This is a genomic window from Gaetbulibacter aquiaggeris, from assembly GCF_044003965.1.
Lineage (GTDB): Bacteria > Bacteroidota > Bacteroidia > Flavobacteriales > Flavobacteriaceae > Yeosuana > Yeosuana aquiaggeris.
The window spans coordinates 461,374-576,716 of the sequence record NZ_JBAWKC010000002.1 but is presented as its reverse complement, the minus strand read 5'-3'; the positions used below and the strand labels follow the sequence as shown (position 1 = coordinate 576,716).

General features: G+C 33.9%; 86 protein-coding genes and 1 tRNA gene (2 of these 87 only partly in view). 36 read left to right on the top strand and 51 right to left on the bottom strand.

The window, feature by feature from the left end; translation table 11 throughout:
* The 6 genes in view from V8G56_RS08805 to V8G56_RS08780 are tightly spaced (at most 28 nt apart) and all read right to left on the bottom strand, a layout consistent with a single transcriptional unit that may run on beyond the window.
* Window positions 1–1,389 carry the 5' portion of an SLC13 family permease gene (locus tag V8G56_RS08805; protein WP_395438078.1) on the bottom strand. The gene continues 72 nt to the left of window position 1, outside the view, so the window shows 1,389 of its 1,461 coding nt (coding positions 1–1,389); its start codon is at window positions 1,387–1,389; its stop codon lies beyond the left edge, outside the window.
* A 28-nt stretch (window positions 1,390–1,417) separates the two neighbouring features.
* Complete coding sequence (locus V8G56_RS08800) at window positions 1,418–2,776, bottom strand: Ig-like domain-containing protein (protein WP_395438077.1); 1,359 nt, start codon at window positions 2,774–2,776, stop codon at window positions 1,418–1,420.
* A 15-nt stretch (window positions 2,777–2,791) separates the two neighbouring features.
* Complete coding sequence (locus V8G56_RS08795) at window positions 2,792–4,570, bottom strand: nuclease (protein ID WP_395438076.1); 1,779 nt, start codon at window positions 4,568–4,570, stop codon at window positions 2,792–2,794.
* A gap of 7 nt (window positions 4,571–4,577) precedes the next feature.
* Window positions 4,578–5,366 carry a hypothetical protein gene (locus tag V8G56_RS08790; RefSeq protein WP_395438075.1) on the bottom strand — a complete coding sequence of 263 codons (789 nt, stop codon included), beginning with the start codon at window positions 5,364–5,366 and terminating at the stop codon, window positions 4,578–4,580.
* 8 nt (window positions 5,367–5,374) lie between these two features.
* Window positions 5,375–6,808, bottom strand: coding sequence for a SusD/RagB family nutrient-binding outer membrane lipoprotein (locus V8G56_RS08785; protein ID WP_395438074.1), 1,434 nt, complete (start codon window positions 6,806–6,808; stop codon window positions 5,375–5,377).
* A gap of 20 nt (window positions 6,809–6,828) precedes the next feature.
* The gene (locus tag V8G56_RS08780) at window positions 6,829–10,068 is read right to left on the bottom strand and encodes a SusC/RagA family TonB-linked outer membrane protein (RefSeq protein ID WP_395438073.1); all 3,240 of its coding nucleotides are present in this window, start codon (window positions 10,066–10,068) and stop codon (window positions 6,829–6,831) included.
* 171 nt (window positions 10,069–10,239) lie between these two features.
* On the opposite strand from V8G56_RS08780, the gene V8G56_RS08775 reads away from it, so the two are divergent.
* On the top strand, window positions 10,240–11,403 hold the full coding sequence (locus tag V8G56_RS08775) for a hypothetical protein (RefSeq protein WP_395438072.1): 1,164 nt from the start codon (window positions 10,240–10,242) through the stop codon (window positions 11,401–11,403).
* A 198-nt stretch (window positions 11,404–11,601) separates the two neighbouring features.
* Here V8G56_RS08775 and V8G56_RS08770 read toward each other — a convergent pair whose 3' ends face one another.
* The 8 genes from V8G56_RS08770 to V8G56_RS08735 form a co-directional block, all read right to left on the bottom strand.
* Complete coding sequence (locus V8G56_RS08770; protein ID WP_395438071.1) at window positions 11,602–13,482, bottom strand: alpha-1,3-galactosidase-related protein; 1,881 nt, start codon at window positions 13,480–13,482, stop codon at window positions 11,602–11,604.
* A 19-nt stretch (window positions 13,483–13,501) separates the two neighbouring features.
* Entirely contained in the window at window positions 13,502–14,971 is a 1,470-nt protein-coding gene (locus V8G56_RS08765) for a glycosyl hydrolase family 28 protein (protein WP_395438070.1), read from the bottom strand.
* A gap of 70 nt (window positions 14,972–15,041) precedes the next feature.
* Entirely contained in the window at window positions 15,042–15,959 is a 918-nt protein-coding gene (locus V8G56_RS08760; protein WP_395438069.1) for a sialate O-acetylesterase, read from the bottom strand.
* A gap of 88 nt (window positions 15,960–16,047) precedes the next feature.
* Window positions 16,048–17,913 carry an alpha-1,3-galactosidase-related protein gene (locus tag V8G56_RS08755; protein ID WP_395438068.1) on the bottom strand — a complete coding sequence of 622 codons (1,866 nt, stop codon included), beginning with the start codon at window positions 17,911–17,913 and terminating at the stop codon, window positions 16,048–16,050.
* Between the two features lie 30 nt (window positions 17,914–17,943).
* Entirely contained in the window at window positions 17,944–19,209 is a 1,266-nt protein-coding gene (locus V8G56_RS08750; protein ID WP_395438067.1) for a T9SS type A sorting domain-containing protein, read from the bottom strand.
* An 81-nt stretch (window positions 19,210–19,290) separates the two neighbouring features.
* The gene (locus V8G56_RS08745; RefSeq protein ID WP_395438066.1) at window positions 19,291–20,787 is read right to left on the bottom strand and encodes a RagB/SusD family nutrient uptake outer membrane protein; all 1,497 of its coding nucleotides are present in this window, start codon (window positions 20,785–20,787) and stop codon (window positions 19,291–19,293) included.
* 18 nt (window positions 20,788–20,805) lie between these two features.
* Entirely contained in the window at window positions 20,806–23,931 is a 3,126-nt protein-coding gene (locus tag V8G56_RS08740; RefSeq protein WP_395438065.1) for a SusC/RagA family TonB-linked outer membrane protein, read from the bottom strand.
* 31 nt (window positions 23,932–23,962) lie between these two features.
* Window positions 23,963–25,099, bottom strand: coding sequence for a PKD domain-containing protein (locus tag V8G56_RS08735; protein ID WP_395438064.1), 1,137 nt, complete (start codon window positions 25,097–25,099; stop codon window positions 23,963–23,965).
* Window positions 25,100–25,509: 410 nt separating this feature from the next.
* Here V8G56_RS08735 and V8G56_RS08730 point away from each other — a divergent pair, with 410 nt between their 5' ends.
* Together V8G56_RS08730 and V8G56_RS08725 are read left to right on the top strand one after the other, a co-directional pair.
* A complete protein-coding gene (locus tag V8G56_RS08730; RefSeq protein ID WP_395438063.1) occupies window positions 25,510–29,535 on the top strand; it encodes a hybrid sensor histidine kinase/response regulator transcription factor in 4,026 nt (1,341 codons plus the stop codon).
* 300 nt (window positions 29,536–29,835) lie between these two features.
* Complete coding sequence (locus V8G56_RS08725) at window positions 29,836–30,201, top strand: hypothetical protein (protein WP_395438062.1); 366 nt, start codon at window positions 29,836–29,838, stop codon at window positions 30,199–30,201.
* A 224-nt stretch (window positions 30,202–30,425) separates the two neighbouring features.
* Here V8G56_RS08725 and V8G56_RS08720 read toward each other — a convergent pair whose 3' ends face one another.
* The 10 genes from V8G56_RS08720 to V8G56_RS08675 form a co-directional block, all read right to left on the bottom strand.
* Window positions 30,426–31,976, bottom strand: a complete 1,551-nt coding sequence (locus V8G56_RS08720; RefSeq protein WP_395438061.1) for a M20/M25/M40 family metallo-hydrolase — start codon at window positions 31,974–31,976, stop codon at window positions 30,426–30,428.
* 130 nt (window positions 31,977–32,106) lie between these two features.
* Window positions 32,107–32,910 (bottom strand): hypothetical protein, encoded by an 804-nt coding sequence (locus tag V8G56_RS08715; protein ID WP_395438060.1) that lies wholly within the window; start codon window positions 32,908–32,910, stop codon window positions 32,107–32,109.
* A 243-nt stretch (window positions 32,911–33,153) separates the two neighbouring features.
* Complete coding sequence (locus V8G56_RS08710) at window positions 33,154–35,598, bottom strand: ABC transporter permease (protein WP_395438059.1); 2,445 nt, start codon at window positions 35,596–35,598, stop codon at window positions 33,154–33,156.
* 18 nt (window positions 35,599–35,616) lie between these two features.
* Window positions 35,617–36,297: an ABC transporter ATP-binding protein gene (locus V8G56_RS08705; protein ID WP_395438058.1), complete on the bottom strand. Its 681-nt coding sequence runs from the start codon at window positions 36,295–36,297 to the stop codon at window positions 35,617–35,619.
* 109 nt (window positions 36,298–36,406) lie between these two features.
* Window positions 36,407–37,525: a hypothetical protein gene (locus V8G56_RS08700; RefSeq protein ID WP_395438057.1), complete on the bottom strand. Its 1,119-nt coding sequence runs from the start codon at window positions 37,523–37,525 to the stop codon at window positions 36,407–36,409.
* 53 nt (window positions 37,526–37,578) lie between these two features.
* Entirely contained in the window at window positions 37,579–38,004 is a 426-nt protein-coding gene (locus tag V8G56_RS08695) for a hypothetical protein (protein WP_395438056.1), read from the bottom strand.
* 99 nt (window positions 38,005–38,103) lie between these two features.
* Entirely contained in the window at window positions 38,104–38,859 is a 756-nt protein-coding gene (locus V8G56_RS08690; RefSeq protein ID WP_395438055.1) for a hypothetical protein, read from the bottom strand.
* 186 nt (window positions 38,860–39,045) lie between these two features.
* Complete coding sequence (locus V8G56_RS08685) at window positions 39,046–40,281, bottom strand: hypothetical protein (protein ID WP_395438054.1); 1,236 nt, start codon at window positions 40,279–40,281, stop codon at window positions 39,046–39,048.
* Window positions 40,282–40,420: 139 nt separating this feature from the next.
* Complete coding sequence (locus V8G56_RS08680; RefSeq protein WP_395438053.1) at window positions 40,421–41,584, bottom strand: alpha/beta hydrolase-fold protein; 1,164 nt, start codon at window positions 41,582–41,584, stop codon at window positions 40,421–40,423.
* Between the two features lie 41 nt (window positions 41,585–41,625).
* Window positions 41,626–43,254 (bottom strand): alpha/beta hydrolase-fold protein, encoded by a 1,629-nt coding sequence (locus V8G56_RS08675; RefSeq protein WP_395438052.1) that lies wholly within the window; start codon window positions 43,252–43,254, stop codon window positions 41,626–41,628.
* A gap of 192 nt (window positions 43,255–43,446) precedes the next feature.
* On the opposite strand from V8G56_RS08675, the gene V8G56_RS08670 reads away from it, so the two are divergent.
* The 24 genes from V8G56_RS08670 (at window position 43,447) to V8G56_RS08555 (ending at window position 70,089) form a co-directional block, all read left to right on the top strand.
* Complete coding sequence (locus V8G56_RS08670) at window positions 43,447–44,790, top strand: sigma-54-dependent transcriptional regulator (RefSeq protein ID WP_395438161.1); 1,344 nt, start codon at window positions 43,447–43,449, stop codon at window positions 44,788–44,790.
* A complete protein-coding gene (locus V8G56_RS08665; protein WP_395438051.1) occupies window positions 44,780–46,126 on the top strand; it encodes a sensor histidine kinase in 1,347 nt (448 codons plus the stop codon). Before V8G56_RS08670 ends, V8G56_RS08665 begins: the two co-directional genes overlap by 11 nt.
* Window positions 46,127–46,399: 273 nt before the next feature.
* Window positions 46,400–46,843, top strand: a complete 444-nt coding sequence (locus V8G56_RS08660; protein ID WP_395438050.1) for a cytochrome c oxidase assembly factor Coa1 family protein — start codon at window positions 46,400–46,402, stop codon at window positions 46,841–46,843.
* Window positions 46,844–47,038: 195 nt separating this feature from the next.
* On the top strand, window positions 47,039–47,491 hold the full coding sequence (locus V8G56_RS08655; protein WP_395438049.1) for a nuclear transport factor 2 family protein: 453 nt from the start codon (window positions 47,039–47,041) through the stop codon (window positions 47,489–47,491).
* Between the two features lie 167 nt (window positions 47,492–47,658).
* Complete coding sequence (locus V8G56_RS08650; RefSeq protein ID WP_395438048.1) at window positions 47,659–48,381, top strand: DUF6090 family protein; 723 nt, start codon at window positions 47,659–47,661, stop codon at window positions 48,379–48,381.
* Between the two features lie 116 nt (window positions 48,382–48,497).
* On the top strand, window positions 48,498–49,547 hold the full coding sequence (locus tag V8G56_RS08645) for a DUF6090 family protein (RefSeq protein ID WP_395438047.1): 1,050 nt from the start codon (window positions 48,498–48,500) through the stop codon (window positions 49,545–49,547).
* 213 nt (window positions 49,548–49,760) lie between these two features.
* The gene (locus tag V8G56_RS08640) at window positions 49,761–50,534 is read left to right on the top strand and encodes an acyl-[acyl-carrier-protein] thioesterase (RefSeq protein ID WP_395438046.1); all 774 of its coding nucleotides are present in this window, start codon (window positions 49,761–49,763) and stop codon (window positions 50,532–50,534) included.
* A gap of 55 nt (window positions 50,535–50,589) precedes the next feature.
* Window positions 50,590–51,846, top strand: a complete 1,257-nt coding sequence (locus tag V8G56_RS08635; RefSeq protein ID WP_395438045.1) for an alpha/beta hydrolase-fold protein — start codon at window positions 50,590–50,592, stop codon at window positions 51,844–51,846.
* Window positions 51,847–52,009: 163 nt separating this feature from the next.
* Window positions 52,010–53,086 carry a ligand-binding sensor domain-containing protein gene (locus V8G56_RS08630; RefSeq protein WP_395438044.1) on the top strand — a complete coding sequence of 359 codons (1,077 nt, stop codon included), beginning with the start codon at window positions 52,010–52,012 and terminating at the stop codon, window positions 53,084–53,086.
* 414 nt (window positions 53,087–53,500) lie between these two features.
* Window positions 53,501–54,973 (top strand): M28 family metallopeptidase, encoded by a 1,473-nt coding sequence (locus V8G56_RS08625; protein WP_395438043.1) that lies wholly within the window; start codon window positions 53,501–53,503, stop codon window positions 54,971–54,973.
* Window positions 54,974–55,622: 649 nt separating this feature from the next.
* The gene (locus V8G56_RS08620; protein WP_395438042.1) at window positions 55,623–56,405 is read left to right on the top strand and encodes a DUF6090 family protein; all 783 of its coding nucleotides are present in this window, start codon (window positions 55,623–55,625) and stop codon (window positions 56,403–56,405) included.
* 211 nt (window positions 56,406–56,616) lie between these two features.
* On the top strand, window positions 56,617–57,348 hold the full coding sequence (locus V8G56_RS08615; protein WP_395438041.1) for a DUF6090 family protein: 732 nt from the start codon (window positions 56,617–56,619) through the stop codon (window positions 57,346–57,348).
* Window positions 57,349–57,414: 66 nt separating this feature from the next.
* Window positions 57,415–58,326: an alpha/beta fold hydrolase gene (locus V8G56_RS08610; RefSeq protein ID WP_395438040.1), complete on the top strand. Its 912-nt coding sequence runs from the start codon at window positions 57,415–57,417 to the stop codon at window positions 58,324–58,326.
* Window positions 58,327–58,564: 238 nt separating this feature from the next.
* Window positions 58,565–58,984 carry a hypothetical protein gene (locus V8G56_RS08605; RefSeq protein WP_395438039.1) on the top strand — a complete coding sequence of 140 codons (420 nt, stop codon included), beginning with the start codon at window positions 58,565–58,567 and terminating at the stop codon, window positions 58,982–58,984.
* A gap of 227 nt (window positions 58,985–59,211) precedes the next feature.
* Window positions 59,212–60,309 carry an acyltransferase family protein gene (locus V8G56_RS08600; protein WP_395438038.1) on the top strand — a complete coding sequence of 366 codons (1,098 nt, stop codon included), beginning with the start codon at window positions 59,212–59,214 and terminating at the stop codon, window positions 60,307–60,309.
* 270 nt (window positions 60,310–60,579) lie between these two features.
* Complete coding sequence (locus V8G56_RS08595) at window positions 60,580–61,752, top strand: DUF1624 domain-containing protein (protein ID WP_395438037.1); 1,173 nt, start codon at window positions 60,580–60,582, stop codon at window positions 61,750–61,752.
* A gap of 165 nt (window positions 61,753–61,917) precedes the next feature.
* A complete protein-coding gene (locus V8G56_RS08590; protein ID WP_395438036.1) occupies window positions 61,918–62,934 on the top strand; it encodes a DUF3500 domain-containing protein in 1,017 nt (338 codons plus the stop codon).
* A gap of 185 nt (window positions 62,935–63,119) precedes the next feature.
* Complete coding sequence (locus V8G56_RS08585; protein WP_395438035.1) at window positions 63,120–63,785, top strand: DUF2490 domain-containing protein; 666 nt, start codon at window positions 63,120–63,122, stop codon at window positions 63,783–63,785.
* Window positions 63,786–63,867: 82 nt separating this feature from the next.
* The gene (locus V8G56_RS08580; RefSeq protein ID WP_395438034.1) at window positions 63,868–64,779 is read left to right on the top strand and encodes a hypothetical protein; all 912 of its coding nucleotides are present in this window, start codon (window positions 63,868–63,870) and stop codon (window positions 64,777–64,779) included.
* 239 nt (window positions 64,780–65,018) lie between these two features.
* Window positions 65,019–66,404, top strand: a complete 1,386-nt coding sequence (locus V8G56_RS08575) for a S41 family peptidase (RefSeq protein WP_395438033.1) — start codon at window positions 65,019–65,021, stop codon at window positions 66,402–66,404.
* A 172-nt stretch (window positions 66,405–66,576) separates the two neighbouring features.
* Window positions 66,577–67,302, top strand: coding sequence for a hypothetical protein (locus tag V8G56_RS08570; protein ID WP_395438032.1), 726 nt, complete (start codon window positions 66,577–66,579; stop codon window positions 67,300–67,302).
* A gap of 230 nt (window positions 67,303–67,532) precedes the next feature.
* Window positions 67,533–68,480 carry a hypothetical protein gene (locus V8G56_RS08565; protein ID WP_395438031.1) on the top strand — a complete coding sequence of 316 codons (948 nt, stop codon included), beginning with the start codon at window positions 67,533–67,535 and terminating at the stop codon, window positions 68,478–68,480.
* Window positions 68,481–68,813: 333 nt separating this feature from the next.
* Entirely contained in the window at window positions 68,814–69,752 is a 939-nt protein-coding gene (locus V8G56_RS08560; RefSeq protein ID WP_395438030.1) for a BspA family leucine-rich repeat surface protein, read from the top strand.
* Between the two features lie 205 nt (window positions 69,753–69,957).
* Window positions 69,958–70,089 (top strand): hypothetical protein, encoded by a 132-nt coding sequence (locus V8G56_RS08555; protein ID WP_395438029.1) that lies wholly within the window; start codon window positions 69,958–69,960, stop codon window positions 70,087–70,089.
* 56 nt (window positions 70,090–70,145) lie between these two features.
* On the opposite strand, the gene V8G56_RS08550 is transcribed toward V8G56_RS08555, so the two are convergent.
* From V8G56_RS08550 to V8G56_RS08520, 7 genes are all read right to left on the bottom strand, one after another.
* A tRNA-Met gene (locus V8G56_RS08550) sits at window positions 70,146–70,218 on the bottom strand.
* A 119-nt stretch (window positions 70,219–70,337) separates the two neighbouring features.
* Window positions 70,338–70,520, bottom strand: a complete 183-nt coding sequence (locus tag V8G56_RS08545) for a CPXCG motif-containing cysteine-rich protein (RefSeq protein WP_395438028.1) — start codon at window positions 70,518–70,520, stop codon at window positions 70,338–70,340.
* A 76-nt stretch (window positions 70,521–70,596) separates the two neighbouring features.
* Entirely contained in the window at window positions 70,597–71,424 is an 828-nt protein-coding gene (locus tag V8G56_RS08540) for a Two component regulator three Y domain protein (RefSeq protein WP_395438027.1), read from the bottom strand.
* A gap of 165 nt (window positions 71,425–71,589) precedes the next feature.
* A complete protein-coding gene (locus tag V8G56_RS08535; protein ID WP_395438026.1) occupies window positions 71,590–72,906 on the bottom strand; it encodes a TolC family protein in 1,317 nt (438 codons plus the stop codon).
* Window positions 72,896–76,093 carry an efflux RND transporter permease subunit gene (locus V8G56_RS08530; RefSeq protein ID WP_395438025.1) on the bottom strand — a complete coding sequence of 1,066 codons (3,198 nt, stop codon included), beginning with the start codon at window positions 76,091–76,093 and terminating at the stop codon, window positions 72,896–72,898. The genes V8G56_RS08535 and V8G56_RS08530 overlap by 11 nt, the downstream gene beginning before the upstream one ends.
* Before the next feature lie 3 nt (window positions 76,094–76,096).
* Window positions 76,097–77,218 carry an efflux RND transporter periplasmic adaptor subunit gene (locus V8G56_RS08525; RefSeq protein WP_395438024.1) on the bottom strand — a complete coding sequence of 374 codons (1,122 nt, stop codon included), beginning with the start codon at window positions 77,216–77,218 and terminating at the stop codon, window positions 76,097–76,099.
* Between the two features lie 76 nt (window positions 77,219–77,294).
* The gene (locus tag V8G56_RS08520) at window positions 77,295–79,205 is read right to left on the bottom strand and encodes an ABC-F family ATP-binding cassette domain-containing protein (RefSeq protein ID WP_395438023.1); all 1,911 of its coding nucleotides are present in this window, start codon (window positions 79,203–79,205) and stop codon (window positions 77,295–77,297) included.
* Window positions 79,206–79,290: 85 nt separating this feature from the next.
* On the opposite strand from V8G56_RS08520, the gene V8G56_RS08515 reads away from it, so the two are divergent.
* A complete protein-coding gene (locus V8G56_RS08515; protein ID WP_395438022.1) occupies window positions 79,291–79,668 on the top strand; it encodes a DUF983 domain-containing protein in 378 nt (125 codons plus the stop codon).
* A 20-nt stretch (window positions 79,669–79,688) separates the two neighbouring features.
* Here V8G56_RS08515 and V8G56_RS08510 read toward each other — a convergent pair whose 3' ends face one another.
* The 8 genes from V8G56_RS08510 to V8G56_RS08475 form a co-directional block, all read right to left on the bottom strand.
* Window positions 79,689–80,729 carry an NAD(P)/FAD-dependent oxidoreductase gene (locus V8G56_RS08510; RefSeq protein ID WP_395438021.1) on the bottom strand — a complete coding sequence of 347 codons (1,041 nt, stop codon included), beginning with the start codon at window positions 80,727–80,729 and terminating at the stop codon, window positions 79,689–79,691.
* 97 nt (window positions 80,730–80,826) lie between these two features.
* The gene (porN, locus tag V8G56_RS08505) at window positions 80,827–81,717 is read right to left on the bottom strand and encodes a type IX secretion system ring subunit PorN/GldN (RefSeq protein WP_395438020.1); all 891 of its coding nucleotides are present in this window, start codon (window positions 81,715–81,717) and stop codon (window positions 80,827–80,829) included.
* A 40-nt stretch (window positions 81,718–81,757) separates the two neighbouring features.
* Window positions 81,758–83,317 carry a type IX secretion system motor protein PorM/GldM gene (gene porM, locus V8G56_RS08500; RefSeq protein ID WP_395438019.1) on the bottom strand — a complete coding sequence of 520 codons (1,560 nt, stop codon included), beginning with the start codon at window positions 83,315–83,317 and terminating at the stop codon, window positions 81,758–81,760.
* A 51-nt stretch (window positions 83,318–83,368) separates the two neighbouring features.
* The gene (porL, locus tag V8G56_RS08495; protein WP_395438018.1) at window positions 83,369–84,010 is read right to left on the bottom strand and encodes a type IX secretion system motor protein PorL/GldL; all 642 of its coding nucleotides are present in this window, start codon (window positions 84,008–84,010) and stop codon (window positions 83,369–83,371) included.
* Between the two features lie 90 nt (window positions 84,011–84,100).
* Window positions 84,101–85,468: a type IX secretion system lipoprotein PorK/GldK gene (gene porK, locus V8G56_RS08490; RefSeq protein ID WP_449528517.1), complete on the bottom strand. Its 1,368-nt coding sequence runs from the start codon at window positions 85,466–85,468 to the stop codon at window positions 84,101–84,103.
* Between the two features lie 161 nt (window positions 85,469–85,629).
* Window positions 85,630–86,796 carry a formimidoylglutamase gene (locus tag V8G56_RS08485; RefSeq protein WP_395438016.1) on the bottom strand — a complete coding sequence of 389 codons (1,167 nt, stop codon included), beginning with the start codon at window positions 86,794–86,796 and terminating at the stop codon, window positions 85,630–85,632.
* Between the two features lie 3 nt (window positions 86,797–86,799).
* Window positions 86,800–89,289, bottom strand: a complete 2,490-nt coding sequence (gene topA, locus V8G56_RS08480) for a type I DNA topoisomerase (RefSeq protein ID WP_395438015.1) — start codon at window positions 89,287–89,289, stop codon at window positions 86,800–86,802.
* 148 nt (window positions 89,290–89,437) lie between these two features.
* Window positions 89,438–90,208, bottom strand: coding sequence for a hypothetical protein (locus tag V8G56_RS08475; RefSeq protein WP_395438014.1), 771 nt, complete (start codon window positions 90,206–90,208; stop codon window positions 89,438–89,440).
* 148 nt (window positions 90,209–90,356) lie between these two features.
* Here V8G56_RS08475 and miaB point away from each other — a divergent pair, with 148 nt between their 5' ends.
* The 7 genes from miaB (at window position 90,357) to groL (ending at window position 97,001) form a co-directional block, all read left to right on the top strand.
* The gene (gene miaB, locus V8G56_RS08470) at window positions 90,357–91,802 is read left to right on the top strand and encodes a tRNA (N6-isopentenyl adenosine(37)-C2)-methylthiotransferase MiaB (protein ID WP_395438013.1); all 1,446 of its coding nucleotides are present in this window, start codon (window positions 90,357–90,359) and stop codon (window positions 91,800–91,802) included.
* A gap of 2 nt (window positions 91,803–91,804) precedes the next feature.
* Entirely contained in the window at window positions 91,805–93,067 is a 1,263-nt protein-coding gene (locus V8G56_RS08465; RefSeq protein WP_395438012.1) for a sigma-54 interaction domain-containing protein, read from the top strand.
* Between the two features lie 21 nt (window positions 93,068–93,088).
* Window positions 93,089–93,595 (top strand): LptE family protein, encoded by a 507-nt coding sequence (locus tag V8G56_RS08460; RefSeq protein WP_395438011.1) that lies wholly within the window; start codon window positions 93,089–93,091, stop codon window positions 93,593–93,595.
* Window positions 93,596–93,633: 38 nt separating this feature from the next.
* The gene (locus tag V8G56_RS08455; protein ID WP_395438010.1) at window positions 93,634–94,584 is read left to right on the top strand and encodes a hypothetical protein; all 951 of its coding nucleotides are present in this window, start codon (window positions 93,634–93,636) and stop codon (window positions 94,582–94,584) included.
* Window positions 94,584–94,934, top strand: a complete 351-nt coding sequence (gene secG / locus V8G56_RS08450; RefSeq protein ID WP_395438009.1) for a preprotein translocase subunit SecG — start codon at window positions 94,584–94,586, stop codon at window positions 94,932–94,934. Before V8G56_RS08455 ends, secG begins: the two co-directional genes overlap by 1 nt.
* 146 nt (window positions 94,935–95,080) lie before the next feature.
* The gene (locus V8G56_RS08445; protein WP_395438008.1) at window positions 95,081–95,356 is read left to right on the top strand and encodes a co-chaperone GroES; all 276 of its coding nucleotides are present in this window, start codon (window positions 95,081–95,083) and stop codon (window positions 95,354–95,356) included.
* A gap of 13 nt (window positions 95,357–95,369) precedes the next feature.
* Complete coding sequence (gene groL / locus V8G56_RS08440; protein WP_395438007.1) at window positions 95,370–97,001, top strand: chaperonin GroEL; 1,632 nt, start codon at window positions 95,370–95,372, stop codon at window positions 96,999–97,001.
* 173 nt (window positions 97,002–97,174) lie between these two features.
* On the opposite strand, the gene V8G56_RS08435 is transcribed toward groL, so the two are convergent.
* From V8G56_RS08435 to xrtF, 11 genes are all read right to left on the bottom strand, one after another.
* Complete coding sequence (locus tag V8G56_RS08435) at window positions 97,175–98,317, bottom strand: acyltransferase family protein (RefSeq protein WP_395438006.1); 1,143 nt, start codon at window positions 98,315–98,317, stop codon at window positions 97,175–97,177.
* 142 nt (window positions 98,318–98,459) lie between these two features.
* Window positions 98,460–100,652 (bottom strand): S9 family peptidase, encoded by a 2,193-nt coding sequence (locus tag V8G56_RS08430; RefSeq protein ID WP_395438005.1) that lies wholly within the window; start codon window positions 100,650–100,652, stop codon window positions 98,460–98,462.
* A gap of 352 nt (window positions 100,653–101,004) precedes the next feature.
* Window positions 101,005–101,889 carry a DUF4382 domain-containing protein gene (locus tag V8G56_RS08425; RefSeq protein ID WP_395438004.1) on the bottom strand — a complete coding sequence of 295 codons (885 nt, stop codon included), beginning with the start codon at window positions 101,887–101,889 and terminating at the stop codon, window positions 101,005–101,007.
* A 31-nt stretch (window positions 101,890–101,920) separates the two neighbouring features.
* Window positions 101,921–104,314 (bottom strand): heavy metal translocating P-type ATPase, encoded by a 2,394-nt coding sequence (locus tag V8G56_RS08420; protein WP_395438003.1) that lies wholly within the window; start codon window positions 104,312–104,314, stop codon window positions 101,921–101,923.
* A 495-nt stretch (window positions 104,315–104,809) separates the two neighbouring features.
* The gene (locus V8G56_RS08415; RefSeq protein ID WP_395438002.1) at window positions 104,810–105,217 is read right to left on the bottom strand and encodes a heavy-metal-associated domain-containing protein; all 408 of its coding nucleotides are present in this window, start codon (window positions 105,215–105,217) and stop codon (window positions 104,810–104,812) included.
* A gap of 32 nt (window positions 105,218–105,249) precedes the next feature.
* Window positions 105,250–107,007, bottom strand: a complete 1,758-nt coding sequence (locus V8G56_RS08410) for an efflux RND transporter periplasmic adaptor subunit (protein WP_395438001.1) — start codon at window positions 107,005–107,007, stop codon at window positions 105,250–105,252.
* A gap of 1 nt (window position 107,008) precedes the next feature.
* Window positions 107,009–108,259, bottom strand: a complete 1,251-nt coding sequence (locus V8G56_RS08405; protein WP_395438000.1) for a TolC family protein — start codon at window positions 108,257–108,259, stop codon at window positions 107,009–107,011.
* Window positions 108,259–112,071 (bottom strand): efflux RND transporter permease subunit, encoded by a 3,813-nt coding sequence (locus V8G56_RS08400; RefSeq protein WP_395437999.1) that lies wholly within the window; start codon window positions 112,069–112,071, stop codon window positions 108,259–108,261. The genes V8G56_RS08405 and V8G56_RS08400 overlap by 1 nt, the downstream gene beginning before the upstream one ends.
* A gap of 108 nt (window positions 112,072–112,179) precedes the next feature.
* Window positions 112,180–112,596: an HYC_CC_PP family protein gene (locus V8G56_RS08395; protein WP_395437998.1), complete on the bottom strand. Its 417-nt coding sequence runs from the start codon at window positions 112,594–112,596 to the stop codon at window positions 112,180–112,182.
* A gap of 59 nt (window positions 112,597–112,655) precedes the next feature.
* A complete protein-coding gene (locus tag V8G56_RS08390; RefSeq protein ID WP_395437997.1) occupies window positions 112,656–113,084 on the bottom strand; it encodes an exosortase F system-associated membrane protein in 429 nt (142 codons plus the stop codon).
* A complete protein-coding gene (gene xrtF / locus V8G56_RS08385; RefSeq protein ID WP_395437996.1) occupies window positions 113,077–113,628 on the bottom strand; it encodes an exosortase family protein XrtF in 552 nt (183 codons plus the stop codon). Before xrtF ends, V8G56_RS08390 begins: the two co-directional genes overlap by 8 nt.
* A 90-nt stretch (window positions 113,629–113,718) precedes the next feature.
* Between xrtF and V8G56_RS08380 the strand changes: the two genes are divergently transcribed.
* Window positions 113,719–114,177 (top strand): GAF domain-containing protein, encoded by a 459-nt coding sequence (locus V8G56_RS08380; RefSeq protein ID WP_395438160.1) that lies wholly within the window; start codon window positions 113,719–113,721, stop codon window positions 114,175–114,177.
* Between the two features lie 19 nt (window positions 114,178–114,196).
* Here V8G56_RS08380 and V8G56_RS08375 read toward each other — a convergent pair whose 3' ends face one another.
* Window positions 114,197–115,343, bottom strand: partial view of an ABC transporter permease gene (locus tag V8G56_RS08375; RefSeq protein WP_395437995.1) — the 3' portion only. The gene runs 104 nt beyond the window's last position; the window shows 1,147 of its 1,251 coding nt (coding positions 105–1,251); its start codon lies off the right edge, out of view; its stop codon occupies window positions 114,197–114,199.

Here is a 115,343-nt window from a genome sequence, read left to right as displayed (position 1 = left end):
TAAGATAGATATGACATTCATCACAATTCCAACTCTTACCATATCAGAAATTTTTAAGTAATTAGATCCAAAAACGACTGCGTTGGGTGGTGTAGCTACCGGTAACATAAAGGCACATGAGGCTGCTAAGGTAGCACCAACCATGAGTAAATAAGGATGTACATCGAGCATCACTGCAGTGGGAGCTAATATGGGCAACAACATGGCTATAGTGGCCAAGTTAGAAGTGATTTCAGTTAGGAAATTAACAACTGTTATAACTACCAAGAGAATGATGAATATTGAAAACCCATTAAGGTGCACCATCTTTTCAGCAATAAAAGTAGCTAATCCGCTAGCTTGAAAACCTGAAGCAATAGCCAAGCCACTTCCAAAAAGCAATAAAATTCCCCAAGGTAACTTGACGGCGTCTTCCCAATGCATTATTTTTTCGTTCTCATCAGGTGAACTAGAATTGAATATAAACAAGCAAACCCCTGCGATAAGGGCAATGATGGAATCATCAAGGTCAGGTAAAAATAAATTCAAGAAAAATGATCTTGTGATCCAGGAAAAACCAGTAAGAATAAAAACAGATAAAACTATTTTTTCTTCATAACTCATCTTTCCTAAGTGACTAAGCTGTCTTTTGATTTCAACCTGCCCCTCCTCAAATTCTGTTTGTTGAAACTTAAATGCCACTCGTGTTAAATATATCCAAGAAATAAATAAAAGGATGAGCGAAATAGGAAGTCCAAACTTAATCCAGTCCAAAAAACTAATCTCTATGCCATATAATTCTTGCACTATACCTGCAAAAACAAGATTTGGTGGTGTTCCAATCAAGGTAGCTAACCCACCAATAGAGGCACTAAATGCTATAGATAGCATCAAAGCTTTGCCAAATATTAGGTTTTCATCTTCAGGTGTGCTTTTTAAGTCTTTCATTTGTTTCACAATAGCAATCCCTATAGGTAGCATCATCACTGCAGTTGCGGTGTTTGATATCCACATGGATAAAAAAGCCGTGGCTATCATAAAACCTAAAATTATTTTCCGCACATCAGTGCCGATCAAATTAATGATGTTTAAAGCAATACGTTTGTGCAAATTCCATTTTTCGATGGAAAGCGCTAATATAAACCCCCCTAAGTAGAGAAAAATATACCGATGCCCAAACGACGCTGTGGTTTCATCCAAAGGCAATGCCCCGGAAAGTGGAAAAAGAATAATAGGCAATAGCGATGTAGCTGCTATGGGCATAGCCTCAGTAATCCACCATATGGATACCCATAACGTGCATGCCAGCACTGCATTTCCTTGATCTGAAAGCCCGTCTAAATGTAATGCATATCGGGTTAATATGAACAATATTGGTCCTAAAAACAGCCCTATCTTTTTTGTATTCAATTTTAAATATTTTTTAAATATTAAAGCACTAATTGTTAAACAGCTGGTTTAGTAAAGCTTTAAACTCAGGTGATGTATAAATTGCTGAACCGTTATGCGAAATTCCTTGGGTAATTGTTTTTTTATGGTTATGGCCAGGCAATTTTAAGCCCATATATAAATACATGTTTTCTCCTCTTTGATAACGTGATGACCCAGACAATACAGCTTCACAATCGGATATATTCAATTCACTGTCGGTCCCACTACCATTACCTAATAAGTAAGTTATGCTTCGGTTCACAAATCGCTCATCAAATGCCGTTTTGTCTAAAACATTTACGTAATCAGGGGCAAGCTCATATCCAAACGGCCAAAACCGCAGCCCGTTACAGTTGGAGGGTACATACAAATTATTGGTTTGTTCATCAATCCGCTGGTTTGTGGGATAATAGAAATACTGACTTTCACTTACTATATATTCAAAATGAATGTCAGTATGCGTTGATTCTGAGCGATTTCCTGCAGCATAAGTGTGCACAAAACGACCACCTGAAGACTGCCCAGTTACCACAATCTCATTTAATACAGGGAAATGGTTTTTATCTGCCAAACGATTGATAAGAATATCTAAAACCTCAAAAGAACTTATTTTAGTAGTTCCATTGGATGCTTTCCCATCTCTGTAACCCAGAGAACTCCAGTATAGATCTCCACTTGAGACCTCACTCGATTTGAAATCTGGTGCAATTAATACTGTTTTTTCAGATATCCCCAAAGCTTCAAAAGTTGTGGTCATGTAACCATAATAGTCATCTGGATTTATAGAAGCTCCATGTACTACAATAACTGCTTTTTCTAGATTTTGCCATTGAGCATTATCTTCATAGATAGGATAATTGGCGTAGAAGTCAAAATTTCCTTCTCCTGTGGCGTTTGAAATAAGAACAGATTGCTTGCAGTCATTTCCATTTAAACATGCAGGTCTTTCATAAATGGTATCATCCACTTGAGTTTTAAAACTAAAATTAATCACTTCTGAAAGAGCCTCTCCGTTGATACCAATAGCCCCTTCTAGCTCAACCTCATAAGTACTGTTATATTCTAGATTAAGTAATACTTCGATAGCCGATGAATTATTCAAGTAATTAATGGAAGCTATAGTTAAATTAGACGATGGATTAATTTTCAAAGCCTGTTCAAATGAATTAAGATCAATACTCTTTGAAAAAACAAACCTTAATTTTGGATTAATACTTATATTATCCATTCCAGAAATAACTTTACCGCCTTCAATAGTTACTGAAAAAACATTTATTTGCCCAAGCTCCTGTTCACCAGAGTCTTTAGAACAACTGGTGATCAAGAGCAAAAACAAGACAGAAACAAATAATTTATGTATGTACATTAAATTGACTTTAATTTAATTACAAAATGGATAAGGGCAGCTTGAACTACTATTGTCTGTCGCTGTTGCAGCACAATCCAAAGCCCCATTGATCCAAGCCCTTGCCGTTTTGTAGGCCCAAGAACCTGTGTATTCCCAAGACTGACCTGTTCCATCAACATTGGCGTCGCCAAAAGTTTCAATAACATTACCCTGGTAGAAAAGTTCTATGGCATCATCACCATTTTGAGAGACAAAATCATCTTGTAAAACAAGATCAAAGTTGTTATAACAGTTACCATAATACGTTGCTATGGCTGCTGGAACACGAGCAATTAGTATTTGATCACCTTCAGAAACAGACACTACCGGGAAGGTAAATTCAACACCATCAGTTCCGCCTCCATTATTAGCAACACCTAATCCGTATTCACTTAAGTCAGAAATATCTCTGTTTGCCCTTACGTGAATAGTTTTGCCATCATTAACTCCGGCACCACTCCAAACCATAGCTGTTACTCCTTGCAGTTGCAATGGACTGCAGAAAGGGTAAGCTGCTGTAGAAGTTGCATTAGTGGCTCCCGCATTGACTACGGCACCTGCTCCGGCATAAATCCATGCACCATCCAATTTATAGGCCCAAGAGTCCGTATATTCCCAAACTTCACCTGTTCCATCAACTCCTGGTTCTCCAAAGTATTCTATGGCGGTTCCGTCTTTATATAGCACAAATACATCGTCACCATTTGCCGTCATTCTTGTAGATTCATACACCGTAAATGAGTCAAAACAAGACTCAAAATAGGCCTGTGCATTTGCTAAATCTAAATCACGGACAATAAAAAGCTGATCTCCTGCAGAGGCTGATGACCCAGTAGGAAATATAAATTCAATATCAAGTGGGTCTGGCACAGCGCCATTGCTGGCAATTTCAACACCATAAATGCTCAAATCAGCAATGTCTGCTATAACCGATAAGTGAACAGCTCTTACTTGACTAGATGTTCCGTCATAAGTTTGTAGCTCCATAACCCCTTTAAACTCAAGTAAAGGAGCCTCATCAATCAAGTTTAAGGTTAAAGCTCCTGAAGTTGAAGGCACACAATTGACTAAATTATCAACATTAACAATTATTGTTTCAGGGCTTTCAGTTTCAATATCTACCAAGCTTGAAATCAATATAGTAGCAGAGGTTTCTCCAGCTGCAATAATCAAACTGGTTTGGTCAATGGTATAATCAGCATCAAGTTGTGCTGTACCGGACAGAACGATATCAAAACTAACGTCTTCAAGAATACTTTCACTCAATGAGGCGGTAAGTATTAATTCATCTCCTTCAAATACATCCGTACTTTCGGCTGATATTGATAAAACCGGAGGCACAAATGCTTTTGTAGTGAACAATAACTGATAATCTGCAATAGAAGATTCACTTCCTGTTCCATAGGTTCCTTTTGGCAAGGTAAGTGTATAGTTGGTTTCATATGCTAATGGGCTGTTAAAACTAACCGTAATAAAAGAATTAGTCTCATCATAGGAAAGTGAATAATCAATAGCGGGTGAAACAGAAAGTGCCGATTCAAACGCAGTTTTGTTTACGCCATGTGAAAAAATCAATTCCATTTGACCCAGCGGATCAAAATTAGCAATCGGTCCGGTTACAGAGTTACCATTATAATTTACTTTAAGAACGCGAAAGTCATTTGTAATGGGAAATGTTTCATTGAGGTCATTGTTTTCACAAGAAAAATATGTTAAAATGGTGGTGCTTGCAACAAGCAACATCAGCAGAATACTTTTAATTTGTTTTTTCATTTTATTATTAATTTAAACGAGTTTTAAAATCATAATCATCAACCAACTGTTGCAAAAAATCAGCATTATCCTGACTTAAAAACAGCAGCCATAATTTTTGTCCGTTTTTGTCAACAGAAGTTATACGTTTCGGAATATCAATTGTTTTTTCGTTGGTAAAATATTTAAAAAAGGCCAAACCATTTAGATAGGTTCCATGTTTGGAAGGATGTTTGTCATCATCGTCAAACATGTTCAAATCTGGACGCCATTTGCGTACTTCTGAAAACAGATTTCCGCAAGGCACCACATCAACCCCTAATCGTTTACCCATGTCATCATATGCGGCTGCTATGTTTTTAATCATTAATGGATTGGAATGATAGGCCCAAGTCATCATCAATACAGGAATTGCATTTTTACTTCTTATAAGTTCAACCATTTGTTTACTTGACTCAAAAAAACCTTCAGGGTCATCAATTGTAACCAAACTGTGATGGTTTATAACCACATAATCAAAAGTTTGATCATTTAAAATATCAATCGTTTGAGTGCCATTTGTTTGATTAAGGTGCTGAGATATTTTTGACCCACCTACCAAAGAAGTTCGGGTCTCAATATGTAACTTTTCACTAAATGCAGACATGGCATTAAGGACTTGCGGAAGATTATAGAAATAAGTAAAACTATTTCCTACGAACAGTACACGCAGCGTGTCTTTCTTCACACCTCCTAGCGTGTCTTTCCCTACTTGAGCGAAGCTACTGCACCCAAAGAGACCTAATAATAGTACAAATAATATGTTTTTAAATTTCATTATTGTATCTATTGGTTTACACTGGTACGTTCAAAAAAGCCAGGAATTGGATTCGGAGTGTTGGTATTAGTATCAATCTCAGAATTTCCAATTAAAAATCGTTGTGGTAAATCCGATCCAACATTTGGCGCCATAGGCACTCTTACTATGCTCTCGTCCTGTGTTCTTCTAGTATCATTAAAAACCTCTATTTGGCCAAATAAGGTAATATACCTTTCCTCCAATATTTCTCTAAGCAATGCATTATCACTTGAAATACCGTCCGGATTTTCAATTCCCAGATTATCAAAATCGGCTGCCACATAGGGGTCATATTGAATATTGGCCATTACAGGATTGGTGATATAACCTCCTGACGCCATGTATGCACGAAACGCATTTAAATGCCCAAGACCGGTATTAAAATTTGCTCTTGCTCCCGCCTCTGCAAGAATTAATAGGTTCTCAGCATACGTTACTATTTGAGCTGGGGCATCAATTTGGGCAAAACCATTTGTATTGAAGTTTGGCTGAATACCAACAACGGTAGTTTGTAAAAGGTAATTATATCTGGCCGTCTCATTGGTTTTGGAGTTTCCTCTGTAATTAGCAGGAATAGGGTTAGTTGCATTATTGGAATCAATAAGACTTACAAAAAAATCAGATGTCACAAGATCATTCTTTCTTGATGCAAGCGCAAAAAATTGATAATGTAAATTTGCATTATCTGTTGCCGTGCCATGTGGCGATTTCATGTTATTGCTGTGCGTGCTTCCATTGGAACCAATTCCATTTAGAGCCGCATTATAAGCCGCAGGATAATTCTTGGTATGCATATAAAAACGGGCTTTCAATGTATGAGCCACTTGAGTCCATGCCACTGGGTTACCATCAAAATAAATTTCTGTGTTTGCAGGAGGTCTTCCGGTTCCACTTGCCAAATTTATTATGGCATCATCAAGTAAGGTCTGGAGTTTTCCATAAATAGCAATTTGAGATTCAAACTCTGGATTTTCAAATTCCAAACCTCCGGCCTGGTCAAAAGGAATATCTCCAAAAAGTGAAGTCGCCGTACCAAGATCTAAGGCTTTCAAAACTTGTAAGATGCCCAATGCTACGCCATCAATTCCACTTTCTATGGCAGAGGTTTCAGCGACACGAATGTTCCTTAAAATATCCCTAAATATAACGCGCCAGGTAGGATCAAATGTGGTTGCCGTTACCAAATAATTATTAAGGGCCAAATGTTGCCTGTCAAAACCCGTAAATTGACCTGCCATAATACCTGATTCTCTTGCGGGTTCTCCTGTTTGCAATACTATAGTTGCCACTTCTGCCCCTGTTAGTGTATATTGATAAGGAGCCGAAGTTGGATTATTAGGATTTTGGTTTAAATCTTCTACCATCTGACTGCAACTAAAGACAAGAAGAGATAAAATGCTTATTATTATTGATTTTTTCATAATTTCTTGAATGTTTTTAATTAAAAAGTTACTGATAAAGAAAAGACGTATGATTTTGTGCTTGGATTGTTGTAATAGTCAATCCCACGTGAAGAACTTACACCGGAAACATTGGTGTCAGGATCATTCCCTTCAAATTTAGTCCATAAAAACAAGTTTCTTCCGGTTAAAGAAAATGTTAGGTTATCAATACCTATCGACTTGGTTGCTTCTTTGCCTAATTTGTAACTTAAGGTTAATTCCCTTAAACGGGTCCATGAGCCATCTTCAATAAACAATTCAGAATTTCCTCCAAAGAATCCTCCAGGGCCATTATACCATTCTTGAGTAAGCGCAACGGGGCCGGCTCCAAAATTACGTATTTCACCACGAAAAGTAGTACCCGCTGTTATGACGTCTCCATTAAATTTAAGCAAATTTTGTGCAGCACTAACTTCATTGCCCGTTGATATCCATCGCCCATAATCTACTAGTGTTGACTTGGTACCAGCAAAAATATCATTGCCTTGACTGGTTTCAAACAAAAACGATAACGAGAAGTTTTTGTATGAGACAGCTCCTATAGCTGACCCTTGCCAATCTGGGTTGGGATCACCAATCATACCTTGTACGGGATCTGTAACAGGAAAGCCATTGGCATCATATTGTATCTGGCCATTTTCATCCCTGAGCGATCTGGTTCCCCAAAGTATCCCATGCTGTTGACCAATCATAGCGCGGTTATGAACACCATTTAAACCCGTATCGAGCCGCACTGATTCTGTACCTTCAACAAGGCTGGTAACTTCGTTTTTATTTTTAGAATATAAAAAACTCATATTCACGTTCCAGTCTGAGCTTTTAAAAATATTATAACCTAATTCTAATTCTAATCCCTTATTTTCCATCGAAGCTGCATTGGAATATAATTCTGAATAACCTCTGGAATAAGCGATAGGGAAATTGAGTAATATATCATTAATTGTATTGGCGTAATACGTAGCATTAAGTTTTAATTTATTCTTAAAAAACCGAAGGTCTGTACCAATTTCAAATTCCTTTTTCCTTTCAGGTTTTAGTGCCGGATTACCTAAGGAAGAACTTGGAACAAAACCTCCGTTACCATAAAGTCCAACACCTAAACCTCCTCCTAATTGATCACTGTATGTGGGAGACACATATTCTGGAAACGTATTGTATCGTGCGGGTTGAACACCAACCTCGGCGTATGAGAATCTGAATTTTCCAAATGAAAGAACTTCTTTGGGCAATATATCCAATTCACTAAACTGCCATGCTAACGAAGCCGAAGGAAAATAAAACGGCTTATCAGAGTTTAATCCAAATGTTGATGCCCACTCAGACCTTAATGTTGCATTAATAAAAACTTGGTCATAAGCTGTAAAATTAGCAGCCGTATAGCCTGCTACAGTTCTTTCACTTCCAAATGATGATGAAACTAATCTGTTTTCTGGCAACGCATTGTCTACATCTAAAATCTGATCGGCTAGATCAGTATAGAGAATAAAGTTATTGATCTCGTTACCCTCCACAACCCTTTCTTTATGGTTATAATTAAAACCCACCAAAATGTCTCCACTAAAATCAGCATTAAATGTTTTACTGGCTTTGGCTATATAATCCATATTGAATATACTATTGGTAGCAAGCTCTTTAATTTGTGTTCCGTTAACAAAAGTAGCAGCCGCTCCTGGCGTATAAAATTCATGGCCTCTTTCTATAAATTTGTCAATACCTGCTCTGGCAATCAACTCCAGCCATTCTACAGGTCTTAAGTTGTAATTAACACTCGCAATAAAACGATCAACGGTTGATACGTTTTCCTGTTCATTAATGGTCCACAGTGGATTGTTTGCCACCGCACTTGAACTCTCTCCTAAATAGCGTCTGTAAGTTCTTTGACGACCAGAAATTGGCGCTGAGGTACTGGAAGCATAGTAATCTCCTTTGTATCCAGAGATATCAAAATCAGCCGGAGTTCTTGTTAAACCAAGATATAAACCATTATTACTTACACCACGGCGAATACGATTGGAATTTGTCTTCATGTACTTAAAAGAAGCATTCAGATCTGATTTTTCATTCAATTTATGTTTCACATTAACTGATGCCGTTGTTCTTCTGTAATCGGCATTTTTAATGATTCCCTCTTGATTAAAATCGCTTAAACTAAAGTAAATCGAGCTAAATTGGTTTCCTGCAGAAAGACTGAGATTATTTTCCAAAAAATACCCGGTTTGGAACACTTTATCAAAATTACTTTCGTCAAAAATTTCCCTCGAGTTTTTGCTAATAATAGGATAATAGAAAGCCCCATCCTGATCAATATAATAAGCGCCTGAAGTATCAAATTCATCCGGACCTCCTGAACGTTCAGAAATCTTATCACCCCATGAATAGGTGTTATTTGGAGTAAAGACGCCGTTTGTTCCTTGTCCAAATTTGCTTTGTAAGGGGTACTTTACGTTAATTACATCAGATGAGTAGGTTGTATTATAAGTTACTTGCATCTTTTGATTGAACTTGCCACTTTTGGTTGTAATCATAATGACCCCTCCCAATGCTTGCGTACCCCATAAGGCGGCCGCAGAAGCCCCTTTCAGTACAGTTAAACTTTCAATGTCGTTTGGATTGATATCATTTAATCGCGATTGTTGGGCAAAATCGTTAGAGTCTCCACGAACATCATTACTCATAGGCACTCCATCAATAACAATGAGTGGCTGTGAGTTGCGTTCTATTGACGAGATCCCCCTAACCTGAATATAAGCTCCAGAACCCGGATCACTAGAGTTTCTAGAAATTCTTACCCCTGAAGTTTGTCCAGACAAAGAATTAACCACAGAAGTTTCTTTAGCTGCCGTTATAGACTCACTAGAAACTACTGACGTTGCATATCCTAATTCATCTGAAGATTCTGCAAAACCAAGTGCAGTAATGACTACTTCCCCTAGTTGTTCTAAACTTTCCTCAAGTGTAACATTGATTGTGTCTTTAATACCAACAGCAATTATTTGTTGAGTGTAACCAATGTAAGTAAAAATTAAAGCTGCATCAGCATTCAAAACAGAAATGGAGTAATTGCCATCAAAATCGGTAATTTGGCCATTTGAGGTGCCCTGCTCGACTATGTTCACTCCCGCCAAGGGGATTCCACCTTGATCAGTAACAGTTCCTTTAACGGTTTGTTGAGCAAACGATTGTTGAACCATTATTGAAAAAAAGACAATTAAAATTTTAATTAATTTTTGTTTTTCCATTATTAGTAAAGTTGATTATTAATTTAGTCTAATTTGTTTTTTAAGGTATATTTGTGTTAAATTGTTACTTGGATTTATTGTAAACATAAAATTAAATTTGAGATAAAAAATGAGTAAAAGGATTAACTCATGATTTTTTACATGATTTTACACCCTTTTACATAGGATTTTATGAAAGAAAATATTGATTTATTTACTGGTTTACTCGAGAAAAAATACGGCACTTGGAATCGTAACAAAGCACTTTTTGGCACGACACCCTATGGTAAGGTTGCCAGTGATTTAAGTATAAGCAGTAGCCAGTTTTCAAAACTTCTTTATGGTACCGCAACCGAGGGTATGTATGAGCGTACATTAAATAATATTAATCGATTGATAGAACGACAATCGATTGAAAAAGCATACGAGCAAACCCAATTAATAATAAATAATTCAAAAAAGACACACAGAAAAAAAATTTACTTTTTTTCACTATTGTTTTTATTGATTGGACTAATCACAAGTTATTTCTTCGATTTCAATCATTCTGTTTATAAAGAGTTAGATTATGAGAAACATCCGCTAGAGAATTATTTCTATCCTGAATCATCCATGTTTTTTGATTCTCCTTATACTAGTAATTCAGCTATTTCAGAAAATTGCCCTTGTAGCGGCTTTGAGGGAAAATGGATATTATCTGAATCTTTCAAACTGCCACTTCCTGGTATGAAAAAACCGGGACTTTATTACCTTGCAAAATCGGCAGATTTGATGATACGATGCAGCAATCTTTTTGATTCTTATATTGATAAAGGACATGCCATGATGGGTTATGAACATTTGAAAAGTGAAATTTGGATTGACACGCAACAAGAACCTTTAGTTCCTCAATATTTCAATCCTTCAACTAAAGAATTTACAGAAAGCTTTAAACAACTTTCTTTTGAATCAGATCCAAGATTTAAAAAAATTGCCGATTTAGCGGCATTTAATGTAAACATGTTTGAAGTTTATGGAGATTCAATTGCCAGGAAAGCAGAGCTTAGTGGCAGATTAGCTGTAGATGTTAATAAAAAATTAGCCGAAAAATACAAAATTGACGTTGGCAATATTATCAAAAATGTATTAGGTGATTTAATTAAAGCAAGTTGTAAAACCGCTTTCAATCCGTACTGCAATCCAAACGATTTGACTGAAGGGAAGAGTATAATTTCTTTTGATTGTGTATATACAATCAGTGAAGAAAATTTAGGTTTGGAAAAAGGTTATCCTTATACAAAATCATATCTGTTAAAAGATCAAGTTTTTTCAGATTACCTTCCCTGTGAATGTGAGGGCAATTTAAATAATGAATAAGATTCGTATTGGCTTTAGTTGGCATTCAATAAATTCAATTTTGCTACAGTATTGCTACAAAATAAAAAAAAGCCCAGTTTTACTGGGCTTTTTAGTAGAGCGAACAGAAAAAATATCGAACCTTTTAATATCGGAATTAGAGAAATTAGAGCCAATAATAATTTAATTCAAATGAAAGCATAAACGAGGCTAAATAAATCAATATTCATTTTTTATTTCTTCTGCTTTGACCTTATTCTTAAAATCTTTACTGATTTTTATATTTTTTATTTTTAATGTTTCAATTTGCTCTAAATCAATAACATAATCGTCAGGTTCTGTAGCAGCGAAAGTTTTGGAATTATTGATTATGATATTTGTAAATTCCAAGTGCTTTACCCCAGTCGCTTTGATTATTGAAGGATTAAAATTGTTGAATGTATTGTTGTTAATTACGATTTTACCCAACTTCCTTCCTCCAATGCCTAATTCACCACCTATACTAATCACCGGCCTTTTCCCACCATCGTAATTGCAATCTCCAAAAACATTACCCTCAATTATCATATCCTGAGCTCCTCCAGATTCATACCACCAGGTGTTGATTCCATTACTAATGATAAGTGCCTGCATCATGTTGCTGAAATAGTTGTTCCTTACAATTGTTTTCTTTGGTGACTTTAATAAAAGTCCTCTGGCACGGTTGTCGGCAAACTGGCTGTTTGTGATAGTTACTTCGGGATACCAGTCTAAATTTTCAACTACATATCCTTTGCTCAGTTTATTGGTAATTTCTTCATTAAACGTAATAATATAGTAGTCCTTATTCAATTTGTAAAAAGATTTAACAGATGTTTTGAATTCAACCTCTGCAGATTCTTTAGGATTTATAAACCCTAAGTTATCACCCTGTTCAGCAAATTGAAATCCTGCTTGCTGAAAGTGTCCAATCCTCACGCCTAATTTATCCGGCCCTAGTACATCTTCAACAATCACATAGGCCCCATGCACATTGATGGCATCATCAAGCTGATGTCTGAAATTACAGTTGTTAACAACAATTTTACCTTTACAGCTTGAAAAGTGTGCAGCATCCGCAGACGTTGATACCATAAGCTTATTTTCCGGGTTCGCAAGTATTTTAATACTATCAAGAACAATATCCTGACTGCGTTCGCCAAGTATTCCCATTCCTCCAGCATAATGAATGGTAAGGTTATGTAAATTTACATTGCTACTTTTGTTGATATAAAAAGCATTAGCAATCCTGTCTTTTCCGAATTGACCTTTGCATACTAAAACCTGCCCTACAGGTGGTAATGCCTTTTCATTTCCAGAAATTCTCACTAATCCGGGTTCTATCTCTACAGCTTTTATAGAATACTCCCGGTTTTGTCCCTCATATTCAGGTATTCTAAAATCTATATAATTGGGAAAGTCGAATTGATCTTTATTCCGGATTTCAATATGATTTACCATATTTAGCGGTGTGTACTTAGCAGTATTGTATGCCACTGCCTTGCGTTTGGGATCGAATAAAATAGCATGGTTTAAATCATGTTCAAATCCTTCTTTAATAAAAATCAATTGTTCATTTCGGATTGTATATGGCATATTATCTGCCAATCTAAGGTCGAACGTATTGTTAATGGTGTCATTTGCTTCAATAAGACCTTCGCCATGCAATGGGAGGTACCAATCAATGGTTAAGCCTGATATGTCTATATTTTTCGAGTTTTCGATATTAAAAGGCATCATAACCCCATGGAAGATAAACTTGGCGCCCTTGGCTTCAATTGTTAAGCCGTCAAAATCATTTATTGGAAAAGCGATTCTTCTTAAAGAATTGTCATGATTTGTAATAAAACAATATTGCTCATAAGCTTTTTCGGGATAAAAATGATAAGTCCCTTTCCCGATAATTACTTTGCTATTTTTATATTTGGAGGCATCCTGAAGCATTGTAATTACTGAAAGGGTGGCATCTTTTTCACCTTCTTTAAGATAGTCACTCAATTTAAACACTTGTGAAGATAAAGTCTGAGGTATTATTGAAAACAATAATACTAATGACAGCAGTCTGATTTTTTTTCTTATCATGATAATTAATCCCTTTTCATTATTTGTCCCCTGAATTAATAAAGTGGATATTCGTGGTATTATTATCAATTTTTACCTGAGGGGATTGCTCATCAAGCTTGTGATTAAACCAGGTAATGTTTTCAAATGTTACATTAGTAACTTTGTGTTCAGGATCGGCACCTGTAACCCATATTGGATACCATCCTTCTTTTTCTTCACCGGTTAAAGAAATATTTTTAAAATGGACGTTGTTAATCTTTCCCGGTACCTGATTTTTCATATATTGATTGACAGCAGGCTTTAAACGAATAAAATCAAATGTCTTCTCTCCGCTTTGAATCGGGTAATCAGCAAAAGCCGTCACATTTTCGACAAGTACATCTTCAATGGACATCTCCTCACCAGGCTCAAAAAGAAAGGGACTCATATTGAAATGGAGGATGTCGATGTTACGAAGGGTAATGTGCCTCATATATTGTGCACGACTTTCGTGCCCTAACAGAAAAACCCGGGCCCTGTCACTCCAAAGCAAACAGTTTTCGACCGTGATGTATTCAATGTTGTCGTTATTCGAACCCAAATTAATACCTTTCATAGCGATACAGTCATCGTCAGTACGGATAAAACAATCCCGAACATATACTCTTTGTGAATTGCAAGGATTTATTCCGTCATCATTGGGGTTTTTACTGCAGACGAGCTTAACATTGGTTATTGCAATGGAATCACAGTTGTAAATTGGAATTGTCCAGCCCCATGAGCCCCTCAAGATAATATCATCAACAGTGACATTTGTTGCCTCACGCATACCAATCATTGATCCTGGTCCTTTTCGCCAGGGCCAGTCATTACCACAAAGTATTCCCCTACCCATTATTTTTACATTATCACCGGAAACAGATACTCCACCTTTTACTACTGCTCCGCCAGAGATATATAGTATTTGACCAGACGAAAGATTGATGTTTTCAGGCTTATGAATTCCAGGGCCAAAGTATATGACACTAGGTTCTCCCTGTTTGGGTGGGTTTATTTCAAGTGGGTTTGCAAAAATTAACAAAGGTTCAAGCCTCCCATCAGGCTCAATGGAGAGTTTGCATGGCTTACTAATTGAGAAAGTTAGTGTATTACCATCTACTTTGGGTTCAATCCCAGCTAGTAACGGACGAATGACAAGATTATCAAGGGATTTATTCAAAGAAGTTATTTTAATATTGACTTCGCCTGAAAAATCAAAATAAGAGAAAGAGTATGGACCTCCAACGTCTTTCGGATCTAAGGTCCATGAAGGAGGGTTTTCTACATCGGCAATTTTCGCCAAATATATATCAACTTTTTGTCCATTAACCTCCAGCGTATAATCTTTTGAAAGAATTTCATTGGATGGAGCTGGATAAATAATTATCGTTGAGTTCTTGGTGTCAGTAGAACATGCTGTATTACCAAGGGCAATGAACAACCCTAAGAACATACTCAACAATAAATGTAAAAGAGAATATCTTTTCATTGTATTTTTTTTTAGAGCTTAATCTTCATTGAATTTGATCTGAGATAAACAACCAGTAGCTGAACCCAGATTATTTTTTATTCATTTGATAAACAGCTTCAGCAAATTTTTTACCCAAGTCTATATATCCCTCACTATCATAATGCCAGGGATCTGAGTAATCGTAATTTTCAGTATCTCTTACAATAGCGGCATTTTTGTCATTTCTCACATACTCTTCTTGCGCATATTGTACCAATTCAGCAAATCTCCAAGTCTTCCCATTGTTGTCCATTCCAGAATCAGAAATCTTACCTATCACCACTCCCAGGTTATCGTCATGAAAAACAGCTCGTATTAATTCCATCAGCCTTTTGAGGTTTGAATAATAACGGCTGGCGATGTCTTTCGTTATCGTTGCATCACTCTCTCCCTGCATCCAGATAATTCCAGATGGAACCAAAACATCTTCTATTCCATTCCCGTCTATGTCTTTGGTGCTTAAAGCCCCTCTCACTGTTGTCAAAAAATGATCGAATTGATTAATCCCATTGATGCCTCTGTAATCAATCTCCCAGGAACCATATTCACGTGCAGCCAAGCTATCTATGGAAGAACCGCCTCTGGCGTATTTGATTATGGCAATTTTTTCACCGGGATATAGCTGCTCTAATTTTTTGCCAAAAGATAACTCAGGCCCAAACTTATGAGAAAGTTTGTTACTGACCGCACCTGATGTGAAGCCTGCCCCGTTCCCGGGTTTTAGATTATCCCATTTACCCAATCCACCTTTTTGATTTCCATCTCCAATTGGAAATCCATGAAAGATCCATACGCTTTCATTAGTACCAGACAATGAGTCAGGTAATTCTGTGTTCAGTCCATGACCCTCCATATTGGATTGGCCCCCAAGAAAGAAAAGCCTGAAGGTTTCCTTTTCTTTATTTTGACTGATCCCACTCAAGAAAACCAGTAAAAGAGCACAAAATAAAAGGAATTTTTGTCTCATAATTTTCTGTTTAATTAGAAGGGGCTGTATCTAACAGCCCCTTCCAAACTGCTCAAACTAACTCAAATTACCTAAGCTATTAATTAAACTAATTTTGATAGAAATACTTATTTGGATTTTGAATTATACTTTTCAAAAATCCTTCCTGTTCTGATTCAATTTCTATTTTCTGACAATTAATGACGCTAATAGAAGCCTCATTATCCCCTTTATAGGTGTTGCCTTCTATTTTTATATTTGTGCAATTTTGAAGATCAAACTGTGATAAATCACTAAAAATTTGCGGACATAATTTTGTTTGGATTATTGTATTATTCCTTATAATCAGTCCATCTACACTAAGTGCATAAATAATAAGTGGGTCAAATGTTTTTATTATATTGTTTTCAAAAACAATGTTTTTATGATAATACCCATCTTCTCTATATTTTTTCCCTATAATCGGGTCTATTTGCAATATTGCTTGTGGTGCATGACCGCCAATACCTAAATTTTCAAAAGTATTTCCTCTCACTATTACATTTGATACCGGACCTGATTCGAACCAGTAATTCGCATCTCCACATATTCTGATACCTGCCATCATTGAAGCAAAATAATTATTTTCAACCAGGACAGACTTTGAGGTTGAAATCAACAAACTTCGAGCTCTATTTTGTTTTACAGTACAATTTTTTACTTCTAATGAAGGCATCCATGTTATATTTTCAATGGCAATATTTTTGTTGGAAAATTCAGGGACCCGTTCTTCAAAAGTAATAGTGTAGTTGTTTTCATTAATCATATCAATACTTTTGACTACACCTGTACCTACTGGCATTAGATTTGTCCTATCTATAAATCTTAAAGTGTCACCTTTTTCTGCAAAATCAAATCCTTGTTGTTGAAAGTGACCAAATCTTACTGCCACTGTAACAGAATCTATAACTTCATTATTAATCATATATGTCCCATGAACATTAGTGGCATCGTCAAGCATATTTTCGAACCTACAATTATCAATAGTTATCGCACCTTTACAGTTTATAAAATGTGTTGCATCTGCCGTTGCAGAAATTATTCTGGAAGATCCTTCTTTTAAAATAACATTAAATTTATTTAATGAAACCGTTTCTGTCTTTTCAGCAATTAGAGCCATAGCTCCGGCATGGTAAACATTAATGTTGTTTAATTCTATATGTTTAGATTTATAAACTCTAAAACCAACTATTTTTCTGTTTTCACCATGAGGACCTTTGTCAGAATATATACTACCTACAGGAGGTACTTTGGCAGCGTTCAGGTTTGAAAATCTAACAATTCTATCATCCAGAGGTTGTGCCTTTAAGAAATTTTCGTGGAAATTATGTTCGTAATGTGACGTAAAATATTCAGGTGATTTTGTTGTAGCATTGTAAACAATGTTCTCACCTAAGCCAATTTCCCAGTCATATCCACTAAAATAAAGGATGTCATCTTTTATTTTGTATTTATTATCTTCATGAATTTTTAAGTCAAATGTTTTTTCTTCTTGGTTATTAGCTACAACTATGCCTTCTAAATCAAATGGAAAATCATATTCAATGTTTAAATTTTCTATTTTAATATTAGTAGAATTTTCTATTAAAAAAGGAATGATACTTCCATGAAATATAAAAGTGGATCCATTACCATTTATAGTAATATTCCTTCTGCCTTCTATAGCGAAAACAAATTTGCGGAGGCCATTATCATTATTAGAAATTTTCACATATTTTTCATAAGCCATCTCTGGATAAAAATGATATGTTCCTGTCTTGAACTCTATTGTGCATTCTAATTTTTTGTCATTTTGAAGTAAATCAAATACTTTGGATGTAAAATCATCGTCATTGTTCGATACCTCAAATACAATCTGTTTTGTTTTATTTGTTTGTGTTGAACAACTACTTGAGAAAAATAATAATAGTCCTATTAGGGGGAAAAATTTATTCATTCTAGCGATTTTTAATTGATAATTGAAAAATTAATATTTAACAAATCGTTTATTCATAGATTGATTTCCTACTTGTGCTTTTACATAATATAAACCGGAAGCAAATCTATTTATATTAATTTCAACATTACTGCCTTCAAAAGCTTCTTTATAAACCAATTGACCACTCGCATTGTAAATAAATATCTCTTTATTCCCTGAGGGTAATCCACTTAATTTTATATTTTCATTACTTGGACACGGGCTTATTAAAAAGTCATTTTTTAACTTATTGTCTTCAACACTTAAATTAGGATCAAAAAATGTTATAGTACGAGATTTAAATTTTCTATAAGAAAAATCTGGAGCAATATCTGCATAATAGATTTTAGCAACCTCTCCAGCCTCAACATCCGTATCACCAATTATTGTTGGATACCAAGCCCTACCACCTATTTCTGAAACAATAATACTTTTTGGAGTATCCCAAACAATTCCATCAGCACTTACTGATATATATATATTGGTTGGATTCCATCCATGCCATACCATGACCCATTTCATAAGGTATGTGTTCCAATGAACAGAGGGGTTACCACCAGGAGCACTTGACAAACCAGGTAAAGGAGACTGTCTGCCTCCAAGTCCATCTTCGGTAAATCCTCCAAAGTAGTATTTTTTCCAGGTACCAGGGGCTCCCTTTGGATCTGTTGAAATCGCCATAGAAATGGTCTGCTCTTGATAGTAGCATAGCCATCTATTATTTATATGATCCCATACTACGCAACAATCTCCTGTTCCACCCCAAGTTGGTGTCGCTGGTTTTGGTGTGGCACTAGTTATTATCTGATTACCTGTTTCCCATGTTATACCTTTATCATTGGAGTATGTTACACCTATCGATTTCCATGCAATATCATTGGTGGTATGTGGATACCAATGGTCTTCTGCATGGAAAAATCCAATAAAATCATTATTCTGTTCTCGAAATACTGACATCAACCATGAACCACCGTTATCATACGTATCAAAGTTTCCTCGTCTACCAAATACAGCATTGTTGGGTTGGAGCGCAATTTGATCTTCAACAAATTGTGTTGAACCAACAGAACGATGTGATTCAAATTCAGCCCAAAACATAATATATTCGTTCCCATCAGGCAATACGGATATATGTCCATCAGGATAATATGCAATGTGCGGGTAATTAACCGGGTTAGCTACATCTTCAGCAGCGGTGAGTTCTACTTGCCATTGACCGTAAATAGTCAAGTAATTAAAAAGCAGGAAAACTATTAAGAAAAAAATGGATTTCATTTAATTATTTTTAAATGTCTTATTATTGAATTAATTGAAAAAAAGGGGATATTTCAATCCCCTTTTTTTTGCCTAATTTGCTTAATACCCTGGATTTTGTTTTAAATCACCACCACTAACTTGAATCTCTCTATCTGGTACGGGAAATAATACGTGATGTTCCTTAATATTAGCTGCCGCAATATTATTACCCTCTGATGATGCTCTCACAGCTTCAATTAATTTACCGTATCGTACTAAATCTGCCCAACGATGTCCTTCATAGCACAGTTCCCTCTTTCTTTCATCAAGAACAGTTTGTAAAAAATCTGGACCTGAAAGTCCGCTTAAATTTCCTAATCCGGCTCTTGTACGTACCCTATTTATTGCTGAATAAGCGTCTGAATTAGGGCTTCCATCCGCACGAGTTTGAGCTTCGGCATATATTAATAATACATCGGCAAAACGAGTGAGTGGAAAATTAAACGGAGATTGCCATTCAGTAGCATATCCACGAGTTGCTGGATTTGGATCATGCCTCCATTTAAAAGCGTAATAAAAACCATCATTTGTTGGCTGAGTATTTCCATCAGCATCAATGACCACATAGTCTACAATGTTATAATCTCTCCTCAAGTCGCCATCTTCATATGAATTATATAGTTCTGGCATTGCGCGACATATTGAATAGGTTATTGTATGCGTCCAGTTTCCAGGAGGTCCATCCCAGGTACCAACTTCTCCGCCTTCATTATTTGTTGCGATGTATTCTGCACTAAAAATATATTCTATTCCATGCTCATGATCCAATTTGAAAACGTCTGTATAGTTTGGTTCAAGATCATATGGACCATTATCAATAACATCCTTTGCATATGCAGCCGCTTTTGAAGCAGCAGTAGCATCTTTTAAGGGCTCACCAGACATTTGTAAATAAACCTTTGCCAAATATGATTTTGCTGCATATTTTGTTACTCTTCCCGGTTCATTAATAACTGGAATGTTCGCTTCTGCAACTTTTAAATCATTTATAATCCTTTCATAGGTCTCTGCCAAGGAACTTCTAATATTTTTAAATTCATTCAAATTAGTATCTTCAGTTATAATGGGTACGCCTCCATAATAACGCGCTAGTTGGAAATAATAGAATGCTCTTAAAAAACTTGCTTCTCCAAGAATTCTTTGTTTTGTTGCCTCAGGCATTGTAACATTAGTGTTTTTAATTTTACTAATTACCACATTACATCTAGATATACCAACATATTGCATTTGCCAAACAGCACTTGGTATGCGAGAAAAGGCAGTAAAAGTGTAATTCCCTATTTCTTTTCCAGTTGCGTCCCAAAACCCTTGATTAACAAGCATTTCATCAGTTCCTGCACGCCCCATCATCAATAGACCTTTGAAATAGGTACCAAAACCTCTATCGCCCTGGTGCACAGCAATTGGATCATAAGCTCCGGTAAGAGCTAAATCAAAATCTTCAGTCGTTGCAAAGAAATTACCTAATTCTATATTGCTCTTGGGAGCAATGTCTAGTTGATCTTCACAAGAAGAAAACAAAATAATTGAAAGTATAAATAATACTAAATTTTTCATAGTTAAATAATTTAATTATTAGAATTGAACGTTTAAACCCATCATATATGTTGTTGCCCTTGGGAAACCACCATAATCAAATCCTTGGACAAATGGATATCTATAATCAACTTGGTTTGATGTAACTTCAGGATCATACCCAGAGTATTTTGTGAATACAGCCAAATTATTTCCTGCAACATATATTTTTGCACTTTTAATTTTAAGTGCCGAAGTTATTTTGGAGGGTAAATTATAACCTAATCTTACTGTTTGCAACCGAATAAATGAGCCATCTTCAACTAAATAATCTGCTGGTCTTAACGAAGGCACTCTTGCATATTGTGTGCTATTTGGATTATCTGGAGTCCATCGATCTAACCAGTTTGATGTTTGATTTGCACCTCCGCCTGGGAATGATGAAATTCGAGTATTTGTTGCATTAAATATGTCATTCCCAGAGGAATATTGAAGTACAACATCTAAATCAATTCCCTTATAAGAAAAACTGTTACTCCAAGAACCAAAAACATCAGGCAATGTATTTCCAATGACAGAACGGTCAAAACCATCAATTGCACCGTCATTGTTTAAATCTAAGTACTTAATGTCACCTGGTTGTTCACCTGCTCCTGCGGTAGGAACTCCATCCTTTGGTGACCCATCAGGATTAAAATCGCCTGGTAAATATATGCCATCGGTTTTATAACCAAAAAGATCATTTATGGAGCCTCCTACTTGCAAAATAACCTCATCAGTTGAAATTGCATCAAAATTTACATCAATAAAAATGGGCTCTCCATCATTACCTAAAGCCTTGATTTCATTGTTTTGAGTGCTTAAATTGAATTTTGTGTTCCAAGCAAAGCCACTATTAGTTTTTAAGGCATAATCAATAGAGAACTCAAAACCACTATTTTGTATCTCACCAATATTAAACCACCCGGAAGAAAAACCAGTAGAAATTGATACAGGTGTTAGCAATAGGAGATCTGTAGTGTTTTTGACATAATAGTCAGCTGTAATATTAAGTGCATTATCAAATAGACCCAAATCAATACCTGCATTAATTTGTGTTGTGGTTTCCCATGTAAGATCTCTATTTTCTAAATTTTGAGGACTGACTCCGTTAGCTACAGTTCCATTAAAAGTATAATTTGAAAATTGTTGATCAAGTAAAGCTCCCTGAACTGGGACACTCGCATTACCAACTTGTCCAAAACTTGTTCTTAATTTTAAATTTGATATAAGTTCTGAATCTTTAAGAAAAGCTTCATTATGAACGTTCCATGCCAAAGCACCTGAGTAAAAGTTACCCCATTTATTATTTATAAATCTTGAAGTACCATCTCTACGAAAGGATACGGTAGCAAGATAACGATCATCATAGGAATAATTCCCTCTAGCTAAATAGGATTGCATGACCAACTCATCAGCAGAAGATTGGGCTAAAAATTCTGCCGCTCCCTGTAGGGAATTATAGCCTAAAATCTCGTTTTGAAAATTTCTTCCTTCCGTTCTATTGTATTCATTATTATTTTTCTGGTAAGAAAACCCTGTTACTACATTAAGTCTATGCTTGTCAAATGCCTTTGAAAAAGTAAAGTAATTTTCACTTAAAAGATTCTTTGCATTAATATTTGCTGCAACTGCAACACCATTGTTTAAACTACCCCATGGCGTTTTTGTGGAATAAAATTGCTGATCTTTAAGATTGTAAATATCTAGTCCAAAAGTAGTTTTAAATGATAACCAATCAGTCAATTTAAAATCTGCATAAAGATTACTAATAGTTCGGTTAATATTCTTGTCAAGGGCTGTGTTTTCAGCTACATTATCAGGATAACTTAAAGTTCCCGCTATAAAATTATCAATTTCTTGCTGAGGCACTCCAGCTCTTCTAAAATAAGCCTGAGTATCGTTAGTCATTTTGAATGGACTTTGAAATAATGCACCAATTACAATACCTGCAGCAGTTCCTTCTCGACCATCAGTTGGAACCCCTTCATTAACTATATTACTGTAAGTAAGACTACCTCCTACTGTAAGAAGGTCACTAAATTGATGATCTATTGAAAGACGACTGGTAAGTTTCTCAAAATTAGTTTCTATCAAAACAGACTCATCTTGAGTATAGGAAGCTGAAACTGCATAATTTGTTTTTTCTGACCTTCCTTGTAGAGATATAGAATGATTTTGAGTCATACCTGTCCTATATATTTCATCTTGCCAATCAAGATTCATAGCGTTTCCATCTGAAAAGGTATAAGGCGTTCCATCTGGAGCCGTAAAAAGCCTGTTGTTAGGATTGGTTGTTTGCTCATATTTTGTATAATCATTAAAATTCATGACATCTATCCTTTTCTTCATCTCTTGTATACCTATGTAAGAACTATAGGTTATGCCGGCTTCTCCTGTTTTCTTCCCCTTTTTAGTAGTGATCATAATCACTCCATTAGCACCACGGTTACCATAAATTGCAGTTGCAGATGCATCTTTTAATACTTCTATTGAGGCAATATCATCAGGATTTATGTATGAAAACGCACTCATTTGTGCACTAAATCCTTCTAATCCTCCTCCCCCTGAGGTTGCCACATCGCTAATAGGAAAACCATCAATAACAATTAAAGGTTGCGAACTTCCACTAACAGAGCTAATACCTCTAATGTTCATTTTTGTTGCAGCTCCTGGTTGTCCACCTGTTGAACTAACAGACAGGCCTGTTGCTTGACCTTGAAGAGCCTGCTCAATATTTGTAATTGGTCTTGCTTCTAAAACATCGCTGTTTATTGAGGCCACAGATCCTGTTACATCCTTACGTTTCTGCGAGCCATATCCTATGACAACAACTTCATCAATTGATTCTAAAGAAGGCTGCATAGTGATATTAATTGTGGTTTGACCTTCTATTTGTACGTTCTGAGTTAAATATCCAATATACGAAAACTCAAGTATTCCTTGGGAAGAGGTCTCTATTGAATAATTCCCATTAAAATCAGAAACTGTTCCCTTTTGTGATCCTTGTAGTAAGATATTTACACCTGGCAATGGCACCCCATTTTCATCTGTAACTGATCCTGTAATTTTTGTTTGTGAATAAATGATACTAGTAAATAGTATTGATAATACAAACAATATATTTTTAATTGTTTTGATTTTCATGATAATTATATTTTGAATTTTTTCAATTTTTCTATTCGACTATTTTCACAGATATTTCATCAATGTAAACTTTGCTATTAACAGCTCCTCCTAAAATAATATCGGGGAAAAAGTTGGTTCTGGTATTTCCATCATCAGGAATACGGATTACAATAGAAACTTTTGTCCAACTAGTGGTAATTGCATATGGAAGTGAAGTCCCTGAAATTGGGTAATACTCTGAATAACCTTCTTCTGTGCCTCCAGCCGGGAAGGCCGCACTCCATGTAGGTAAATGATTGACACCCCGAAAAGTATCTAATCTTATTGGTGCATCAGCCTTAACATACATACTCAAAGTATAATCCTTTCCATTTTCTATAGCTATCTTGTTATTTGGAAAATCACGACTAATAATTTGTCCCCAGCCCCAAACACCTTCAAAGTTAACTATTGAAGTATAATTAGTTCCATTTGCCCCACCAGCTTGTGCCGTATAAGGAAATGGAGATCCATTCCATGTTTGCCAATCAACCACAGTACCGGTTTCAAAATCACCATTCAAGCATAGTTCAGGAGGCCCAACTTGTATTACTTTTTCTACTTCTGAACTGCTTCCATCCTCAGCTCTAGTTATTGTAAGCTTAATAGTTGTAGGGTTATTTACATTAAATTGAACAGTTGGATTTTGCTCTGTAGATGTAGCAGGTGTACCTCCTTCAAACTCCCAACTCCAACTAGTAGGTACTCCGACTGAAGTATCAGTAAATGTTACAGATTCACCTACTTTTATTCTAGTAGCTGATGGACTAAAATCTGCTATCAGCACAGGAAATACTTTAATAGGAAATTCCATTGATTCTTTACTTCCATCAACATACTCAATTTCCAGAGTAGCTATGACATCTCCTTCTTCTGAGAAAACAACTTCAATTTCAGGTTTGTCTGAAGTTGCAGGAGTTCCTCCTGGAAAAGTCCATAGTCTATTCTTAACTCCAAGAGATAGATCAATAAATTTAACAGTACCTCCATCTGCTACTGTTGTTTGAGAGGAAGCTGTTGCCAATAATTCTTTTTTTACACTCTGGATATTTTCGTCATCTTTATCGCATGAAGTAAATACCAAGAATCCCAATAAAGTAAAAAGTAAATACACTAACGGATTGTACCTTAATAATAATTTTTTCATAAAGCCATAATTTAGTTTTAGTTTTAATTGGTAATACTAGAATGAATGAAAAAAAATGTTTTCACTGATTACCTAATATTGATAAACAAAGTTAAATGTTTTGTTATGAGGCCATTATCAGTAATGTAACATCCTTGAGAAAATATGTAACAATATTGCATTTTTACAAAATTATCATCTTCGTAATAAATATTGGATTTTATACTAATTAATGGGTGTGAGTATTTCTGAATCTAAGTTTTACTGATATGTAACATTTTGAGTATTAGATGTAACATCTATTGTTTCTCCGAACAATTTTTCAAACCTTTTTTTTAGTTTTGTTAAACAACTATCTTTTATCTTTATAAAATATGGTTGGGAAACTCCTATCCTTTTTATAAATACACCAGTTTAGTCACAATATTAAAATGAAAACATTAAAGGAAAACCACCGTATTCTGATATTATGGCTATTTTTTTACATGCATGCCTTTACTTTTCATAATTATTTACATGCACAAGAGTTACAATTTAAAACCCTAACAGTAAACAATGGACTTACCCAGCACGATGTAAGTTGTATAATACAAGATAGTTTTGGTTTTATTTGGGTGGGAACTTATGACGGTTTGAACAGATACGATGGTTTTAAAGTATTAAATTTTTCACATAAAACGGGAGACATTGAAAGCCTATCAAGTAATCGAATAATTTGTTTATTTGAAGACTCCAAGAAAAGAATATGGATTGGTACTGACGGCAATGGGCTGAATTACTATTCTTTACTAACAGAAAAATTTGTAAGGGTCAATACGCCTCCAGGATTTAACCTAATAAATGATATTTCTGAAAATGTTAATGGTGATATATATATCGCGACAGGGAATGGTTTACTCAAAATAATTGATGATGAAGAAAAACCAACAACAGAAATCGTTCAACTTCCTTTAACCGGTTTAAGCATTAATAAGATTTTAATAACTACAAACAACTCTTTTTACTTTGCAACAAACACGGGCATATGGGTGTGGAAAAACAATAATTGCACTCAACTTAATGAAATAGAGAACGAACAATATTCTGATTTAATTGAAGATAAAAACCATAATATACTGGCGGGTGGCTACAGAAGCTTAATTGTAATAAAACATCAAGATAACACTATAGTCGTAGATGAAATTGAAACATTTTCTGAAAATGTCATTACTTCACTTTGTACATCTAATGATGGTAATATTTGGATTGGGACCTTAAATTCCGGACTTTTTAAAGTAGATGTCTCTAATTATGAAATTGATAAAAATTATACTTCAAGTTTTTTTGAAGAGCGAAGTTTGTTAAGCAATACCGTTTTATCACTCTTTTTAGATAACACGAACACCTTATGGATCGGCAACCGTCAAGGGCTTTGTTATGCGAATCTTTCGCAAAAAAAATTTAATAGCATTCCTTTTGAAGGTTCAACTAAACTTCTGCAAAACATAAACATTAGCACCCTGATGTTAGATGATGATTACCTTTATTATGGAGTTCAAAATGAAGGTTGTTTTCAATATTCATTCAAAAACAAAAACACTCAAAGAATTAATACAGAGGTCAATTTTGATCCGCTTTACCTTACTAAAATCAAGGAAACAGTTTTTATCGGATCAGATTTAGGTTTATTTTTAAAAGACAAAAAGGATTTGTCTTTAAGACAGGATAAATTAATTACTAGGCATGATCCTATTTTCCCACTAGAAGTTTCTTCAATATGTGAAGATGGAAACAGCCACATTTATTTTGGTTCATTTTCAGGACTTATTGTTAGAAATGGTGATAATACTGACTGGATACATTATTTATACCCTCAAACAGAAATTTTAAGAGGTAAAAGAATTTTTAGCTTACTCTATGACAAGGATGCCAGTTGTATTTGGATTGGAACTATTTCCGACGGGCTTTACAAACTAAATTTGACAAGTGAAGGTCATTTTATTTCTCTAGAAGTTTATAATGAATCCATGCAAAATAGTTACCATATTACAAACAACACTATTTGGTGCTTTCTTAAAAGTAAAGACGGAACCCTATGGATTGGAACAGATGCAGGTCTTTTAAGAAAACCAATTGATTCAAATAAAATTAGCCAAATTTCTATTGACGGTATTGTTAACAGAAAAATTATGGGGATTCTTGAGGATGAAAGAGGTAATCTTTGGCTTACCAATTCACAGGGACTTATTCGTTTTGATATGGATAAAAATAATGTACGGCGTTATACTTATAAAGACGGGTTACAATCTAGCACATTTACTGAAGCCGTTGGAAAAGATGAGGATGGCAAATTATTTTTTGGAAGCATTCATGGGATAAACTATTTTGATCCTATTGAAATAACAGATAATCCTTATAAAACGGATGTTGCAATTTCTGATTTTAAAATTCACAACATTAGTATTTCTCCAGAGAAAAGTTATTTTGGTCAAAAAGTACTTCAGAAATCAATAAACCTAACTAAAGAACTTACTTTAAATTACAAACAAAATAATTTTCTATTTGAATTTGCTGGCACTAATTACGCTAACGCCTCCGAAAACATGTTTAAATATAAATTAGATGGATATGATAAAGAATGGATACATATTGTTGGAAATCATCAATTTGCAACTTACTCAAATTTAAAACAAGGGAGTTATACTTTTAATGTTGAAGCAGCAAACAATGATGGAGTTTGGAGTGGTAACCCGAAAAAAATTATTATCAGAATATTACCTGCTCCTTGGTTTTCCATATGGGCCTATTTTTTTTATGTTGCATTAATATCAGGCGTTATTTTAAGTTTTATTTTTTTTCTTAATAATAGACAGAAACTAAAACATGAATTAGAACTGGAAAACATCCAACATAACAAGGATCAAGAAATCAATGAACTTAAACTCACTTTTTTTACTGATGTAGCGCATGAATTCAAAACACCATTATCACTCATTATTGGTCCTCTAAACGACCTTATGGAGTCTACTTTAAGCAAAGAACATCGCGATTTTTGTTTTCAGATAGTTAAGCGTAATACTAAACGAATGATGTTTTTGGTTAATCAGTTATTGGATTTTAGAAAAGTAAATGCTAATCTTAATATTCTAAAAGTATCTTATAATGATCTTGCTGATTTCACACAGGAAACAACTAAAGCATTTTTGTGGCAGGCAAAAAGGGAGGAGATTAACTTGAATGTTATAACACCGGATTCGTTCGAGTGTTTTTTTGACAAAGATGTCATTGAAAAAGTTCTATACAACTTGTTGTCTAACGCCTTTAAATTCACTCCTAAAAAAGGGATTATTGAAATTGAATTAAAACCCATTTGGAAAAAGAACAGGAAGATTGCAAGTATCATTATTAAAGATAGTGGAAAAGGAATACCTGATAAAGAAAAAATAAGGGTCTTTGAACGTTTTGTTCATGGTAAAGATCGCTCTTCATCAGGAATTGGACTTCATTTAAGTTATCAATTAGTAAGAGCACACAAAGGAGATATTAATGTCACGGATAGTAATTATGGGGGAGCAGAATTTATTGTAACAATTCCTGTCTCTGAAAATGACTATGAAAATAACGAACTTTCGCAAGCAATTAAATCAATCAATTCATTCAGTGATGTATCAATCGAATTTGATGAACCAAAAAAAGAAAGTTCAGAAAAACGGGAGAGTATTCTGATTATTGAAGATGATCATGATTTACGTGCCTATCTAAAAAACAGTCTGAAATCACATTATACAATATTGGAGGCATCAAATGGCCTTGAAGGAATTAAACAAGCAGTTAACCACTTGCCTGATATTATTATAAGCGATATAATGATGCCTGAAATAGATGGTATTGAAATGTGTAAAGAGCTAAAGAAAAATATTAAGACATCACATATTCCTATTCTTTTACTAACTGCTAAAACAGCAGAGGAACATATCAAAATAGGTCTTGAAGCTGGTGCTTGGGATTATATTACAAAACCTTTTAATACTTCATCACTTCATCAAAAGATTGTAAATATTTTGAACACTCGAAATAAATTTAGAGAATTTTTAATTACACAAAATATCACCATCGAAGTAAAAAAACACTATTCACCATATGACCAGAAACTTATAACAAAAATTTCAAAAATCATTGAAGATAACATTAGTAGTCCAGAATTTTCGACAAAGGATTTTGCTGCAGAAATTGGACTTAGCAGAATGCAGCTTCATCGAAAATTGAAAGCATTATTGGGACAAACAACAACCTCATTTATAAATAATATAAAAATGCAGTATGCTACAAAAATGTTTGATGAGGGTTGTGACCGAATACAAGAAGCAATGGAAGCAGTTGGAATCAATAGCTATGCTCATTTCAACCTCTTATTTAAAAAACATATAGGAAAAACAGCCACTAAATATATTGCTGATAAAGGATTAAAACAGACCTAAAAAAATTATTTAAAATCCCTGAAAACCCCAGTGAATTCTATGTTTCTTTAAACTATAATGACAAAAGGGTGTTTCAAAACATCATGTTTCCAGAAGGTTTTAAATTTTCCTTGAAAAATAAGGAATGTCGAACCAGCAAAGCAAATATGCTTTTTGATTTAACCAACTCATTTAAAGCTGATTATAGCATGAAAATGATGGGGTGAAATTGATTTTAATAAAATCGCTAACGAAATTGGTGTAGCAATCGCAAAAGAATGTGATTATATTATTCCTTATTTGACAGACCCAATAAATAAGATGGAAAAAGATTTTGTGCCAAAAGAAAATCTTGATTGTAGCAGGCTAAAAAAAGGAGAGTTTTATTATTTGAATTCAACTCCAAATTCAATGATAAAGGATACAACTTTTGTTTCTATAAAAGATCAAATTTTGATGGAAAGAATGAAAAACGGAAAGACTTATTCTTTTCTAGATATAGTATGGATTGATGATTGTCGTTTTGATTTAATATTCAAAGAAAGTAACGACCCATTTAAAAGTGCTTTAAGCGAAAAAGGTGACAAATATGAATATGAACTGATTTCAAGCACAACAAATTCCTATATAATTAGAATGAAATGGAAAAAACAAGAATATAAATTTGAACTTTATAGAATAGAATAATGTTTTACAACACCGGCTATAGTTCATTGCTTCTAACTTTATTCTCGGAAAGTCCTCAAAAATTTGCTATCTTCGGTTTACGGTGGAAAATCCTCGCACACAAAACCGCACTATTCTTATACATAAATGTTGTGCTTCATTATAACTAACCCTTAACCAATGATAAAATTATTTAGAAAAATCCATTACAACTTTATGAAAAAAAATAAATCAGGTATTAGCCTTTAATCTTCCCTTGGCAAACGCACATCCTCTTGCGCAATTTGATATACCAATGACGCTAGTACGGTAGCATTTATCATCATATCGCGTTCTGGAACATATTCTAAAACATCTAAATTAGTGTGGTGCGTTACTGTGCTATAATTCAATTCATCTTGAATGATTTGAAACGCAGGTATCTTGTAATAATCAAAAACCACATGATCTGTTCCGCCTGTGTTTTCAATGGTTAAAGCATTCACATCTAAATTTGCGTAGGGCTTTAGCATCTCTTCAAAAATTGGTCTGACAGCTTCATTTCCCTGTAAAAAGATGCCTCGCATTTGACCAGCACCATTATCCATATTTAGATAGGCCGAAATTTTTTCAACTTCATTTTTTCTTTTGGTTTCCTTTAATTTTCCATAGTGATTTTCTGCATACGCCATAGAACCTAAATACCCCTGTTCCTCTCCTCCCCAAAGGGCAATTCTAATGGTTCGCTTTGGTTTTAATCCAGACGCTTTGAGAATTCGCATCACTTCCATCATTACGGCAGAACCTGCGCCATTATCTGTCGTGCCAGATGCTGAATGCCAAGAGTCGAAGTGAGCACCAACCATAACAACTTCATCTTTTAATTTTGGGTCTGAACCTATAATTTCTCCGATAATATTTACATTATTTTCAGGTTTTAAATAGAGTTCTGAATCTAAATTGAATTTAATTTTTGGATTGATTCCTTTGACTATTAAGCGTTGTAGTTTTCCGAAATTTTCTGGTGAAATTGCAAAATAAGGGATTGGTTTTGCATCCGTTTTTTTATAATTATAGGTGCCACCTGGATGAATAATACCTGGAAATAAAGGCCTTGTTGCCATAACATTCATGGCCCCTTCTGCTTTTAAGAAGGCAAAAAAGGCGTCATCCTTTCTCTTATAGATTTCAAACGCCTCGTCATCTTCAACTAAATCAATATCTGAAGCAGAAGGATCTAACGAATTATTTGGCGCAGTAACAATTGATTTTTGAGCGTCCTCAATTTGGTCTTTAGTAAATCGTGTTGAAAGTGGTTCAAATAGCATATTTTGTTTTGGCGCAGCTCCCATCAATATGGTTTTTCCTTTTAATTTTCCGCTCCATTTTTGTTTTACATTTTCTAAATCAGCATAACTTTCTATCCATATTAAATCGCCTATTTGTACCCCATTTGAGGGTTCTGTCCACGCATACGGATAGGCCTGTATTTTCATATAAGCTGGTTCTATCATTTCTACGTTAAATGATTTCACTTCCCATCCCATACAATCATCACAATAATTTTCAAAATAGACCTTGTCCATTCCCCAATTTTCCATGGTTTTCTTTGCCCATTCCGCAGCGGTGTAATATTGGTTTGTTCCCGTCAATCGTGGGCCATAGACATCAGACAAGTCTGTAATTAGAGATATAACCTCTGATTTTTGAAAGCCTTCTGTCTTGATTTTCGCAAGCGCTTGCGGCAAGGTTTGGCTGGTTGCGGATAATCCTATAAAGAGGAATGCTGTGATAAAAATTTTAGAAAAGATTTTCATATAGTGAATAATGATATATTTGGTTGCAATGTAATGAAATTAATAAAGAATACCGAAAGTACAACGGCTCGTATATGCGGCGTGACCAGCTTTTGCTGGGCATGAAAGTCATTTACTTTGTTCTATAGCGTTATTTAACCGCTATTTTTTTATTCCTATAATCAATAATAATAGTATTGCTTGAAAAATAGGCGTTACCTGTTATCCCCCAAATACCCATTTGTTTAAAGCCAGCATCGAACTGTGGATTATCAACAAAATAAACAAGTTCGGCAGGCAAATATTTGCCACCAAACTTCACATGGGTTGTCATTTTGCTTCCATAAACTGGTATATCAGTCCCCCAACTGTTTACGCTTAGCGAATCAGCTACGATTCCATCCGATATTTGCTTTGCATTAATTTTTGTTGTCAGCAGTGAAAACATGCTCGAACCCGTATCAAACATTAGCATTTCTCTACATTCATTGATGTTGAAAGGTATCTTAATACGTCCGCTCTCTAATACTAAGTCCTGAAAATCCAAACTACTATATTCACTTGGAAGCTCTTTTGAGAGGCAAATTCTATTATTTGGATAGTCAATTATTAATACTTTATCTTGAAACAGGTCTGGGGCAATTGTCCCTATATGTTTGGAAGTTTTGGTATTTACTGAATCAGCAGTCATTAAAGTTCCATATCCTGCGAATAAACCTATTTCCATATTGTTAAATTCTAAATCACCCATACTCAGTCTCATTCCTCCGAACATGATGTTCTTCTCATTCTGCATCATAAAAGTCTTGGTGGAGTCAATTTTATCCTTTACTGAAGGATATGCGTCTATATAGGGCTTGAAAGAATTCCCATATAAATTGGTTTTTACAGCACCAAGATCCAATTGCATTGTAAATTCATGCGGTAAGCCATCAACATTTACAGATACATTCATGACGGTCTTGGGAATATATCTACCTGAAACTGTAACCCCCTCCCAAGTAAAATCGAAGCAGCCATATTGCTGGCCGAAGGTAAGGCTCGTTGTTGCTAAGGTAATTATTAAATAAATCGTTATTTTTTTCATATTCTGATTTATTTAATTTAATACTATAGAACATTACTTTTATTGGCCTGACAAATAAAAAGCCCCAATTTGGTACAATTAAAATCAATAAATAAATATTCATAAACCCTTTCAATCAAAATTCAATGAATTAACTGGATTAGAGTTCGCCCTTTTCAGAGTGGTTATACTCATAACCACAAATGAAAATAATATCATAATTAGGCCACCAATTAAGAAATTAGAAATACTCAAAGAAACTTTATATGTAAATAAATTTAACCATTGATTCACCAGGTAATACGCAATAGGTGAAGCAACAATAAATGCTATACCAACAAGAATTATAAATTCCTTACAAAGCAACATATAAATTTCTAAAACCGATGCTCCAACCACTTTTCGTATTCCAATTTCTTTTACACGCATATTGGTAGTATAAATGACCAAACCTAAAAGCCCCAAACAACTAATTAAGATAGACAAGCCAGATGCCCATTTTAAAAGTTTGGATATTTTCTGTTCTCTATTATAAAAATCCTCAACAGTTTTATACATAAATTCTAACTTCATTTCTGTATTTGGATAGACTTCTTTGTACCTTTTTTCTATTTCATTTATGACTTCACTAATCCTTCCTCCTGAAAGCGGCTTTAACTTCATACTGATCATTTGAAACTGACTAAACTTAGCATTATACCAATCACCTCGTAGTACAAGGGGTTCTATTGGATTATGCAGAGATTTCTGGTGAAAATCCTTCATAACACCAACTATTTTTAAGGTGTCGGGATAAAGAATAACCTTTTCATTTATGGCATCATCAGGTTTATTAAAACCTAATGTTTTTAAAGCTGTTTCATTAATTAATACTTCTTTAACAGTGTCATGTTTTCTTTCTCTACCTGCTATTAAGTCAATATCAAATGCATTCAAATAATTTATATCTCCAAAAAGAAATCGCATCTGCTTAGTTATATCAGCTGAATCCGTTTTGCGTGTAAAATCACTAAAAAATACATTATTAGAGGCTGGAGGGTTAAAACACATTGTCAATGTTTCCACAGCCTCAACTTCTTTTATTTTGCTGGCCAGAGTTTTTAAATTATTTAAATTTCTTGCCATTAAGGGTTGATAAACAGATACTGTAGTCTCTTTATTAAATCCCATATCCTTTGTAAGCATGAAATTAATCTGACTATTAACCAACAATGCACCAATTATAAAAACCTGTGCAATGCCGAATTGAATTACTGTTAATATTTTTCTAGGGATTGCTTTTTTATTGCTTACTAAAAACTTGTTCTTTAAAATTTTTACAGGTTTATATTTCGATAACACAAATGCTGGATAAAACCCTGAAAGCAATGTTATACAAACTATCAAAATAAAAATATAAATTAAGATTTCAGAATGAAAAAGAAAGTCTATTGTTAACCCTTCAGGAACAAAATCTGCAAAAACAATTAATAAGGTATCGATTAACGCAACAGAAATCACAGCTGAAACAAGGACTAACAAAAACGTCTCTACCATAAATTGTGTTATCAATTGTTGTTTGCTGCAACCCAATATTTTAAGGATTCCAATTTCTTTTGCGCGTTGTGTTGCCTGAGCGGTTGTCAGATTAATAAAATTCGCGCATCCTAACAACAATAGAAACAGTGCTATTAGTCCAAAATTCTTCAATAATGATTTATTTGCACGCTTATCTTGCCAATTATGGATTTGATATAATTCATTAAAGTGCATATCTAACAAAGGCTGAAGCCTTATAGAGTTTGTAATACTATTTTCTAAAACAAGATCATTTCTGTTTTCACGAGTTAGCCGATCAAATAATTTTTGAATATCTTCAAGGTTAGCATTTGGTCTAAGCTTTACAAACAATTGAGAATCTGAAGTAGTAAGGTTCCAGTTTTTTTCTTCAACGAGCTTTCTATACCGAGATTTAAGAATGGTTGGCCATGAAATAAACTCTTGAAAAACAAGGTCTGTTCGTTTTGGAAGATTATCTACAATTGCTGCAATTGTTACTTCTAATGAATCATAAGTTAAGGTTTTCCCTATAATTTCATTTAAAGCCAAATCTGGAAAATACCTTTTAGCACTTTTTTCAGTTAAAACAACATTAGATTCATTTTCTAATGGATTTATCGCATTGCCTGCTAAAAATGTGTAGTTAAAAATTTTAAAGTAATCTTGTCCTGCAAAGACAACATACTTTGGCGTATCAAATGTTTTCTCTGTTTTTTTTACGGTTACTTTGTTAGGTTGCCACATAAAAAGACTACCTAACTCCTCAAAGTTTGAATTGTTTATTATAGCATCTTTTAAGGCTAATGTTGCACCTGAGTTAAAGAATGTTTCGTTGGGTGACTTGGTTTCTGAAACAACTCTGTAGATAAGGTCTTTGTCTTTGTGGAAATACTCAAAAGTTGATTCATAATAAATTATGAGACCTATAAGGAGAGAAAAACTAAACCCAACCGTAATGCCAATGATGTTGATGACCGAGAACAACTTATTGTTAATCAAGTTTCTACATGCTATCTTTAAAAAGTTGGTGAACATCATGGTTTAATACGAAAGGGGTTAAATTTTCAACATATTTTCGCTCACTTTTTGGCCATCGAGCATTCTGATAATGCGATGGCTGTACTTCGCATCATGTTCACTATGAGTAACCATGATTATGGTCGTTCCGTTATCATTTAAATCGGATAACAAATCCATAACCTCGTTACCATTAGTAGAATCGAGGTTTCCTGTAGGTTCGTCAGCAAGGATAATTTTAGGATTATTTACTACAGCTCTTGCAATAGCAACCCGCTGCTGCTGACCTCCAGATAATTGATGAGGATAGTGGTTTCGCCGGTGCATAATTTGCATCTTTTTCAGTAAGGACTCTACCTTTTCTTTGCGCTCAGATTTTTTGACATTATTATAGATTAAGGGTAATTCTACATTTTCAAAAACCGTTCGATTGTCGATAAGGTTAAAACTTTGAAATACAAAGCCTATGTTTTGCTTTCTGAATTTAGACCGTTTTCTTTCGTTTAAATGCGATACCTCTTTACCATTTAATAAATAACTGCCAGCATCTGCATTATCCACTAAGCCAATGATATTTAGAAGGGTTGTTTTACCACAACCAGATGGTCCCATAATCGCAACAAACTCACCTTCTTTAACCTTCATTGAAAATTTGTTTAAGGCAAGTGTTTGGATGTCGTCTGTCTTGTAGAATTTTTCTATGTTGCTTATTTCAACCATTTGTGGTCTATAATTTTTAATTTTTGGTTAATTTACAAAACTTACTCAAGTATTGCAGTGTTTATAATAAAGATGAATATCCGTTTTCTTAACCGTTTTTAATTTTTTTCTAATCAGTTAAGGCATTGATGTAATCTTCTAAATAGTTATGCAAACCTATGTCTGGATTATTCAGCAATTTTGATTTATATTCAACCTTTAATTCATCTAAAAGACGCATCATATTAAAGCCAATAGCATAATAATAGGTAGAAGGACTTGCGTAGGTAAGGTAGTCGAATGCCTTATCACTAAGATTAACCTCTTTAAATTCTGAATAGGATTTAAACATAGGGTCATTCGCAATTACTGTAGAATTAGAATTATTGGCATAATCTGATAGAATTAGCATGCTCTCATACTCAATATATCTGGCTGATCCTTCCTGAATTACATAAAAATTCTCTACTTGCTCTAAATCTGGATACGCTTCGCTATACAATTGTATACGACTTTCACGGGCATTTAAGTATTTGGAAATCAATTCATCACGAACAATTGTATCTTCTTCCGAAAGGGCCTGCATGAGGTATTCATTTTCACTTTGAATCATTGGTAAGAAGTTTTGATCTTCTTTAAATAAGGAAATTAAAGTATTGGGATTCAAAGCTAAACCACTAATAGGTGATTTTGCATATGTTTTATAGTTTTTATTATTCAGCTGATAGTGATGAAACATTTCATGTATAACCATTGTAGACCACATTTCTGTACTTTCCACAGATGGAATGTAGTTCCCAATTTCTTCGACTGAAGAATACTGTTCCACTGGACTATCATAGAAAAACCGGGACGCATCTGATTCATCAAAACTCAACATGTTCTCCATATGATAGGGAATACTGTCTGTTCTTGAAGTCAACAAATAATTTTCACCATATTGGGTGTACTCATCCAGAGTTTTAATTACCAATGCGTTAGGAAAGAATACTTCAGAATTATTTCCATTAAAGTAAATCAATGTGCCTTCAGTATTCTTTTCACCAAAACCAGGCCAAGCTTTTTCAGCAACCTTTTGTTTAAGGTTTAAGACGAAAGCTATTCTTCTCGATGATAAACTATCAGGAAGATTAAATTGATTCTCTGATTTTAAGTTTTTACTGCTCTCCTGCGAATCTTTTTTTTGATTCTGGCATGCTGAAAGGATTGTTACAAGGCCTAGAATGATTAGAATTAGAGTTTTTTTCATTTGTTTTAAATTTTAAAAGAGTTCGTGTATAAGTACCTAAGTAGTTTTTATATTTAGTTTGAATAAAGTACTTGTTTACCAGTGACGAGGTTTACAACCATTCTAATAACGAAATAAGCTGTTAAAATGATAAAGAATGGGCCAAAACGGAAACTAAAATATAAATCATCAAAAGGCCAAAACAACTTATTAATCAAAGGACCAATTAACTTAATATATAACGCCAGCCATATTCCAATAGAAAAAACTTCAATGACCAATAATTTTTGAATAGTCACCTTTTCTACTCCCTTTTTAACCAGCATCACAACAAGGATAAAGGATAATACCGCCGCAAAACTAAACCATAACCAACATATTGGATGTTCTTGAAAAGTAGAACTACTTCGCCCAATGTGTTCAAAATAATCATATACTGAATACATAATTAAGAGTGCAATGATATAAGTCATGGGGTATTTGAACAGCTTTTTAATCATAGGTATTACTTTAAATTTATTTTTTATCTAACAGCTAGTATATGTTCATGTAGTTGAAAAAAAGGAAGCCATTCACTACATCCATTGTTGTAATCCCCTTTATATTACGCCTTTCGCAGTAAAAAACTTAATGACTTCTTCTCTTTGCAAGACATTTGTTTTTATATACTCAAAACTAGCTTCTGCAGGAGGTACTGAACCCTGTATCTGGAGAGACCTAAAAGAACCATCTTTTTGAGGAGTGATTAAAATAATATTTCCATATTCCAGATGAAACAGTCTCATATTCACAATGGCAAAGTTCCCTTTATCGGGTGTTGCAAAAGCAACAAATTCGACCTTATTGTCTTTTGTAATAAATGATCCCTGGCCGGTATAATCCGGGTGATTTCTTGAAATGAATCTGGATGCACCTAAAGCGAAGTTATCAGTATCAACAGTATCTATAACTGTAAGAACAGTAAAAAATGCCGTATTTCGTTGTTCTTCTTTATATAATTCACTGTTACCTATTTGAAAACTGGCAAATACAATTTCCTTATCTTCCACGGTAATCCTATAATCCGGTAAAGATCGAGCCATTTTGTTATCAACTGTCCCGCCTCCTCTATAGTCAAAGCCAAAAAGACTATTGTAATGAGGTACGGGAAAAGCGCCAAACCTGATAGGTTCACGTTCTTTTATTGGTTCAATATCTAAATCTTTCATCCGCTCCATATCCCATAATTCAGGATTTTTGATGTTTTCAATCTGTTTTTGACGAATCTCTTCTAGTGTTTTAGTTCCTAAATCTTGCGAGAAAGAATACATAGAATGTAATAGAAGCAGTGCAAAAAATAATGTTGTTTTTTTCATAATACGTAATTTTAAATTGGTTAAAACGGTCTCGCTTATCGCCAGTTGAAGGAATGATAAGCACAGATTATTCCGCTAGTTGTTTTCTTGTTTGAATTTTTAAGTTTCATATGTTTGTTCAGCTACCGCCTATTGGTGATGAAGCAGTGTTGTGCGTTGGATCATAATAATGCTTTTTTAAATCTACTACCTGTTTGGGACCTGCTTCTTGTCGGCCGGGGGAATCAAAAGCAGATCAAAACCCTTGATTGTTCTGCTTAACTCCCGGTATTCAGGGTGCGTAATGATCTGAAATTTATTTGAATTCAAATCATTACGTAATTTTTCCAGGTCGATGAGAGTCCACCTGTCTTTCTTATGAAAGTTAATAAGAGATGCACCCACATCTCGATAATCCTCGCCTTCATAAGTCGCTCTGGGAATGATCACATTGGTACTTTTAGCATTCTCTGCGTTTGCAATTTCCTGTGTTAAAGCGCCCACATCATAATAGCCAAGTGAACGCGTATTAGTTGCAGCATGAATAGCCCCAATTTTAATGAAATAGCGCGCATCCTGATGTTCCTCTTCAAAAGCCAGATAATTACTCAGGAAATTTGAATTTATATAATCTACCCGGATTTTATGATGACTTTCATAAATATGCTTGGTTTCATACAATCTTTTGAGAACCTCCTGAGCATATATATCATCCGAATCAAACATCTTCTCAAATTGCTGAAAATCAGGATGTGTAAATATTTTATTCAGAACATTTCTTGGCATTTTTTCAAATTCAGCTTCTGCTGTTTCTTTAGCTTTGGTCCAGGCAGCTTTGATCTCTTCGTAGTTCGGGTCATTCGATTTTGATTCCACCATATCGTCTCCTAAAAACAAAACTGAAAAAAGAAGTTCCTGATCAATTCCCCAAATTTCCATATCGGTTTCGGCAAATGCTTTCAAAAATGCTGCATCGGAAACGCCGTTGAAAAAAGCAATTGCTGACGTCCCCCAAGAGGAATTGAAGTAATTACCATTAAAAGCTTTTAGTCTTGCCTGGGTAGAATCAGGAATCTCAGACAGTTCTTTAAGTTTTTCTGCACTTAGAGGACCTACTTCAAAAGCAACCGCCTTATATCCTGATTTATCAAGTATAGGAACCAGGCTTTTGGTTAGTTTTGAAATTTCATTTGAATAATGATTTTCCCCAAGCACAAAGAATTTAGAGCTCGCAATATGCTGTTTTAGGATATCAGCTCCTTCTCCGTTTAGGTTAGCATTGTCTATCTGAAAATATGTGACCGCTTTTTCAATAGTAAGGGAATCCAGTAATGGAATGTTCTGAAACGTATTTTCTGAATTTTGAGCGGTTAGATTGTTAAAAATGATTGCACTGAAAAAATTGATTGCCAAAACTTTTTTCGTAAATAATGATAATTTCATAATATGATTGTTCTTTTAAAAAAAAAATTAATTTTCTCTAGTATTTCTTTAACGACTGATTAGACTTAAAAATGTTACCCATTTGTTATGTGGCGTTTTATTTATTATCAGGCTTGCGCATAACACATTTATAATTTAATCAAAAGGGTTTATTTTCTGTTATTTCAAAGCTATAGACTGCTCCCGCTTCAGGCTTGATCATCATAGGATGAGTGCTTCTTCCCATGTCGCCTATTGAAATCCAAGCTAAAGATTCTCCATCATTAGAAAATTGAACTTCCACATGATTTTGAACTTCTAAGGTAATTTCTCGTTCTAAGGGACCTGTCTTCTGCATCTTAATTTTGTCCTTCTGCCAATTGGCCAGAATTTCCTGGTTCCCGAAAATATAGACCTCATCATTTTCCTTCAATACCTTAACCTGGAAGGTAACCTCGTAGGTTTCTTCTGAGCGAATGTCTTTCCATGAAGGTCTTATTTCTTTTAAGTAGGTTTTCATAGCAGAACGTACTGCAGGGATGTAGCTGGACATGTGTCCTTCATTGGGATATTCTTCAATCTTCACCTGAAATGTATCGCACTGAAGGGTATCGTTTAACAAGGCATAAGCCGCTTTGTTTGATGGCCCCCAACCCCAATTAGCTTCATCTGCATGACTCATGTACAAATATTTTTTGGTAGTAAGGTTTTGAGTGTCTACTGTTCTCAACTTATTCAATAAGAATTCATCATCATACTCAAGATTAGGAGAAACAGCCACATAATTATCAAACATGTCAGGATACTGAGTCAGCGCATATACCACAAACGAAGCACTTAAGGAATGGCCTATAGCCATTTTTCCAGGCAATAATCTGTAATTAGCTTCTACATAAGGAATAACTTCATTTTTCACGTAAGCCAAGAAATTATTTAAGTTCCCTTTTCGGCCTCCTAATCGTTTAGTATCTTCCGGTAATAAATCACTATTTCGTGCATAAACCCAGGTTTTCTTTCCATTTACCTCTTCAAAAATAGTTGTGGCTTTAATTCCTACCACGATAAGGCCTTGACCTGCCTCTTTAGACAAATTAGCTACAGAAGTCACATAATCAAAAAGTTCTCTGTTTTGAGCATCAAAAACGTAAATGACGTTATACAAAGCATATTCATTATCATAACCTATTGGGGTATACACCATGATTTCACGGGTCTGGTTCAGTTCTTTAGATTCTATGCTTATGTTTTCTATTTTAGAATATTGAGCATAAGTACTAAGGCTAGTTATTATTGCTATTATTAGTGTTGTGAGTATATTTTTCATTTTATTAATTTTAAATAATTTAAGAATGTTGCGAGTAATGCTTACTGTAGAGCTTCTAATTGAGATAATGCTTGCTGATTAAAGAACCTGTTCTTTTTAAAGTTCTCCTTACAATAGGCTAAGGCTTTTTTTCCTTTTTCTATTTCTGTCTTGTGTTCTAGAGAAACTTTCGCAATATGATAGGTCATTCCAAGGTGGTATTCCTCAGGTAAAACAGATGTTGCGCTTTCAAGGAATGAGATGCACTCTTTTGCTTCTCCTCCTTTTAAGTAAGAGGTTATTGGTTTTTCTATGTTAGCGTAAAACACAATGTCTTCACAGTTATCGATGTCATCGATTGCTTTATTATAAGCCTCAATCGTTTCTGGATACATTTCCATGGCATAGTAACCATTGGCAATGTTTACATAGTCGAATCCTTTACCAAACCATAATCCATTTTCTTCAATAAAACTCAAATAATATTGCCATTCTGACTTACTTTTCTTACGTACAATGGTTTCCCAATATCCACCAATCATTTCCATTGTTAGAATGGCATCAATCCCATAATTCTCTCTTACATTGGACAAATAATTCTTATCGAAATCCATAATAGTAGGATACACCTTTCCTAGTGAATAATCTTGAAAGATATATTTTAAGCCGTCTAATAAAGAATTAGGAACAATGGATTGATGATCACCATCTACAGTATTCTTAACAAACTTAATCTTTTCATTTGGAATGTTTAAGCAAATTTCCTCTAATTTGTTCCCAAAACCAGTTCTGCTCGGTGCATCAAGCGTAGCGTTTGCCAAATAATAGTAAATAGTTTTACCGGTGTAATTCTTTAAAAACGTTGTCAGCGCTTCGTCGGCATTTTCATCCAACCAAGTTGACATGCTTATAAATCCTCTAAATGGATTGTTCTCATTCACCATCACTTTATGATTGTATTCTGCTCCGTTGGAATGCCCAACCATAGCATTGAATCCAGATGTGTTGTATTTCTTATCTATGTAAGGAACAACTTCCTCAATCAAAAATTCTGTGAAATATTTTCCACTGCCTGTTCCATAAAAATCATCATTTCTTTGCATTTGATTGATGCCAACAACGATACACTCCGGGATCATATTGAATTGCGCTTGGGATAAGGCATTAACATAGCTTTTCGTCACCTGAAAATTGGCACTCTGCGCATCTGTTACATAAATAACAGGATATGTTTTAGCGGAATCGTAATTAATAGGTAAAGCAATTTTTAGCATCCTTCTCACATTCATATACTCAGAATCAATGTATTGAATATCATAATTCAACCCTAACTTTTCCCCGTCGATATTATCTGACCAAGTCTTAATTTCAAAATCACTTCGGTCAGTATCATTCTCGATTTTAAGATTAGGATTATCGTTAAATTGCTTCACAATACCTTCACTGTTCCAGTCGCCTTTGGTAAATTTAAATTCTGCTGGATAAGTTATCTCTACATCAATAGATCTGACAAATTCAGATTGCTTGTTCATTTTTACTACATCAGGTTTCCAATCGCCAAAGGCTTTTTGATTTCCAGTAATAAAGACGTCATCTGTTTTATTAGGAACAGTAACATTTATGGTTCTTTTGGTTTGACCAAAAATTGAACAAGCTATAAACAGTGTAAATACAAATAATAAATTTTTCATGGTAATTAATTTAAGTTCACTTATTGAATAATCAATTCTGTGCCAAAAATTTAAAACACTAATTATCAGTTATTTAAAAAACTAAAGGTCTTGTTGATTGTTCGAAAATGATACATTGATTGTTCGAAAATGAACACTTTCGCTTTTTCTCTTTGTTTTTTTCAGTTGCCAATAAAATCGTATTATTGTATAGTGAGAGTCAAGGATGCCACCATACTTATAATAGACGACGACAAAGATGTCTTAACTGCTTTCCAATTGTTATTGAAACCATTGGTCAAAGAAGTCATACTTGAAAACAACCCCAATAACATTCCAAATCAATTAAAGGAAAAAGCATTTGATGTAATTTTTCTAGACATGAATTTCAATGCCCTCGTTAATACAGGTAATGAAGGCATTTTTTGGTTGAATAAAATTAAAAAAATGAGACCTGAGGCTGCTGTTGTATTGATGACTGCGTATGCGGATATAGATATTGCAATTAAGAGTTTAAAAGAAGGGGCTTCAGATTTTATTGTTAAACCCTGGAAAAATGCAAAGATTTTAGAAGCTGTTGAGACAGTTATTAAATCTAAAACCAAAGATAAAGCGCCCCAAACTACTACTGGAGATGAGTTTATCATTGGTGAAAGTGCGGAGATGGCTGATGTTTTTATAAAAATCAAAAAACTTGGTCCTACGGATGCTAACGTGCTTATTTTGGGAGAAAACGGAACAGGAAAAGATTTAGTGGCCAGAGCACTTCACGATCATTCAAACCGCAGCCAGAAGCCCTTTATTAAGGTCGATGTTGGCGCTTTAACACCTTCATTATTCGAATCTGAATTATTTGGTTACAAAAAAGGCGCTTTTACAGACGCCAGAGAAGACAGAGAGGGCAGGTTTGTTGCTGCTAACGGCGGGACGTTATTTTTGGATGAAATTGGAAATATAACCCTTGAGCAACAGGCCCGATTGCTCTCGGTTTTACAGAATAGACAAGTCACGCCATTGGGCTCTAATGAAGTCATTGATTTGGACATTCGGTTAATCTGTGCGACGAATGTGGCTCCGGATGACCTTGCAGACGAGGGGAAATTCAGAAAGGATTTAATTTATAGAATAAATACAGTTGATATTTCGTTACCTGCTTTAAGAAATAGAAAATCAGATTTGGTTTTACTTGCAAAGCATTTTGCTGCCCAATATTCTGATAAGTACAACAAATCGAATCTTGAACTTGAAAAGGATTTTATCTCAAAACTGAAGAATCATGAGTTTCCTGGTAACGTAAGAGAACTGCAATATGTTATGGAACGTGCTGTAATTATGGCGGAAGGATCAAGTCTAACAGCGGAAGACCTTGTCTTTTCATCAATTGAGCGATCTGTTACCACAAGTAATGAATCCGATTCTTTGAATCTAGATGACGTAGAAAAAAACACCATTTTAAAAGTGTTGGAAAAATACAAGGGCAACATCTCTAAATCTGCCAAAGAATTGGGCATAACAAGAGCTGCACTTTACAGACGAATCGAAAAGTATGAAATTTAAATCTTACATAGGTTTTCTACTCCTAAGATTTGTTATCATCCAGTTGGTACTCATTGGTTTTGCCTATGGTATCTATAAGTCTAGCTCTCTGATTATTCTTATTGCAGTTATTGCCCTTATTGTTTTAGTATCGGAATTGCGCCATTTTGTAAAAAGACGATTTAGAATCATTGACGATTTTTTTGAGGCCGTGAAATATAGAGACTTTTCAAGGTGGTTTCCAGAAGACCGAGGCCCAAAAGATATTCGTTTTTTACATAAAGGATTCAATGAAGTGAATCGAACCATCAAAGAAGTTAATACCAAAAGTGAAGCACAGCATGTCTATATTCAAAAAATTCTGGAGTTAGTTGAAGTTGGTATAATCGCCTACCAATTAGAAAATGGCAAGGTACTTTGGAGCAATAAAACCTTTTCAGAAATAATTGATTTACCAAGTTTTAAAAATATCAGCTTTATAGAAAAAAGAGATCCACAATTGTTCGAGTGCATCTTTGAAACCTATTACCCTACACCTGAAACACTATCTATAACCATTAACCGAGACTTACAAAAGGTGTTAATTTCAGAAACATTATTTCAAATTGAAGAGGAGTCTTTTAAACTGATTGTTCTTCAAAATATTGAAGACACCCTGAATAAAAATGAATCAGAAGCCTGGAAGAAACTTTTAAGTGTAATGACTCATGAAATAATGAATTCTATTACACCGATAGCGTCGTTAGCAGAAACATTGAGTCAACAACTTCAATTACAACTAGAAAACCCCGAAAAAAATCCTGTTGACACCAAAGATATTTTTAACGGGATACATACCATTAAGACAAGAAGCGAAGGCCTATTGAAGTTTGCTAAAACCTATAGAAACCTGAATAAAGAGAGTAAATTAAATTTGAAAAAGATCAACGTATCCGATTTGTTCTCAAATATCAAGACGTTGATGGAACCTTCTCTAAAATCAAAAGGAATCCAAATTAACTTTGAAATGCAGTCAAAACGAATGGAAATTGAAGTTGATGAACACCTTATAGAGCAAGTGCTCATCAATCTTATTTTGAATGCAAAAGATGCTTTAAAAGAAAAATCAAAACCAGTAATCTCTGTTAAGGCAAGATATACGGACAATCATAAAGTTGTCGTAAGTATAATGGATAATGGCATTGGCATACCAAAAGACATCATGGAAGATATTTTTATTCCTTTCTTTACCAACAAAAGCACAGGTAGTGGTATAGGACTGAGCTTATCTAAAAAAATCATGATGTTACACAAGGGCAAAATAAAGGTCCACAGTAAAGAAGGTGAGTTTACAGAATTTGCGTTGATATTTAAGTAATGACATCAAAAATCCTCTAAACTAAAAAATAAAAAAACCTCTTGATTTCATAAGAGGTTTTGCTAGTAGCGGGAACTGCGCTACCTAGTCGATAACCATTGATTTGAGATGTAATAATTTTCACCTGTCAAATTCTCAAATCATTGTTACTTAAATTTATTATCTTTTCATTCGTAAACAAGACCTGCGTTTAGCAGGTCGTTGCCAACCATTTGAGAAAAATCGTGTGGGCAACTAAAATTGGAATCAAAAAAAAAAAAAAAATAAAACTAAATGTACAACGAACTGATTAAACAAAAAAGTTGGTGGAATAGAAATTGGAAATGGTTCGTTCCTGTGAGTGTAATATTATTGATTTTAGCTGTTCTTATTTCTTCTGGAATGGGTGGAATTGGTGCTGATTTGGCTAAAGCATATTCAGATACAGAACTTTATGAAAATGCACTTAACAGAGTAAAATCTGACCAAAAAGTGATTAAATTACTCGGAGACATAGAACCTATTGACAAACTTGCCATTTTAGAAGGTGAAGTCCAATACACGAATGATAACCAAACTGTGAACTCAACGATTCGAATAAAAGGAGTAAAAGGAAAAGCTAGAATGGACATTATAGCAGATAGAATTAACAATGAATGGGAATATAAAAAAATCAATGTCCGAATTAAAAGTCCGCCTGAAAAAAAACAAACGATTGAAATAATAAAAATGGAATAAAAACGGTGGGCAACAAACTTAAGCCGTGTAAAAAACATTGCTTATTTTAGTTTAACCGTTTGGTCGTTGCTTTGTTTGCTAGCTTCTGATTTTCCTTCGGAAAATCCTCGCACTCAAACACGCAACGTTCCTTAAACATAAACGTTGTGTGCAACCTGAAAACAATTATGATTAACTAAATATATATATTGGAAAATGAAAAAACTAATCATTGGACTTGCCTTAATAATCGCAACTGTGAATCTGTCCTTCTCACAAGAATTAAAAGCTGAACAAGAAATTATTAATATATCAAAAGAAAAATGGCAATGGATGGCGGACAAAAATGTGGATGAACTTGCAAAACTCTTTGACGAAGAGTCAAAATTTGTTCATATGAGTGGAACTTGGAAAAAAGACAGAGAACTTGAAATTATTAAAACGGGCAGTATTTGGTATAAAAATGCTGATGTCCGCGATGTCGCGGTAGAAATATTCGGCAAAACTGCAATCCTTTGGAATCGAATTACTCTTATAGCAGTAGTGCGTGGAAATGAAGTTTCTAATGAATTTACGGTTACGGAAATCTATCAAAAGCAAGAAGATGACTGGAAATTATTGGACTTGACTTTTAGCAGTGTACGCGATACTCATGAAATTGAGCACTAGTTGACTCGAATTGGAAAATGGCAGCACACAACAACGTATAACCGCAATTCCAGCTTGTTTCAGTTCACCTTCTCAAAATAACTTAACTTCCTAACTTCAAAACACCACCGCAAAGAACTGCGGTTATACGAGACCGTTAGCCTTAATTATGACCAACCAATAAACCAATGATAAAATTCTTTAGAAAAATAAGACAAAAACTACTCGCTGAAAACAAAATCAGTAAATACCTACTCTATGCCGTTGGTGAAATTATATTAGTAGTAATAGGCATTTTAATCGCTCTTCAAATAAACAATTGGAATGAAATAAATAAAACACATATTATTGAGATAAATACTCTTAAAGAATTACGTTCAGATTTAGAACAAAATAGAATAGAAATTAATGGTCATATTACTGCTCTGGAAAATTGTGTAAAGTCTAATAAAGTTATCTTACATTATATGGAAAACAAATTGCCATACAATGATTCTTTAGATTTTCATTTTTCAACGTTATATCCTTTTATAGCATTTGCACCAGTACAGACAACTTTTGATAATCTAAGCCAGAATGGTATTAAATTAATTTCTAATGATTCTTTGAGAAACCAAATATCAAAGCTTTATGGGAATGAGTTTGAAGCTTTTCGTGTCTTCGAAAGAACTTATTTTGTTGAACATTATAGTAATTACATAAAACCTATGTTCATAAAGGAATTTGAAACATTTGAAGTGTTTCAATCTGTAAAACCAAAAAATTATGAGCAGTTTATTCTTAATCAAGAGTATAAGCAGGTTTTGAATTTTACAGTGAACAATAGTCAAACGTTTATAGCAATGCAAAGTAGATATATTGAAATTGTTGATAGCTTGATAATCAATATTGACAATGAAATTGCAGATTAAATCTTATACAAACTGAATAACGAAAGGCCAACAATGTGTATAATGCATAGCAGCCTGCGGGATGCCACGACACCATACACGGAAGGTTAGCCTTCATTAAAAAACTGAAATAAAAAATGATTCCATTCTTCAGAAAAATCAGAAAAAAATTGGCCGACCATAATAAACCGTTTAAATATTTGAGATATGCTATTGGAGAAATCGTACTTGTTGTAATAGGTATTTTAATTGCTTTGCAGGTCAATAATTGGAATGAATTACGAAAAACCAATAATGACAATATAGGTTTGATAAAAGTACTTGAATCTGAATTAGAAAGTAATATTATAATGGCTAATGAATTAATTGATTTTGGATATGAGTTTGATTCGATAAATTCAATTCTTATTGACAAAAAACTAACAAGAAACATAATAAAATCACCTAGAATTATAGAAACTCATTTCGCAACCAATACATCTCGATTTAATGATGAACATCTGAATGAACTAATTGCTATCGAAAAGCAATTGCCAAAAAAATATCAATCAATTATCCATAAATTAAAAGAACTCAAAAGACTTCTTGAATCCCAAAAAATATGGGAAAAAGCAGTTGTTGATTTAGCCAAACAACGTAGAAAGGAGTTTGTTGAAACCTTACCTTGGCTTTATGAAAGCGATTCTATTTCGACAGAGAAAGTCAAAGACTTCATTTTAAATGATCCAATTTATCGAAATAAGGTTATACAGTACTCCAATTTGCAACTAGAAGAAAATATATGGGATGCTACAATCATTCGAACAATGGCAATAGCCCTTTTATGGGATATAAAAAAAATGGACCCCAATGATGAAACTGACATTAAGGATTATTTAAAAAATAAAAATTTAAAACCATTCGAGACATTTGATTGCGAGGCGAAAACGTATAACACTGATAAGCATTTAAACTTTAGAACCACCTTTGTATTAATTAAAAATAACAAGAAGGAAATAACACTCAATTTTATAGATAAAAACAAAGACATCATTCAGAGCATTAATTTACATCCAGATGCAAATTATCCATCATTCATAATTAGAGAGTATTATTTCGGCAAAGTAGAATTTATAGAAGTTGTAGAAGAAAATAAATGTTCTAAAATTTACAGCTTCGTTAAAGATGGATATTTAATTTTAGAATAATTTTTGTGATAAACATGTAACGGAATATTAAGAGGATTAAAAATAACTTAAGGCTAACACCATATAATAATAATGCTTAGTTTAGTAATTAATCAAATGTTAGTGCCGATTTGCTAGCTTCTGATTTTCCTTCGGAAAACCCTCGCATACAAAACCGCACTATTCTTATACATAAAAGTTGTGCGTCATATTGACTTAAAATAGATAAAGTATATGATTAAAAATTATTTCGATAAACAATTTGAACTAAGATATTTTGAGATGAACGAATTTGGCACTGCTTCGCCAACGACTATCTTAACTTTATTAGAAGAAACGGCAGCTGACCATTGCCATTCTATTAACTATAGTTTATATCAATTAGAAGAACAAAATATTGGATGGGTACTAATTTCTGGAGTTATGCAAATGGAGCGATATCCCAGTTATAAAGAAAAGATTACCATTAGGACATGGTTGTCACAATATTCGACAATTAGGGGGTATAGAGAAAATATTATTTATGATGAACAGAATAATATTATCGGAAGAGCTAAAGGGTTATGGGTTTTCTTTGATATTGATAGAAGAAGACCTGTGCAAATTTTCGATGATATAATGGAAAAATGGTCGTTTTGTAATGTAGAAAGTATTGATTATAATATTTCTAAGAAAATTAAAGCAGTTGATAATTCAGATTATGAATCAAAATTCAAAGTCAATAGATATGATACTGATATGAATAAGCACGTAAATAATATTAGATATTTACAATGGGTGATTGAGTCAGTTCCTGAAGAAATTGTCGATAATTATTATTTGCATTCTATAGATGGTAGATTCATTGCAGAAGCTCATTATGGACAAACAGTTATTTCATTGACTAAAAATGATACGAAGGATAAATCATTCATTCACTCAATAAAAATAGAAGGTGTTGATAAAGCTTGTGCAACAGCAAAATCAACTTGGAAGAAAATAGAAACACGAACGTACAACAATATATAAACGGCATTAAAACGACAGTTTATATGAAACGTTAGTAACAACAAACCACCGTAATATGAAAAATGCCTTTACACTCTTAATTATAGCCCTAATGGCTATTGGATGTGATCAGTCAAATAAAAACGACTCAGAATTAAGTAATGACAATCAAATCACTATTGGTCATATTGACTCTCTCAAATCTGATATTCTTGGAGAAACCAGAAAAATATGGGTACATCTACCAAAAAACTATCGAGAAGGCAAAAAATATCCCGTCTTATATGTACTGGATGGTAACGGACATTTTCATTCTGTAACAGGTTTGATTAAACAATTGAGTACCAATGGTACACTTGTGCTTCCGGAAATGATCGTCATTGCTATTCCAAATACAAATAGAAGTCGCGATTTAATACCTACTCATGCTGATGTTGATTATCGCACCGGTAATAAACTACGATATGCCAGTGGAGGAGGTAGTTCTTTTCTTGATTTTATCGAGTATGAGTTGATTCCCTATGTTGACAGAACATATCCAACAACCTCTTTTCGAACTTATGTTGGACATTCGTTTGGTGGACTTAGTGTGATACATGCCCTAACAACCAGAAGCCATCTTTTCAACAATTATTTGGCAATTGATCCAAGTTTTTGGTGGGATAATATGGCATATCTGGAAAATGTAGACTCCCTCTTATCGGTGCATGATTATACTAATAAGGGACTTTTTGTAGGTATGGCAAATACGATGATTGGCGGGCAAAACTATTCCACCGTTGAAGAGGACACCTTAGGGACTTCAGTACACATACGATCCATATTGAAATTTGCAAAATCATTAGAAAAGAAGGATAATGGATTAAATTTTGAATGGAAATACTACCCGCAAGAAAGTCATTTTAGTGTTCCACTAATTACAGAATATGATGGCTTACGATTTCTATTTGATTGGTATGATTTTAAGGAGATGTTCGAACTAGGTCGTGCAGACTTATACACCGCTGATGAGGCTTTGGAAGTAGTGAAATCTCATTATGAAAATGTATCACAAAAAATGGGATACGAAATAAAGCCTGCTGAGTGGTTGATTAATAGGCTTGGGAACTACTACATGCGGGACAAAAAGCTTGATCTGGCAGCTGCCTTGTTCGATTTAAATATTGCCAATTTTCCAAATAGTAATAATGTCTATGATTCAAGAGGAGATTGTTACCTGGCTGCTGGAGACTCCCTGAAAGCACTAGAGTTCTTTAGAAAAGCACTGGAAACGGGCGATAATGATTATTCTCAAGAAAAAATAGATAGGATATCAAAAGCACTAAAAAAGTAAAAAGGCAGTCACTAACAGCGTGTGTGAGAAATAGCGGGTTCAGTGCTAAATCAAAGGTCAGTATTTTTAATAAAAGTCAGTGCCAAACTGGAAGTGAAGTGCTTTTTAATACACTACTTCTCATACACGCAAAACGTTGTGCGTCATATTATAAAAATCCGAAATGGACAAAAGAATAAAATTGATTTATTTAATACTGATATTGACACTGAACTTTTCTTGCGTTGAAAAGAAATCAACAGAAAAAGAAACTAACAAGTCTGAATTGGTAGCAACTTCAAAAACCGACACCTTAAAGTTTACCTCGGGAATACGTGCTATCTTTCAAGACACTAAAGGCAATTATTGGATTGGAAGTCATAATGAAGGCTTAAGTTTTTATAATGGAAAATCTTTTGAATATTTTACAACTAACGAAGGATTAGCAGATAATCAAATTCGTTCAATTCAGGAAGACGAGAACGGAATTATTTGGTTTGGAACTGCAAATGGTGTAAGCAGTTACGATAGGAAAAGTATTAATAACCACCCTGTATATGGAAATTCAGAAACCGAATGGGCGAAAACTGACAATGACCAATGGTTTAATGCAGGGACTAAGCAGGGTGTTTATAGATATGATGGGCAAAAATTAAATTATTTAGCATTTCCAAACCCTAAAGTCATTAGTTCAGGTAACTTATATGCTGTAACTGGTATCTCAAAAGGAAAAAACAAAATGCTATGGTTTGGTACTTATGCAGGTGTTTTTGGCTATAATGGAAATCAGTTTACTACAATCAATGATGAAACACTAAGACTTACAGAAGAATCTGAAAAACTGCACGTTAGAAGTATTCTTGAAGATTCACGAGGTAGATTATGGATTGGAAATAATGGAATTGGCGTAATCCTTAAAAGTGGAGACTCAATAATTAACTTCTCGAAAGAACAAGGGAAACTAATTCCAATGAATGAATTTGAAGCGAACACTCTAAGTAACCAGTTTGCTAAAAACACAGGACTACAGTCTGTTTTTGCCATTGCAGAAGATAGTGAAGGAAATATTTGGTTTGGAGATAGAGATTCAGGAGCTTGGAAATATGACGGTAAAACGCTATCAAACTATAACATTGACACAAAATTGAACTCTCAAATGATTTGGAGCATTTACGAAGACCAAGACAAAAACTTACTTCTTGGAATGGCAGAAGGTGGCATTTATAAATTTAACGGAAAAACATTTGATAAATGGCATTGAAAAGAAACACGAACGCACAACACTGTATAAGCATAATGCGGGCGAAAGTGCTGAATTTAAAGTGAGTGAATATTAACAAACATTTCGGCAAACTGAAAGTGAAGTGCCTTGTAATCCCGCACTACGCTTATACGAGACCGTTGTACTTCATTATGACAAACCGCTAACAGATGATAAAATTCTTTAGAAAAATACGATACGACCTTATGGAAAAGAATAACGAAAACTCAAGACCATATCCAATAAAAAAAACTAGCCTACATTTCCATAGTTATTCAACATAATACCTAGTTACAGTCACTTTCATTTGCTATCTTAAATCTGTATTACCTGAAATCATAACAATTGAGTTTTTATTTTAAAATCCTTATATTTAAGCTGCCTAATACAGTTATTCTCAAAAATTATATATCTATGATAAAGTTAACCAAATTAGTCTTATTGTTTGTGTTTACAACCCTTATAAACTTCAATATTTCTGCACAAATGTCTAATATAAAATCTACTATTAATCAAATTGACGCAGAATCTCATCTACGGTTTCTCACTGCTGATGAATTAAGAGGGAGAAATACTGGAACTATAGAATTAAATATTGCCGGCAGATACCTTGCAGAACAATTTAGAAAATACGGGCTTGATCCAATGGGTGATGAAGAGGGAGATTATACTCAAAAAGTGAATATAATAGAATCAAAACCTCCCTCTGAAGCAACCGCCTCCTTGAATGATAAGGTATTTGATATAAAATTGGATTTGGGTTATATTGATGGTGAAAATGGAATAATAGAGGGCCCTATTATGTATTTGGAAGATTTATCAGAATTGGAAACTACGGATTTGAAAGGTAAGATTGTGGTTACGGTTTTGGGCGATCCTCAAGCTGCTCTTACTAATATAGATCAAGTTAAGAATATGCAAAAAATGGGAGCTATTGGATTAATAGAGATCTACGGTCGAGGTCAGAAGTTTTCATGGTCTGCGGTTGCAAGGTATCTAAATAGCGAAAAAATGAATCTCGGCGAAATAGACTCAACAAAGGCCTTACCACGTGTATGGGTGAATGACACTACTGATGTATTTGTTGAAAAACTAAAAAAAAGTGCAACTGAGTCAAATGCTACCATCAAGATAGATAACTCAATAAAAAAACCTATCGAATCATACAATATTGTAGGTAAAATTGAAGGAACTGATCCTATATTAAAAGATGAGCACGTGATAATGTGTGCACATTATGACCATATTGGTGTACAATCTGGTAAAAGTTTAGATTCGATCTACAACGGGACAAGAGACAATGGAATAGGGACAACCGGGTTGATAAATGCCGCAAAATATTTTGGTTTATACCCTGCTAAAAGATCCATAATCATCATTGCCTTAACAGGTGAAGAAAAGGGTTTGTTGGGTAGCATGTATTATACTGATAATCCAAAAGTCCCATTAGAGCACAGTGTATTTGCTTTGAATATTGATAATTCAGGATACACCGATATAGAGAATATAACTTTACTTGATACAGCAAGAACCAATATTGATAAATTGGTATATCAAGCAGCCAAAGAAGCTGGGCTCGGTGTTATGGGTGACCGAATTCCAAGTCAAGGTTACTATGAAAGATCCGATCAGGTGAGCTTCGCAAAGAAAGGAGTCCCAGCTGTTAATTTTAAGATGTCTATGGCAGCATTCGATGAAAGAATTTCTACTTATTATCACCAACCGAATGATGAGTTTGATTCCATTGATCGTGACTATGTCTATAAATATTGGATTTCCTATATCAGATCTGCCGAACTTATTTCAAATTGGGATCAAATACCATACTGGATGCCTGGCGATAAATTTGAAGAAGCAGGAAATAAGTTATATAGCAGGAAACAATAGTCTATTTCTTTAAAGCCATTCAATTATACCAAGTTCTAGCCCCATTCATTTACTTTCAGAGTGATAACACCATTTTTAAAATAGATTTTTTATGTACTGTTAAGTGAATTTTATTATCTTGGTTCACAATAACAAAAAGCACAACACCGTATATAATTTATTGCTAGTTCTAGCCTACTTACGAAAACTCTTGTGAATTATCTATTCAGTTTGTATTTGCTAAATTAGGTACTTAAAACACGCAACAAACAATATACAAACACGTTAGAGCACATTCAGCTGAAGCTGACTTGTGTTGCTGCGTGCTTCGCACTCCCACCCCACAAGTGACATCTGCTCTAACGACCTGCTAAACCAAATTGCTTTTGGCGTTTTTATATAATACAGCTCCAACTGACAGGCTCAAGCCTTTTACGTGCCATAACAGGTGCTAAAAGCAATTTGATTCTGCTTCTTGAACTCCCAATCTAATAAATTTAACATCTAACGGTAGCTATGCTACCTAGTCGATAACCAATGATTTGAAACCTAAATAATAACATCGGCCAGATTCTCAAATCATTGTTACTTAAATTTATTATCTTTTCGTTCGCAAATCAGAACTGCGTTTAGCAGGTCGTTGTGCTTCATTATAACCAACCGCTAACCAATGATAAAATTCTTTAGAAAAATTAGACAAAACTTGCTTATGGAAAACAAAACTGGAAAGTATTTGAAATATGCCATAGGAGAAATTGTTCTTGTGGTTATTGGAATTTTGATTGCACTTCAAATTAATAATTGGAATGAAAACCGTAAAGCTGCAAACGAAGAAGTGAACATTCTAAATGCTTTATATTCTGATTTTAAAGTTTCGAAAGAAAGAATTGAGGAAACTATCAAGATTCAATCAAAGGTATTGAACTATAGTCAAATTCTTATTCGAATTCATGAAAGACAAAATATAAGTGAGTACCAATATTTTGATACACATTTAGACTCGTTAAGTAATCTTATTGGTTATGGTACTGCATGGTATCGTGCAGAACCAGTAACTGGAGCATATAATTCGTTGATTAGTGCTGGAAAAATTGACCTAATAAAAAATAAAGATTTAAGACAATTATTAGCTCAATTTATAGCAGACTTTGAATCTGGATTTGAAGACCAAGAAACTTCAATGCAATTTTTAGCAAAGCTTAATAATGAAACAGATCATTTTATTTTAAAAATAGCCGATAATAAAACTAGAAAACGTTATAATTATAATTCTAGAAAAAATGACAGCCTTCAAATCTCTGAATCTTTTTTTAAAAATGATTCTTATTTTGGAAACTTATTTTTGAAATCTAATGACGAGCGTCACAGATTAGAACGACAAAAACAGATGTTGGAACAAGTAAATTCTATTTTAAATATTATTAGACAAGAGTTAGAAAATAAATTAAGTTGAAAAATAACGAAAGCACAACACCGTGTAAAATTCATTGCTTGGTTCTTGCCTACTTTGGAAATTCCAACTGAAGTTTTAAATACGGTAGTAGTCTTGATAAATATGCTCCAAAATTTGAAGAATCAAGTTTTTTCATAATATTCTTTAAAAATCAACTTTTACTCAAATTAAAGGTCTACATTGTTGATAATTAGAACCAACCAACTAAACTGTGATACCTTTCTTCAGAAGAATCCGTAAAACACTTGCAGACGATAACAAGCCAATAAAATATTTAAGATATGCTATTGGTGAGATAGTACTTGTAGTAATAGGGATATTGATTGCTTTGAGTATAAATAATTGGAATGAGCACCGCAAAAATCAAGATGATGTGCACCTGTCATTGTTTCAAATCTTAAATGACTTAAAACAAGAAGAACTTTTTTTGCAGGAGCAGAAATTATCAGTAAAGAAATCTATTGACTATTTGACCAATGTTTCTAAAGGCAATTATAATGCTGTTCATTTAGACTCACTCTTGACATATTTAGATTTGTATTTCTATTTTTTCAAAAACAATAACGCCTATTCTGGTTTAAAAGCGACAGGAAAATTTTCAAATATTAATAACCCTTTACTTAAAGCTAACATTGCCTCTTATTATGAAGAGGGTTATGAAACTCTAATTGCTGATACCCAATACGGTGAGGCATACACCAATAACCAAGTACTTCCTTACGTGATTGCTAATTTAGAACCTGATACTAATTATTTGACGCGCGTCGAATTGGTTCTCAATAAATTAAAAACTACAAATCTCAAGTATATTATTAATTACCAAATTGGCTTAAAGAACTCCGTTGGAGGGCATTTGGAATCTGCCATACAAAATAATAATAAGTTGATAACCCAAATTGAAACAGAACTAAAAAATCAAAATAAAGAAAGGTTAACAATATAAATAAGCCATTAAAAATGGCTCATATACTTGACCGCTGGCAGAAATTATAATAAAAATGGATACAAAATGAATACGACCGAGGAATTTAAAAGAACAAGAAAAATACTATTTGACAAGGAAGGAATCCAACCCCAATCAAAGATAGTGACCACCAACGGCCCAGTAAAAAATGTCCATTACCTCGAAATCGGATCTGGCAAACCTCTTATTTTAATTCATGGTGGAGGTAGCCATTCAAGTGAATGGTTTAATATTATTAAACCCCTTTCAACTAAATATCATTTATATGTGGTGGATCGCCCGGGGTGTGGTCTAACTGATAGCTTTGACTATACTGAAGTGGACTTTAGAAAAAGTGCCGTTGAATTTGTTGAATCGTTTATGAATGCTTTAGGGCTGGACAAAGCCTCATTCATAGGACAATCTATGGGAGGATATTTTAGCATTTGTTTTGCTATGCAATATCCCGAAAGAGTAGAAAAACTTTTGTTAATCGGTGCACCTGCAGGAGTGAATTTATGGATTCCTCTTGTTTTAAGGTTATTAGGAACAAAAGGCTTAAATCGTTTTCTAGTTAAATCTGTTGCTAAACCAAGTATTAAAAATGTAAAAAATGTTCACAAACAAATTTTAGTCGCCGATGTGGAGAAATTGTCAGAAGATTATTTGAAACATTGTTACTATGGCCAATTAATCCCAGGGAACGAAAAAGGATTTCTTACTTTGTTAGAAAATGTCCTCACTTTGGCCGGCTGGAAAAAAGATTTATATCTAGGGGATAAATTACACCATTTGAAGATTCCTGTAAGGTTTATTTGGGGAGACAAAGATGCATTTGAAAAGCCTGAAACAGGTAGGTCGAAGACTGAAGTAATCCAAGACTGTAAATTTGAAGTAGTGGAAAATGCCGGGCATTGTCCTTGGCTTGACCAGCCGGAAGTATGTGCTTCTTTGATCAGCAAAATGCTAGAGGATTAAACTTCTGCCAACAAAGTATATAAAAAATTGCTCGTTTTACCTAAACCAAAGCTTGTTGCTCGTTTGCTTGCTTCTGATTTTCCTTCGGAAAATCCTCGCTCACAAAACCGCACTATTCTTATATATAAACGTTGGCGGTAATTTAGTGACGACAGTATAAATAAATAAGAATAAATTATTGTAAGTATAACGATATAAATTAGAGTATTAACTAATCATTCATTTAAACCATAAAATTATGAAAGCTTTTAAAAACGCAACAACATTTTTCCACAATTGTGAATCTGCAAAAGGATGGGAAGCCTGTAAAGATTATGCAATAGAAAATGCTAAATTCAATGCTCAAAGCGAGCCCATAACTGATGTTACAAAACTTGAGGATTATGTTAATTGGATGAAAGGGTTAGGGAGCATTACAATGCCAGGTTGTTCCTATAAAGTGCATTCTTCTGCTTATGATGAAACAACTAATACTGCAATATTTTTTGCCACTTTTACAGGTACACATTCTGGAGATGGAGGACCAATACCACCAAGCAATAAAACTACAAACTCAGAATATGTATATGCTATAAAAATGAACGATAATGATAAAGTAGAAAGTATGACTAAAATTTGGAATTCCTCGTGGGCATTACGAGAACTTGGTTGGATGTAAAGTATTTAAAAATATAAAGAATTTTTGATTTTTTGACCAATTATAAAACTGCCACCAACACCGTATAAAATTAAATGCTAGTTCAAGCCTATATACGAAAATCCTAACGGATTTTCTATTCGGTTTGTATTTGCTAATTTTGGCACTTAAACAACGTGACCAACCTTATAAAATTACGTTAGGTGCAATTAAATTTAATCACTTAGTATGAATTAACTGATTTAAATATGAACAAAAAAAACCAACCTTCATTCCTTGGATACTTGCATAGTTTCAGGGGGTTTGCCATTATAAATATTATTTTTATTCATGCCTTTGCATATGCCTTATTTCAATATAACAACAATAGTTTTGACTTAAAAGACCCTTTTTACATAAGCAATGAACTCCTTTTTCATAACAGCACTGTTTATTTTGCCGTTATATCTGGTATACTTTTCTCCGTTGTTTTAAAAAGTAAAGGATATAAAAGATTTTACAGCAGTAAGCTTAAAAATGTGTTGTTACCCTATCTTTTTTTAACACTTTTGTTTTCCATATTCAACCCTATATTCAACCCACCAATCTTCAAACCTTTTGCGCTGCAGCCAGACTTTATCTCTTATCTAAATGCAGCATTTAACAATTTCATATTCGGCACTGCACAGTTTCCTTACTGGTATATACCTATCTTAATATTTTTATATCTAGTCACACCTCTTTTGGATTATTTAATGAATATTAAAAAATGGGGTACACTTTTAATGTTGGTTATTATTGCATTGCCGTTAGCAATATCAAGGGTAGAAGTTATGGATATGGAAGAATATCAGTTGAGTTTATCAACCATGATATATTTCACAGGTGCATATGCTGCAGGTATTTATTTCGGTGTGAATCCCGAAAAGCGGTTTTCATGGGTAAAAAAAAACATGGTGCTCTTTGTATTGATTGCACTGCTCTCCTCGGTAGCGTTAGTGTATTTTCAAATAAAAGAAATTAACAAGTTCGGGGGATGGTCCTTAATGAGTGCATTGTACTATATCCAGAAAATGTGTTTGTCAGGAATAGTTATTGTACTATTTAAAAATATAGGTGACCGCCAGCCGCATTGGCTAAATCCGGTAGCCAGCTATGCGTTTGTAATCTATTTTCTGCATGCCTTTTTCCTAGATCTGCTTATTGAATCGTTATTACCTTTATCAACCTTGCATGAAATAGCTCCACTTAATTTGTTCTTTGCGGGATTTCTATTTTTAAGCTTGTCTATTGCTTTGAGTATGCTCATTGGCCGGATATTTAAAAAGTTGTTCGGTAAATTCTCAAAGATGCTAGTTGGTGTGTAAAGTAATTGTTGATATACTGAGTTATTCTATACTCAGTCGAGCCAAAGTAGTACAGAAGCATCTACACAAGACATTGTTTGAATCAAAGTATCATATTAATGGGTAACGATAATCATAAAAGTGCATAACACCGTATAGAAAAAATTACTATTTTTAGTTTAACCAATGTTAGTTGCTTGTTTGCTTGCTTCTGATTTTCCTTCGGAAAATCCTCGCACACAAACGCGCAACTTCCCATATACATAAACGTTGGCAATAATTAACCAAAATATGAATCCACTGAAAACCAAAAGAATTGAATCCCTCGATATTCTCAAAGGTTTGGTTATTATATTTATGGCCTTGGATCATACACGCGACTATTTTCATATAGACTCATTTCTGTTTGACCCTGCTGATCCTGAAAAAAGTAACCTGACCTTGTTCTTCACCCGATGGATCACACACTATTGTGCGCCTGCTTTTAGTTTTCTGGCTGGAATTTCGGCTTTTTTAGTGGGTAGAAGGAAATCAAAAAACGAACTGACCTCATTCCTTTTAAAAAGAGGAATCTGGTTAATATTCATAGAGTTTTTCGTTGTTTATTTTGGATGGAGCTTTAATATTCATTTTAACCATTTTGGGTTGTTGGTGATATGGTCTTTAGGAATTAGTATGATTTTTCTTGCTGCTATCATTCGCCTTTCAATGAAAAATATCCTGATTCTGAGCGTAGTCATCATTTTTGGACATAATTTGCTAGACAACATCCATTTTGACCAGAATATACTTTGGTCAATCTTGCATGAGCGTGGTAATTTCACCCTATTTGATAGCATTAAAATACGTGTGACTTACCCAATTATTCCATGGATAGGTGTGATGTCATTAGGATATTATTTTGGAAAATTTTATAATAAGGATGTAACACCTGAATACCGACAAAAGCTATTTACCAAAATAGGGTTGGCCTGTATTGCAGGGTTTTTGATTTTAAGAGGCTTTAACTTGTATGGAAATTCTAATCCCCGGTTAGCCTTTGATTCTTTTTCACAGACACTCATTTCCTTTATGGACCCTTCCAAATATCCACCATCTTTGACTTATTTATTGATGACTCTCGGGCCTTCGCTTCTGTTTTTAGGTAATTCAGAAAATTTAAAAGGGCGTTTATTAAATTTCTGTGCAACCTTTGGGAAGGTGCCTTTCTTCTTTTACATTATTCATATCTATGCAATTCACCTATTAGCTGCAATTTTGGCTGAAGTGACAGGCTTTGGCTTCGATTCTATGGTGCTAGATGGATTTGTCTCAACAAATCAGCAATTGATTGGTTTTGGCGTAAACCTCGTTTGGGTATATGTAGTTTGGTTGGTTATATTGTTTATGCTTTATCCAATGTGTAAAACATTCAGCAATTACAAACTGAACCACAAAGAAAAGTGGTTGTTAAGTTATTTTTGATAAACAACTATTGCCAACACTGTGTAAAAATTATTGCTTGGCACTTGCCTACTCGGAAAATCTTTCAGATTTTCCTCTGGTTAGTTAACTTTTGCTAAATTAGGCTTTTAAACACGCAACTATTCTTACACCAAAGGTTAGGCATTATTAAAAAACTCCAGTGATATGAAGAAAATTATTATTATTACACTTTTGGCTGTTGTATCGATTGTTATGGCATTCGGCCTGTTGACTAATAAACCCGCAGTTGATTTTTTGAAATCTCTAACGCAGGCTCAAAGGAACAAAACGCAGATGCCCTTCATTGACGAGTCTAGAATTCTTTGGCATTATGTGCCTAGTTCAATGTTTCCAAGAGCAGGAATTCAACTGAATGAACTTGATTCAAATCAGAAGTCCAAATTGGACGAACTCCTCAAGACTTTTCTATCAGAAACAGGATATAATAAAACGATGAAAATCATCGATTTAGAAAATATCCTTTTGGAAATCAGTGGAGATTCAATTATGAGAAATCCTGAAAATTATTCGGTAGCATTTTATGGAAATCCTGAAAAGGACAGCTTATGGGCTTTTTCTTTTGAAGGACATCATATTTCCCTGAATTTTACAGTTCATAACGGAAAAGTTGAAATTGCTCCCCGATTTTTAGGAGCGAATCCAGCAAGAATTCTTTCTGGCCCCAGAGAAGGTGAGCGCACTCTTCAAAAGGAAGAAGACCTAGGTTTTGAATTGATAAACTCATTATCAGAAGAACAAAGGAAAATGGCAATATTTCAGCAGAAACCATTTTTTGATATTGTTACAGGGAAATCCACAGAAGTCGAACCTTTAAGTCCCGTAGGAATTATGTATGGTCAGTTAACCAGGAATCAACAACTTGTTTTTTTAAAACTTCTTGATGAATATCTATCAACCATGCCCCCTGAACAGGCCGAAAAAAGAATGAATAGCATTAAGGATGAAGAAATAAATGAGGTAAGATTTGGATGGGCCGGAGCAACTGTCTTGGGTGAAGGTCACTATTACCGGATACAAGGGAAATCATTTTTGATTGAGTTTGATAATGTCCAGAACGAAGCCAATCACATTCATACCGTGTGGAGAGATTTTAATAGAGATTTTGGCAGGGATATAATTAGAGAACATTATAAGAATTCGGATCATCATAAACATGAATAATAACAATGCCTAACACCATGTATAAAAAATTGCTAGTTTTAGCTTAACCAATGTTAGTTGCTCGTTTACTAGCTTCCGATTTTCCTACGGAAAATCCCCGCATACAAACTTGCGACTTTCCATACACAAACCGTTGTGTGATATTATTAAATATGAAAAAAAGAATATTCCTATCAATTATAAGTATGTCCTTGCTGCTTCCAAAGTTAGGAGAAGCTCAGATAAATGAAGAAAAATTAGGAGGATGGTATATGTATTTTTTCAATACAACTTTTAAAGAAAGCTCATGGGGCATTCAAGGAGATATTCAATATCGTAACTGGAATATTGCTGGAGACCTTGAACAATTACTGTTACGCGGAGGAATAACCTATAAACCTAAAAAGGCAGACATTAAACTGACTCTTGGTTATGGAAATATAACTACCGGAAGTTATGGATCTGATAATTCAAATACATCAGAGAGTAGAATTTATCAGGAAGCGCTGTTCCCTGTTCAATTTGGTAATCGTTTCTATACTAATCACCGATTTCGGTACGAGCAAAGATTTGTTCAAAATCATGATTTTAGAACACGTATTAGATATAATTTCTTTTTGAATATACCCTTGAACAAAGCCGCAATGGACGATAAAACACTTTACCTAGCCCTTTATAATGAAATTTTCATCAATGGACAAAGAAATATAGGAAATGGGAATAGTGTAGAAATCTTTGATCGAAACAGGCTCTACCTAGCAATGGGGTACATGATTAAAAAAGGACTTAAAATTCAGTTAGGTATGATGAACCAAACAACAGATAATTGGAGTAAAAATCAGTTACAAATAAGTTTTCATCAAAAAATTTAAAATCACACAACACTTTGTAAAATGCATTGAAACGCATTTTACACTAACCGTTATTCAAAATTATTCACCTAAATTCATATTAATGAGAATATTGATACTCCTATTTACTATTAGTTTATCTTTCCAGTTATTTTCACAGCAAATTTCGGATACTAACTATAAGCCGACACTAGAAAATCCTGAGTATAATCTTAAAAAAGGGCCTATTGTATTTATTGACGAAGGTCATTACAATTTTCACAAGAAAGAAGGCAAGTATAAGCCATTCTCAAATCTCCTAGAAAATGACGGATATAATGTTACAAAGTATATAGGGACGTTTAAACCCAACAAATTATCAGAAGGCAAAATACTAGTAATTTCAAATGCATTAAATGCTGTAAACGAGAAGAAATGGAAATTACCTACTCCTTCAGCCTTTTCAAAGGAAGAAATTAATATCTTGGAGCAATGGGTATCCGAAGGCGGAAGTTTATTTCTTATTGCTGATCATATGCCAATGGCGGGAGCGGCAAAAGATTTAGCCGCTAAATTCGGATTTGTGTTTACTAATGGGTTTGTGTTTCATAAAAAAACAAAAGGAGTTGCATCTTTTACTATAAAAGACGGATCGCTTAACACAAGTATAATGACAACAGGAAGAAATTCAACTGAAAGTATTAGCCAAATAAAATCATTTACGGGTCAAGCATTTAAAATTCCAAATGATGCTACTCCAATTTTACTTTTCAGTAAAGAATATGTGAATTATCTCCCTGAAAAAGCTTGGGATTTTACTAAAAATACACCCAGAAATAAAGTAAATGGCTGGTCGCAAGGTGCATTTAAAAAACATGGTAAAGGTAAAATTGTTGTGTTTGGAGAAGCGGCAATGTTTTCTGCTCAATTAGCCGGCGATAAAAAAATAAAAGTTGGAATGAATAATGAGGAAGCTCCAGAAAATTACCAATTACTACTAAATATAATCCATTGGTTAGATGGAAAAATGGAATGATAAAACTTTGCATAACAAACTTAAGCCGTGTATAATTAATAGCTGGTTCCCGCTTAATTACGAAAATCCTAGCGGATTTTCTATTCGGTTTTTATTTGCTAAATTTAGTCCTTAACCACGCAACTGATCATACACGAATACGTTGTAAGTAATGAAACAAAATGAGAAAGATTATATTTATATTTCACTTTTTTTTTAGCTTGAATTGTATTTCTCAAGTACAGCTAAATGATTCTCTTTTGAAAGAAGACTTCGGCATATTAAAAAATATTGTTTGTGAAGTTTCTCCAAATCTAAATTCTAAAGAAAAGGAAGCACTATACAATTATTTGAATGAACGGAGCGAAGAACTTAACGGAAAAACTATGACCGTTATTGAGTTTTTTAAATTTCTCATGGACACAAAAGCGAACACAAAATTAGATGAACATGGTACGATATCACTCTCAAACGATGTCATGAAAGAATTCCTTGCTGATAAAAGCGTTCTTTTCCCAATTCCAATTATTATAATTGACAATAAACTCATTGTAAACCATGATACCGCTCAAATACCATATGGCTCTGTTATTACCGATATCAACGGGATACCAGTTGCAACAATTCTTGATAATTTTCTTAAAGAAAAAACAACGTATGCGCTACGAAACTTGGAGGTATCCTTTGATATATTATTTCTTATAAAATATGGAGCTCCAAATTCCTATGCTGTAAGATATACAACACCAAATTCAAATGTAACAGAAACAATTCTATTAGAACCATTAGATATTAAGACCCGTGAAAACGTTTATAATAATATAGTTTTTCCATTACATCGCGAACAGTTAAAAAATCTAATTAGCACAGCTTATTTTGAAGACTCCAATTCATTTTGTATCACATTAAACTCGTTTAATTGGAAAGAAGATGTAAAAAATGTATATGAAATATTCGACAAGCAATTTTCGGACATCTTTAAAACTATAAAAAAACAAAAACCAAAGAATTTAATCATAGACTTAAGATATAATAGAGGCGGCAACATTTTGATTCCAGCATTATTCTATTCTTATATTACACAAAAGGAATTTAATGAAGATATACACTTAAGAGTCCCAGATTTTGATTTGCCTTATAAAAATTATATCGAAAAAATTGGTGACAGAGCATTGAATAAAGATCAAGTTGATGAGTTTCTAAACAATTTCCAAAAACCTTTTACTAAAAATAATGACTATTATGAATTCAATTACGTCAACAATGAAATACGTAAACCAAAAAAAAACAACTATGAAGGAAATGTTTATTTAATGATAGGAGGTAGAAATTTTTCTGGGGCTTCTTATTTTACAGCTATCTTTAAAAATTATAACAGAGGACGAATCATTGGAGAACAAATTGGAGGCTCACATCACAATATAACAGCTGGAAAACAAATTGAATATGTGTTGCCAAATACCAAAATTAAGGTTTCATTGCCCATCGGAGTTTTTACATTCTCGAAAGACTTAGAAACCAATGTGTCTGAAAAAAAGATAAATCCTGATGTTTTGGTGTCGGAAAAGATAAAATACCAGTACTTTCTAAAAAAAGAAGATTGGGATCTACAAGAGGTTTTTCTCTTAATAAATAAATTGAATTAACTACTTAAAACAATGGCTATAAGTAATTGCTTGTTCTCGCCTACTTCTGAAAATCCTAGAAGATTTTCAGTTTGGTGTGTACTTGCAAAGTTAAGCGCTAAACCACGCAACTACTCATAGCCGAGACACTGGGCGTCAGCTTAAAAGACTTCATCTTAAAAAGAAAGTATCAATGAAACATACAAATAAATCATATGACGTTACAACCAAAGCTTTTTTTATAGCTATGGTAATTTTATTTATTTTATTGCAAATAGCCTTCCACCCTACCTATTTGCAATATTTTCCTCAATTTCATGGATTTAGTTGGATGCATCATGTACATGGAGCTCTAATGGTTTCATGGGTGATGATGTTAATTCTTCAACCCTATCTTATCATCAAAAACAAATACAAGACTCATAGACTTATTGGTAAAATCTCATATATCACAGCGCCATTAGTGTTTATTTCTATGATATTGATAACAAGGCTAAGTTATCTCAATATGGTGGGTGGAATGCCGTTTAAAGAAGTCGCCGCTTTTCAATCATTAAACTTTATTACTCCATTCAATTTTTTTGTTTTCTACTCGCTTGCTATTATTCATAGAAAAGATGTCTTTAAACACAAGCGATTTATGATTGGTACGATGTTCACCATTTCAGGAGCTGTTTTTTCCAGAATGTTGATTCATATTTTTGGATTGTCTGGTGAACTTGATGCCTTTTTTTTCTCTGAATATTTTGGTCTCAGTATAGTAATACTCCTTTTATTAAATGATTTAAGAAAGAAAGTAAACCCCATTCCATACACTATTATAGCAGTCGCATTGTTTATAGGCATTCTTGTTATGCATGCTCGTTATACAGAAGTATGGCAATCCGTAGTACGATTTATTGGAGACAGCTTTTTTTGAAAAGACTTAAAACTTCTAATCATTTCTAAACCTGTAAGAATATTTATACTACCAGCAACAAAAAAGCCGAACGCCCAACTCCGTATATAAAAAATTGCTATTTTTAGCTTAACCAATGTGAGTTGCCTTGTTTGCTAGCTTCCGATTTTCCTTAGGAAAATCCTCGCGCACAAACACGCTACTTTCCATATAAATAAACGTTAGCAATAATTTGATTAAAATCTCACAATATGAAATTTAAACGCAAAAGCTCAATATTAATTTTTACAGTATTAGCATTAATAGCTTCTACATCATGCAAAGAGAAAAAGGAATCTAATGATTTAGAAAACATAGTTGAAAGAAAGGATAATTATGTAGAAGTAATAACAAACGGAATGGATTTCGAAACCGTGGATGAAATTAAATCTGGTTGGACTACATTTAAATACATAAACAAATCGTTTGAACCGCACTTTTTTATATTAGAAAAGATGCCCGACACTTTGGGATTAGCCACCTACAAAAAAGATTTGTTCCCTCCTTTTATCTCAGCATTTGAGCATTTTGAAAAAGGAGAAATGGAAGCGGGTATGAAGGAATTTGAAAAAATACCGCAATGGTTTTATAAAGTAGAATTGGCTGGAGGAGTTGGATTAACCTCAAAAAAAACAACATCCAAATCTACAATATTTCTTGAGCCTGGGACATACATTATGGAATGCTATGTAAGGATGCCAAACGGATTGGGACATGTTTTCATGGGCATGATTAAAGAGCTAAAAGTAAGTAATGAATCTAATGATAATGAACCTCCAAAAGCCGATTTTAAAATAAGTATATCGAGTGAACAGGGAATTACCTTTAATGACTCAATAAAATCAGGAAATTATACATTTGAGGCAAAATTTGAAGACCAAAAACAATACGAACACCTAATGGGACATGATGTTAATTTGGTTAAAATTGAAAATGACAGTTTAGTAACTAATTTGAATAATTGGTTAAACATAGTTGATTTTAAAGCATTTCGTTCACCTGAACCTGAAGGATTATTGTTTTTAGGAGGAGTTGAAGATTTACCATCAGGAGACACTGGTTATTTTGAAGCAACTCTTGAAAAAGGGAATTATGTGCTAATCTCTGAAATTCCTAATGCAGTTGAAAGAAAAATGATAAAAACTTTCACTGTATATTAAATCAAAAACTATTGCCAACAATGTATAACCGCAATTACGGCGGAATTTTCCGCTGGAAAATTCCGCCGTAATTGCTAAAGTCTGTGTCAAACCGAAAATAATTGCTAATTTAATCCGTAACTGAAGGTTATACGAGACCGTTGGCAGCAATGGTCTTCGTGCATTTTTGCCTAGTTTACTTTTTGGATATTTTTTTTGACTTTTAAGCCAGAAAACTAAAACTCTAAAAAAATCAAAACTAAAATTATAAACTATAAAGAAGTTCAGATTTTCAATTTTGATTTATTTACTTTTAATTTGTTTTAAAAAAATTCAATATTTTAAAATTGCCAAATGAAAAAGCATTTCTTCATCCTGTGTATTACTACTTTTATACTGTCTTGCAGTTCAGAGGAATCTACACAGCCAGACTCAGAACTTCCAGAAATTTCGAATGAAAATCAGATATTCAACATCACCATAGAGGTTCAGGGTGAAGGGACTGTGTCAGAAGAAGCTATTAACTCTGCTAATGGTCCTATTTATATCAAAGGAACAAGAGTTAAGCTTACTGCTATACCTTCAGAAGGGTGGGTATTTGTAGGTTGGCAAGGAGACTTGGAGCTAACGGAAAATCCAACAGAAATATTAATGAATAGTTCTAAAAATGTAATTGCATTATTTGAGACTATACCCGATAATACTGGAGATTCAACCGATGAGACCCCCGGAGAAGGACCACTAATTTATTTAGATTCAAATGGATTAACTATAAGAGCTAATTCTAATGCTAAACCAGGGGATACAGCTATTTTAAATGGTATTCAGTACCTCATTGTAGATGATGAACTTCTTAGAGAGATTATTGTAGATCAGCGAGAAGACCTTTCAACCTTGGTCACTACCTACGTCACAGATTTGAGCAATATGTTTAGAGACAAACAAACAATCACGCCTGATATTAGGGGATGGGATACCAGTGGAGTAATTAATATGAGTTATATGTTTTTTAATGCATCAGTGTATAATGGAGATCTTAAATTTTGGAATACAGCCAAGGTTACCAATATGTCTTATATGTTTGCTCAAACCAATGCTTTTAATCAGGATATTGGTAATTGGAATACAGCAAATGTTGTAAATATGGAAGGTATGTTTAATAATGCCACTGCCTTTAATCAAGATTTAAGTAAGTGGTGTGTTCCTTTAATTGCAAATAGACCCATAAATTTTTCTACCTCATCTAATCTTTCAGAAAACTTTATTCCTGAATGGGGTAGTTGCCCTGAGTAAATAAAGGGCAAATCGCTTTTGTTTGGGCTGATGCTACCCTACATTCATATGGTGTTCCACGGACAAATAACATCGACCATTTCAACCTAATCAAGGAAGATGGTGAATGAAAATTCATTAACATCTCATTCACAAATACACCTTTGCCAGAAGAGTTAAAAAAATTTGATTTGGAGGTTTTTGCAAAGAGTTATGCACAAGTGTGATGCGGTCAAAGACCAAATTGGAGAAAACACGATTCTATTGGACTCTGACAGGAACAAATAACGGAACCAATGGAACTGGAAATAAAGTGAACATTAGCGGATTTGAGGAATGGACATTAAATGCTGGCTGATTATATCACTAAAAAACAAAAGACTCAAATACGAAAAGTACCTGAGTCTTGTTTAGTAGCGGGAACTGGACTCGAACCAGTGACCTTCGGGTTATGAGCCCGACGAGCTACCTACTGCTCTATCCCGCGATATAATATCAGAACAATTTACTTAGCTTTTAACTCTCGGTTCATAATGCCGACCAAATCATTTCGGATTGCAAATATACAACGCTTTTTATTTTCCGCAAACATAAAACAAGAAAATATTATTGCTCAATGCTATCCGCCTGAAACTCCATTAATTCCGAATTTATAAACCTCATTCTTAACTCTATAGGGTTACAACACACCTCACAATCTTCTATATATTTCTGTTCAGAAACAGAATCATCTAAAAGCATAGAGATATTTTCCCAGCAATACGGACAAATAAAAAAATGTTCAACCATACTTCAATAAACAAAAAATAGGCAACATATTCTACATGTTGCCTATTAAACTTAAAACTTTACTAATTTGAAAACACTATTCTTTTTCTACATCCATAGTTGCCGTAGCACTTTGTATTTCTTGAAGTTGTATTAAATTTGGTGGATTTTTACCAGAAATACTGATATATTCTTCATTTAATTTATTGTCACTTACCATAAGCGTATTTAGTTTAATTAAACTCATTAACGCCAATGGTAAATCACCTGTTAATCCATTATTTGATAATATTAACTCTTCTAAATTTTTTAATTGAGCAATTTCGTTCGGTATTTCACCTTCCAGTTTATTATCCATTAAACTTAATTTCTTTAACTGAGATAATGCATATATTTTATTTGGAATAATTCCTGTTAAAAAATTACTACCTAATAAAAGTTCTTTTAAGTTAGTTAGTTCCATTAGACTAGGAGGAATTTCTCCAGTGAATTGATTGCTATATAGTTTTAAATATTCCAATTTTTTTAATTCACCTAATTCATTAGGAATATTACCTTCAAAATTATTCATAAATAATTCTAAAGAAGTTAATTCCTTTAGATTGCTTAATGAAGTTGGTAACTTTCCTTTTAATTTATTAAAACCTAAATTAATTTTTCTAAGGTTTACTAAATTCCCAATCTCTTGAGGTAAATTACCTTCAAGATTATTAAATTGAAGATTTAATTCTACGATTTGATCGCGCTCTACCTTTACACCATACCAAGAATCTTCTGAGGCATTTAAATCCCATGTTGCATTCCAACTCTGTCCATTAGTGGAATTGTATAAAGCAATGAGTGCTTCTTTTTCTTTAGGCGATACGTTAGCAAAGGAGAATGCTGAGACTAAAAAAAGTGCTATTAATTGGTTAAGTATTTTCATGTCGAATAAATTTGGGGTCAATTCTTAAACGAATATAGCCTAAAACAAGATTAATAGCTATTTTATTCGATGAAATACGTTTTTTTTTAACATTTTCAATTCGACGAACTGCTTAGTAAAAATAGAGCCAATAAAACATATTTTAAATATCCGCTTTTTAGCCTATTAAAAAGCAACATTTAAAAGCTCTCCACTTATTTGAAGCATTTGCAACTCTGCTAACTTAGCCTGATATTTTGCAATATTTCTACTCAACTCTGCATTGCGCAAATTAAGCTGAGCTTGTCTGAATTCAATTGAATTGACCTGGCCTAATTTAAATTTTTCTTCTGTTCTGTCGAAGTTATTTTGCGAAGTAGCAATATTGTCTTCTCTTATTTTATAAATATTGAGTTTGTTTTGATAATCATCCCATGCATTATTGAAATCACGTTCAAGATTAACCAGGATTTGTTCTTTCTGCAATTGCTGATTTTCCAAATTAATCTGAGCATTTTTAACTCTAGTAATGGTATTACCACCGTCAAACAAATTCCAAGATAAATTTAAACCCCCTGATATTCCTGTATTGGTTGATACTGCTAAAAATGCTGCGGCATTATTATTATTTTTATTCCAACCATAACTTCCATTTAATCCCACTGTAGGTAAATATGCTGATTTTCCGGATTTTATATCATATCCGCTTATCATAATACTTTTTTCAATTTGCATAAGGGCAATATTTCTAGTTTTTGCCTTTTCAAAAAGGGCTTCTTTATTATAAAGAACATCAAATTTAATATCAGTATCAACATCAAAATCATGGTCTAATATATTTCCAAAAACGACATTTAAATCCCGTTTAGAGTTTTTCAATTCCTGTTCAGAATTAATTAGGTTAATGCTATCATTATTAATATCAACCTCTGCATTCAATACCGCCAATTTAGTACTTTGACCATAATTAAATTGATACTTGGCACGACGTAATCTATCATTCGAAATAGCTAAAGTTTGATTTAAAGCTACTGTGTTTTCAGTGATTTGTGCTACATTATAATAAATAGTAAATAGTTGAAAAACCGTGTTTTCAATGGTTTCTCTGGCCTGAAGTTCACTTAATTGATACTGCTCTTGAAGTTGTTTATAATCATAACTTCTACCCAGTCCATCAAACAAAACATAGTTTAGATTAACAGAGGCATTATAACGCGAACTTTCAGCACCATTTAAAATAGTGACATTACCATTTGAAAATACGGCTTCCGTGTTATCTATACTGTAAGACGCACCCGCGTTTCCTGTTACTGTTGGCAAAAACCCTGAGTTTAAAATACTGGCATTATTTTTTGCTACTTCTAATTGATTATTAGCCAGTTTAATGCCGTAATTATTCTCTAAAGCCAATGAAACAGCTTCAGTTGGTGTTAATATTTGTTGTTGGGCAATGACATTCGAAACAACTAATACTATGCCTAAAAGGATACCTTTATTCTTCATTTCCTTCAATTTGTTCTTTTATAGCACGTTCAACTTCTTCCTTGGTTACCACATTTCCTGTGGCCAGCCATTTTATGTTCTTTTTAAAACTATTACTAAATGATAAAAATAGTGGCAACAGCAGTAATGTTAATATAGTAGCATATGCAATACCAAAAGAAATTGAAATGGCCATGGGCTTTAAAAATTGAGCTTGTCTACTTTTTTCTAACAGCAGTGGTGCCAAACCTGCGATAGTGGTTAATGAAGTTAAGAATATGGCCCTAAAACGCGATTTACCAGCATCTAAAAGCGCCTCATCAAACTTCATCCCTTCTTTCAGATTAGAATTAAATTTGCCTATTAAAACTAAGCCATCATTTACCATGATGCCTATTAAAGCTATAATACCTAATAAAGACAATATGTTTACCGGGAACCCCAATAACCAATGTCCCCAGGACACAGCTGTTAAACTGAATGGTACCAGCAATAATAATAAGATTGGTTGACTATAACTTCTAAAAGTAAAGGCTATGGTAATATAGATGAGCAATAATATAACACCTCCAGCACTTTTTAAAGACTTAGACAATTTTGAAGCCTCTCTATTTTGGCCTTCAAAAGAGGCTGAGATCGTTGGGTATTTTGACTGAATTTCAGGAATTATGTCAGATCTGATTCCATCCAAAATATCAGTAGCACTTGAACTCGGGTTTTTTAAATCAGCTGTTACTTGTATTTCTCTTTGTCCTTCCAGATGATTGATGGCCACATCACCTCTTTCAATAGTATACACCGCTATATCCTTTAAATTAATACGTTGCCCTGAAGGGGTTACAATGCGCATATTATCCAGATCATTAATAGATTCTCTGTTTTTTCTGTCATATCTTACCCATACCCTAATTTCATCCTGACCTCTTTGAAAACGTTGGGCCTGAGCCCCAAAAAAACCAGCTCTGACTTGGCTCATGACCGTTCTTAAATCTAAACCAAGTAAATATGCGTTTTCTTTTAATTCTAATCTGATCTCTTTAATTCCTGCAGGATCATTATCAGCAATATCCTTTAACAAAGGATTGCTTTCCAAAGCCGTTTTTAACTCTAATTTAGCTGCTTTTAACTCGGATATGTTATTGCTTAACAATGAAATAGAAACTGGGTTTCCTCCAAAATTACCACCAGACCCAAAAATTAATCGTTCAGCTCCAATAACCGGTCCTACTAAATCTCTCAGCCTATTGGCCACCAGAGATGAACTGATAGCATCTGGTCGCTCTTCACCTGGTAATAAATTTATTTGTAATCGCGCACTTGAACTACTATTTAACGTCAATATGGTATTTTCAAATAGTTTTTTATCTGTTCCTTTTAAATATTCTGCCGTTAATTCTTCATTCACAATAAAAGACTTTTCTTCAATCATTGAAATAATGGAATCCGTTACCTTTACATTAGTGCCATTGGGCATATTCAATTCAATTGAAACCGTATCACTGGCAACACTTGGAAATAAGGTTACCCCTATGATACCTCCACCAATAGCTCCAAAAGTTAAAATTAATAATGCAACAAAAATTCCTAAAGACAAAATCTTGAATTTCAGGATAAAATGAAGCGTTGGACTATAGAGCCTGTCCCTTAAAAAAAGCATCATTTTATCTCCTACCTTATTTATTTCCCTCATTTTAGCAAAAAACTGCTTTATTTTTGAAGGATGCTTTTCCTTTTTAATCTTATGTAAAGCTTTTGAATGCGCCAAATGCGCGGGAAGAATCAAAAGAGCTTCTATTAAAGACACCGCAAGGGTCAACATAACAATAATAGACACTTCGCTAAAAAATTCTCCAATTCTGCTGTCTAAAAATAAAAACAGTGAAAAGGCCAGAAGCGTGGTAATAATAGCCGAAACTACAGGAGGTATCACTTCCATTGTGCCATCTATAGCTGCTTGTATTGGTGTTTTTCCTTTCTCAAAATGCTGATAAATATTTTCACCAATAACGATCCCATCATCCACCAGAATACCAATAACGATAATCATTCCAAAAAGAGACAAAACATTGATGGTGACGTCAAATTGTCCAGCAAAAATAAACATCCCCAGAAAAGACAGTGGTAATCCAAAAGCCACCCAAAAAGCCACACGCGTATTTAAAAACAGCGATAAGAAAACCAACACTAAGAGCATTCCTATAATGGCATTTTCACTAAGAAGTTTAGTACGTTGATTCAAGGTTATTGACAAATCTCTAACCACATCTAAATGCACATTATTAAACTTCTGATTATAGTCTTCAATATACTGTTTTACCTTATCTGCAGATGAAATAAGGTCCTCGTTATTAGTACTTGTTATTGAAATATTAACAGAAAGTTGCTGATTGAAATAAGTAGCATTTGGTGTTTCGGCAAAACGATCCCTGATCACTGCAACATCTTTCAATCTTACAGTTTTACCATCATTAGTAGCTCTAATAACAATATTTGAAAGCTCATCACCATAATAATTACGATTATTAGCTCTAATCAAGTATTCTTCAGTATCTGTTTTAATGTTACCTCCTGTAACCAGAATATTGGAGGCGCTCACCGCTTGAGCTACCTCATTAAAAGTTAAATTATAGGCTAATAAACTAACCTCATTAACAGCTATTTCAATTTCTTCTTCGGGGTAACCAGAGGTTTCAACTTGAGAGATGCCATCAATAGTCCTCAAGTCATTTTCTATCTGTCTGCCAATTTGCTTTAAAGTTGCTAAAGGAATATCTTTCCCACTGACTGCAAATGATATCGTTTCTCTTACTTCTTCACGTTTTGCAACTATTAAAGGCTCCATCCCCGTAGGAAATGATGGTACTCTGTCAACCGCATTTTTAACCTCCAAAAGCATGAAATCAATATTTTCTCCTTTTTGGATTTCAACGGTAATCGTTCCACTATTTTCTCTGGAGACAGAAGTCACCCTGTCTACTCCTTTTAAACCTTTAAGATTATCTTCTATTTGTAGTACAATCCCTTCTTCAATTTCCTGAGGAGAGGCCCCGGGATAGGTGATATTGATATTAATTATTTTAGAATCCGTTAAAGGAAAAAATGATGATTTTAATGATAACAATCCAATAATACCAAAAGAGAAAAATGCAATGATAAAAATGTTGACCGCAACATGATATCTAATAAAATAGGTGATTAGTTTTCTCATCTTCTATTGGTTAGCACTAGCATCAAAAGGTTTTACTAACATACCAACATAAGCACCAGGAACGGGACGTTTAAGAATTATAGTGCCGTTTGGCACCTCCTTTAACACCACTTTAGTGTCTGAAAAATATACCGGAGTTACAGAGATGGCATTTAGCATCCCATTAGTTAATATAAATATTTGATTGTCTTCAAGCAATAAATTTCTATCGATTTCAATGGCATCTTCCACGGTTTCTCCTTTTATATTCGCTTCTAAATACAGCCCCTCTTTTAAATTAGGATCCTTGACGTCAATATAAGTTGTTATTGTTTGTGTTGCCTGATCAATACTACCATTAACCCTTGAAATTTTTCCAATATAAGTATTTGTTTTATCCATATTAGTTAGTTGAACTTCCTCTCCAACTTTTAACAAACTGGCAAATGACTTACTAATTGCCACCTCCATTTCATACTCAGACGGGTCTATAAATTCACCTAATTTCTGACCATTTCTTATGAAGGTACCTTCTGTCACTAATGCTTCAGTTAATATACCTGTAAAAGGTGCCCTTATTGTGTATTTAGCTAAGCGCTGTTCTAAGTTTTTTAAATTATAATAACTAGAAACAATACCGCGGCCTGTGATAAAATAATTTTCCTTTTCAGAAGACATCTCAGGTAATTGAGGCGCTGATTTACTCAAATCAAAGGCGTTTAGATAATTTTGCCATTTTTGATATATTTCAGGAAAATCCAATCTTAAATCTGGCATGATAGCCGCAATAGCATTATATAAATTACTTTTTGCAGATTGCACGGTGGCATAATATTCAGAAGCATCAAGATTAATTAATGATTGCCCGGCATTATACTTTTGACCAGGTTTGAAAAGCACATTGCTTGTTTTGAAAATACCCTGTACTTCAGAATAAATCTCAACACGACGTTTGGCCACTAAACTTCCATTCCCTGGAATTTCAATTTGAATTTGACCATTTTTTACCGTATCAATGAACACTGTTTTAACAACTTTCTCAAGAACGGGTTTTGGTTTATTTTTACTTGCAATAAGTGATTTAGCCAAAAGAATAGAGCCTATAATTACTAAAACTCCAATAACTGAAAGTATAATTTTTCTCATTAAATATGATTTGATAGTATCGCGCGCAAATTTAACCCATTAAGTATCTTCAGTAAGTTAAAAAAAACTTAAAACATTATTCCGTAAAAGACTCAAGTTCTAATTGAATATTCTCCCATTTTTGCATTAACTCTTTCAGAGAATTTTTCTTTTTTTGGTAATTATCAAAAAAATGCGGTTTTGCGGTAACTTCTTCATAGTTAATTTCAAGTGAAAAATCAATCTCTTTAATTTCCTTTTCAAGCTGACTTATCTGGGCTTCCACATTACTTAACTTGTTATTTAAAGACTTTAATTTCTTTTGATCTTCATAAGACTGTTGTTTTTTCTCTTTAGGAACCTCCTTAACAACATTCCTTTTTTCAACCTCTCTCAAATTAAGCACATTGCGTTGTTCTAAGTAAAAATTAATATCTCCTAAATATTCTTTTAATTTATGATCTTTAAATTCATAGACCTTATTGGTTAGACCCTGAAGAAAATCTCTGTCATGTGACACTAAAATTAAGGTGCCTTCAAATTTAATTAAGGCTTCTTTTAAGACTTTTTTTGATTTGATATCCAAATGGTTGGTAGGCTCATCCATAATAAGCACATTAAAAGGCTGAAGCAATAATTTAGCCAGTGCTAAACGGTTGCGCTCGCCTCCAGACAGCACACGTACATATTTGTCTACCTCATCACCTCTAAATAAGAATGAGCCCAAAATATCTCTAACCTTACTTCTATTGGTTTCATTAGCGGCATCAATCATAGTATCTAATACCGTTTTGTTTCCGTCTAAATACTCTGCTTGGTTTTGAGCAAAATAACCTATTTGAACATTATGCCCCAGTTTTAAATGACCATCAAATTTTATATCACCTACCATAATTTTGGCAAGTGTAGATTTTCCCTGACCATTTTGACCAACAAAAGCTGTTTTACTATCGCGTTCAATAACGATATCAATATGTTTTAATACCTGATTACTACCGTAACTTTTTGAAATGTTATGAGCCTCAATTACCACTTTTCCAGGCGTTACAGATACAGGAAATTTAAGAGTCATAACACTGTTATCATCTTCATCAACCTCAATTCTGTCAATTCTGTCAAGTTTCTTTATTAGTGATTGTGCCATGGTTGCCTTTGAAGCTTTAGCGCGAAACTTTTCAATGAGCTTTTCAGTTTGTTCAATTTGCTTTTGCTGATTTTTTTGAGACGCTAATTGCTGAACTTTGAGTTCTTCACGCAGCACTAAATATTTTGAGTACGGCTTTGGATAATCATAAATTCTACCCAATGAAATTTCAATAGTTCTGTTGGTCACGTTATCTAAAAACATTTTATCATGCGATACAATAACCACTGCTCCAGGATAATTTCTTAAAAACCCTTCTAGCCATATAATAGATTCAATATCCAAATGGTTAGTTGGCTCATCCAGTAACAAAATATCATTACTTTGTAGAAGAAGCTTGGCTAATTCAATTCGCATACGCCATCCTCCAGAAAAAGTTTCGGTCAACTTTTCAAAATCCTTTCTTTGAAATCCCAAACCCTGAAGTATTTTCTCTGTTTCACCCTGATAATTATAACCTCCCATAATTTCATACTGATGATGATATTCATTAACATCCACCATCAATTGATGATAAGCTTCACTTTCATAATCCGTCCGCTCTGCCAGTTGATGATTGATATCATCTACTTTGGCTTCAATTTCCTTTATTTCAGTAAAAGCTTCATAGGCTTCTTCAAGCACGGTTTTGCCATGATCAAAATCTATATCCTGTTTTAAAAAACCAATTTTAAGTTCTTTATCTGTAGCTATTTGACCTGAATCTGGTTCCATCTCTCGTGATAATATCTTAAGCATGGTTGATTTTCCGGCACCATTTTTACCAATCAAACCTACCCTGTCGCCATTATCTAACTTAAAGGTAATATCTTCAAAAAGGTAATCTCCTTGAAATGAAATTGATAAATTGTGAATGTTCATCATAGAAATGTAACTTATATTACAAAGGCTTCATATTTTAAACTTATTTTTACCTTGTAAATGCGGATGCAAAAATACATTATTTTATATGTTAAAAAAAGGAACCTCTTTATATAGCATAATAACAGGAAAATGCCCAAAATGCCATGAAGAATCCATGTATACTTTTAAGAACGCCTATAATTTGGCAAATACCTTAAAAATAAATGAGCAGTGTTCTAAGTGCAAAACCAAATATCGTTTGGAACCTTCCTTTTTTTATGGGGCTATGTATGTTAGTTACGCGGTAGGAATAGCGTTTGCCGTTGCCGCTTACGTCATAACTAATCTTATTTTTCAGGCCAATTTAAAAAACACATTTATTGCTATTGTTATTACTTTAGTGGTCTTTATGCCCGTAATAATGCGGCTTTCAAGAAATATTTGGATTAACTTATTTATTCATTACGATAAAAACAGCCATTAAAAAATAATTTCAATGACACCTTATTGAAATCGTTTAATATCAATTTCGGCCTCCAAAGGTATTCCAAATTCAATATGATTAAATAGTTGCTTCGCCACATAAGGTCCAATCATAACACCTCTGGTTCCCAACCCGTTTAATACAAACATATTTTGATGTACAGGATGTTTTCCAACTAATGGCCGCCTGTCTTTGACAGTAGGTCTAATACCAGCCACCTGATCTATGACTTTAAAAGAACAAGTAATCATGGTATTTAATTTCGTTAAAAGCTCATCTTTTGCTTTTAAAGTAATTTCATGAGTTCTCTCTTCCCAATGATAGGTAGCCCCTACAATATAATTATCATGACCTATAGGAATTAAAAACACAGGACCCTTTAGAACAAAATCTATTTTTAAATCCGGAGCATGAATGGTTAATAATTCACCTTTGGTTCCTAATAAGGGTAAGCCCTTAAAAAACGGGTTTTGATGAATTCCAAAACCTTCTGTAAAAACAATGTTTTTAGCCTCAATTTCCCCATATTTCAAATCGCCATTGGTTACGGCTAATTCATCATATTTAAATTTAGCTTCAAAAAAACGAGACTCTTTTAACAGGAACTTCTTATAAGTATCCATTAATACTTTAACATCAATTCTACCAGTATTAAATACTTCACCAAAACCAAATGATGCATTGATATTTTTATTGGTATTTTTAATTAAATTAACAGAAAGATATTCTGAAAGATCTGGTTTATCAGAGGCTGAAAACCAATCGTTTTGTTCTTCTAATGAAGAAAATTTGCGAAGTACTGGAACTTTATAATCTACTTTTACATCAAATTCCCGTTCAAAGGTTTGATACATTTGTAAAGCAATTTCTAATTGTTCTTTACTCCTCCAAACAGGCGTGAAGCGCTTTAAAACCACAGGATTATATAAACCGCCTGCTACGGTTGAGGATTGTTGCGAATGATCGTCAAAAACAATAAATGTTTTATGATAAGCTCTGAGTTGTTCACAAAAACTTATGCCCGCTATACCGCTACCTATGACTATAAAATCTACTTGCATTGTGAATGCGAAGATACGTAGATTATTATTTTGCATTCACAAAAAAACCGCTCAATTATATAACTGAGCGGTTTTAAATATTTAATACTTTATGTGGTTAATAAGTCCACATATCAAGTTCAAAATCTCTGATTTTATCTTTAATTCTATCAGATTCTAACAACTGCATTAAAGAATTTTGAGCTACATATTCTGTAATGGCTCTATCTCCTTGCACGTTTTCTTCTTTATAAATGTAACCGTGGAAACGTCTTGCATTTAATATATGATCAAACGAAAATGGTATTGAACTATTTTCATTGTTAAACGCTTTAGCTTCATGTAATACATTTCTAGCATCTGGGAAGAATACCCAAAATAAAGGCACTAAATCTGGAGTATCTTGATCAATAGTATTGACGTCTGGTGCTACAGGGGCTATTCCAAGCAATCTGTATTTCATTTCAGCCTGACGTTTATCAAAATACCATAAACCTTTAATTCGATACTCTTTAATATCAGCTGCCGTAATATCTCTTCTGTTGATATATTCAGCAGATAATTCTTCGCCGGCATTGATTTGTTCTATACCTAACTCGGTTGTATCAATTCTAACTAAAGCAGATTCAATATCCTTTAAAGTACGCTTTCCAGTAAAATAAGAATCATCGTAAATGTTTTCTATATTACCATTTTTAATGTTCTTAATAAGTACATCATATAATGACCGTCTGTTACTACCTATATTATTCGTATCGATAGGATAATATAACGGAAAGTTAGAGCGCTCATCAAGAACAACTTTTTCCCAGGTCATTTTTGCAAAAAGAATATCTCTATCATCAACGTATCCATATTCTAATGGTTTATCATTGTCAATAGCCTTTTGTTCATCTGTCCTAACACCTATTTCCTGTGGGCTTTTCGCATTAAGAATATTTGCCTGAGCAAATGCGCCTGATACTGCAAAGACAGCTGTAACGGTTAATAAAAAACTTTTCAATTTCATCTGTTATAAATTTTAATTTATTAGAACTACTAATTAAATTCTAGTTTGTAAGCTCAATAAATACTGGTGATACTTTTTTAAGTATAACACTAACACCATCAGCCTTAGCTTCAATGTCGAATATTTGAACGCCATCACCACGTTTAGCCTTACTAAGCGCCTGTTTTGCTCTAGCATCCAGCTTATTACCATTAACATCAATAGTAGGTTGACCTGGAACTTTAAATTTAAATCCTGTGACACGTAAAGGTAACTCGAAATCAAAATCATCAAATTTAGCTCCGATTGTTGATATTTCAAGACTATTACGTTGCATGTTTAAGGATCCATCTTCGCCTCTTACAGTTCCTGTTGGCTTAGGTAAATCTTTAATTCTAAAGACAGCCTTATCACTTACTGTTTGACCATCAGGTAATTTACCATTTACATTAATAGTAACTTCTCTTCCTTTAACAAGAGTCGCATCCATAACATATTTACTACCAGAAGATCTACTTAATCCTTGTCCGCTTGCATTTACATTATTATCAGAAACTCCGGCGAATGAAATAGTCATTGGGTTTTTAACACCACGATAAACCACATTCATTTTATCGGCTGAAATAGTAGCTGCATTAGGTTTTGGAACCGTAGCAAAAGATTGGTTAACTGCCACTGGCTTTTCTTCTCCATTTTCCAAGAAGATCAATTGTCCACCAATTTTATGTTCTCCGGCTGCACCAGCACTTACTTTAAGTTTCACTTTACCACCTTCAATAGTATATTCTTTTTCAGAAAGTTTTCTTCCATCTAAAGTCAATTCTACTCTGTTTGGTTTTGTTGAATTATCTGTTCTTCCTAATACAATTTGCCCATCAAACTGCTCACCATTAAAATAAGCCGATTTTGAAGTTTCTAACAAAGTAGTATAATTAGACATCGATACCTCACTAGTAAGCGTTCCTTTTAACATAGTGGCCATTACTTCAGATTCAGTAGTTTTGATATCCGACTGAAGTTGAGTCATTTTAGTTAAAGATGCCACTAAAGGAAAACCTTTGAAATTATGATCTAACCATTTAACTTTACCTGCTCCACGCTTTACGTCGTCTGTAGCAAATTTTGTTTGAACATCTTTAATTACTGCATCCATCCCTTCTTGGTTTTCTAAAACTTTTGAAACACCATCTCTGAAAGTTGCAATTTGAGATAAAAATTCTTGTCCATCTGGCTTAATGATGTCTCCTTTAAAAAAATGTTCATCAAGGTAATCCCCTTTGTCCATTATTTCATATTCTGTTGGATCATCAATTTTTGCCGTCATTTTAGACTTCAAATCTTCCAAATAAGCGTTAAAGTTAGCTGCCAATTCTTTAATCTGACTTGCCTGCGCCTTTAACGGCTCATATTTAGCTGGTTGTTCACTAGCCTTTTGCTCTAATCCGGCCATAAAAGTTGCATTTCGTTCTGCTGCAGCTTCATTTGACTCGGTTAGCTTTTCGTTCATTAATCCAAATGCTGAAAGCACTTCTTTTGACATATTTAATGCTAGCATAGCTATAAATATCAAATACATCAAGTTAATCATTTTCTGTCTGGGTGATAAATTTCCTCCTGCCATTTCTAATTTGGTTTTTTGGTTAATTATTAAAATTTGGGTAAAAAACCATTATTAGTTTTTATTCATTGCAGAAAGCATTCCGCCATAAACACCATTTAATGATGATAAATTAGATGCTAATGATTGCATTTGTTCTTTCAGTTTACCAGCATTTTCAATTGACTCTTCATTAATAGAAGCTTGACGATTGATGCTTTCTAACTGTACTTTATACAAACTGTTTAAAGATTCCATCTGAGCCGCAGCCAAAGATAACTCTTCGCCATATTTTCTTGTTGCTTCAATAGAATTCACAGCTGGGACCATGTTTTTAGCAGCACCTTCAAAGTTTTTAATGCTGTCTCCTAAACTTGCCATTAATTCGCCATCTATTTTAGCGTCTTTTAATAACTCATCTAATTTTTTTGATAGTAGACCTTGGGCGTCTTTTGCTTCTTTTTTACTGGTTGTAGATTCTCCTCCAGCTAATTCTGGATATACTAGAGACCAATCCAACTCACTATCAACTGGTTCAAATGCTGATAATGCAAAAATAATTGCTTCTGTTACCAGACCTATAGTTAACATCACGTTCCCTGTTAAAGGTCCAATTTCGAAATGAATAATTTTAAATAGGGCTCCAACGATAACGATTGATGCTCCTAATCCGTAAGCTAAATTCATAAACTTCTTACTTGCTCTTGACTGTGCCATAATTTTCGGTTTTTAATTTAAGTAAAATACTTAAGTAGGTTAATTAATAGTAATAAATTGTTGTTTAAAATTGTTGATTAAAATTGTTATTTATTTCTTTTTTCCGTTTTTAGTTACTTGAGTCCCCATGTAATCTTGAACGGTTCTAAATCCTATATAACATCTTGCAGAATCTGCATACTCATAGTCTCTTGAACTAACTTGTAAAAAATATGCAACATCTTTCCAAGATCCACCGCGCACAACTTTACGATGATTATCGTTGTCATTAACACTTGGATTTATTGTGGAAACATAATCATAAGATGAAGGATCATAAGCTGCATTTACCCATTCTGATACGTTACCTGCCATATTATACAGGTTATAATCATTTGGTTCATAAGACTTGGCTTCAACTGTATATAAAGCTTGATCTGCCGCATAATCTCCTCTTACTGGTTTAAAGTTGGCCATAAAACAACCTCTGTCACTCTTGGTGTAAAAATCACCCCAAGGATAAGTTGCTGCTTGCAAACCACCTCTGGCAGCATATTCCCATTCAGCTTCAGAAGGCAATCTGAAAGAATTTACAAAGGCTGCCCCTTTTCTCGATTTTTGATAGGCATTTTTATACAAGGTTCTCCATTGACAAAAAGCTTTTGCCTGATCCCATGTCACTCCAACTACAGGATAATCACTGTAAGCATCATGCCAAAAATAATCGTTGTGCATTGGTTCATTATATGAATAAGCAAAATCTCTAATCCAAGTTGTTGTATCTGGATATACTTGAATCTGCTCCTTTATTAAAACGTCTTTACGTTTTAAATTTCTGTTTTTTGCAGCTTTTTGAATATCCATATAAGTGTATTGAAATTGAAATTTCTTTACATCCCAGGTTCTTTGACCATTATATGACTCTTCTATTGGAAGATACATCGTGTCCATGACCTCAGCATACCACTCATCAGGATAATCATTAGTATCAAAAATTAAATCTACATCTTTATTTAATTTTCTTCCTTCATAACCTGTTGGTCCTAATCCAGTATAGTTTTCAAACATATACTTTTCATATACCGACATATTAGCTGTGTCTGCATCTTTAAATGCAAATTCACCAATACCGCCATCATCCGGAACTTTTCCGATTTCATCAGCTAAAATAGCTAGCTTCGTTCTAACAATTGAATCTCTTACCCAATTTACAAATTGGCGATACTCACTATTAGTGATTTCGGTTTCATCCATATAAAAGGCTCTAACAGTAACAGTCTTCGCCGGTGCATCATGCACACCTGCTAAATCGTCATCTGCTTTACCCATTATAAATGCGCCTCCTGGAACAAGTTGCATTCCGTAAGGCTTTTCTGGATGCCACTTTTTACCTTGAACACCTACTAATTCGCCCTTATCTTTAGAGCCACAACTTGCTAGCAGTGTTAGTAATACCGTTAATAAAACAAACTTCTTCATATCCATAGAAAACTCGAGGTTAAATATTATAGTTATATTTTGAGAGCGTAAACATATTTATATATTTTTAAAAAAACAACTATTTTCGAAAAAAAATTACATTTCATCGTAAAAAAAATACATTTTACCGATGAAATCCAACTTTTAGTCAGTATTTACAGCTAAATGCTGTTTTTTTGAAATGCCTTGTACCATCTGTCAGGTACCTTATTGTTACAGGCATCTAAATAATCCTGATGTATGCAAGGTAATAACGTATGTCTCTTTAATTTATTATGGACTTCGGTCAAAAAAGGTATTTCAATCCACCACCTTCCTGTTTTGTTACTCTTGTAAAAGATTAACTCTTGATCATCAACCAAAGTAATATATTTCTGATGATTATTTTCATCATTAAAATTATCATCTTTAATTCTATAATTAACACCTTCAATAAAATACCATGCAATCTGAGCAACTAACATACTTGTTATTTCATCATCTTTAGAAGCCTTGTATTCATAAATCCCAAATGACGATACTTTATTACTTATACCTGCATATCGAGAGATTGCACAAATTTCCTTACCATCAAATCCGTTAGGCGAATACTTTTGATTCAAACTAACTTCAGAACTTTTAACTGAATTTAAATCGAGGCTGACAATATTAGCATCACGCAAAACAGGTTCAACTAAAGTGATGTTTTTTGAAATTTGACCCAATCTGTAGGATTCAAAGTATAATTTATCCATTAAATCTATTTCTTCCTGAGAATTGAAATAGGTTTGATAACCAATGGTAGCATAATTAAATAAATTATAGGGTTGATCTAGAATAATTTTTCCGACAAAACTATTATTTTTAATGGGCCTTGTAGAATCTCCAAGATCAAACTTACAATCAATATTGACCATATTAACCATAGGTATGAGGGCATCATAGGCTCTGTAGTTCGCATACGTTAAATCTTGTGTTCCTCCTATAATAATTGGAATGATTTTCTTTTCAATTAAAACCCCAATGGTTGTTTTTAAAGCAAAGTAAGTATCTTCAACCGTTTCTCCTTTATTAATATCTCCTAAATCTGCTATTGTAGTATTCCAACTTCCAGGAAAAAGAGCATAAAAAGCCTTCCTTACTTCATTTAATTGAAATTCTTCTCCTATATAATTATGATCATTTCTGTTTTCTAAAACTCCTAAAAGAACAATACTTACCCCTTCTAAATCAGGAACGCCGTTTTGTTTGGAGTGAATTCTTAATTTTCTACCTAATGCTTGTTGAGAAAGCAATTCATTGTGCGCCAACACTAAATCAGAAACAGGCGAAAGAAAATTGAAATTCATAAATTACTTCTTTTTTGCAACCGTTTTTTTCTTTGAAGCTTTTTTCTTTGGAGCCTTCTCTTCAATAATGCTTTTAACCTTTTCTAAAGTTAATTTAGTCGCATCTACTGATTTATCAAGCTCAATCTTTGTTTTTCCTTTTAAGATATTATGTCTTCCCCAACGTGCCTTTTCAACTCGAATGCCTTCTTCTTCCCAGTTATGGACCACTTTATCAATGTCTTTTTGAATTTTTGTTTCAATTAATTCTACGATGTCATCATTTGATAAATCATCCCAATCATACTTACTGCTCACATTAATGAACATATTGTTCCATTTTATAAATGGTCCAAAACGTCCCTTTCCTTTTTGAACTGGTAACTTTTTATAGGTATAAATAGGTGCATCTGCCTCTTCTTTTTCTTTTATTAAGTCAATAGCATCTTCAAGTTCAACACTTAAAGCATCAACCCCTTTAGGTAATGACACAAATTTACTACCATACTTTACGTAAGGTCCAAACCTACCATTATTAACTTCTAACGCTTCACCTTTATAAGTACCCAAACTTTTTGGAAGCTGAAATAAATCCATAGCTTCTTCATAGGTAATGGTATTTAATTGCTGGTCTGGAGATAAACTGGCAAACTGTGGTTTCTCATCATCATCCACCGTACCAATTTGCACCATTGGACCAAATTTACCCAATCGTACACTTACTTGCTTCCCTGTTTTTGGATCAGAACCTAAAACACGTTCTCCAGATTCTCTGTCTGCATTTTCCTGAACATGCTCCACCTGTGGATGAAATTCCTTATAGAAATTTTTCATCATTTTAGTCCAGTCCTCTTTGCCTTCAGCAATATCATCAAAATCTTCTTCAACTTTAGCCGTAAAGTTATAATCTAAAATATGTTCAAAATGGGTCACTAAAAAATCAGTAACTATCATTCCTATATCTGTCGGTACTAATTTTCCTTTATCAGATCCGTATTTTTCAGTTAATACTTTTTCTTTTAAATGGCCCTTTTTAAGTGTAATCTGGGTATAATTACGTTCAACACCTTCAACACTTCCTTTTTCAACATAATTTCTGTTTTGAATAGTAGATATTGTTGGCGCATAAGTAGAAGGTCTACCAATACCAAGCTCTTCTAATTGCTTGACTAAAGAGGCTTCTGTATATCTATATGGTGGACGTGCGTAACGCTCTGTGGCAGTTATATAATTATTGTGGAGGGTTTCATTTGTTTTCATTGCCGGCAACATACCTTCCTGCTCAACATCTTCATCATCACTGCCTTCCATATAAACCTTTAAAAAACCATCAAAAGTAATGACTTCTCCATAAGCAGTAAATTGATCTTTATGAGTTGAAGCGCTAATTTTAACATTAGTACGTTCCAGTTCGGCTTCACTCATTTGAGAAGCAATAGCGCGTTTCCAAATCAGATCATATAATCGCGCCTGATCTCTATCAATATCTGCAGAATGCAAAGAAAAATCGGTTGGCCTAATGGCTTCATGGGCCTCCTGGGCTCCTTTAGATTTTCCTTTATAATTTCTAGGTTTACTATATTTTGAACCAAAAGCACTTTCTATTTCCTTTTTGGCAGCATTTCTTGCTTCATCAGATAAGTTAACACTGTCTGTTCTCATGTAAGTGATCAAACCTGACTCATATAGCCGTTGTGCCATGGTCATAGTTTTACTTACTGAAAAATATAACTTACGTGATGCTTCTTGTTGAAGTGTGGAGGTTGTAAAAGGAGCTGCCGGTGATTTTTTGGCCGGTTTTTTTTCTAAATCAGCGACTTTAAAGGTAGCATTGATATTAGACTCTAAGAATTTATAAGCCTCTTTTTGAGTTGAAAACGTTTTTGGCAACTTAGCTTTGAATGATTGTCCAGCTTCATTTGAAAACTCTGCATCAATTCTAAAGGAGGCCACAGAACTAAACTCTTGTATTTCACGCTCACGTTCAACGATCAAACGAACAGAAACAGACTGTACACGTCCTGCTGATAAACCACCTTTTACTTTTCTCCAAAGCACTGGCGATAATTCATAACCAACTATTCTATCTAAAACTCTTCGGGCTTGCTGAGCATCTACTAAATGATAATCAATATCACGTGGGTTTTCAATAGCCTTTTGAATGGCAGATTTAGTGATTTCATGAAAAACAATGCGTTTGGTTTTAGCCTTATCTAAATTTAAAGCTTCAGCCAAATGCCAGGCAATAGCTTCACCTTCACGGTCCTCATCACTTGCTAACCAAACCATATCGGAATTTTTAGCCAAATCTTTGAGTTTTTTTACAACTGCTTTTTTATCTCGTGAAACTTCATATTTTGGTTTAAAATCTCCTTCCACATCAACCCCTAATTCTTTTGAAGGAAGATCTGATATGTGTCCAAAGCTTGATTCAACTTTAAAATCTTTACCTAAAAATTTTTCAATAGTTTTAGCCTTAGCCGGTGACTCTACAATTACTAAATTCTTCGCCATACTTCGTTTTTTGAAGGTACAAATGTATAGGAAAAAAAGTTTATGTGCCTAATTTTATAGATTAACTGTTTTTTCAACGATTAAATATTTAAACAAAATCTCTCAAAGTTTCAGGTTAATTTTAATTTCTTGATTTTATCAAAATTAGTTATTCAATAACTTCAAAAGGATTCTCTTCTTCAAAACCAATAATTTCCTTATATATTAAATAAGTAGGATGATAAACAAAAGCAGCCGTAAATAAAACGCCCACAAAACACATAATCATTCCGACGATTTGAGCCAAAATACTCGATATAATTATCAGGCCAAAAGCCAGTAACCATTTTTTATTTCCAAGTTTAAAACTCGCTTTTACAATATCACCAGCGCTCAAATCTGGATTAAACGCAAAAACCATATTGATAAATGACAAAGGCACCAAAGCATAAAATATAGGTACATAACATAACAATAAAGCAACAATAGCAATTCCAACAGTTGCTAACACAAGTATAAATGTTTTATTGAAATAATGAGATTTAAAAAAATAAAAGAAATCTGATGAAAATACTTCCTCATTAAAATCTAATTTTTTCATGATTCTGAAAAAGCCGGCATTTAAAACAAATGAAATAGTGCTAAGAGCAAATACGGCTGCAATGATAAAAAGAATAGAAATTATAGACATTCCTGCAAAAAAATCAGCAAAAGGAGTCGGGTCACTATACCCATTTTTAGTTTGTGCTAACAAAATACCTATTATAGGCAAGTAAATCACAACAATTAATGGCATCATGATGATAATAGTGAATACTTGAAGTAAGAAACCTTGGACCCATGTTTTCTTAAACAATTCAATAGAGTCACTAAAAATAATTCCAAAATCAAGTGGTTTGGCCTGATTTATTTTTTCTAAAATCTCATTAATATTCCTCATTCTTTCTTGTTTGTTTGGTTTCAATAAAAGTAAGCACTTTATCAATTATAACACAATTATAACATAATTTTACATCTGACACTTTGTCACTAAAGATTATTTTATTGTATCTTTGCACACTTATTAACCCAGGGGTCTCAATATTTGTATGGAAAAGATTATAGATGAAAATAAGCAAGGGGAATCTCTTATTATAGAGCCTAAAAAAGAAAACAGCAAAAAACTTTTTATTGAAAGTTATGGTTGTGCAATGAATTTTAGTGATAGTGAAATAGTGGCCTCTATTTTGGCAGATGGCGGCTATAACACGACACAAAATTTGGAAGATGCTGATTTGGTTTTGGTAAACACCTGTTCAATTAGAGACAAAGCAGAACAAACCGTTCGTAAACGTTTAGAAAAATATAATGCTGTAAAAAAAATAAATCCCAAAATGAAAGTTGGTGTTTTGGGATGTATGGCAGAACGGCTGAAGAGTAAATTCTTAGAAGAAGAGAAAATTGTTGATTTAGTAGTTGGTCCTGACGCTTACAAAGATTTACCAAATCTTTTAAATGAAGTGGATGAAGGCAGAGATGCCATTAATGTCATTCTATCAAAAGATGAAACATATGGAGATATTTCACCGGTAAGATTAAACTCCAATGGCGTTACAGCCTTTGTATCTATAACACGTGGCTGCGATAATATGTGTACGTTTTGTGTCGTTCCTTTTACCAGAGGGCGAGAACGAAGCAGAGACCCACAAAGCATCCTTGAAGAAGTTAATGACCTGTGGAATAAAGGTTTTAAAGAGATCACGCTACTTGGACAAAATGTTGACAGCTACCTTTGGTATGGTGGCGGCTTAAAAAAAGATTTTGATAAAGCCTCTGATTTTCAAAAAGCAACCGCTGTTACTTTTTCTAAATTGTTAGAAATGTGCGCAACAGCACAACCAAGAATGCGTATTCGTTTTTCAACTTCAAATCCTCAGGATATGACTCTGGATGTGGTTAAAACAATGTCCAAATTTGAAAATATTTGTAATTATATTCACTTACCTGTTCAAAGTGGCAGCAATCGCATATTAAAAGAAATGAACAGGCAGCATACCCGCGAAGAATATTTTGAACTCATCGATAACATTAGAAACATAATTCCTGATTGCGGTATCAGTCAAGATATGATTGTGGGTTTTCCAACCGAAACAGAGCAGGATCATCAGGACACATTAAGCTTAATGAACCATGTAAAATATGATTTTGGCTATATGTTTGCTTATTCTGAAAGACCAGGCACTTTAGCAGAACGTAAAATGGAAGATGACGTGCCGCATGAAATCAAAAAACAAAGACTAGCCGAAATAGTTGCCTTGCAACTAAAACATAGTCAATATAGAACAGAGCAATTTGTGGGAAAAATTGTAGAAGTTTTAATTGAAAAATCTTCAAAAAAATCAGATACTCATTGGTCCGGAAGAAACCCTCAAAGTACGGTTGTTGTGTTCCCTAAAGAACATTACAAAATAGGTGATTTTGTCAATGTAAAAGTAAATGATTGCACCAGCGCAACACTTATAGGAGAGGCCGTTGGTTATTCAAAAAATAATTAATTATGGAATCTGTTCAGGTTATAAAACAACGATTTGGAATTATAGGAAATACGCCCGTTCTCAATCGTGCTATTGAAAAAGCCATTCAAGTAGCTCCAACAGATATTTCGGTTTTAGTCACCGGAGAAAGTGGAGTTGGCAAAGAAAGTATTCCAAAAATCATTCATCAATTATCACACCGCAAGCACGGAAAATACATCGCCGTAAACTGTGGTGCCATACCAGAAGGCACTATTGACAGTGAATTGTTTGGTCATGAAAAAGGCTCTTTTACAGGGGCTACCCAAACCCGAGAAGGTTATTTTGAAGTAGCAGATGGTGGCACTATTTTTCTTGACGAAGTTGGGGAATTGCCCCTTACAACTCAAGTGCGTTTATTACGTGTTTTAGAAAATGGGGAGTTTATTAAAGTTGGCTCCAGTAAAGTTCAAAAAACAGATGTGAGAATTGTGGCTGCAACAAACGCTAATATGTTTGAAGCTATTAAAAAAGAAAAATTTCGTGAAGATTTATATTACCGTTTAAGTACAGTAGATATTCATTTGCCCCCGTTAAGAGAACGCCAAGAAGACATTCATTTGTTATTCAGAAAGTTTGCGAGTGATTTTGCATTAAAATACAAGATGCCAACTATTAAGTTAACCGATGATGCCATTCAGGTATTATTAAAACATCGCTGGAGTGGAAATATTCGTCAGTTAAGAAATGTTGCCGAGCAAATATCTGTATTAGAACAAAACAGAACCATTTCAGCTGAAACATTAAAAGGTTATTTGCCTACTTCGGGAAGTAATTTACCTGCCATCATCAAACACACAAAATCTGACACCGACTTTAGCAGTGAGCGAGAAATACTTTACAAAGTATTATTTGACATGAAAAGTGATTTGAATGATTTGAAAAAGCTCACCATGGAACTGATGAAAAAAGGCAATGCTAAAGATGTTGAAAAGGAGCATCAAGGGCTTATTCAAAAAATTTATGGTTCAGATGATGAAACTTTATATGAAGAAGAGGTTGATGAGACTGAAGTTTTATCAATTCCAGAACATCAAGAAAGCTCTCAAGAAATGATAAGTAAATCCGATAAATATCATTTTGCTGAAGAGATTGAAGAAGAAGAAACACTCTCTTTACACGATAAAGAATTAGAATTAATAAAGAAATCACTTGAGCGTCACAGTGGAAAGCGTAAATTAGCAGCTGAAGAATTAGGTATTAGTGAACGCACCTTGTACAGAAAGATTAAACAATTTGATTTGTAATTTAGAATATATTTATTTCGCATGAAAACCACCCATTATATTGTTTTATTCTTAACTTCAATTATCCTTTTAAGTTGTGGCGCCTATTCATTTACCGGTGCATCCGTTGGGCCAAACACTAAAACGTTTCAGGTAAATTATTTTCAAAATAATGCTATTTTAGTGGAGCCTGGACTAGACCTGCAATTCACGAATGCCTTAATAGATTTATTACAAAACCAAACGAATTTAACCCTAGTAAAATCTAATGGAGATTTGGTTTATGAGGGAGAAATTACGCAATATAGAATATCACCAACTACGGCAACCTCATCAAACACCGCAGCACAAAACAGATTAACTATTGGTGTAAAAGTGCATTTTATGGATAAGCATGATGAAGAAGCAGAGTTTGATAAATCTTTTTCATTTTATTTTGATTACGCCGGGAGTTCGCAACTTATAGGTGGTGTAAAAGACGCAGCCGTTTCTGAAATTTTTGAACGTATTACGCAGGACATCTTTAACGCCTCTTTGGCCAAATGGTAAAAACTAATTTTAAAAAGAATCAAAAGTAAAAGAGGAAAATGAATAATAAAAATTTCACATACTTACTTCAAAACCCAGAGGCCGTTACGCCTGCACAAACTGAAGGTGTGAAAACTATTATCAATCAATTCCCTTATTTTCAATCAGCCAGAGCCATTTATCTAAAAGGCTTGAAAAACCAAGAGAGTTTTCAATACAATCAAGAACTTAAAACAGCTGCTGCTTACACTACAGACCGAAGTATTTTATTTGATTTTATTACTTCTGAAGTATTTAATCAAAACGAAATATCACAATTCATAAAAATAAACAGCGAACACTTACTTGATATTGCTGTGACTGTTGAGGATATTTCGATCAATAAAAAAGTAGTGATTGATGAAACCACTCCAGCAGACATTAAAAGTAATCTGGAAGTTTTAAATCCGTCTCTGTTTCAACCAAAATTCGAGCGTCAAAAAATAGCTAGTTTCAGATTGGATGAATCAGAAAATATTGAAAAGGTGACGCCAGAAACTAAAACTCAAGAAGCATCAGCTGAAGATATTTTATTATTAGGAAAACCTTTGGAGTTTGACAAAAAAGAAACCCATTCATTTAATGAATGGCTCAAACTAGCGAGTTTTAAAACTATTGTACGTGATAAAACACCGGTTAAACTTGAATCGAAAACAGAAGATACAGAAGATGTTGAGCACTTAGAACGCAGAAAAAAATTCAAATTGATAGATGAGTTCATAACAAAAAATCCAAAAATCAATCCAGATAGAACTTATACACCAACACACAACATAGCCAAAGCCCAGTTGATACAACCTGAGGAGTTAATGACAGAGACTTTAGCGCGTATTTATGTTGAACAAAAAAACTACAAAAAAGCAATTCAATCTTATAAGATATTAAGTTTGAAATATCCGGAAAAAAGTAGTTTCTTTGCAATCCAAATTAGAGCAGTAGAACAATTACAAGAACAAAACAATAAGGAATAATGAGTACGTTTACAATATTTTTAGTATTAATTGTTGTAGTAGCATTTTTATTAGTAGTAGTAATCATGGTACAAAACCCTAAAGGAGGCGGATTATCATCATCTTTTGGTGGTGGTGGTACACAACAATTAGGAGGTGTTAAAAAAACCACTGACTTTTTAGACAAAAGTACCTGGACATTAGCAACCTTATTATTAGCATTAATTTTAATATCAAATGTTGCTATTAATAGAGGCACAAGCGATGTTGATTCAAAAGCCATTGACGCCGATGAAACAACTACAACCTTACCTGTACCAGTGCAAACCACAACTACTCCAGCTGCAACAGTAAAAGATTCAGTACAGTAATTTCTGTAAATAAAACTAAAAAATGCCAACTTAAATAAGTTGGCATTTTTTGTTACTGCAAGTTTGTCAGTAGTTCGTTATTGGCACAATTTTAGAATGATACTACTCCGTTCAACATAATTTAATTAATTAAAATAATATAACAAATGAGCTTAAACATTAAACCATTAGCAGACCGAGTTCTTATTGAGCCTGCTGAAGCTGAAACAAAAACAGCATCAGGAATTATTATTCCAGATAACGCCAAAGAAAAACCACAAAGAGGAAAAGTTGTTGCTGCTGGTAAAGGCACCAAAGATGATCCTATTACTGTGAAAGTTGGCGATACTGTTTTATATGGTAAATATGCTGGCACAGAACTAAAATTAGACGGAAAAGATTATTTAATCATGCGTGAAAGCGACATATTAGCAATTATTTAAAAAGTTACAAATTATGGCAAAAGATATAAAATTTGATATTGAAGCACGCGACGGTTTAAAGCGTGGAGTTGATGCATTAGCAAATGCAGTAAAAGTAACCTTAGGTCCAAAAGGAAGAAATGTGATTATTAGCAAATCATTTGGTGCCCCTCAGGTTACTAAAGATGGTGTTACTGTAGCCAAAGAAATAGAGCTTCAAGATCCTCTTGAAAACATGGGAGCACAAATGGTAAAAGAAGTGGCTTCCAAAACGAATGATTTAGCTGGTGACGGTACTACAACTGCGACCGTATTAGCACAATCTATTGTTAAAGAAGGACTAAAGAATGTTGCTGCTGGTGCCAATCCAATGGATTTAAAACGAGGTATTGATAAAGCAGTTGAAGCTATTGTTAAGGATTTAGAAAAACAAGCTAAAAAAGTTGGTAACTCATCTGAAATGATAAAACAAGTTGCTTCTATTTCAGCAAATAATGATGATACTATTGGTGACTTAATAGCAAAAGCATTTAATAAAGTTGGTAAAGAAGGTGTTATAACTGTTGAAGAAGCAAAAGGCATGGAAACCTATGTGGATGTGGTTGAAGGTATGCAGTTTGACAGAGGCTATTTATCTCCTTATTTCGTGACGGATGCTGATAAAATGATTGCTGATTTAGAAAATCCATACATTTTATTATTTGATAAAAAGATTTCAAACTTACAGGAAATACTTCCAATATTAGAGCCTGTTGCGCAATCTGGAAGACCATTATTAATTATTGCCGAAGATGTTGACGGACAAGCATTAGCGACTTTGGTTGTAAACAAATTACGTGGAGGCTTAAAAATTGCTGCTGTTAAAGCCCCTGGTTTTGGCGACAGACGTAAGGCCATGTTAGAAGATATTGCCATTTTAACGGGTGGAACTGTTATTTCTGAAGAAAGAGGATTTACTCTTGAAAATGCCGACATTAGTATGTTAGGTACTGCAGAAACAGTAACAGTAGATAAAGACAATACCACTATTGTGAATGGTGCTGGTAAAGCTGCAGACATTAAGGCAAGAGTGAATCAAATAAAAGCTCAAATAGAAACGACTACCAGTGATTACGATAAAGAAAAACTTCAAGAACGTTTGGCTAAATTAGCTGGAGGTGTTGCTGTACTTTATGTAGGCGCTGCTAGTGAAGTGGAAATGAAAGAGAAAAAAGACCGTGTTGATGATGCCTTACATGCTACAAGAGCGGCTGTTGAAGAAGGCATTGTTGCTGGTGGAGGTGTTGCTTTTATTAGAGCCAAATCAGTATTAGAAAAAATCACTACTGAAAATCTTGACGAAGTAACCGGTATTCAAATTGTGGCACGTGCTATTGAAGCGCCATTGCGTACTATTGTTGAAAATGCAGGTGGGGAAGGCAGTGTGGTTGTTTCAAAAGTGATGGAAGGAAAAGGCTCTTTTGGTTATGATGCCAAAACAGAGACTTACGTTGATATGTTAAAAGCAGGTATTATCGATCCTAAAAAAGTAACGCGTATTGCATTAGAAAATGCAGCGTCCGTTGCAGGAATGATTTTAACTACTGAATGTGCATTGGTTGACATAAAAGAAGATACTCCAGCTATGCCAGGTGGTATGGGTGGCGGTATGCCAGGAATGATGTAAACAGACAGTCTCGATACACATATTAAAAAACGCTTCAATTAATTTTGAAGCGTTTTTTATTTAAAATTAGCACTCATTCGGAATTTCTATACCATCATCATTAGCTGGATTTTTAGAAAAAGAAAAAAAGAATTGACCTAAATAAACCATTTTAGATCTCATTTCAGAATAAATCAATCTAATATTACTTGCTTAGGCTTTGTTTGAATCCATTGCCTTAATTTGTTTTGCATTCTTAATTCTACAAATTTATATGTGAATGCGGAAGAGCTAATTATTAATGCCATTAAGATTGTTATCCAAAGTAAATTATCCCAAAAAGTAGGCATCACGCCCGGATAAGCAGGCACAAAATAAAGGTCTAACCAAATCCAATAAAAAAATAACCAAAATAAATGTATTAAATAGATAGAATATGAAATATCACCTAAGAAAACTAATGGCTTTGTGTTTAATAATTTATATGGCCGACCTGTATTTAACGAAGCACAAAGAATAAATGCTCCGAAAAAAGGAATAACCACAACATCATATATTCCAAAATTGAGCGTTGCAATTAAACACAAAAGAATTACATACAAAAACCAGTCTTTAGACCAAAACGATTTCTTGTTTAAAAGTGACTTATAGGCTTGATATACTCCAATACCAATGGTGAATTCGAAAATACATCTAACGGTTCCTAAAGCAAAAATGGCATTAATAGAATTATCAGGAGTCTGAAAAGTAATAAATACCATCCCTGATAATGCTAATATGAAAGCTAATATAGTATATCGAGTAAATCCTTTATTTAATAAAGGAATAAGGCCTATTGCAACAATATACGTCCACCATTCCGCAGCAACCGACCAGGACGCCACATTCCAAGAAAACGTATCAATAAGACCACTCGTTTGAAGAAAAAATAACTGAATAAAAAAAGCAGAAATGGTATTATCTGCATTCCAATTAACACTTGCATAAACTGGATTTAATAGATTAAGACCAATCATTTGAATCGCCAATAAAAGCATTACAAAAATATGTAATGGGTATAATCTGCTAAAACGAGCCCATAAATAGTTCTTGATTAAACCTTTGGATCGAGCTTTTAGTTTCTCTCCGTATACATGTGAGATAACAAATCCACTCAAAATAAAGAAAAAATCTACCCAAAGATATCCTTTGGTGATGAACTGAGAATTTAACTGATCTAGCAACCCCGGAAATCCGTGAAATACGGAAAAAGCTTGATAATGGAATAATACCACAAGCAAAGCGGCAATGCCCCTTAACGGTGTCAGGGATGAAATGTAATTAGTGGTTGGTTTCATTAGAATAAAATGTTATTATTGCTTGAAATTTTTGTTGGCTGATTAACGAATTTAGTTAATTTATTGCACAATTTCTTTTTGCTTAATTATATAAAAAAAATCCGAAATTTTAGTTTCGGATTTTTTATGCTTTAATAACTTTTTATTTTCCTCCTGGCGGACAATAGGTTTTTAAAAAATTGGTATAGAGTGTCCTTAAATGTTTGGTGGTACCTTCTCCTTCTCTAATGCCGTGAGTCCGGTTAGGATAAGCCATAAATTGAAATTGCTTGTTGTATTTAACCAATTCATTAATCAAGATTTCGGCATTTTGATAATGCACATTATCATCGCCAGTTCCATGGATATACAATAAGTTCCCAACTAAATTTTTGGCATAGGTCATTGGAGAACCGTTTACAAAATCTTCCAGATTTTCTTGTGGCAATCCCATATAACGCTCTTGATAAATATTGTCATAGGTCAACTGGTTTGCAATAGCTGCCAATGAAATACCTGTTTTATATATTTCTGGATACTGAAACATTAAATTCAAAGTAGCTGAACCTCCACCACTGTGTCCCCAAACCGCTATACGCTCAGGATCAACAAAATCCCATTTCAGGATTTCTTTTGCAGCCATGGCCTGATCTTTTATATTAATCCTTCCAATATTTCTGTAAATACTTTTACGCCATTCTCTGCCTTTTGGCGCTGGTGTTCCTCGGTTGTCCAAAGAAATATAAATATAGCCGTCATCAGCCATATCACCATCGTAGTTTCTGTTCATGCCTGCACCGTAAGAATCAGTCACTGTTGTAGCAGCAGGTTCTGTATAAACATAAAATACTACAGGATATTTCTTTGAAGGATCAAAATTTGTGGGTTTTACCATCCATCCGTCCATCTCTACATTATCAACAGTTGTTACTTTAAAGAATTCAACTTTAGGAGTTTCTTTCAATCCACTTAATTTAGCTTCAATACTTTCCGTTGCATTGACTGGTTTAAGCTTTGGAAATGTGACATATTCAACGGCGGGGCGGGTATAACTGTTAGAAAAAGAATGTAAGGCATAAGAACCTGTTGGTGACACTGAATAATTATGAGTCCCTTTTAGGTCTTCCGGATTCAAAAATTCTGCTTTACCTTTGCCATTTAATTTGGTGCGATACAAATATTTTTGAGTCGCATTTTCAGGTGAAGCCGTAAAATATACATAGCCTTTTTTAGTGTCTATATGATTTAAATCAATAATATCATAGTCACCATTTGTTATTTTCTTTTCAGATTTTCCCGATAAAGACACATTATACAAATGACGCCATCCGTCCTTTTCACTCGCCCATAAAATACTTTCACCATTATTTAACCAGTTATAATTATTGGTGAAATAAATATCATATTGAAAATCGTCTTCATAGATATCAACCCATGCTTTATCAGTTTCCTCATAGATTACTTTAGCTACTCCTGAATTTGGTTCAACAATATATAATTTGCTATCATTTTGTTTTCTGTTTAATTGCTGCACTAATAACTTTTCAGTTGTAGGGATATATTCCATACGCACTAAATAGTGTTGTCTTGTATCACCGGGAACCTTCATCCAGATAGTTTTAGCATCAGCAATACTTACAACACCCACTTTACACGACGATGGTGTCTCGCCAACTTTAGGATACTCTAAAGGTACTGGTTGGGAATAAATAGCATCCGTATTATTAATCATATAAAACTTTTTAATATCTGAAGCGTCTATTTGCCAATATGCTATTGACTTGCTGTCAGGACTCCAACGGAATCCATCTCTACAAGCAAACTCTTCTTCATAAGCCCAGTCAAACGTTCCATTAATTAAAGTAGTTGACCCATCAGTTGTAAGTGCTTTTATATAAGAAGTATTCAAATCCTCAACATAAATATTGTTATCGCTTACATAAGCCACTCTTGTCCCGTCAGGAGAAAATTTAGCAAACATTAAAGACGATTCCGGCAAACTTGTTCCAAGTTGTGTTAAAGAACCTTTAGCAATATCTAAAATCCAGTAATCTCCTTTAGTATTTAATCTCCAAACACGTTTGGTATTCGTGAAAATCAACACTTTTTGCTCATCATTTGAAAAAATAAAATAACTAACTTCTAAAGGTGAGGTGCTGTTTTTGGGTGTCAGTTGTTCTTTGCTTATTAAAACCTTTGCACTGTTTTCAGGCAGGGTGTATTGCATCACACTATTATTTTCAATGCGGTAATAAGAGTTTCCATCACTAGACCACTTGAAGCCTCCGCGCTGAGAAAAAACTTGTAATGATAAAAAGACAAAAAGAATAAAAATAAATACGAATTTTTGTTTCAATTTTAAATTGAAAGTAGCTCTGGTTTTGCACATATTCATGGTTTTTATATGAGTAATTGATTTACGTTTTTTTATAACACTAAAAAGTTCCTAAATTTAATATTTTATTTCCAATTCAATGCTGTTTTGAAATTTGTTTCACAGAAATAAGAAGCTATTATTCAATATTTATGCGACGCAAACGCAAAGCATTAGTTGGCTGAGAATATTTAATTTTTTAATCATTTCAACTACATAAAAAAGAGGCCGTTTTAAAATTGATTTTTGCCAAACTGAAAAGTATTCAGGATGATGCTTTCAATAGTTTAAAACAACCTCTTTTATTTGTTAATTCTGTTTTCTATCTGAACAATTAAGTCATCATATTAAAATTGACACTTATAGTAGCATTTGACATCATGTTTAATTCGTGCATATTTTGTTCATTTCCAGCAGGGTTCATGATATAACCATCTAATTCAACTTTAATAGTATACATTCCTTGCGGAATTCCAATGAATGCGTAATTTCCATTTCCATCAGAATGGGTCGTCGTATAAAGTGTTCCATTATGCAACAAAGAAATAGTTGCATTTGGCAAATTTTCAACAGTATCTTGTACATTTCCGTGAATGGTTCCAGAAGTTGACATATCAACAAAACGAATTGTTGGCATAAAAGTAAAACCGCTCATACTCATCATCATATTGGGTCCAGATCCAGTGTAGTTTACACCCTCAAGTATGAATGACTCATTAACATCTATATCTAACAAAAACTCCGTCATACCACCTTCTGAAATAGTTAAGGAATTATTTAGAGTAATATCAATACTTCTATTGCTTGAATTTAACATCATCCCGCCTTGCATCATACCATTACCAGAATAACCCTCTTGATCCATATTATAAGTATACAAATCACCATTAGTCATGACCATTTCTGTTGATGATATGTATAAACGCATTAAATCATAATTCCCTACTGAAATTTCGGCATTTGCCATTGTTGCGGTTATGCCATTTATTAATTCTAATAAATTATATGACATAGGTGTATTCATAATGTTAATCATAGAATTAACATGAGCAGTACTGCCAATTTCAATTTTATCAATGGTTACGCTTGCCGACATGAACTGATTATAATGCATTGGTGCATCACTAAGCTTAACTGAAAGCGTACCTTTTGGCTCTGCTGTGTCATTCGTGCAACTTGTTACGGCTATTAGTAATAGTGTAACAAAAAAATATTTCATTTTATTCATTTTTAGGGTATTTTAAATTAATTTATAATTTCACTTTTCTTAATCGCAAAGCATTTGCAATTACAGAGACTGAACTAAAACTCATAGCCAATGCAGCTATCATAGGTGATAACAAAATTCCGAAAAACGGAAATAAAACGCCTGCAGCCACAGGCACTCCAATACTGTTATAAATGAGTGCAAAAAATAAGTTTTGTTTTATATTACCCATCACTTTCCGACTTAAATTATGAGCTTTCACAATGCCTTGTAAATCACCTTTAACTAAAGTGATTCCGGCACTTTCGATCGCTACATCAGTACCTGTTCCCATAGCAATACCTACATCACTTTTTGCTAACGCAGGCGCATCATTAATACCATCACCGGCAACTGCCACTTTTTTTCCTTGGCTTTGTAATAATTCAACCTCAGCTAGTTTATCTTGTGGTAGCAAACCGGCCTTAAAATCAGTGAGATGTAATTCTTGTGCCACCGCTTTAGCGGTATCATAATTATCACCGGTTAACATAATCACATCAATACCTTTTGATTGTAATTCTGAAATTGCTTTTTTACTGGACGCTTTTATTTTATCACTGATTACTGCATATCCAATAGCAATAGCATTAACCGACAAAAAGGACACGGTTTTGCCTAATTTTTGTTGTGACTTCACATCATTTGAAAGTTCATCGGGTATGACCGTATTAATTTCCTGCATTAACTTTTCATTTCCTAATGCTACTTTTTTATCATCTATAGTCCCAACAACACCTTTTCCTGTAACTGAATTAAAATTATTTACTTTTAAAAGTTCAACTCCATGTTCTTTCCCATATTTTAGGGTCGCTTCTGCCAGAGGATGTTCACTCATTTGATTTATGGATACAATAAATTGAAGCACGTCTTTTTCACGATACTTTGCAGATTGCACTCCAATTTTATCAACGGATGGTTTTCCTTCAGTTATGGTGCCTGTCTTATCAATAATTAGAACTTCAATACTATTTAGGCGTTCTAAAGCTTCGGCATTTTTTATTAAAACTCCAGATTTAGCACCTTTTCCAACACCTACCATAACCGACATAGGTGTTGCCAATCCTAAAGCACATGGGCATGCAATAATAAGCACCGCAATGGCATTTACCAATGCAAATACATACTTAGGCTCTGGGCCAAATACAATCCATAAAACAAAGGTAATGACTGAAATAAGTACCACAATAGGCACAAAATAACCAGAGATTTTATCCGCTAATTTTTGAATAGGTGCCTGACTCCGACTTGCCTTATTGACCATATCAATAATTTGAGAAAGCAAGGTATCATTACCCACTTTTTCAGCTTTCATAACAAAAGACTGTTTGCCATTAATGGTTCCTGAACTTACTTTATCATGAACCGATTTATGAACGGGCATAGGCTCACCTGTAATCATGGACTCATCAACGGAACTTTCTCCTTCATAAACAACACCATCAACCGGAATTCTGTCACCTGGTTTAACACGCAATAAATCACCAATAACTATATTTTCAATGGATGTGATCTCCTCCTGACCATTTACAATACGAATGGCTTTATTTGGTGCCAGCTGCAACAATTCTTTAACCGCACTATTCGTTTTGCCATGAGCACGTGCTTCTAATACTTGTCCCATCAATACCAAGGTTAAAATAACGGTTGCTGCCTCAAAATACACATGAACAGTACCATATTCTGTTTTAAATTGTGGAGGAAAAAAATCTGGAAACAACATCCCAAAAACACTAAAAACCCAGGCAACACCTGCTCCTATTCCAATTAATGTAAACATGTTTAAATGCCATGTTTTGATGGAGCGATAAGCACGCTCAAAGAACATCCATGTGGTGTAAAAAACCACTGGAATTGATAACCCAAATTGAATCCAGTTCCAGTATTTTAGTGAAAGTATACTATACAAAGGATTATCAGGAATCATCTCAGACATGGCTATTAAAAATATAGGTAACGTAAAAACAACACTCCACCAAAATTTATGCAATAGTCTTTTATAATTTTTATCTTCAGTAGAAGCATCTGTGCTAGACGACACTTCTTCCACAAGATCCATTCCGCAAACAGGGCAATCACCAGGCTTATCATAGGTTTTATCTCCTTCACAGTGCATAGGACAATAAAACACACCCATACCTGTGCCTTCCGGTTTTTGATGTTCGTGTTTATGAATGTGTTCTCCCGGTAATGAAATTCCATAACGTCCACCACTATCCTTTTCAAGGGCTTCCTTAAAAACATCTATTGATATATGAGAACCCATGGTAATGGTAGCTTCGGCCTTTTGCAAATCTACCTGCGCTTCCTCAACAGCTTCAATACTATTTAGAGTTTTCTCTACATGAGATCTACAGCCATTACAGCTCATTCCTGAAATGGAATATGTGTGTTTCATTTCTTTTTATTTTTAACATACAATAAAAACGCCCATAGGACAATTACTAGTGGAATAATCCAAAAATACATCATGATTTCTCGGTTTTAATGTTTGTTTTTATCACTATTATTATCCATGTTCTTCATGAAATACTTTTGAAAATTCCAAATATTATTGATTATTTTCTTTTTGTGAAATTGAAAAAGAACATTACCAATACTATTACAATTATAAGTGCGAAAACCCACCAGCCCATATGCATTCCCCAGTAATGGTATCTTCCATTATGGTGCATCATTGTATTTACATCTGTATCTTGTTTACAACTTGTTAATGCAAAAAGACCAATCATCGTTAGAAGTGTTACTAATTTTCTCATAATATTTAATTTTATTGATTACTGCGTTAATTCAGATTTCACTCAAGTATAAAATTAAGCACATTATGATATTTCCTGTTACATTCTTCTGACCTTTATTTATACAATAAGGATATAGGTTTTCATCAAATAAACTACTCCATATGATTCATAACCATATCATGGTCGTACTGACAACAACCTGGTAATCCGTTATAAGCATCCAAATCGGCAGATACTTTTTCAGTATCATATCCTGAAGCGGCAATAGCATTATGTATAGCCATTTCATTGGTTTTTGAATCGTCAAAAGAAACATCCATTTTCTTAGCATCTACATCCCAATTTGCTTTTGATATGCCTTCTAAACTGTTAACTGCTTTTTCGATGGTCTTTTTACACATGCCACAATTGCCTCTTACGCCAAAACTTATAGTTGCCATTGCAACTTCTTTAACTTCTGATGGATTTAGAACTGAATTACTTTTTTCCTTGGTCTCATTTTTACAACTTAATAAACCTAATACTATAATTGTTACTGTACTTAAAATTAACTTCTTCATGATTTTTAAATTTTATAATTATTTGTTTTTTATTATTCTAGAACTTCCTTAGTACTACCACAAGTTAACATGGCTTCTCCAAAATATGGATTATATATTTCTTTGGTTAAACTTAACCAATAAGCGCCTTGGTTATCATTAACCATAGGACAAAATTGCTTATACACGGTTTGATTGACTCCAAATATTTGAATCGCATTTGTAAAATATAATGACAATTGCTTAAAAGAGATTCTTTGTTTTTCAATAGTTTCTGCTTTTAAAATATTATTCGCTGCTGATTTAATCTTCTTCTCTAAGGTCATCCATTGACTATGAGTATGTTCATCAGAAATTAATTCCATATCAACTTTATTTAAATTTTTAACAAGATCTTTTGAGAATTGTTTTGTTCCTTTAAAGTCGTCTTTAACCAAAGCATCTTTCAGATTTAAATAATCTTTAAATACCGTTTTTAATTGTTCTTGAAATATTGATGACACCTTTATTCTTTGCAATTCATTATCATTATTAAATTCTGATAGATTTATATGGTCATTTTTACCTTCAGAGATATTCATCATACTCGGTTTTCCTGCCAATTGTGATGCGGCATCCACAGTAAATGTGCCTTTAACTACAATTTCATCACCTTCTGAAAGCCCTTCCTTGATGATATAGGCATCACCTAGTGAAGCCCCCAGTGTTACTTCTCGTAGTTTGAAGTTTACTTTATTTGAAACAAGGCTTTTCATATAAACTACTGATCGTTCACCAGTCCACATGACTGCTGTCTTTGGAATTACGATGTCTTTAGATGTAGATTTAGAAACCATATTACTAATAACACCTGACACAAACATTTCTGGTTTTAATTTGTTTTCAAAATTTTTGACTTCAACTCTTGCTGATGCTACTCGGGTTTGTGGATTAATCAAAGGGTCAATAAATGTAATAACGCCTTCAAAAGATTCTCCGGGTAGCGATTGAACAGTGTAGCGTATTTTATTACCTACTTTTACCCATGGCATATCGCTTTCATAAACATCAAAAAGCACCCATAGCGAGGACAAATCGGCAATTTCATATATCGGCATGCCTTGACCAACATAATGCCCTAAATCCACCTTTTTCGCTGTGATAATACCAGAGACATCGGCGGTTATAGGAAATTGATGAATAGGTTTATTGGTACTTATTATTTTATTGATTGTACCTTCTCCAATTTTTAAATTACTGAGTTTTTGTTTGGCAGCAGAAAATAAGTCTGGCTGTGCATCTTTCATGCGATAAGCTTGTAATAATTCTTCTTGAGCCGTTACCAATTCAGGAGAATACACCATAGCCAAAGTTTGTCCGCGACTAACCTTTTCGCCCGTAAAATTAATCATCAACCTTTCAATTCTACCCGGAATATGAGTGGATTGGGTATACAATTTACGTTCGTCAATCTGCACTTTACCATTAAGCGCCAATTTTTTACTCGCATTGTCGCCTCCACCCACTATCATGGTCTGTATATTCGCTAATTTCATAGCATCGTCGGTCATTTGAATGGCGTCAGGGTCTATTGAAGAACCGTTCGACTCTAATGGAATTAAATCCATCCCACATATGGGACATAGACCTGGTTCGTTCATGCGTATTTGTGGATGCATGGAACAGGTCCAAATGGTTTCTTTGCTTTCTGAAGTGCTTTGTTCATGATCTGATTTTGGCGCATTATCCCCTCCAAAAAAAATCCATCCAAGTAGAACTCCTGCGAACAGGATGCCTACCATTTTTAGTGTATTTTTATTTTTTGTGTTCATCTTATTCCTGTTTAGATATTAAATAATCTATGTTTGATTGTGCTATAAATTGATTTTTATGGGCAGTAACGGTTGCTGTTTGAAGCATTAACAAATCTTGATTCATTCTTAGAATTTCTTCAAAATCGCTTCCAGAATTACTATAAGCCGCTATTAATAACGATATAGCTTGTTGGGTGCTTTCGGTTTGCTTTACGTATAATTCTTTTAATGTTTTCGCTTTTGAAACGTTATAGTTGGCCATACTATAATTAGTCTTTAATTTGTTTTTTATAGCTTGCTTCTCAAAAGTGGTCGCCTGCATCATGAAGTCGACTTCTTTTTGTTTTGCGTTGTATTTTTTTCTGAAAATTGGCAGTGTAACCGAAAGCATGGGCATAATAGCGTCTTGACCATTCATTTCTAAACCGGGCACATCGCGCTTCGATATAATAGAGTAATCTAAACCAAGTCCAATCATTGGATAACCTTCTTTTCTTTCCGCCTCTTTTTCAGCTTCTAAAGACAATAATTTTTTATCTAATCGTATTAATTTAGGATTGGAATTAAATAAACTATCTCTTTCTACGTGTACATTATTTTCAACAATGGACAGCGATTCGGGAATATTAATAAAGGCATCTAATTCGCGATTTAATAAACTGTTAAATTCAATTTGAAGTGGCTGGTTTTGATCTTTTAACAGTTGAATATTAGTGGCGCTTTCGTTTCGTTTAATATCAATTCTCACTACATCGACCATGGCCCCTTTTCCATTTTTAAATTTACTCAAGGCGAGTTCTCGATAATTATCTAAAATTTCAAGATTTTTTTCTTCAAGACGAATCATTTTATTGATCTCATATATTTCTGCATATGATTTTTTAACCATTAAAAAGACCTCATTTTTTGAGTCCAAATAATTCTGAAAAGTAGCCTCAGCCATTAAATTGGCTGCATTCTTTTTGGCTTCCAAAGTGCCAAACCAAGGAAACATTTGCATCAAACTAAAACGCGCTTCTTGGGCCCCTACTCTGGTTTCTATCATGCGCCCAAAAGCACTCATGGTTAAACTCGGATCAGGCAACGAACTTACTTGTGGTGCTTTTTGTAACGCTGCTTCAAACTCTGAATAGGCAGCCTTTATTTCAGGATTGTTCTGTGTAGCAATACCTAAATAATCATTTAATGTTTGACTATTTAAATTTGTAGCCCACAATATCGCTGCAAGAATTAAAAAATTCAAAATCTTATATTTATTATATTTTCTCATTATTGATTTCTTTTAATGACTGTTTCTCTCCAGAAGGCTTGCAATACTGGCACCACAAACATGGTCATAAGTTGAATAACCATGCCTCCAAATGTTGGAATTGCCATAGGTATCATAATATCAGCGCCTTTACCTGTTGAAGTCAATATAGGAAGTAACGCTATAATAGTTACAGCTGCTGTCATCATTGCGGGTCTTACACGCTTTTTTCCAGCTTCTAAAACGGCTTCTCTAACGCCTTCAATTGTTTTTGGTTGTCGTTCTTCAAATACTTGATGAATATAGGTTCCCATAATCACACCATCGTCTGTTGCAATACCAAATAAAGCAATAAAACCTACCCAAACTGCTACACTAAGATAGATAGGATGGATCTGAAATAAATGCCGCATGTTAACATCGGCTATTGAAAAATTCAAGAACCAATCTTGTCCGTAAAGCCATAACATAATAAACCCACCCGCGAAAGCCACAAACACACCCGAAAAATGTATTGACGATGCAATAACTGTTTTAAACTGAAAGTATAAAAGCAGAAATATCACAACCAAACTTATTGGAATGACGATTGCTAATTTTTTAACCGCACGAATTTGATTTTCATAACTGCCAGAAAATTTATAACTCACGCCTTTTGGAACTATTAATTCTCCTGCATCAATTTTATCCTTTATGTGTTTTTGGGAATCATTCACAACATCTACTTCAGCGAAGTTTTCTTTTTTATCGAACAACACATAGCCTACTAAAAAGGTTTCTTCACTTTTTATCATTTGGGGTCCGCGAACAAATTCAAGACTTACCAGTTCACCCAAAGGCACTTGAACACCCGTAGGGGTAGGTACTAATATTTTTTTGATTTTCTCCGGGTCATCTCTTAATTCTCTTGGATATCTAACGCGAACCGGATACCGTTCTCTGCCTTCAACTGTCGTTGTAATGTTCATACCGCCTACAGCAGTTTCAATAACTTGCTGAACTTTTTCAACACTTAATCCGTAACGAGCAATCGCAGAACGATTAATATTCAATTGTAAATAAGGTTTCCCAACAATCCTGTCGGCAAAAACTGCTTCCGCTTTTACAGAAGGCACTTGTCTTAAAATGGCTTCTAACTCTAATCCAAAATCTTGGATAGTTTCTAAATCTGGTCCGTACACTTTGATTCCCATGGGTGCCCGCATACCCGTTTGCAGCATGACCAAACGGGTTTCAATGGGTTGCAATTTTGGGGCTGAAGTAACTCCCGGTAGTTTAGAAACCTTAATTATTTCGTTCCAAATATCATCTGAACTTTTAATATGTGAACGCCAGTTTCTAAAAAATTCGCCATGATCATCTACTAATAAATCAGCTTCTTTTATGTTTTGAAGTAAGGCATCATCATTTGATAAAGAAGTACCGTTAGAAAGCACAAACATATCATCGTTATCAACCTTAAATCGTTTTGGTTTTCCATCATGGTTTACTATAAACTCTGGTTTATAATTAATGATGTTTTCAAACATGGAAATAGGCGCTGGATCTATGGCGCTCTCTACTCTACCTGCTTTTCCAACAGCTATATCAACTTCCGGAATACTTGCCAGCAACATGTCCAACTTCTGAACGGTGTTCTTAGTTTCTTCTATTCCTGCATGAGGCATAGATGTAGGCATTAATAAAAACGAGCCTTCATTTAAAGTAGGCATAAACTCAGATCCAATACCAGGAAATGTTTTAGAAATTGAAGACCAGACCTTGGTTTCTTTAATCTTCCAGCCCATTTTTTCCAAACCTTTAGAAGCAAAACCAAAGGTGCCATCAAATCCTATCCAAATGAAAACCCCAAACAATAAAGTAAAGAGCGGAATTAACATGAACTTTCCTTTATTATTTAAACACCATTTAAGCACGGGTTCATAAAAATGCACAATGGCTAGCAGTGCTCCTAAAATAACACCGATTAAAACCAGTACAAACAGATAGTTTACTAAAAGATTATTTTGCGGGCCTAATGGCAGCCATTCTTCCGCTAAAAAAAAAGTAGCAATAAACAAGATTAAACCTATATTTATATAGTTGGTCCTTTTACTGAACTGTATCGGTAATTTATGTTCAAACAAAGAATTTAACCCTAAAACACACAAAACTAATGGCAGCCAGATGTGCATATAAATAGCTAAAAGCAAACCACCAACAATGAGTATAATACCCCAAGTTCTTTTTACCTTCTTTTTATCATAATTAATACCAAAAACAACATGTGCTAAAGCTGGCAGCACTGCGATACCTAAAATAAAAGCCCCGATTAAGGCGAATGTTTTGGTAAAGGCCAGAGGTCTGAACAATTTTCCTTCGGCACCTACCATGGCGAATACTGGGATAAAACTTACCACTGTAGTAGCCAATGCAGTTGTTATGGCTGATGCTACTTCTTTTGTAGCATCATAAATAACGTTCATTAATTCTTTGCCTTTTACACCCTGGTTTTCTGGTATTTCTAAGTGCCTTATAATGTTTTCAACAAAAACAATTCCTATATCTACCATAACACCAATGGCAATTGCAATACCTGATAACGCAACCACATTGGCATCTACCCCTGCATAACGCATAATGATAAAAGTCATTAAAACACCAACGGGTAATAAACTAGAGATAATGAACGATGCTCGCAAATTCATCATAAGAACAAGCACTACAATGATACAGATGAGAACCTCATGAGACAGTGCCGTTTTTAAGGTGCTTATCGTTTCTTCAATAAGTTGCGTGCGGTCGTAAAAAGGAATGATGGTTAGTTGACTAATGGTTCCATCTGCCAATGTTTTTTTAGGTAGGCCCGATGAAAACTCATTTATTTTGGCTTTTACATTATTGATTACTTCTAACGGATTGGAGCCATATCGAGCCACAACCACACCGCCAACAACTTCGGCGCCACCTTTATCTAAAATACCTCTTCGGGTTTCTGGTCCTAAACTTACATTCGCTACATCTTTTATAAGTATTGGCTTATTATTATTAACACTTACTACAGTGTTTTCCAAATCTTGTGTAGATTTTATATACCCAAGACCACGAATAAAATACTCTGCTTTATTAATTTCAATGGTATTAGCTCCTATATCACGATTAGAATTTTTTATGGCCATCATAACCATATCAATGCCAATATTATAGGCTTTTAAAGCATCCGGATTGACATCTATTTGATACTCTTTTACATAACCGCCAACAGAGGCTACTTCTGAAACTCCAGACACCCCATTCAATGCATATTTTACGTAATAATCTTGCACCGAGCGCAATTCGTCTAAATCCCAGCCACCGGTCACATTTCCTTTTGGATCACGACCTTCTATGGTGTACCAATACACCTGTCCTAAGGCTGTGGCATCAGGACCCAATGTTGGTTTTGCGTCATCAGGCAATAAGTTTTCCGGTAAAGAATTTAACTTTTCTAAAACTCTGGACCGCGACCAATAAAAATCTACCTGTTCTTCAAAAATGATATAAATACTTGAAAAACCAAACATAGAGGTACTTCGAATAGATTTTACATTAGGAATCCCTAAAAGTGAGGTAGTAAGCGGATAGGTGATTTGATCTTCAATATCCTGAGGAGATCTTCCACCCCATTCTGTAAAAACGATCTGCTGGTTTTCACCTAAATCTGGAATTGCATCAACGGGTACAGGATCTTTTGGTATAAACCCCGTATTCCAATTAAATGGTGATGTGGATATACCCCAAAAAATAAACGTCATTAAAACAAGCGCTGTAATTAATTTATTCTCGAGAAAATATTTTATGATTTTATTTAACATGTAATTTGATTATTAAACCGTTAGACATTGGCATAATGAAAACACCGAATACATCAAATTATCCTAATAACATGACATTATTGGATAACCTAGTCTAAAGTTTAAAAATCAAATTAAATAAGTCTCATCAAGCTTATAAAGCTTTTTGACTATGAGGGGTGGTGGATATTCTAAAAATGAAATTATTGATTCACCTTCAGATTCAAAAAGTGACACATAGGTATATAATAATGAAGAGACAAAAAATTGCTTTTCAAAAGTAAGTTTATCAAAAGTTAGCTGCAACTCGTCTTGACCTTGAACGATAATCTGTTCTTCTTTACAACATCCTTTTTTAATGGTTGAACATTCTGAATTAGCTGCAGAATCTTCCATCTCCATGCCGCATCCTTTGGCTTTATGAAATATGGCTGTTTCAACTAAAATATCACCACAATAATGCATATCAATAGTAAATGACATGGTAGAAAATAACACTACCAATGACATTAACAAAGCCATTATTTTTTGGAATACAATTTTCATAAGTAACAAAAGTACAAAAAAATACTATGCTAACTTGATAATTATCAATATATTAACACTCAATGTTTTAATTTGTAATAATAAAACGCTGGCAATAAGACTAATAAGATAATTGGCTGAATTAAAAATCGTCTCATATTAAAAAACAAATAATAATGCTCTTGTTTAGGGTTCACCACAAAATAAAGATAAATCAAAATAAGCACTACAAAGGAAACTATGTAAATAAAGGTTGAAAATTTGACCATACTTTTATCCTTAAAAACCACATATATAATCCCTAATGATATGACTGTATTTAGCCAATACCTTAAACTCGTATAAGCAGTCAATTTAAAAACCTCTCTCCTGGGGCTATCAATGTATAAATAGTCATTTTTAAAAAAAGTCAGATAAGGATCATAAAATAATTCATTTTCAAAAACACGAATTAAAACCAGCATTCCAAACAATACAAAAAGCAATATGTATTTAGCAGTATTATTCATTTTTTTTAATCATGCTTGAAAAGCGGTTCACCCAAAATATCCAAAGTAAAAAAACCATACCGTATATTATCCCCGGAAATATAACAGTGTGTAAAATATCTTTTCTCCAAGGATAATGATATAACCCAATAGAGAGAATCACAATTCGACTTAAATTGACAACATATATCAAAACACTTCCAAACAACATGTATATGACAGTTGTTTTTGGTTTTCCTGAAAATGCCATTATAAATGACACAAAAAGAATAATAATACTTATTGAATTACAACCTTCAATGATTCTGGCAAGGTATTTACCATTAATGATTAATTTCATTGATGGTTCTTCTGTGTGGGGCTCCATATGTGCATCATAACCCATCACATTCAGGACATCTTCACTTTGTCTGGAAACTAAATTGGTTATATAATCAGGGTAGTAAACTGAGTCTTTTGAAAAATCTAAATAGAATTTATAACAAACAGATAATAAACCATAAACTATTATAAAGGTTAGAATAAATCTGATAACGGATTTATATTTTACAATTAAGGCCCTCAAAAATATATAAAGATTTATTAAATGTTAAATTCACAAATTGAATATCGAAGTTACGCCTTTTTAAATATTTTTACCAAAACTTTTTATATGATGATTTTTGATACTTTAAAACCACAAATTGAATTAATTATTTCAGAAGACCAAAAATCAGTCAATGACCATTTGCAAAACATTTGTGTCTTACTTGAAAAAAGGGTTCCTCATTATAATTGGGTAGGGTTTTATTTTAGAAACGGAAAAAAAGAAGAATTAGTTTTAGGTCCTTATGTTGGAGCACCAACAGATCATACGGTCATTCCTTTTGGAAAAGGCATTTGTGGTCAAGTAGCAGTGAGTAATAAAAATTTCGTAGTACCTGACGTCTCTGCGCAAGATAATTATATTGCTTGCAGTATCGCTGTAAAAGCTGAAATTGTCATCCCTATTTTTGTGAATGGAGAAAATATTGGACAAATAGATATCGACTCCAATACTCCAGACCCCTTTACACAAGAAGATGAACGTTTTTTAGAATTTGTATGTGCTAAGGTAGCTACAATTCTCCCTTAAATTATAATGGCTGTAAAAATTAGAAACCTGTTCTAATTGCTTCCACTGGGTCCAATTTAGCGGCAGACGTAGCAGGCAGTATTCCAGCGATTAACCCTATAATGGTAGAAACTGAAAAGCCTAATAACATATTTTTAAATGATAGTATAAATTTAAAATCATCTGCCATGGCAGATCCAATGAGGGTACCTATCCAAACTAAAAACAATCCAATTAAACCACCTATAACAGCCAAAATAACAGCTTCAAACAAAAATTGAAATAATATAAATCGGTTTTTGGCTCCCATGGCCTTTTGGATTCCTATTAAGTTCGTTCGTTCTTTTACGCTCACAAACATAATATTAGCAACCCCAAAACCTCCAACCAACAAAGAAAATCCGCTTATTATCCAACCTATAAGATTCATTGTTGAAATAATGCCATCTATTATATCGGTAAATCCCGAGAGCTTATTTATAAAAAAATTATCTATTTCATCTGGCTTCAAACCTCTATAACGTCTGTATTTTTGTCTTAAAACTTCTTCAAAAGCATTAATATCTATACCCTTTTCAGGTTTAATAATAATCATGGTCAGCACTCCTTTACTTCCTGTATTCATAAAACGTCTTGCAAAATTGGCTGGAACATAAGCCTTTTCATCTGGAGAATCCATATTGAGACCTCCATATTTATCCAGTACCCCAATAACAGTTAACTTTCTTCCGTAAATCCTAACAACCTTACCTACCGGTTCTTCATTTTCAAACAAATTTTTTGCCAAATTAAAACCAATTACAACAACCTGCGCTCCAGTATTTGATTCCGTTTCATTGTAAAAGCGTCCTTTGAATAGTTTTAAATTATCAATTTCATAAATTTCATTAGAAACTGGTGTTGTATTTATGTTTTCAAGAGTCCTGTCTTTGTAACGAATAGTCTGACCTCTTCCAAAAAGAGCAAATGCGCTAGCTTCAATTCCTGAAACATTTCTTCTTATAAATTCAAAATCGTCATTGCCTGTTTGCGGAAAATTTTCTCGCTGCCACCTAGGAACTGAAGTCGGACCAAAAGAAAATCGAGTCACATACATCGTGTTTTTATCAATTCCTGATAATTGACTTTGGATGCTCTGATCTAAGGAATCAACCGCTGCCAGAACCGCAATAATTGAAAAAATACCT

What these genes read in the sequence shown, in the direction of transcription:
- V8G56_RS08800 (WP_395438077.1), bottom strand. Translation starts at nt 2,776, where the DNA reads ATGTACATACATAAATTATTTGTTTCTGTCTTGTTTTTGCTCTTGATC.
- V8G56_RS08795 (WP_395438076.1), bottom strand. Translation starts at nt 4,570, where the DNA reads ATGAAAAAACAAATTAAAAGTATTCTGCTGATGTTGCTTGTTGCAAGC.
- V8G56_RS08790 (WP_395438075.1), bottom strand. Translation starts at nt 5,366, where the DNA reads ATGAAATTTAAAAACATATTATTTGTACTATTATTAGGTCTCTTTGGG.
- V8G56_RS08785 (WP_395438074.1), bottom strand. Translation starts at nt 6,808, where the DNA reads ATGAAAAAATCAATAATAATAAGCATTTTATCTCTTCTTGTCTTTAGT.
- V8G56_RS08780 (WP_395438073.1), bottom strand. Translation starts at nt 10,068, where the DNA reads ATGGAAAAACAAAAATTAATTAAAATTTTAATTGTCTTTTTTTCAATA.
- V8G56_RS08775 (WP_395438072.1), top strand. Translation starts at nt 10,240, where the DNA reads ATGAAAGAAAATATTGATTTATTTACTGGTTTACTCGAGAAAAAATAC.
- V8G56_RS08770 (WP_395438071.1), bottom strand. Translation starts at nt 13,482, where the DNA reads ATGATAAGAAAAAAAATCAGACTGCTGTCATTAGTATTATTGTTTTCA.
- V8G56_RS08765 (WP_395438070.1), bottom strand. Translation starts at nt 14,971, where the DNA reads ATGAAAAGATATTCTCTTTTACATTTATTGTTGAGTATGTTCTTAGGG.
- V8G56_RS08760 (WP_395438069.1), bottom strand. Translation starts at nt 15,959, where the DNA reads ATGAGACAAAAATTCCTTTTATTTTGTGCTCTTTTACTGGTTTTCTTG.
- V8G56_RS08755 (WP_395438068.1), bottom strand. Translation starts at nt 17,913, where the DNA reads ATGAATAAATTTTTCCCCCTAATAGGACTATTATTATTTTTCTCAAGT.
- V8G56_RS08750 (WP_395438067.1), bottom strand. Translation starts at nt 19,209, where the DNA reads ATGAAATCCATTTTTTTCTTAATAGTTTTCCTGCTTTTTAATTACTTG.
- V8G56_RS08745 (WP_395438066.1), bottom strand. Translation starts at nt 20,787, where the DNA reads ATGAAAAATTTAGTATTATTTATACTTTCAATTATTTTGTTTTCTTCT.
- V8G56_RS08740 (WP_395438065.1), bottom strand. Translation starts at nt 23,931, where the DNA reads ATGAAAATCAAAACAATTAAAAATATATTGTTTGTATTATCAATACTA.
- V8G56_RS08735 (WP_395438064.1), bottom strand. Translation starts at nt 25,099, where the DNA reads ATGAAAAAATTATTATTAAGGTACAATCCGTTAGTGTATTTACTTTTT.
- V8G56_RS08730 (WP_395438063.1), top strand. Translation starts at nt 25,510, where the DNA reads ATGAAAACATTAAAGGAAAACCACCGTATTCTGATATTATGGCTATTT.
- V8G56_RS08725 (WP_395438062.1), top strand. Translation starts at nt 29,836, where the DNA reads ATGGAAAAAGATTTTGTGCCAAAAGAAAATCTTGATTGTAGCAGGCTA.
- V8G56_RS08720 (WP_395438061.1), bottom strand. Translation starts at nt 31,976, where the DNA reads ATGAAAATCTTTTCTAAAATTTTTATCACAGCATTCCTCTTTATAGGA.
- V8G56_RS08715 (WP_395438060.1), bottom strand. Translation starts at nt 32,910, where the DNA reads ATGAATGTATCTGTAAATGTTGATGGCTTACCGCATGAATTTACAATG.
- V8G56_RS08710 (WP_395438059.1), bottom strand. Translation starts at nt 35,598, where the DNA reads ATGATGTTCACCAACTTTTTAAAGATAGCATGTAGAAACTTGATTAAC.
- V8G56_RS08705 (WP_395438058.1), bottom strand. Translation starts at nt 36,297, where the DNA reads ATGGTTGAAATAAGCAACATAGAAAAATTCTACAAGACAGACGACATC.
- V8G56_RS08700 (WP_395438057.1), bottom strand. Translation starts at nt 37,525, where the DNA reads ATGAAAAAAACTCTAATTCTAATCATTCTAGGCCTTGTAACAATCCTT.
- V8G56_RS08695 (WP_395438056.1), bottom strand. Translation starts at nt 38,004, where the DNA reads ATGATTAAAAAGCTGTTCAAATACCCCATGACTTATATCATTGCACTC.
- V8G56_RS08690 (WP_395438055.1), bottom strand. Translation starts at nt 38,859, where the DNA reads ATGAAAAAAACAACATTATTTTTTGCACTGCTTCTATTACATTCTATG.
- V8G56_RS08685 (WP_395438054.1), bottom strand. Translation starts at nt 40,281, where the DNA reads ATGAAATTATCATTATTTACGAAAAAAGTTTTGGCAATCAATTTTTTC.
- V8G56_RS08680 (WP_395438053.1), bottom strand. Translation starts at nt 41,584, where the DNA reads ATGAAAAATATACTCACAACACTAATAATAGCAATAATAACTAGCCTT.
- V8G56_RS08675 (WP_395438052.1), bottom strand. Translation starts at nt 43,254, where the DNA reads ATGAAAAATTTATTATTTGTATTTACACTGTTTATAGCTTGTTCAATT.
- V8G56_RS08665 (WP_395438051.1), top strand. Translation starts at nt 44,780, where the DNA reads ATGAAATTTAAATCTTACATAGGTTTTCTACTCCTAAGATTTGTTATC.
- V8G56_RS08660 (WP_395438050.1), top strand. Translation starts at nt 46,400, where the DNA reads ATGTACAACGAACTGATTAAACAAAAAAGTTGGTGGAATAGAAATTGG.
- V8G56_RS08655 (WP_395438049.1), top strand. Translation starts at nt 47,039, where the DNA reads ATGAAAAAACTAATCATTGGACTTGCCTTAATAATCGCAACTGTGAAT.
- V8G56_RS08650 (WP_395438048.1), top strand. Translation starts at nt 47,659, where the DNA reads ATGATAAAATTCTTTAGAAAAATAAGACAAAAACTACTCGCTGAAAAC.
- V8G56_RS08645 (WP_395438047.1), top strand. Translation starts at nt 48,498, where the DNA reads ATGATTCCATTCTTCAGAAAAATCAGAAAAAAATTGGCCGACCATAAT.
- V8G56_RS08640 (WP_395438046.1), top strand. Translation starts at nt 49,761, where the DNA reads ATGATTAAAAATTATTTCGATAAACAATTTGAACTAAGATATTTTGAG.
- V8G56_RS08635 (WP_395438045.1), top strand. Translation starts at nt 50,590, where the DNA reads ATGAAAAATGCCTTTACACTCTTAATTATAGCCCTAATGGCTATTGGA.
- V8G56_RS08630 (WP_395438044.1), top strand. Translation starts at nt 52,010, where the DNA reads ATGGACAAAAGAATAAAATTGATTTATTTAATACTGATATTGACACTG.
- V8G56_RS08625 (WP_395438043.1), top strand. Translation starts at nt 53,501, where the DNA reads ATGATAAAGTTAACCAAATTAGTCTTATTGTTTGTGTTTACAACCCTT.
- V8G56_RS08620 (WP_395438042.1), top strand. Translation starts at nt 55,623, where the DNA reads ATGATAAAATTCTTTAGAAAAATTAGACAAAACTTGCTTATGGAAAAC.
- V8G56_RS08610 (WP_395438040.1), top strand. Translation starts at nt 57,415, where the DNA reads ATGAATACGACCGAGGAATTTAAAAGAACAAGAAAAATACTATTTGAC.
- V8G56_RS08605 (WP_395438039.1), top strand. Translation starts at nt 58,565, where the DNA reads ATGAAAGCTTTTAAAAACGCAACAACATTTTTCCACAATTGTGAATCT.
- V8G56_RS08600 (WP_395438038.1), top strand. Translation starts at nt 59,212, where the DNA reads ATGAACAAAAAAAACCAACCTTCATTCCTTGGATACTTGCATAGTTTC.
- V8G56_RS08595 (WP_395438037.1), top strand. Translation starts at nt 60,580, where the DNA reads ATGAATCCACTGAAAACCAAAAGAATTGAATCCCTCGATATTCTCAAA.
- V8G56_RS08590 (WP_395438036.1), top strand. Translation starts at nt 61,918, where the DNA reads ATGAAGAAAATTATTATTATTACACTTTTGGCTGTTGTATCGATTGTT.
- V8G56_RS08585 (WP_395438035.1), top strand. Translation starts at nt 63,120, where the DNA reads ATGTCCTTGCTGCTTCCAAAGTTAGGAGAAGCTCAGATAAATGAAGAA.
- V8G56_RS08580 (WP_395438034.1), top strand. Translation starts at nt 63,868, where the DNA reads ATGAGAATATTGATACTCCTATTTACTATTAGTTTATCTTTCCAGTTA.
- V8G56_RS08570 (WP_395438032.1), top strand. Translation starts at nt 66,577, where the DNA reads ATGAAACATACAAATAAATCATATGACGTTACAACCAAAGCTTTTTTT.
- V8G56_RS08565 (WP_395438031.1), top strand. Translation starts at nt 67,533, where the DNA reads ATGAAATTTAAACGCAAAAGCTCAATATTAATTTTTACAGTATTAGCA.
- V8G56_RS08560 (WP_395438030.1), top strand. Translation starts at nt 68,814, where the DNA reads ATGAAAAAGCATTTCTTCATCCTGTGTATTACTACTTTTATACTGTCT.
- V8G56_RS08555 (WP_395438029.1), top strand. Translation starts at nt 69,958, where the DNA reads ATGCGGTCAAAGACCAAATTGGAGAAAACACGATTCTATTGGACTCTG.
- V8G56_RS08545 (WP_395438028.1), bottom strand. Translation starts at nt 70,520, where the DNA reads ATGGTTGAACATTTTTTTATTTGTCCGTATTGCTGGGAAAATATCTCT.
- V8G56_RS08540 (WP_395438027.1), bottom strand. Translation starts at nt 71,424, where the DNA reads ATGAAAATACTTAACCAATTAATAGCACTTTTTTTAGTCTCAGCATTC.
- V8G56_RS08535 (WP_395438026.1), bottom strand. Translation starts at nt 72,906, where the DNA reads ATGAAGAATAAAGGTATCCTTTTAGGCATAGTATTAGTTGTTTCGAAT.
- V8G56_RS08530 (WP_395438025.1), bottom strand. Translation starts at nt 76,093, where the DNA reads ATGAGAAAACTAATCACCTATTTTATTAGATATCATGTTGCGGTCAAC.
- V8G56_RS08525 (WP_395438024.1), bottom strand. Translation starts at nt 77,218, where the DNA reads ATGAGAAAAATTATACTTTCAGTTATTGGAGTTTTAGTAATTATAGGC.
- V8G56_RS08520 (WP_395438023.1), bottom strand. Translation starts at nt 79,205, where the DNA reads ATGATGAACATTCACAATTTATCAATTTCATTTCAAGGAGATTACCTT.
- V8G56_RS08515 (WP_395438022.1), top strand. Translation starts at nt 79,291, where the DNA reads ATGTTAAAAAAAGGAACCTCTTTATATAGCATAATAACAGGAAAATGC.
- V8G56_RS08510 (WP_395438021.1), bottom strand. Translation starts at nt 80,729, where the DNA reads ATGCAAGTAGATTTTATAGTCATAGGTAGCGGTATAGCGGGCATAAGT.
- porN (WP_395438020.1), bottom strand. Translation starts at nt 81,717, where the DNA reads ATGAAATTGAAAAGTTTTTTATTAACCGTTACAGCTGTCTTTGCAGTA.
- porM (WP_395438019.1), bottom strand. Translation starts at nt 83,317, where the DNA reads ATGGCAGGAGGAAATTTATCACCCAGACAGAAAATGATTAACTTGATG.
- porL (WP_395438018.1), bottom strand. Translation starts at nt 84,010, where the DNA reads ATGGCACAGTCAAGAGCAAGTAAGAAGTTTATGAATTTAGCTTACGGA.
- porK (WP_449528517.1), bottom strand. Translation starts at nt 85,468, where the DNA reads ATGAAGAAGTTTGTTTTATTAACGGTATTACTAACACTGCTAGCAAGT.
- V8G56_RS08485 (WP_395438016.1), bottom strand. Translation starts at nt 86,796, where the DNA reads ATGAATTTCAATTTTCTTTCGCCTGTTTCTGATTTAGTGTTGGCGCAC.
- topA (WP_395438015.1), bottom strand. Translation starts at nt 89,289, where the DNA reads ATGGCGAAGAATTTAGTAATTGTAGAGTCACCGGCTAAGGCTAAAACT.
- V8G56_RS08475 (WP_395438014.1), bottom strand. Translation starts at nt 90,208, where the DNA reads ATGAGGAATATTAATGAGATTTTAGAAAAAATAAATCAGGCCAAACCA.
- miaB (WP_395438013.1), top strand. Translation starts at nt 90,357, where the DNA reads ATGGAAAAGATTATAGATGAAAATAAGCAAGGGGAATCTCTTATTATA.
- V8G56_RS08465 (WP_395438012.1), top strand. Translation starts at nt 91,805, where the DNA reads ATGGAATCTGTTCAGGTTATAAAACAACGATTTGGAATTATAGGAAAT.
- V8G56_RS08460 (WP_395438011.1), top strand. Translation starts at nt 93,089, where the DNA reads ATGAAAACCACCCATTATATTGTTTTATTCTTAACTTCAATTATCCTT.
- V8G56_RS08455 (WP_395438010.1), top strand. Translation starts at nt 93,634, where the DNA reads ATGAATAATAAAAATTTCACATACTTACTTCAAAACCCAGAGGCCGTT.
- secG (WP_395438009.1), top strand. Translation starts at nt 94,584, where the DNA reads ATGAGTACGTTTACAATATTTTTAGTATTAATTGTTGTAGTAGCATTT.
- V8G56_RS08445 (WP_395438008.1), top strand. Translation starts at nt 95,081, where the DNA reads ATGAGCTTAAACATTAAACCATTAGCAGACCGAGTTCTTATTGAGCCT.
- groL (WP_395438007.1), top strand. Translation starts at nt 95,370, where the DNA reads ATGGCAAAAGATATAAAATTTGATATTGAAGCACGCGACGGTTTAAAG.
- V8G56_RS08435 (WP_395438006.1), bottom strand. Translation starts at nt 98,317, where the DNA reads ATGAAACCAACCACTAATTACATTTCATCCCTGACACCGTTAAGGGGC.
- V8G56_RS08425 (WP_395438004.1), bottom strand. Translation starts at nt 101,889, where the DNA reads ATGAAATATTTTTTTGTTACACTATTACTAATAGCCGTAACAAGTTGC.
- V8G56_RS08420 (WP_395438003.1), bottom strand. Translation starts at nt 104,314, where the DNA reads ATGAAACACACATATTCCATTTCAGGAATGAGCTGTAATGGCTGTAGA.
- V8G56_RS08415 (WP_395438002.1), bottom strand. Translation starts at nt 105,217, where the DNA reads ATGAAGAAGTTAATTTTAAGTACAGTAACAATTATAGTATTAGGTTTA.
- V8G56_RS08410 (WP_395438001.1), bottom strand. Translation starts at nt 107,007, where the DNA reads ATGAACACAAAAAATAAAAATACACTAAAAATGGTAGGCATCCTGTTC.
- V8G56_RS08405 (WP_395438000.1), bottom strand. Translation starts at nt 108,259, where the DNA reads ATGAGAAAATATAATAAATATAAGATTTTGAATTTTTTAATTCTTGCA.
- V8G56_RS08400 (WP_395437999.1), bottom strand. Translation starts at nt 112,071, where the DNA reads ATGTTAAATAAAATCATAAAATATTTTCTCGAGAATAAATTAATTACA.
- V8G56_RS08395 (WP_395437998.1), bottom strand. Translation starts at nt 112,596, where the DNA reads ATGAAAATTGTATTCCAAAAAATAATGGCTTTGTTAATGTCATTGGTA.
- V8G56_RS08390 (WP_395437997.1), bottom strand. Translation starts at nt 113,084, where the DNA reads ATGAATAATACTGCTAAATACATATTGCTTTTTGTATTGTTTGGAATG.
- V8G56_RS08380 (WP_395438160.1), top strand. Translation starts at nt 113,719, where the DNA reads ATGATTTTTGATACTTTAAAACCACAAATTGAATTAATTATTTCAGAA.